The 111,635-nt window shown below is 59.9% G+C and carries 120 protein-coding genes and 2 tRNA genes (2 of these 122 only partly in view); 52 read left to right on the forward strand and 70 right to left on the reverse strand.

Going from position 1 to position 111,635, the window contains the following annotated elements:
* Positions 1–69, reverse strand: the 5' portion of a protein-coding gene (gene msrQ, locus ACR3EK_RS12510) for a protein-methionine-sulfoxide reductase heme-binding subunit MsrQ (RefSeq protein WP_480633545.1). It extends 546 nt beyond the left edge of the window; 69 of the gene's 615 nt are visible here — the first part of the coding sequence; its start codon is at positions 67–69; its stop codon lies beyond the left edge, outside the window.
* A gap of 4 nt (positions 70–73) precedes the next feature.
* A complete protein-coding gene (gene msrP, locus ACR3EK_RS12515) occupies positions 74–976 on the reverse strand; it encodes a protein-methionine-sulfoxide reductase catalytic subunit MsrP (RefSeq protein WP_480633546.1) in 903 nt (300 codons plus the stop codon).
* A gap of 224 nt (positions 977–1,200) precedes the next feature.
* On the opposite strand from msrP, the gene ACR3EK_RS12520 reads away from it, so the two are divergent.
* Positions 1,201–2,184, forward strand: a complete 984-nt coding sequence (locus ACR3EK_RS12520) for a hypothetical protein (RefSeq protein WP_170368111.1) — start codon at positions 1,201–1,203, stop codon at positions 2,182–2,184.
* Between the two features lie 64 nt (positions 2,185–2,248).
* Here ACR3EK_RS12520 and clpB read toward each other — a convergent pair whose 3' ends face one another.
* From clpB to ACR3EK_RS12535, 3 genes are all read right to left on the reverse strand, one after another.
* Positions 2,249–4,867 carry an ATP-dependent chaperone ClpB gene (gene clpB, locus ACR3EK_RS12525; RefSeq protein ID WP_170392456.1) on the reverse strand — a complete coding sequence of 873 codons (2,619 nt, stop codon included), beginning with the start codon at positions 4,865–4,867 and terminating at the stop codon, positions 2,249–2,251.
* A gap of 127 nt (positions 4,868–4,994) precedes the next feature.
* Entirely contained in the window at positions 4,995–5,309 is a 315-nt protein-coding gene (locus ACR3EK_RS12530) for a hypothetical protein (protein ID WP_480633547.1), read from the reverse strand.
* Between the two features lie 101 nt (positions 5,310–5,410).
* Complete coding sequence (locus tag ACR3EK_RS12535; protein WP_480633548.1) at positions 5,411–6,667, reverse strand: tetratricopeptide repeat protein; 1,257 nt, start codon at positions 6,665–6,667, stop codon at positions 5,411–5,413.
* Between the two features lie 87 nt (positions 6,668–6,754).
* On the opposite strand from ACR3EK_RS12535, the gene pyrF reads away from it, so the two are divergent.
* Both pyrF and ACR3EK_RS12545 read left to right on the forward strand, forming a co-directional pair.
* On the forward strand, positions 6,755–7,471 hold the full coding sequence (pyrF, locus tag ACR3EK_RS12540; RefSeq protein ID WP_480633549.1) for an orotidine-5'-phosphate decarboxylase: 717 nt from the start codon (positions 6,755–6,757) through the stop codon (positions 7,469–7,471).
* A gap of 373 nt (positions 7,472–7,844) precedes the next feature.
* Positions 7,845–9,098 carry a DNA polymerase IV gene (locus ACR3EK_RS12545; RefSeq protein WP_480633550.1) on the forward strand — a complete coding sequence of 418 codons (1,254 nt, stop codon included), beginning with the start codon at positions 7,845–7,847 and terminating at the stop codon, positions 9,096–9,098.
* A 6-nt stretch (positions 9,099–9,104) separates the two neighbouring features.
* Here the strand turns inward: ACR3EK_RS12545 and ACR3EK_RS12550 are convergent, their stop codons facing one another.
* Positions 9,105–9,965: an N-formylglutamate amidohydrolase gene (locus ACR3EK_RS12550; RefSeq protein ID WP_170392450.1), complete on the reverse strand. Its 861-nt coding sequence runs from the start codon at positions 9,963–9,965 to the stop codon at positions 9,105–9,107.
* Between the two features lie 148 nt (positions 9,966–10,113).
* Between ACR3EK_RS12550 and ACR3EK_RS12555 the strand changes: the two genes are divergently transcribed.
* From ACR3EK_RS12555 to ACR3EK_RS12580, 6 genes are all read left to right on the forward strand, one after another.
* Positions 10,114–10,188 (forward strand) — tRNA-Val (locus ACR3EK_RS12555).
* A gap of 93 nt (positions 10,189–10,281) precedes the next feature.
* Positions 10,282–10,407 (forward strand): type B 50S ribosomal protein L36, encoded by a 126-nt coding sequence (ykgO, locus tag ACR3EK_RS12560; protein ID WP_005648635.1) that lies wholly within the window; start codon positions 10,282–10,284, stop codon positions 10,405–10,407.
* A gap of 115 nt (positions 10,408–10,522) precedes the next feature.
* Positions 10,523–11,686 carry a WD40/YVTN/BNR-like repeat-containing protein gene (locus ACR3EK_RS12565; RefSeq protein WP_480633551.1) on the forward strand — a complete coding sequence of 388 codons (1,164 nt, stop codon included), beginning with the start codon at positions 10,523–10,525 and terminating at the stop codon, positions 11,684–11,686.
* Positions 11,687–11,837: 151 nt separating this feature from the next.
* Positions 11,838–12,851 (forward strand): Fe(3+) ABC transporter substrate-binding protein, encoded by a 1,014-nt coding sequence (locus ACR3EK_RS12570; protein ID WP_170589788.1) that lies wholly within the window; start codon positions 11,838–11,840, stop codon positions 12,849–12,851.
* A 108-nt stretch (positions 12,852–12,959) separates the two neighbouring features.
* On the forward strand, positions 12,960–13,514 hold the full coding sequence (locus ACR3EK_RS12575; RefSeq protein ID WP_170392444.1) for a helix-turn-helix domain-containing protein: 555 nt from the start codon (positions 12,960–12,962) through the stop codon (positions 13,512–13,514).
* On the forward strand, positions 13,511–14,029 hold the full coding sequence (locus ACR3EK_RS12580) for an N-acetyltransferase family protein (protein ID WP_480633552.1): 519 nt from the start codon (positions 13,511–13,513) through the stop codon (positions 14,027–14,029). Before ACR3EK_RS12575 ends, ACR3EK_RS12580 begins: the two co-directional genes overlap by 4 nt.
* On the opposite strand, the gene ACR3EK_RS12585 is transcribed toward ACR3EK_RS12580, so the two are convergent.
* From ACR3EK_RS12585 to ACR3EK_RS12600, 4 genes are all read right to left on the reverse strand, one after another.
* Positions 14,026–14,664, reverse strand: coding sequence for a nucleoside/nucleotide kinase family protein (locus ACR3EK_RS12585; protein ID WP_480633553.1), 639 nt, complete (start codon positions 14,662–14,664; stop codon positions 14,026–14,028). The two genes, ACR3EK_RS12580 and ACR3EK_RS12585, sit on opposite strands and share 4 nt — an antisense overlap.
* Complete coding sequence (locus ACR3EK_RS12590) at positions 14,661–15,437, reverse strand: ATP-binding cassette domain-containing protein (RefSeq protein ID WP_480633554.1); 777 nt, start codon at positions 15,435–15,437, stop codon at positions 14,661–14,663. The genes ACR3EK_RS12585 and ACR3EK_RS12590 overlap by 4 nt, the downstream gene beginning before the upstream one ends.
* A complete protein-coding gene (locus ACR3EK_RS12595; protein ID WP_093965462.1) occupies positions 15,437–16,510 on the reverse strand; it encodes an ABC transporter permease in 1,074 nt (357 codons plus the stop codon). Before ACR3EK_RS12595 ends, ACR3EK_RS12590 begins: the two co-directional genes overlap by 1 nt.
* A gap of 114 nt (positions 16,511–16,624) precedes the next feature.
* Positions 16,625–17,593 carry a sugar ABC transporter substrate-binding protein gene (locus ACR3EK_RS12600; RefSeq protein WP_093965461.1) on the reverse strand — a complete coding sequence of 323 codons (969 nt, stop codon included), beginning with the start codon at positions 17,591–17,593 and terminating at the stop codon, positions 16,625–16,627.
* Between the two features lie 306 nt (positions 17,594–17,899).
* On the opposite strand from ACR3EK_RS12600, the gene ACR3EK_RS12605 reads away from it, so the two are divergent.
* The 6 genes from ACR3EK_RS12605 (at position 17,900) to ACR3EK_RS12630 (ending at position 22,106) form a co-directional block, all read left to right on the forward strand.
* A complete protein-coding gene (locus ACR3EK_RS12605) occupies positions 17,900–19,024 on the forward strand; it encodes an ROK family transcriptional regulator (RefSeq protein ID WP_480634025.1) in 1,125 nt (374 codons plus the stop codon).
* A gap of 259 nt (positions 19,025–19,283) precedes the next feature.
* A complete protein-coding gene (locus tag ACR3EK_RS12610) occupies positions 19,284–19,625 on the forward strand; it encodes a hypothetical protein (RefSeq protein ID WP_254430836.1) in 342 nt (113 codons plus the stop codon).
* Positions 19,622–20,287 (forward strand): MotA/TolQ/ExbB proton channel family protein, encoded by a 666-nt coding sequence (locus ACR3EK_RS12615; RefSeq protein ID WP_170361610.1) that lies wholly within the window; start codon positions 19,622–19,624, stop codon positions 20,285–20,287. Before ACR3EK_RS12610 ends, ACR3EK_RS12615 begins: the two co-directional genes overlap by 4 nt.
* A gap of 31 nt (positions 20,288–20,318) precedes the next feature.
* The gene (locus ACR3EK_RS12620; protein ID WP_170343537.1) at positions 20,319–20,645 is read left to right on the forward strand and encodes an ExbD/TolR family protein; all 327 of its coding nucleotides are present in this window, start codon (positions 20,319–20,321) and stop codon (positions 20,643–20,645) included.
* A 4-nt stretch (positions 20,646–20,649) separates the two neighbouring features.
* The gene (locus ACR3EK_RS12625) at positions 20,650–21,027 is read left to right on the forward strand and encodes an ExbD/TolR family protein (RefSeq protein ID WP_170343511.1); all 378 of its coding nucleotides are present in this window, start codon (positions 20,650–20,652) and stop codon (positions 21,025–21,027) included.
* Positions 21,024–22,106, forward strand: a complete 1,083-nt coding sequence (locus tag ACR3EK_RS12630) for an energy transducer TonB family protein (protein ID WP_480633555.1) — start codon at positions 21,024–21,026, stop codon at positions 22,104–22,106. The genes ACR3EK_RS12625 and ACR3EK_RS12630 overlap by 4 nt, the downstream gene beginning before the upstream one ends.
* 44 nt (positions 22,107–22,150) lie before the next feature.
* Here ACR3EK_RS12630 and ACR3EK_RS12635 read toward each other — a convergent pair whose 3' ends face one another.
* Positions 22,151–23,065, reverse strand: a complete 915-nt coding sequence (locus ACR3EK_RS12635; protein WP_170408043.1) for a LysR family transcriptional regulator — start codon at positions 23,063–23,065, stop codon at positions 22,151–22,153.
* Between the two features lie 110 nt (positions 23,066–23,175).
* Between ACR3EK_RS12635 and ACR3EK_RS12640 the strand changes: the two genes are divergently transcribed.
* From ACR3EK_RS12640 to ACR3EK_RS12670, 7 genes are all read left to right on the forward strand, one after another.
* A complete protein-coding gene (locus ACR3EK_RS12640; RefSeq protein WP_170361616.1) occupies positions 23,176–23,871 on the forward strand; it encodes an NAD(P)H-dependent oxidoreductase in 696 nt (231 codons plus the stop codon).
* Between the two features lie 54 nt (positions 23,872–23,925).
* Positions 23,926–24,702: a CmcJ/NvfI family oxidoreductase gene (locus ACR3EK_RS12645; RefSeq protein ID WP_480633556.1), complete on the forward strand. Its 777-nt coding sequence runs from the start codon at positions 23,926–23,928 to the stop codon at positions 24,700–24,702.
* A 13-nt stretch (positions 24,703–24,715) separates the two neighbouring features.
* Positions 24,716–25,681, forward strand: coding sequence for an LLM class oxidoreductase (locus tag ACR3EK_RS12650; protein WP_170422032.1), 966 nt, complete (start codon positions 24,716–24,718; stop codon positions 25,679–25,681).
* Between the two features lie 12 nt (positions 25,682–25,693).
* A complete protein-coding gene (locus ACR3EK_RS12655) occupies positions 25,694–26,482 on the forward strand; it encodes an SDR family NAD(P)-dependent oxidoreductase (protein ID WP_170408051.1) in 789 nt (262 codons plus the stop codon).
* 78 nt (positions 26,483–26,560) lie between these two features.
* On the forward strand, positions 26,561–27,409 hold the full coding sequence (locus ACR3EK_RS12660) for an enoyl-CoA hydratase/isomerase family protein (RefSeq protein WP_480633557.1): 849 nt from the start codon (positions 26,561–26,563) through the stop codon (positions 27,407–27,409).
* A 572-nt stretch (positions 27,410–27,981) separates the two neighbouring features.
* Complete coding sequence (locus tag ACR3EK_RS12665; protein ID WP_170373386.1) at positions 27,982–29,529, forward strand: arylsulfatase; 1,548 nt, start codon at positions 27,982–27,984, stop codon at positions 29,527–29,529.
* Between the two features lie 345 nt (positions 29,530–29,874).
* Entirely contained in the window at positions 29,875–30,762 is an 888-nt protein-coding gene (locus ACR3EK_RS12670; protein ID WP_480633558.1) for a sulfotransferase domain-containing protein, read from the forward strand.
* 100 nt (positions 30,763–30,862) lie between these two features.
* Here the strand turns inward: ACR3EK_RS12670 and ACR3EK_RS12675 are convergent, their stop codons facing one another.
* The gene (locus ACR3EK_RS12675; RefSeq protein ID WP_480633559.1) at positions 30,863–31,642 is read right to left on the reverse strand and encodes an MOSC domain-containing protein; all 780 of its coding nucleotides are present in this window, start codon (positions 31,640–31,642) and stop codon (positions 30,863–30,865) included.
* Between the two features lie 398 nt (positions 31,643–32,040).
* Here ACR3EK_RS12675 and ACR3EK_RS12680 point away from each other — a divergent pair, with 398 nt between their 5' ends.
* The 11 genes from ACR3EK_RS12680 to ACR3EK_RS12730 all read left to right on the forward strand — a co-directional run bounded on the left by ACR3EK_RS12680 (position 32,041) and on the right by ACR3EK_RS12730 (position 43,401).
* A complete protein-coding gene (locus ACR3EK_RS12680) occupies positions 32,041–33,360 on the forward strand; it encodes an ABC transporter substrate-binding protein (protein WP_093965439.1) in 1,320 nt (439 codons plus the stop codon).
* A 79-nt stretch (positions 33,361–33,439) separates the two neighbouring features.
* Positions 33,440–34,387: a carbohydrate ABC transporter permease gene (locus tag ACR3EK_RS12685; RefSeq protein ID WP_170436750.1), complete on the forward strand. Its 948-nt coding sequence runs from the start codon at positions 33,440–33,442 to the stop codon at positions 34,385–34,387.
* Positions 34,384–35,322 (forward strand): carbohydrate ABC transporter permease, encoded by a 939-nt coding sequence (locus tag ACR3EK_RS12690; protein ID WP_010442361.1) that lies wholly within the window; start codon positions 34,384–34,386, stop codon positions 35,320–35,322. The genes ACR3EK_RS12685 and ACR3EK_RS12690 overlap by 4 nt, the downstream gene beginning before the upstream one ends.
* The gene (locus ACR3EK_RS12695; protein ID WP_480633560.1) at positions 35,319–35,507 is read left to right on the forward strand and encodes a hypothetical protein; all 189 of its coding nucleotides are present in this window, start codon (positions 35,319–35,321) and stop codon (positions 35,505–35,507) included. The genes ACR3EK_RS12690 and ACR3EK_RS12695 overlap by 4 nt, the downstream gene beginning before the upstream one ends.
* A 2-nt stretch (positions 35,508–35,509) precedes the next feature.
* Positions 35,510–36,607 (forward strand): ABC transporter ATP-binding protein, encoded by a 1,098-nt coding sequence (locus ACR3EK_RS12700; protein ID WP_170368062.1) that lies wholly within the window; start codon positions 35,510–35,512, stop codon positions 36,605–36,607.
* Entirely contained in the window at positions 36,600–37,592 is a 993-nt protein-coding gene (locus ACR3EK_RS12705; protein ID WP_170526354.1) for an ABC transporter ATP-binding protein, read from the forward strand. Before ACR3EK_RS12700 ends, ACR3EK_RS12705 begins: the two co-directional genes overlap by 8 nt.
* A gap of 10 nt (positions 37,593–37,602) precedes the next feature.
* Entirely contained in the window at positions 37,603–39,225 is a 1,623-nt protein-coding gene (locus ACR3EK_RS12710) for a dihydroxyacetone kinase subunit DhaK (protein ID WP_480633561.1), read from the forward strand.
* A gap of 7 nt (positions 39,226–39,232) precedes the next feature.
* The gene (locus ACR3EK_RS12715; RefSeq protein ID WP_170366378.1) at positions 39,233–40,291 is read left to right on the forward strand and encodes a LacI family DNA-binding transcriptional regulator; all 1,059 of its coding nucleotides are present in this window, start codon (positions 39,233–39,235) and stop codon (positions 40,289–40,291) included.
* Between the two features lie 26 nt (positions 40,292–40,317).
* The gene (locus ACR3EK_RS12720; RefSeq protein WP_480633562.1) at positions 40,318–41,373 is read left to right on the forward strand and encodes a sugar phosphate isomerase/epimerase family protein; all 1,056 of its coding nucleotides are present in this window, start codon (positions 40,318–40,320) and stop codon (positions 41,371–41,373) included.
* A complete protein-coding gene (locus tag ACR3EK_RS12725) occupies positions 41,373–42,527 on the forward strand; it encodes a Gfo/Idh/MocA family protein (protein ID WP_170366381.1) in 1,155 nt (384 codons plus the stop codon). Before ACR3EK_RS12720 ends, ACR3EK_RS12725 begins: the two co-directional genes overlap by 1 nt.
* Positions 42,528–43,023: 496 nt before the next feature.
* Complete coding sequence (locus tag ACR3EK_RS12730; RefSeq protein ID WP_480633563.1) at positions 43,024–43,401, forward strand: hypothetical protein; 378 nt, start codon at positions 43,024–43,026, stop codon at positions 43,399–43,401.
* Positions 43,402–43,512: 111 nt separating this feature from the next.
* Here the strand turns inward: ACR3EK_RS12730 and ACR3EK_RS12735 are convergent.
* The 4 genes from ACR3EK_RS12735 to ACR3EK_RS12750 all read right to left on the reverse strand — a co-directional run bounded on the left by ACR3EK_RS12735 (position 43,513) and on the right by ACR3EK_RS12750 (position 47,235).
* Positions 43,513–43,589: transfer RNA gene (locus tag ACR3EK_RS12735), tRNA-Arg, on the reverse strand.
* 64 nt (positions 43,590–43,653) lie between these two features.
* On the reverse strand, positions 43,654–45,036 hold the full coding sequence (locus ACR3EK_RS12740) for a sensor histidine kinase (protein ID WP_480633564.1): 1,383 nt from the start codon (positions 45,034–45,036) through the stop codon (positions 43,654–43,656).
* Between the two features lie 18 nt (positions 45,037–45,054).
* Positions 45,055–46,473 (reverse strand): dihydrolipoyl dehydrogenase family protein, encoded by a 1,419-nt coding sequence (locus tag ACR3EK_RS12745; protein ID WP_480633565.1) that lies wholly within the window; start codon positions 46,471–46,473, stop codon positions 45,055–45,057.
* A gap of 3 nt (positions 46,474–46,476) precedes the next feature.
* Positions 46,477–47,235 carry a TVP38/TMEM64 family protein gene (locus tag ACR3EK_RS12750; protein ID WP_480633566.1) on the reverse strand — a complete coding sequence of 253 codons (759 nt, stop codon included), beginning with the start codon at positions 47,233–47,235 and terminating at the stop codon, positions 46,477–46,479.
* Between the two features lie 268 nt (positions 47,236–47,503).
* Here ACR3EK_RS12750 and rpmH point away from each other — a divergent pair, with 268 nt between their 5' ends.
* From rpmH to ACR3EK_RS12825, 15 genes are all read left to right on the forward strand, one after another.
* Positions 47,504–47,638 carry a 50S ribosomal protein L34 gene (gene rpmH, locus ACR3EK_RS12755; protein ID WP_005980833.1) on the forward strand — a complete coding sequence of 45 codons (135 nt, stop codon included), beginning with the start codon at positions 47,504–47,506 and terminating at the stop codon, positions 47,636–47,638.
* A 26-nt stretch (positions 47,639–47,664) separates the two neighbouring features.
* The gene (gene rnpA, locus ACR3EK_RS12760; RefSeq protein ID WP_480633567.1) at positions 47,665–48,087 is read left to right on the forward strand and encodes a ribonuclease P protein component; all 423 of its coding nucleotides are present in this window, start codon (positions 47,665–47,667) and stop codon (positions 48,085–48,087) included.
* Positions 48,084–48,323, forward strand: coding sequence for a membrane protein insertion efficiency factor YidD (gene yidD, locus ACR3EK_RS12765; RefSeq protein ID WP_170343482.1), 240 nt, complete (start codon positions 48,084–48,086; stop codon positions 48,321–48,323). Before rnpA ends, yidD begins: the two co-directional genes overlap by 4 nt.
* 78 nt (positions 48,324–48,401) lie before the next feature.
* The gene (locus ACR3EK_RS12770) at positions 48,402–50,024 is read left to right on the forward strand and encodes an acyl-CoA dehydrogenase family protein (RefSeq protein WP_480633568.1); all 1,623 of its coding nucleotides are present in this window, start codon (positions 48,402–48,404) and stop codon (positions 50,022–50,024) included.
* 42 nt (positions 50,025–50,066) lie between these two features.
* Positions 50,067–50,960 carry a tRNA 2-thiocytidine(32) synthetase TtcA gene (gene ttcA / locus ACR3EK_RS12775; protein WP_480633569.1) on the forward strand — a complete coding sequence of 298 codons (894 nt, stop codon included), beginning with the start codon at positions 50,067–50,069 and terminating at the stop codon, positions 50,958–50,960.
* A gap of 68 nt (positions 50,961–51,028) precedes the next feature.
* Positions 51,029–52,579, forward strand: coding sequence for a putative bifunctional diguanylate cyclase/phosphodiesterase (locus ACR3EK_RS12780; RefSeq protein ID WP_480633570.1), 1,551 nt, complete (start codon positions 51,029–51,031; stop codon positions 52,577–52,579).
* 116 nt (positions 52,580–52,695) lie between these two features.
* Entirely contained in the window at positions 52,696–54,522 is a 1,827-nt protein-coding gene (yidC, locus tag ACR3EK_RS12785) for a membrane protein insertase YidC (protein WP_480633571.1), read from the forward strand.
* Positions 54,519–55,256, forward strand: a complete 738-nt coding sequence (locus ACR3EK_RS12790; RefSeq protein WP_170368027.1) for an MOSC domain-containing protein — start codon at positions 54,519–54,521, stop codon at positions 55,254–55,256. Before yidC ends, ACR3EK_RS12790 begins: the two co-directional genes overlap by 4 nt.
* Positions 55,253–55,906 carry a ribosome biogenesis GTP-binding protein YihA/YsxC gene (gene yihA / locus ACR3EK_RS12795; protein WP_170601348.1) on the forward strand — a complete coding sequence of 218 codons (654 nt, stop codon included), beginning with the start codon at positions 55,253–55,255 and terminating at the stop codon, positions 55,904–55,906. Before ACR3EK_RS12790 ends, yihA begins: the two co-directional genes overlap by 4 nt.
* Before the next feature lie 8 nt (positions 55,907–55,914).
* Positions 55,915–56,271 carry a DUF2946 family protein gene (locus ACR3EK_RS12800; protein ID WP_480633572.1) on the forward strand — a complete coding sequence of 119 codons (357 nt, stop codon included), beginning with the start codon at positions 55,915–55,917 and terminating at the stop codon, positions 56,269–56,271.
* A 66-nt stretch (positions 56,272–56,337) separates the two neighbouring features.
* On the forward strand, positions 56,338–57,741 hold the full coding sequence (locus ACR3EK_RS12805; protein ID WP_480633573.1) for a PepSY-associated TM helix domain-containing protein: 1,404 nt from the start codon (positions 56,338–56,340) through the stop codon (positions 57,739–57,741).
* Between the two features lie 156 nt (positions 57,742–57,897).
* A complete protein-coding gene (gene argB / locus ACR3EK_RS12810; protein ID WP_170421980.1) occupies positions 57,898–58,761 on the forward strand; it encodes an acetylglutamate kinase in 864 nt (287 codons plus the stop codon).
* Positions 58,762–58,813: 52 nt separating this feature from the next.
* Positions 58,814–59,608 carry a sterol desaturase family protein gene (locus tag ACR3EK_RS12815; RefSeq protein ID WP_480633574.1) on the forward strand — a complete coding sequence of 265 codons (795 nt, stop codon included), beginning with the start codon at positions 58,814–58,816 and terminating at the stop codon, positions 59,606–59,608.
* The gene (locus ACR3EK_RS12820) at positions 59,605–60,258 is read left to right on the forward strand and encodes a ferredoxin (RefSeq protein ID WP_480633575.1); all 654 of its coding nucleotides are present in this window, start codon (positions 59,605–59,607) and stop codon (positions 60,256–60,258) included. The genes ACR3EK_RS12815 and ACR3EK_RS12820 overlap by 4 nt, the downstream gene beginning before the upstream one ends.
* Complete coding sequence (locus ACR3EK_RS12825; protein WP_170361664.1) at positions 60,255–60,752, forward strand: SixA phosphatase family protein; 498 nt, start codon at positions 60,255–60,257, stop codon at positions 60,750–60,752. The genes ACR3EK_RS12820 and ACR3EK_RS12825 overlap by 4 nt, the downstream gene beginning before the upstream one ends.
* Positions 60,753–60,801: 49 nt before the next feature.
* Here ACR3EK_RS12825 and ACR3EK_RS12830 read toward each other — a convergent pair whose 3' ends face one another.
* The 32 genes from ACR3EK_RS12830 to rpmC form a co-directional block, all read right to left on the reverse strand.
* A complete protein-coding gene (locus ACR3EK_RS12830; RefSeq protein ID WP_170361666.1) occupies positions 60,802–61,593 on the reverse strand; it encodes an amino acid ABC transporter ATP-binding protein in 792 nt (263 codons plus the stop codon).
* 12 nt (positions 61,594–61,605) lie between these two features.
* Positions 61,606–62,904, reverse strand: a complete 1,299-nt coding sequence (locus ACR3EK_RS12835) for an amino acid ABC transporter permease (RefSeq protein ID WP_170342939.1) — start codon at positions 62,902–62,904, stop codon at positions 61,606–61,608.
* Between the two features lie 3 nt (positions 62,905–62,907).
* Positions 62,908–64,140, reverse strand: coding sequence for an amino acid ABC transporter permease (locus ACR3EK_RS12840; protein WP_170361668.1), 1,233 nt, complete (start codon positions 64,138–64,140; stop codon positions 62,908–62,910).
* Between the two features lie 126 nt (positions 64,141–64,266).
* Positions 64,267–65,283, reverse strand: coding sequence for an amino acid ABC transporter substrate-binding protein (locus ACR3EK_RS12845; protein WP_170343472.1), 1,017 nt, complete (start codon positions 65,281–65,283; stop codon positions 64,267–64,269).
* A 210-nt stretch (positions 65,284–65,493) separates the two neighbouring features.
* On the reverse strand, positions 65,494–66,201 hold the full coding sequence (locus ACR3EK_RS12850; protein WP_480633576.1) for an ATP12 family chaperone protein: 708 nt from the start codon (positions 66,199–66,201) through the stop codon (positions 65,494–65,496).
* A 4-nt stretch (positions 66,202–66,205) separates the two neighbouring features.
* The gene (locus ACR3EK_RS12855; protein WP_480633577.1) at positions 66,206–66,877 is read right to left on the reverse strand and encodes an HAD-IA family hydrolase; all 672 of its coding nucleotides are present in this window, start codon (positions 66,875–66,877) and stop codon (positions 66,206–66,208) included.
* Entirely contained in the window at positions 66,874–67,917 is a 1,044-nt protein-coding gene (locus ACR3EK_RS12860; RefSeq protein ID WP_480633578.1) for an RluA family pseudouridine synthase, read from the reverse strand. The genes ACR3EK_RS12855 and ACR3EK_RS12860 overlap by 4 nt, the downstream gene beginning before the upstream one ends.
* A 133-nt stretch (positions 67,918–68,050) precedes the next feature.
* On the reverse strand, positions 68,051–68,857 hold the full coding sequence (locus ACR3EK_RS12865) for a crotonase/enoyl-CoA hydratase family protein (RefSeq protein WP_170449007.1): 807 nt from the start codon (positions 68,855–68,857) through the stop codon (positions 68,051–68,053).
* A 96-nt stretch (positions 68,858–68,953) separates the two neighbouring features.
* On the reverse strand, positions 68,954–70,267 hold the full coding sequence (locus ACR3EK_RS12870) for a replication-associated recombination protein A (protein ID WP_480633579.1): 1,314 nt from the start codon (positions 70,265–70,267) through the stop codon (positions 68,954–68,956).
* Between the two features lie 4 nt (positions 70,268–70,271).
* Positions 70,272–71,657, reverse strand: coding sequence for a trypsin-like peptidase domain-containing protein (locus ACR3EK_RS12875; protein ID WP_480633580.1), 1,386 nt, complete (start codon positions 71,655–71,657; stop codon positions 70,272–70,274).
* A 171-nt stretch (positions 71,658–71,828) separates the two neighbouring features.
* On the reverse strand, positions 71,829–72,254 hold the full coding sequence (gene rplQ / locus ACR3EK_RS12880; RefSeq protein ID WP_093965383.1) for a 50S ribosomal protein L17: 426 nt from the start codon (positions 72,252–72,254) through the stop codon (positions 71,829–71,831).
* 118 nt (positions 72,255–72,372) lie between these two features.
* Positions 72,373–73,389, reverse strand: a complete 1,017-nt coding sequence (locus ACR3EK_RS12885; RefSeq protein ID WP_170342951.1) for a DNA-directed RNA polymerase subunit alpha — start codon at positions 73,387–73,389, stop codon at positions 72,373–72,375.
* Between the two features lie 116 nt (positions 73,390–73,505).
* Complete coding sequence (gene rpsK, locus ACR3EK_RS12890) at positions 73,506–73,895, reverse strand: 30S ribosomal protein S11 (protein ID WP_008757289.1); 390 nt, start codon at positions 73,893–73,895, stop codon at positions 73,506–73,508.
* 15 nt (positions 73,896–73,910) lie between these two features.
* Positions 73,911–74,279, reverse strand: a complete 369-nt coding sequence (gene rpsM / locus ACR3EK_RS12895) for a 30S ribosomal protein S13 (RefSeq protein ID WP_093965378.1) — start codon at positions 74,277–74,279, stop codon at positions 73,911–73,913.
* Positions 74,280–74,478: 199 nt separating this feature from the next.
* On the reverse strand, positions 74,479–75,123 hold the full coding sequence (locus ACR3EK_RS12900; protein WP_170343464.1) for an adenylate kinase: 645 nt from the start codon (positions 75,121–75,123) through the stop codon (positions 74,479–74,481).
* Entirely contained in the window at positions 75,120–76,484 is a 1,365-nt protein-coding gene (secY, locus tag ACR3EK_RS12905) for a preprotein translocase subunit SecY (RefSeq protein ID WP_093965375.1), read from the reverse strand. The genes ACR3EK_RS12900 and secY overlap by 4 nt, the downstream gene beginning before the upstream one ends.
* Before the next feature lie 109 nt (positions 76,485–76,593).
* The gene (gene rplO, locus ACR3EK_RS12910; RefSeq protein ID WP_170342955.1) at positions 76,594–77,067 is read right to left on the reverse strand and encodes a 50S ribosomal protein L15; all 474 of its coding nucleotides are present in this window, start codon (positions 77,065–77,067) and stop codon (positions 76,594–76,596) included.
* Between the two features lie 149 nt (positions 77,068–77,216).
* Positions 77,217–78,047: a hypothetical protein gene (locus tag ACR3EK_RS12915; RefSeq protein ID WP_244952485.1), complete on the reverse strand. Its 831-nt coding sequence runs from the start codon at positions 78,045–78,047 to the stop codon at positions 77,217–77,219.
* Positions 78,048–78,240: 193 nt separating this feature from the next.
* A complete protein-coding gene (locus tag ACR3EK_RS12920; protein WP_170343462.1) occupies positions 78,241–78,456 on the reverse strand; it encodes a DUF1127 domain-containing protein in 216 nt (71 codons plus the stop codon).
* Positions 78,457–78,606: 150 nt separating this feature from the next.
* A complete protein-coding gene (locus ACR3EK_RS12925) occupies positions 78,607–79,062 on the reverse strand; it encodes an SRPBCC domain-containing protein (protein WP_170361684.1) in 456 nt (151 codons plus the stop codon).
* On the reverse strand, positions 79,055–79,390 hold the full coding sequence (locus ACR3EK_RS12930) for an ArsR/SmtB family transcription factor (RefSeq protein WP_480633581.1): 336 nt from the start codon (positions 79,388–79,390) through the stop codon (positions 79,055–79,057). Before ACR3EK_RS12930 ends, ACR3EK_RS12925 begins: the two co-directional genes overlap by 8 nt.
* A gap of 237 nt (positions 79,391–79,627) precedes the next feature.
* Positions 79,628–79,816 (reverse strand): 50S ribosomal protein L30, encoded by a 189-nt coding sequence (gene rpmD / locus ACR3EK_RS12935; protein WP_093965366.1) that lies wholly within the window; start codon positions 79,814–79,816, stop codon positions 79,628–79,630.
* A 12-nt stretch (positions 79,817–79,828) separates the two neighbouring features.
* A complete protein-coding gene (gene rpsE / locus ACR3EK_RS12940; protein ID WP_093965365.1) occupies positions 79,829–80,392 on the reverse strand; it encodes a 30S ribosomal protein S5 in 564 nt (187 codons plus the stop codon).
* A 114-nt stretch (positions 80,393–80,506) separates the two neighbouring features.
* On the reverse strand, positions 80,507–80,866 hold the full coding sequence (rplR, locus tag ACR3EK_RS12945; RefSeq protein WP_170361687.1) for a 50S ribosomal protein L18: 360 nt from the start codon (positions 80,864–80,866) through the stop codon (positions 80,507–80,509).
* Positions 80,867–80,877: 11 nt separating this feature from the next.
* Positions 80,878–81,411, reverse strand: coding sequence for a 50S ribosomal protein L6 (rplF, locus tag ACR3EK_RS12950; protein WP_093965363.1), 534 nt, complete (start codon positions 81,409–81,411; stop codon positions 80,878–80,880).
* 11 nt (positions 81,412–81,422) lie between these two features.
* A complete protein-coding gene (gene rpsH / locus ACR3EK_RS12955) occupies positions 81,423–81,815 on the reverse strand; it encodes a 30S ribosomal protein S8 (protein WP_093965361.1) in 393 nt (130 codons plus the stop codon).
* 13 nt (positions 81,816–81,828) lie between these two features.
* A complete protein-coding gene (gene rpsN, locus ACR3EK_RS12960) occupies positions 81,829–82,134 on the reverse strand; it encodes a 30S ribosomal protein S14 (RefSeq protein WP_093965360.1) in 306 nt (101 codons plus the stop codon).
* 19 nt (positions 82,135–82,153) lie between these two features.
* Positions 82,154–82,714 carry a 50S ribosomal protein L5 gene (gene rplE, locus ACR3EK_RS12965; protein ID WP_093965358.1) on the reverse strand — a complete coding sequence of 187 codons (561 nt, stop codon included), beginning with the start codon at positions 82,712–82,714 and terminating at the stop codon, positions 82,154–82,156.
* Positions 82,707–83,018 carry a 50S ribosomal protein L24 gene (gene rplX, locus ACR3EK_RS12970; protein ID WP_093965356.1) on the reverse strand — a complete coding sequence of 104 codons (312 nt, stop codon included), beginning with the start codon at positions 83,016–83,018 and terminating at the stop codon, positions 82,707–82,709. Before rplX ends, rplE begins: the two co-directional genes overlap by 8 nt.
* A 2-nt stretch (positions 83,019–83,020) precedes the next feature.
* Positions 83,021–83,389 (reverse strand): 50S ribosomal protein L14, encoded by a 369-nt coding sequence (rplN, locus tag ACR3EK_RS12975; RefSeq protein WP_005621870.1) that lies wholly within the window; start codon positions 83,387–83,389, stop codon positions 83,021–83,023.
* A gap of 76 nt (positions 83,390–83,465) precedes the next feature.
* Complete coding sequence (rpsQ, locus tag ACR3EK_RS12980; protein ID WP_170342963.1) at positions 83,466–83,696, reverse strand: 30S ribosomal protein S17; 231 nt, start codon at positions 83,694–83,696, stop codon at positions 83,466–83,468.
* Positions 83,697–83,700: 4 nt separating this feature from the next.
* Entirely contained in the window at positions 83,701–83,907 is a 207-nt protein-coding gene (rpmC, locus tag ACR3EK_RS12985; RefSeq protein WP_093965352.1) for a 50S ribosomal protein L29, read from the reverse strand.
* Positions 83,908–84,211: 304 nt separating this feature from the next.
* Here rpmC and ACR3EK_RS12990 point away from each other — a divergent pair, with 304 nt between their 5' ends.
* Positions 84,212–84,805: a thermonuclease family protein gene (locus ACR3EK_RS12990; protein ID WP_480633582.1), complete on the forward strand. Its 594-nt coding sequence runs from the start codon at positions 84,212–84,214 to the stop codon at positions 84,803–84,805.
* 16 nt (positions 84,806–84,821) lie between these two features.
* Here ACR3EK_RS12990 and ACR3EK_RS12995 read toward each other — a convergent pair whose 3' ends face one another.
* From ACR3EK_RS12995 to rplB, 7 genes are all read right to left on the reverse strand, one after another.
* Positions 84,822–85,442, reverse strand: a complete 621-nt coding sequence (locus tag ACR3EK_RS12995; RefSeq protein ID WP_170445966.1) for a 2OG-Fe(II) oxygenase family protein — start codon at positions 85,440–85,442, stop codon at positions 84,822–84,824.
* A gap of 75 nt (positions 85,443–85,517) precedes the next feature.
* Positions 85,518–85,919: a YybH family protein gene (locus ACR3EK_RS13000; protein WP_480633583.1), complete on the reverse strand. Its 402-nt coding sequence runs from the start codon at positions 85,917–85,919 to the stop codon at positions 85,518–85,520.
* A 126-nt stretch (positions 85,920–86,045) separates the two neighbouring features.
* Positions 86,046–86,459: a 50S ribosomal protein L16 gene (gene rplP, locus ACR3EK_RS13005; protein WP_005980704.1), complete on the reverse strand. Its 414-nt coding sequence runs from the start codon at positions 86,457–86,459 to the stop codon at positions 86,046–86,048.
* A 12-nt stretch (positions 86,460–86,471) separates the two neighbouring features.
* A complete protein-coding gene (rpsC, locus tag ACR3EK_RS13010; RefSeq protein ID WP_093965346.1) occupies positions 86,472–87,182 on the reverse strand; it encodes a 30S ribosomal protein S3 in 711 nt (236 codons plus the stop codon).
* Positions 87,182–87,562, reverse strand: a complete 381-nt coding sequence (gene rplV / locus ACR3EK_RS13015) for a 50S ribosomal protein L22 (protein ID WP_039538267.1) — start codon at positions 87,560–87,562, stop codon at positions 87,182–87,184. The genes rpsC and rplV overlap by 1 nt, the downstream gene beginning before the upstream one ends.
* A 3-nt stretch (positions 87,563–87,565) precedes the next feature.
* Positions 87,566–87,844, reverse strand: a complete 279-nt coding sequence (gene rpsS, locus ACR3EK_RS13020; protein WP_005980699.1) for a 30S ribosomal protein S19 — start codon at positions 87,842–87,844, stop codon at positions 87,566–87,568.
* A 3-nt stretch (positions 87,845–87,847) separates the two neighbouring features.
* Positions 87,848–88,690 (reverse strand): 50S ribosomal protein L2, encoded by an 843-nt coding sequence (gene rplB / locus ACR3EK_RS13025; protein ID WP_093965344.1) that lies wholly within the window; start codon positions 88,688–88,690, stop codon positions 87,848–87,850.
* 342 nt (positions 88,691–89,032) lie between these two features.
* Between rplB and ACR3EK_RS13030 the strand changes: the two genes are divergently transcribed.
* Positions 89,033–90,475, forward strand: a complete 1,443-nt coding sequence (locus tag ACR3EK_RS13030; RefSeq protein WP_170370226.1) for a hypothetical protein — start codon at positions 89,033–89,035, stop codon at positions 90,473–90,475.
* Between the two features lie 52 nt (positions 90,476–90,527).
* Here the strand turns inward: ACR3EK_RS13030 and ACR3EK_RS13035 are convergent, their stop codons facing one another.
* From ACR3EK_RS13035 to rpsL, 9 genes are all read right to left on the reverse strand, one after another.
* Positions 90,528–90,824 carry a 50S ribosomal protein L23 gene (locus ACR3EK_RS13035; RefSeq protein WP_093965341.1) on the reverse strand — a complete coding sequence of 99 codons (297 nt, stop codon included), beginning with the start codon at positions 90,822–90,824 and terminating at the stop codon, positions 90,528–90,530.
* Positions 90,821–91,438: a 50S ribosomal protein L4 gene (gene rplD / locus ACR3EK_RS13040; protein WP_170370228.1), complete on the reverse strand. Its 618-nt coding sequence runs from the start codon at positions 91,436–91,438 to the stop codon at positions 90,821–90,823. The genes ACR3EK_RS13035 and rplD overlap by 4 nt, the downstream gene beginning before the upstream one ends.
* The gene (gene rplC, locus ACR3EK_RS13045; protein ID WP_170342973.1) at positions 91,435–92,160 is read right to left on the reverse strand and encodes a 50S ribosomal protein L3; all 726 of its coding nucleotides are present in this window, start codon (positions 92,158–92,160) and stop codon (positions 91,435–91,437) included. The genes rplD and rplC overlap by 4 nt, the downstream gene beginning before the upstream one ends.
* A gap of 18 nt (positions 92,161–92,178) precedes the next feature.
* The gene (rpsJ, locus tag ACR3EK_RS13050; RefSeq protein WP_008756422.1) at positions 92,179–92,493 is read right to left on the reverse strand and encodes a 30S ribosomal protein S10; all 315 of its coding nucleotides are present in this window, start codon (positions 92,491–92,493) and stop codon (positions 92,179–92,181) included.
* 222 nt (positions 92,494–92,715) lie between these two features.
* Entirely contained in the window at positions 92,716–93,663 is a 948-nt protein-coding gene (locus ACR3EK_RS13055) for an aldo/keto reductase (protein ID WP_480633584.1), read from the reverse strand.
* Between the two features lie 235 nt (positions 93,664–93,898).
* On the reverse strand, positions 93,899–95,074 hold the full coding sequence (gene tuf, locus ACR3EK_RS13060; protein ID WP_170343064.1) for an elongation factor Tu: 1,176 nt from the start codon (positions 95,072–95,074) through the stop codon (positions 93,899–93,901).
* Between the two features lie 60 nt (positions 95,075–95,134).
* Positions 95,135–97,252 carry an elongation factor G gene (gene fusA, locus ACR3EK_RS13065; RefSeq protein WP_170360942.1) on the reverse strand — a complete coding sequence of 706 codons (2,118 nt, stop codon included), beginning with the start codon at positions 97,250–97,252 and terminating at the stop codon, positions 95,135–95,137.
* An 18-nt stretch (positions 97,253–97,270) separates the two neighbouring features.
* Positions 97,271–97,741 (reverse strand): 30S ribosomal protein S7, encoded by a 471-nt coding sequence (gene rpsG / locus ACR3EK_RS13070; protein ID WP_093964348.1) that lies wholly within the window; start codon positions 97,739–97,741, stop codon positions 97,271–97,273.
* A gap of 15 nt (positions 97,742–97,756) precedes the next feature.
* A complete protein-coding gene (gene rpsL, locus ACR3EK_RS13075; RefSeq protein ID WP_005980675.1) occupies positions 97,757–98,128 on the reverse strand; it encodes a 30S ribosomal protein S12 in 372 nt (123 codons plus the stop codon).
* A gap of 374 nt (positions 98,129–98,502) precedes the next feature.
* On the opposite strand from rpsL, the gene ACR3EK_RS13080 reads away from it, so the two are divergent.
* A complete protein-coding gene (locus ACR3EK_RS13080; RefSeq protein ID WP_170444451.1) occupies positions 98,503–99,309 on the forward strand; it encodes a putative rhamnosyl transferase in 807 nt (268 codons plus the stop codon).
* On the opposite strand, the gene ACR3EK_RS13085 is transcribed toward ACR3EK_RS13080, so the two are convergent.
* The 6 genes from ACR3EK_RS13085 to rplJ form a co-directional block, all read right to left on the reverse strand.
* Positions 99,294–100,163 (reverse strand): DMT family transporter, encoded by an 870-nt coding sequence (locus tag ACR3EK_RS13085; RefSeq protein ID WP_170342451.1) that lies wholly within the window; start codon positions 100,161–100,163, stop codon positions 99,294–99,296. The genes ACR3EK_RS13080 and ACR3EK_RS13085 overlap by 16 nt on opposite strands.
* Positions 100,164–100,308: 145 nt before the next feature.
* Positions 100,309–101,418 (reverse strand): HlyD family secretion protein, encoded by a 1,110-nt coding sequence (locus tag ACR3EK_RS13090; protein ID WP_480633585.1) that lies wholly within the window; start codon positions 101,416–101,418, stop codon positions 100,309–100,311.
* 196 nt (positions 101,419–101,614) lie between these two features.
* Positions 101,615–105,856, reverse strand: coding sequence for a DNA-directed RNA polymerase subunit beta' (gene rpoC / locus ACR3EK_RS13095; RefSeq protein WP_170360935.1), 4,242 nt, complete (start codon positions 105,854–105,856; stop codon positions 101,615–101,617).
* A gap of 50 nt (positions 105,857–105,906) precedes the next feature.
* Positions 105,907–110,043 carry a DNA-directed RNA polymerase subunit beta gene (rpoB, locus tag ACR3EK_RS13100; protein ID WP_170341436.1) on the reverse strand — a complete coding sequence of 1,379 codons (4,137 nt, stop codon included), beginning with the start codon at positions 110,041–110,043 and terminating at the stop codon, positions 105,907–105,909.
* Positions 110,044–110,294: 251 nt separating this feature from the next.
* Positions 110,295–110,672, reverse strand: coding sequence for a 50S ribosomal protein L7/L12 (rplL, locus tag ACR3EK_RS13105; RefSeq protein WP_093964343.1), 378 nt, complete (start codon positions 110,670–110,672; stop codon positions 110,295–110,297).
* A 79-nt stretch (positions 110,673–110,751) separates the two neighbouring features.
* Positions 110,752–111,270, reverse strand: coding sequence for a 50S ribosomal protein L10 (gene rplJ, locus ACR3EK_RS13110; protein WP_093964423.1), 519 nt, complete (start codon positions 111,268–111,270; stop codon positions 110,752–110,754).
* A gap of 331 nt (positions 111,271–111,601) precedes the next feature.
* On the opposite strand from rplJ, the gene ACR3EK_RS13115 reads away from it, so the two are divergent.
* A protein-coding gene (locus ACR3EK_RS13115) for a DUF2254 domain-containing protein (RefSeq protein ID WP_170439381.1) crosses the window boundary here: on the forward strand, positions 111,602–111,635 show its start. It continues 1,238 nt past the right edge of the window; 34 of the gene's 1,272 nt are visible here — the first part of the coding sequence; its start codon is at positions 111,602–111,604; the stop codon falls past the right edge of the window.

A 111,635-nucleotide genomic window follows, 5' to 3' on the forward strand; every position in this document is an offset into this window, starting at 1 on the left:
CGGAACCAATCCGGCGATGTAGACCGCCCAGACAGGAACGCAGCGCAGTATCTGGTTCAGCTTGTGCATGACCTCAGTAGTATTCCCTGAGATCCATGCCGTCATAAAGCCCTGCGACCTCTTCTTCGTAACCGTTGAACATCAGTGTTGGTTGTCGCTTGGCAAACAACCCGCCGCCGATGCGGCGTTCCGAGGCTTGGGACCACCGCGGATGATCCACGGTCGGGTTCACGTTGCTGTAGAACCCGTATTCACGCGGGTTGGCCATGTTCCAGCTGGTTGGCGGCTCTTCTTCGGTCAGAGTGATGCGTACGATCGATTTGATCGACTTGAAGCCATATTTCCATGGAACCACCAGGCGCAGCGGGGCACCGTTCTGATTGGGGATCGGGCGGCCATAGATACCCGTTGCCATGATCGTCAACGGATGCATGGCTTCATCCAGCCTTAGACCTTCCCGATACGGCCAGTCCAGAACCGGATATGCAACGCCCGGCATCTCGTCGGGGCGCAGCGCGGTTTCGAAGGCCACGTATTTCGCCCCCTCCTGCACACCCGCCATGTTCAGCAGATCGGCCAGCTCGAACCCGTTCCACGGCACGACCATCGACCAGGCCTCGACACAGCGGAACCGGTAGATGCGTTCTTCGATCGTCATTTCGGACATGATGTCCTGGAAATCATACTCTCCCGGGCGGTCAACCAACCCGTCAATCGTGACGCTCCATGGTTCGGTCTTGAGGGTATGGGCGTATTTCGCAGGGTCGTCCTTGCGGGTCCCGAACTCATAGTAGTTGTTGTAGGAGGTGATCTCTTCCCACGTGTTCTGCTCCAGCGCATCTTCCGCATCGGCACGGCCCGCGATCATCGCCAGTCCCGATCCGGCGAGTCCGGCCATGATCTGTCGGCGGTTCAGGAACGCCGCCCGCGGGGTCGTATCGGCATGTGTCAGGGTGTTGATCCAGCGGTGCGCCATTCCGTTCTCCGTTCATCTACAAAAATCAGCCTTGAATTAGCCTCGTTTTAGCACCGGACCAACGCAACTTGCGTCACGATTGAGAGACGGGACTGTAACGAAGCCTGCGCTGCATTCCCGTCGCGCACAGACGAACACCTGTTTGGAACGGCATCAACGGGATGGAAGCTGCACATCCGATAAGGTATCGCCGAAACAACCAGAGACTGTGTGAAGGCCGCCCCGTGTTACTGACCAAAACCATTCCTTTGTCCCTTTCGATCCTGTGGCGCTTTGCGGTGACGTTCCCGATCCTGCTCATCGGCCTTTTTCTGTACGGCGCGTTGGGTGGCGTGATCGGGTTTGTCATCGGGTTGATCCTGCCCGGAACACTGTTCATTGCAACCTTCCTGATCAGCGCCTCATCCGGCGTGATCCCGATCATGGTCGGCGCCCGGTTCGGGTTCCAGTCGAAACTGATCCGACCCGGTGTGGGCTATCGCAAGCTGATCGTTCCCGCCATTGCCTATGGCGCGGCGGAGTCCCTGGCGATCGGCCTGATCCTTGCGCCAGTGGTCGGGTTGGCCTTTGTTCAGGTCGCGCCCAATCTGGTCGATCTGACCAAGACCCCCGAAACACCGGCACTGGACTGGCTGACCTCGGCCGGCGCGTCGGTTTCGGTGGCGGGCCTCGTCGTCACGGTTGCGGTATTCACGGTAGCCTCGGCTGCGCGGGCCAGTCTGCTGGTTCCCCTGGCTGCGGCGGCCTTGGGCAGCGATCCTGACGACCGACCTTATACACCCTTCCGCAATCTGGGTGCGTCCTTCTGGCCGCTCTTTGCTTTGGTGGCCATCAGCTATGTATCGATGATGGTGCTTTACGTCCTCGCCTTTCTGGCCGTGGCCTTCGTGGCGGGGCTACCAGCGTTGGCAACGTCCGTTACCGAAATCGAAGGCCTGTTCCGCGGTGGCGCCATCGAAAACCCGATCTGGCCTGCAGTGGCCTTGTTTCTCAGCTTTATCCTGGTCGGGCTTTGGGGGCTGAGCCTGCAATCCGCGGGTGCGGTATTGGCATATCTGAAACTGCAGGGCGGGCGCCCCAGCCGCCATATGGTGGATCCGGCCCAGCGCATGGCTCCGCCGGCACCACCACCATCGCCCGAGTCCGGTCCGCGCCTGAGTGCCGACGACTTGCGAGCATTGCGCAAAAGCCGTCAGAACCACGACTGATTGGTGCGCATGAAAAAGGCCCGCCATTTCTGGCGGGCCTTTCCTGTTTCAGCCAAGCCGCAGGTTAGTGGACCACGGCCTCGTCCGGGCGCGGGCGGTCGCTGGTGCCCAACCGGTCGCCGATGATCAGACCATCGGGTCCGGCAGTTACCGGCACGGTGTCGCCATCCCGGATGTCGCCGGCCAGCAAAGCCTCGGCCAGCGGGTTCTGCAGGGCACGCTGGATCACGCGCTTGAGCGGACGCGCCCCGAAGACCGGGTCGTAGCCTTCGTTGGCCAGCCACTCCTTGGCGGCATCGTCCAGCACAAGATCGATCTTGCGCCCGGCAAGCCGCTTCCGCAGGCGGGACAGCTGGATGTCGACGATTGCATCCATGTCCGACCGCTGAAGCCGGTCGAAGATGATGGTCTCATCCAGACGGTTCAGGAACTCGGGCCGGAAATGCGCCCGGACCGCGTCCATCACGTCGCGCTTGGCCTGCGCCGTGTCGGCCCCTTCGGGCAACTGGCTGAGCGCCTGCGACCCAAGGTTCGAGGTCAGCACGATCAGCGTCTGCTTGAAGTCGACCGTGCGGCCCTGACCGTCGGTCAGCACACCGTCATCCAGCACCTGCAACAGCACGTTGAACACGTCCGGATGCGCCTTCTCGACCTCGTCGAACAGCACCACCTGGTACGGCCGGCGACGGACGGCTTCGGTCAGAACGCCGCCTTCCTCATAGCCGACATAGCCCGGCGGGGCACCGATCAGGCGGGCGACGGCGTGTTTCTCCATGAACTCGGACATGTCGATCCGCACCATCGCGTGTTCGTCGTCGAACAGGTATTCGGCGACGGCCTTGGTCAGCTCGGTCTTGCCCACACCGGTCGGGCCGAGGAACAGGAACGAGCCCAGCGGGCGGTTCTCGTCGTTCAGACCGGCCCGGGCCCGACGCACGGCATTGGCCACGGCGCGCACGGCCTCGTCCTGGCCGACCACGCGGGCATGCAGCGCTTCTTCCATGCGCAGCAGCTTTTCGCGCTCGCCTTCCAGCATCTTCGAGGTCGGGATACCGGTCCAGCGTTCGACCACGGCCGCGATCTGTTCAGGGCGTACCGTCTCCTTGGCCATGACCGCGTTGCTTTCCTGGCTTTCAGCCTCGGCCAGCTTGCGCTCCAGTTCGGGGATCACGCCATAGGACAGCTCACCGGCCTTGGCCAGGTTGCCCTCGCGCTTGGCGATCTCCAGCTCGGCGCGCGCCTTGTCCAGCTGTTCCTTCAGCTCGCGGGCGCTGGCCAGCTTGTCCCGCTCGGCCTGCCACTGGGCGGTCAGCTCGGCGGATTTCTCCTTGAGCTCGGCCAGTTCCTTCTGCAGCGCTTCAAGCCGATCTTTCGAAGCCGCGTCATCTTCAAGCTTCAGCGCCTCTTCCTCGATCTGGAGCTGCAGGATCTGGCGATCCAACTGGTCCAGCTCTTCGGGCTTGCTGTCCACTTCCATGCGCAGACGCGAGGCGGCCTCGTCCACGAGGTCGATCGCCTTGTCGGGCAGGAAGCGGTCGGTGATGTAGCGGTGCGACAGGGTCGCAGCCGACACCAGCGCCGAATCCGAGATGCGCACACCGTGGTGCAGCTCGTATTTCTCCTTGATGCCGCGCAGGATGCTGATCGTGTCCTCGACCGTGGGTTCCTGCACGTAGACGGGCTGGAACCGGCGGGCAAGGGCCGCGTCCTTCTCGACGTATTTGCGGTACTCGTCCAGCGTGGTGGCACCGATGCAGTGCAGCTCGCCCCGCGCCAGCGCGGGCTTGATCAGGTTGGCCGCATCCATCGCACCGTCGGACTTGCCGGCACCCACCAGCGTGTGCATCTCGTCGATGAACAGGATGATCTCGCCAGCGGCGGCGGTGACCTCGTTCAGAACGGCTTTCAGGCGTTCCTCGAACTCGCCACGGTATTTCGCACCCGCGATCAAGGCACCCATGTCCAGCGCCAGCAGCTTTTTGTCCTTCAGCGATTCCGGAACGTCGCCGTTCACGATGCGCAAAGCCAGACCTTCGGCGATGGCGGTCTTACCCACACCAGGCTCACCGATCAGAACCGGGTTGTTCTTGGTCCGACGCGACAGAACCTGCATGGCGCGGCGGATTTCCTCGTCGCGGCCGATGATCGGGTCGATCTTGCCCTCGCGGGCGGCCTCGGTCAGGTCGCGGGCGTATTTCTTCAGCGCGTCATAGCCTTCTTCGGCATTGGCGCTGTCGGCCGTGCGGCCCTTGCGGATGTCGTTGATCGCCTCGTTCAGCTTCTGGGCGGACACGGCACCGGCTTCCAGGGCCTCTTTGGCTTTGGATTTGACGATGCACAGCGCCATCAGCACGCGCTCGACCGGAACGAAGCTGTCGCCGGCTTTCTTGGCGATCTTCTCGGCCTCGTCCAGAACCTTGGCGGTCTGACCGTCCAGATAGACCTGGCCCGCGTCGCCGCTGACCTTCGGGATCTTGGCCAGGGCAACATCCAGCGCCTCGACCACGCGCTCGGGCGCGCCGCCCGCACGTTTGATCAGGTTGCTGGCCAGCCCCTGGTCATCATCCATCAGTGCTTTCAGAATATGCTCGGGAGCCAGTCTCTGGTGTCCCTCGCGCAGCGCAATGGTTTGCGCCGCCTGCACGAAACCTCGTGCACGCTCGGTGAACTTGTTCAAGTCCATGGCATTCTCCTTTTCCAAGCGCCCGTTAAATTTGCGCCTGCTTGGCAGCACGCAATGGTCCGGGCCTCATGGATCAATTTGGGAAATGTTCCCGCTGCTTCAAGAGGGTAGCGGGTGAAAAAAACGCTCAGCCCCGGGGAATCGTATAGACGGTATAGCCGCCGGTTTCGGCCACCTGCTGAGCATTCTGCATTTCGCCCAGCGACTGCGCGGCGGCGCTGCCGGTGGGGCACGAGACAAGGTCGGCCGTGTGGTCCAGGAAATTGACGGCAAAGGCGGTTTCGCCGGTCAACTGGCACCAGTCATCCTCGGACCGATAGCCGCCGACCAGGTACAAATCGTCGTTGGTGGGCGGCGGGGCAGCGCCCGTCTCGGGTTGTGGAGGGGTGTCTTCACAAGCGGCGAGCGCGGCCACGGCGGCCAGCGGAAATATGTGCTTCATGGTCTGTCCCTATTGGTGCAATTTTTGGTCCTGAATGGCGGCACCATAGCACAGTTGGGCCAAAGCGGGGAAACCAGGGCCTCCCCTGCCAGCCGTGGGGGTCAATCGCCCTCGATTTCCCGGATCAGCTTTTTTGCAACGTCGTCGCCCTGCTCGGCCGCAAGACGGTAATATTTCAACGCGCCTTCGATCTCGCCCGCCTCGTGCAGCAAACGGCCAAACTTGCGCTGCGAGGCCATATGGCCAAGCTCGGCCGCCCTGCCCCAGAGCACAAAAGCCGCCTGCGTGTCCTGGGGCACGCCGTCTCGCCCGTGATAGGTCAGCGACCCCAGATTATGCAGCGCCACGACGTCATCCTCTTCGGCGGCCTGGAAATAATACTCCAGCGCCTTTTCGATATCCTTGGGATATCCGTTCTGGCCGGTTTCGTAGATCAAGCCCAGATGCACCGCGGCATCGACGTTTCCGTGATCGGCGGCCCGCTCCAGATAGTCGACCGCGCGGTCCATGTCCTGTGCGACATGCGTGCCGTCGCGATGAAAGATGCCCAGGCGGACCATAGAAGGACCATACCCATAAAACGCAGCCCGTTCATAATACTCGAGCGCCTTGTCGATATCGGGCGCGACACCATCGCCGTGTTCATAGCCGTATGCCACGTTGTGCATCCCCATGGACAGGCCGGCATCGGCAGCCGCCATGTACCACCCGAACGCCGTTTCATCGTTTTCGGGAACGATCTCACCCTCGTTATAGAGCGAAGCGAGCGTGTTCATCGCCAGCCCGCTGCCTTCCATTGCTGCCAGCTCCGAAAATTCGAGCGCCATTTCCAGCTTGCCGCCTTTCATCAGCGCCCGGCCGAACGCGGCGACGACCTCGGCATCGACATTCTGGTCTTTCAGCAGCAGATCGGCACAGATCGCCATCGCATTCTCGGCGTCCATGTCCGCCCATTCCACCCCGTCGAAATAAGGCGACTGGCCCGGAGCGGCAGCGGCCATCAGGCACTGATATTCTCCATCCGAATAGTCGGGCTCGTATGGCGGATCGTCGGGGTCTGGTTCCGGCCGGGGTCGCAGGTCGGTCACAAGCAGGCGTCGTGTCTCTTCTTTGGGGGCGCTGACCTCCTCCGGTTCAGGTGAGCCTCCATTGAATTCGGCCAGTTGCTCGCGTGCAAGCTGCGAGTAAATCGGGCACTCCGCATAGACCTCGGCAAAGCTTTGGATGGCTGCTGCCGACCCGCTGTCCTTGACGTCCGCCCAGACCAGTCGGGCCTCGCCGCAATCGGTTTCGCCGGCCCAGACAGCGCCCGCCCCGGCCAAAACAGCTGCCGAAGCCATCACACCCAACCGTATCATCCTGTACTTCCCTGCGTCTTTTCTTGTCTGATTGCGCCGCACGCTCTACAGAAGCGCCGATCCCGTCAAGCCTGAAAGGTCGAAACAATGCCCAAAGCCCTGCCCCAAACCGCAGATGACCGCCTGATCGTCGCCCTCGACGTACCCAACGCACTGGAAGGGCTGAAAATGGCCGCGACGCTGGGCGACGCGGTATCGTTCTACAAGATCGGTCTGGGCATGCTGACCGGTGGCGGGTTGGCCTTGGCAAACGAGCTGAAGCAGGAGCACGGCAAGCGCATCTTTCTGGACATGAAGCTGTTCGACATCGGCAACACGGTCGAGAATGCCGTGCGGGGGCTGGCGCAGTTCGATCTGGATTTCCTCACCGTGCATGGCGACCCCCACGTGGTGCGTGCCGCCAAGGAAGGCGCGGCAGGCAAGGATCTGAAGATCCTGGCGGTGACCATCCTGACCTCGCTGAACCGTGACGATCTGGATGCAGGTTTGATGAAGTCCGGCGACATGCAGGACATGGTTCTGGAACGCGCGGCCCGCGCATTCGAGGCCGGCGCCGACGGCGTGATTGCCAGTCCGCAAGAGGCGGCCCTGATCCGCGCCCTGCCCCAGGCCGAAGGCCGACTGATCGTCACCCCTGGCGTGCGGCCGTCCGGATCGGACCTTGGCGATCAGAAACGCGTCGCGACACCCGCCGCCGCAATCAATGAAGGGGCCGATCACATCGTGGTCGGGCGGCCGATTTATCAGGCCGCCGACCCCAAAGCTGCAGCCGACGCCGTACTGGCCGAGTTGCGTTCGGTGTAACCTTTCGAGGGCAAGTCGCGTCAAATCACCATTCCAGAAGCACGATTTGGCCCGCAAGCGGTTGACCTTGCGTCACTTTTGGCCGCGGCCGCGCCAAATTGCCTCTGTGCCCCAAAACACACATGAAAAACACGAGTTTTGGGACCTGCTTCGTAGGCCTATCGAAATCGACATTTTTGGGCGATTCTGATCAAGAGACACTCCCCAACGGGCCGCGTCTTCCTGAGGCCCGTTACCTCCCCCCGCGAAACTGCGGGGGGTCTTCTTGTCGGCCCCACCTTTTCGTTCAATCGCTTTGCGCTGCAGCGTGCGGTGTTGTACTTTTGGCACCTCGGCCAGACCGCTCATTCACGGTGCCCGTGGAAAGGAAATGATGCCCGCTCTCTGTCGCGATTGCCTTGCCAGTCTTCACGACGAACGGCGCTGCCCCTCCTGCGGCAGCCCGCGGGTGTTGCGGCATCCAGAGCTGTTCAATCTGACCATCGCCCATATGGATTGCGATGCGTTCTATGCCTCGGTCGAAAAGCGCGACAACCCCGAACTGGCGGACAAGCCGGTGATCATCGGCGGGGGACGGCGTGGCGTGGTGTCAACGGCCTGCTATGTGGCGCGTATTCGCGGCGTGCGCTCGGCCATGCCAATGTTTCAAGCACTGAAACTATGCCCCGATGCAGTGGTGATCAAACCGCGCATGTCCGTCTACGTCGAGGTCTCACGGCAGATCCGCGCGATGATGGACGAACTGACACCGGATATCGAACCCCTGTCACTGGACGAGGCGTTCATGGACCTGTCAGGCACCCAGCGACTGCATGGCGCGCCGCCCGCGGTGATGCTGGCACGGCTGGTCAAACGCATGAAAGACGAACTGGGCCTGACCGGCTCGATCGGGCTTTCGCACAACAAGTTTCTGGCCAAGGTGGCGTCCGACCTGGACAAACCGCGCGGGTTTTCCGTGATCGGCATGGCGGAAACCGCCGAGTTTCTGAACGACAAGCCGGTGCGGTTGATCTGGGGCATCGGACCGGCTGCGCAGGAGTCACTGGAACGGGCCGGCATTCGCACATTCTCGGACTTGCTGCGATGGGATCAAGAGGCCCTCACGGCGCGCTTCGGCTCGATGGGCTATCGGCTGTGGCACCTGGCCAGAGGGCAGGACAAGCGGCGCGTTTCGGCCCACGAGCCGATGAAGTCGATCAGCAATGAAACAACGTTTTTCGAGGACACCGCCAACCCCGACATTCTGGACGGCCACCTTTGGCGCATGGCCGAAAAGGTGGCCGACCGTGCGAAGGCCAAGGGGCTGGCCGGGCGGGTCGTGACGCTGAAGCTCAAGAAGGCCAACCACAAACTGCTGACCCGCCGGGTCTCATTGCGGGATCCGACACAGATGGCCGACCGCATCTACCGCACCGCCCGCGGGCTGTTCGATCAGGTCGGCGATCAAGGCCCCTATCGTCTGCTGGGCTGCGGATTGTCAGACCTGTGCGCCGAAGATCAGGCCGACATATCGGGCGACCTGCTGGACCCCGGGGCCACGCAACGCTCGAAAGCAGAGCGTGCGACCGACGAGATCCGGCGAAAATATGGAACTGATGCAATCGTGAAGGGCCGAGCGCTGCGGTAGCTCTTCCTATTCGGCGGCCAACCGTGCCGGCTGAGAACCAATTCGGGCGATATCCGCGATGACTTCTTCCAGAATATCCCTGAACGCCAGGAAATTGGCGTTGGGCTCGATCGTGTTCTCATTCATGTAGAGCGCCCGGTCGATCTCGATCTGAATCGCATGCTGATGGCGGGCAGGACGCCCGTAGGTCTGGGTCACGTACGCCCCTGCAAAGGGCGTGTTCCGGGCCACTGTCAGACCGGCGGACGAAAAGGCCGCTTCGATCTGATCAACAATGACGCCCGATGCCGAGGCACCAAACCGATCCCCCAGCACGATCTCGGGACGGCGCCCCTTGGGGTTCCCGGCCATGGCAACGGCCTCGTGCGGCATCGAGTGGCAGTCGATCAGAATGGCCTGTCCAAACATGTCGATCGATTCGGCCAAAAGAGACTTCAGGCGGGCGTGATAGGGGCGCCAATAGGTGTCGATGCGCAGGCGCGCTTCGTCCATCGTAAGTTTGCCGCTGTAGATTGCGCGACCGTTGGACACGACACGGGGGATCACGCCCAACCCCGATACCACGCGCGGGTTGTGCCCTTGACGGCGCGCGCCCAGAATCAACGCGGGATCCAGTTCCTCGGCGCTGCGGTTGAGGTCAAGGAACGCGCGCGGCATCTGCGCCGCAATCAACGGTGCGCCATGGATCGAGGCGGAAGCGAACAGTTGATCGACAAAGGCATCTTCGGAAGAGCGAATCACATTGCGGTTCAGAACCGAACGATCCAGAAAGCCCGGCAAATAGTTCCGACCGCTGTGTGGCGAAGAAAAAACAACGCACGACGTGCGTTCTGCGGGCATTTCCAAAGCGTATGCGGCGCTGTGCATGGCCTCTCCTTCTTTGCCGATAACATAGACCGGAAAATTGTTGGACCAAACCCCTTGAACCCCTTCGCGACTCCTTTTATAGACCCCTCCACCGGCGCGGAGATCCGCGCCCCGTTTCGTTATGGGGCAGGATACGCAAAGGGAAAGTGGGCGGTTAGCTCAGCGGTAGAGCACTTCGTTGACATCGAAGGGGTCACAAGTTCGATCCTTGTACCGCCCACCATCGTTTCACTGTTTCGGGTCTGACCCGGGGCACCCGCTAACCCAGGCGCTGGCCACGTCCTTGATGAAGGCGCCGCAGAATTGGAGAGAGACCATGAAGGTCAAGAACTCGCTCCGCTCGCTCAAGAACCGGCACCGCGACTGCCGGGTTGTGCGTCGCAAAGGCCGCGTCTATGTGATCAACAAGACGCAGCGCAAGTTCAAAGCTCGTCAGGGCTGAGAACGGCAAATCGCTGTTTCAAAGAACCGCGCCTCCGGGCGCGGTTTTTTTGTGCCGCGCGCCGAGACTGACCGTTCGTGTTAGGCTGTCGAAAACAGCCGGGAGCGCGAAACGGATGAAACACCCTTGCATCGACATACTGGTGGGCACCACCAAGGGTGCCTTCGTGATCATCGGAGACCGGGAGCGCGCATCTTGGCGCGTTACGGGTCCGCATTGCGGTGGCTGGCCCATCAACCACGTCGTCGGAGATGACGAAACCGGGACACTCTGGGCCGGCGGTGGCGGCGACTGGCACGGAGCCGGCGTCTGGCGCTCCGAGGATGGGGGTCAGAGCTGGGAGGTCACCAAGCTCACCCGGGGGCAGCAGGACGAGTGGGCCGCAAACGATCCCGATTTTGCCGAGTTGATCGGGTGGACCGGAGAAGCAGCACCGTTCGGCGATGAGTTCTCGCAGATCTGGTCGCTGCATCATACGGGCGGGGCATTGTACGCGGGAGCAAAACCGGCGCGGTTGTTGGTCAGTTCGGATGCTGGGCAGACCTGGGAAACGGTCAATGGCCTGACCGATCACCCCTCAGCCGAAGACTGGTCACCGGGGGCCGCAGGCTTGGTGCTGCATACGATCGTTTCCGAACCAGACGATGCGCAAAAGCTGTGGGTGGGCATATCGGCGGCCGGAGTATTCGCCTCGGAAGACGGCGGCACTACGTGGGAGCGGCGCAACCGGCTGTCGAACGCCGAGAGTTGCGGGCAGCACGACCATCCGGCCGCGCCGCGGGACGGTCAAATCGGTCATTGCGTACACAACATGGTCCGGGCGCCCGGCACCAAAGGGCTGCTGTATCAACAGAACCATCATGGCGTCTGGCGTTCGTCCGATGGCGGGCGCAGCTGGGACGATATCTCCGGCGGGTTGCCGTCGACCTTTGGATTCCCAATCCACGTCCATCCCCACGATCCCGATACGATCTGGACCATTCCCCTGAATGGAGACAGCATCGGACGGTATCCGCCGGATGCGGCTGCGGCGGTCTGGAAATCGACCGATGGTGGCCAAAGCTGGACCGCTTGTCGCGAAGGGCTGCCGCAGACCAGCTGCTTTTTCACTGTTCTGCGCCAGGCGATGGCAGGAGATTGTCGTGACCCTGCGGGTGTCTATTTCGGAACCAACAGCGGCTCGGTGTTTGCAAGCGCCGACGAAGGCGAAACCTGGACCGAGATCGCCAGGCATCTGCCGACCATTTTGTCGGTCGAGACAATTCAACGCGCGCGCTAACCATCCCAGCCCGGCGCACCCAAACACGCTGCGGCAAATTAGACCAAGTAATTTTGTCGGATTTTCTTGCATCCCGCCCGAAATCGTTTAATTGAGCAAATCAGTCGGGAAATACCCCGCTCATGAGATTCGACAACCGGGACATCCACAGATGAAAACCACGAGCTTTATCGCCGCCGCACTGTCGGCCCTGATCGCCGGATCGGCCGCCGCTGAAGGCGAGCTGAACCTGTACTCCTCGCGCCACTACGACACCGACGAGCGTCTCTACACCGATTTCGAAGAAGCCACCGGCATCAAGATCAACCGCATCGAAGGCAAGGCCGACGAGCTGATCGCACGGATGGAAGCGGAAGGCGCGAACTCGCCCGCCGACATCCTGCTGACCGTTGACACCTCGCGCTTGGCACGGGCCAAGAACGCGGGCTTGCTGCAGGCGGTCGACAGCGAAGTTCTGGAAGAGCGCATCCCCGCCAACCTGCAGGACGAAGACAACCAGTGGTTCGGCTTCTCGCAGCGCGCGCGCATCATCTTCTACGACAAGAATGACGTAACCAACCCTCCGGCCACCTACCTGGATCTGGCCGACCCTGAATACAAAGGGCTGGTTTGCATCCGGTCGTCCAGCAACACCTACAACCAGACCCTGCTGGCCTCGATCATCACCCATCACGGCGCCGAAAAGGCCAAAGAATGGGCCGAGGGAGTCGTGGCCAACATGGCGCGTGAACCTCAGGGCGGCGACACCGATCAGCTGCGGGGAATCGTGTCCGGTGAATGCGAAATCGCCGTGTCGAACTCGTACTACTTTGCACGTGCTCTGCGCAAAGACGTCAAGGGCCTGTCGGACAGCGTCGACATGATCGGTATTCAGTTCCCCGCGCAGGATGCCGAAGGCGCACACATGAACCTGTCGGGTGCGGGCGTCGCGGCCCATGCCCCGAACAAGGACAATGCGGTCAAGTTCCTGGAATACCTCGCCAGCGATCAGGCACAGGTCTACTTCTCGAACGGCAACGATGAATTCCCCGCCGTCCAAGGTGTTGAGCTGGCCGAGAACGTGGCCGCTCTGGGTGAATTCAAGGCCGATGAAGTGAACCTGTCTGAAGTCGCCAAGAACATCCCCGAGGCCCAGAAGATCTTCAACGAGGTTGGCTGGAAGTAAGCCGCCATCATATCGAGCAGTTGAAGGGGCGCAGCACAGGCGCCCCTTTTTATTTGATTTATTTCTGCTACATTTCTCATTATCGAAACTTATTCTCGGATATGAGAAATGCTAGACAACCTGTCCAGCCGCCTCGCGCGCCATCTGAGCGACCTGCGCCGCAGTCGGGGCTGGTCGCTTGAACAACTCGCGCAGGCCAGCAGTGTCAGTCGGGCCACCCTGTCGCGCATGGAGAAGGCCGAGGTCAGCCCGACGGCCGAGAATCTTGGCCGATTATGCGCAGCCTACGGGCTGCCTATGTCGCGCCTGTTGATGATGGTCGAGGACAGCTTCGACCCCAAGGTTCCTTACGAACGGCAGATCGAATGGCGCGACCCCGAAACCGGGTTCACGCGCCGGTCGGTGTCGCCCCCCTCGGCGGGGCTGACGGGCGAGGTTCTGGAATGTCACCTCCCACCCGGCACAACGATCACCTATGACGCACCGCCTCGTCCCGGGCAGGAACATCACTTGATCGTGCTGGATGGCGCACTGACCCTAACCGTTGATGGAACGTCCCATGCGCTGAACGGGGGTGATTGCCTCCGCTATCATCTGTCGGGCGCGACCCGCTTTGAAACCGAGGCGTCCCGCGGCGCCCGCTACATTCTGGTGCTGATATGATTACACGCCTGACCGAAACGACTTTTGACCAGGCGGTGGAGGATCTGGCGGATATCCTGCATGGCTGCGTGCACACCGGCGCCAGCATAGGGTTCATTCTGCCGTTTTCCCGTGACGCCGCGCGCGCCTATTGGCAGGAGCGCGTGCGCCCGGGGCTGTCAGCCGGAGAGCTGGATCTTTTCGTGGCCTATGGCGACGGACGCATCCAAGGGACGGTTCAGCTGATTCCGGCTGCGATGCCCAACCAGCCGCACCGCGCCGATGTGGCCAAGCTGCTGGTGCATCCCGACGCACGGCGGCGCGGGCTGGGCCGTGCCTTGATGCACGCCCTGCAAAAGCGCGCCACCGAACTGGGCAGAACCCTTTTGGTGCTGGACACGCGCAGCACCGACCCGTCGCGCATCCTGTACCAGAGCCTGGGCTTTGAAACTGCCGGAGAGATTCCCGGCTATTGCCGCAACCCGTTCGAACCCGTGTTCGAACCCACCACCTACATGTACAAGGCGCTGGGCTAACGCAGCACCAGGTCGGCAGCGCCCGAGTTCTGCACCACGCGTCGGGCGTTGGGAATGTCATTGGCAAAGGCTCGGCGCTCGGCTTCGTCGCGCGGCAGGCCCAACCCGATCCAACGGTCCAGCAGGCGCGCCTCGAGTGTCGGCAGGGGCACGTCCAGAAACACGGTCAGCGCCCAGTGGTCGCGCAGGTCGTTCCATCCCGGTTCGTCCAGCAGGAGATAGTTCCCTTCGACGATCACCACCTGCTGGTCGCGGGTCACGAACGAACAGGCTGCGATGGACTTGTCGAGCACGCGGTCGAATTCGGGCACGGCGACCTCGTATTCGGCCTGAAGGCGGCGCAACAAGGCGTGAAAGCCCGGCAGGTCGAATGTCTCGGGCGCACCCTTGCGCGGTAGCAGATCGCGTGCCATCAGGATCTGGTTGTCATAGTGGAAACCATCCATCGACAGCAGCCCGGTCGGAATGCCGCGCCCCTGCAGCGCCTGTTGGGCAAGAGCGGCCACGGTGGATTTCCCCGCACCCGGCGGCCCGGCCACGGCAACAAGCTGGCGCGCTTCGCCGTCCGCCAGCCCGGCTGCGGCGTCGGCGATCCGCTCGGCCAGCGCCTGTGGCGATGACCCTTCGGCCGTCATGCCGCGCGATCCTGTTCCGGGGGCTCTTTGGCACCCGTCATGAAGGCCACGGCATCGGACATGGTGTAGTCCTTAGGGTCGATCACGCAGAGCCGCTTGCCCAACCGATGCACATGGATGCGGTCGGCCACTTCGAACACATGGGGCATATTGTGGCTGATCAGAATGATCGGAATGCCACGCGATTTCACGTCCTGGATCAGTTCCAGAACCCGCCGGCTTTCCTTGACGCCAAGCGCCGCGGTGGGTTCATCAAGGATGATGACTTTGGACCCGAACGCCGCGGCCCGGGCCACGGCCACACCCTGACGCTGTCCACCCGACAGAGTCTCGACCGCTTGGTTGATGTTCTGGATCGTCATCAGCCCCAGTTCGTTCAGCTTGTCGCGCGCGAATTTCTCCATCGCCGGACGGTCGAGCATCCGGAACACCGAACCCAACGGTCCCTTGCGCCGGATCTCGCGCCCCATGAACATGTTGTCGGTGATCGACAGGGCGGGCGACATGGCCAACGTCTGATAGACCGTTTCGATCCCGGCTTCGCGCGCGTCGATGGGCGAGTGGAAATCGACCTTGCGGCCTTCCAGCCAGATCTCGCCCTCATCCGGGGCGACGGCACCGGAAACCGCCTTGATCAAGGTCGATTTACCCGCGCCGTTGTCCCCGATCACGGCCAGGATCTCGCCCGGCATCAGGTCAAAATCGCAATGATCCAGCGCCGTGACCTTGCCATAGCGTTTGACCAGATTGCGCCCTTTGAGAATGGATTCCATCACGCTGCTACCTTTCTGATCCACTGGTCCACGGCCACGGCGGCGATGATCAGCATGCCGATAAGAAGGAAAGTCCACTGCGCATCCGCGCCCAACAACCGCAGGCCGAGGGTGAACACGCCGACGATCAGCGCCCCGAACAACGAGCCGAGGATCGACCCGCGCCCCCCGAACAAGGAAATGCCTCCGATCACGACGGCGGTGATGCTTTCGATGTTGGCCAACTGCCCCGAGGTGGGCGAGACCGAGCCGATGCGCCCGATCAGCGCCCAGCCGGCAAAGGCGCAGATCAGCCCCGACAGCATGTAGACCGACATCAGCGTGCGATGCACATTCACGCCCGACAGCTCGGCCGCCTCGGGGTCGTCGCCCACGGCATAGACATGGCGCCCCCACGCGGTATGCCGCAGCGCATAGGCCAGCACCAGGATCAGCACCAACATGAAGATCACCCCGACCGTGAACACCGCCCCGCCGACATTGAACTTGGCGCCGAACAGCTGAAGGATCGGGGCGTTGGCCTCGATTTCCTGCGACCGGATGGTTTCATTCTGTGAATACAGGAAGTTGGCGGCCAGTACGATCTGCCACATGCCCAGCGTCACGATGAAGGGTGGCAGCTTGACCCGGCTGACCAGGAACCCGTTCACCGCGCCGATGGCGGTCCCGATGGCCAGACCGCACAGGATCGCCACCGTGGGCGGCAGACCATAGCGGAAGGTGAACTGACCCATCACCACCGAGGACATGACCATGATCGCGCCCACGCTAAGATCGATCCCGGCGGTCAGGATCACAAGACTCTGGGCGGCGGCGACGATGCCGACGATCTGCACCTGTTGCAGGATCAGGGTCAGTGCGAATGGCGAAAAGAACTTGGCCCCAAGCAAGGCGCCGAAAATCAGGATCGCCGCGACCAGAACGATCAGCGGCACCAGCGACGGGTTCACATGCAGAAAGTGTTGGACTGTCCCCATGAAACCGCGGTGGTGATCTTCGAATTCGGCAACTTGTTCCGGGCTGCCTTTGGCCGCGGCTTCGAAGTCGTCGGACTGTCTCGATGTGTCGGACATCAGTGAGGTTCCCCCATGCGTCAAGCTCCCGTCTTGGGGCGACTCTAGCAAAATTTCGGGTGAGGTCGTGGTTCAATTCAGGGGCCGCGCGCTTCGGCCCCTGAAGGGTTCAGATCAGCCCCAGCAGAGGTCCATGCCCTCTTTGACCGAGATCGACTCGACGCCATCGGCCGGCTTGTCCGTCACCAGCGCAACACCGGTGTCATAGAAGTCCTTGCCGGGTGTGTTCTCGGGCTTCACGCCCTCGTCGGCCCATTTCTTGACCGCCTCGACGCCAAGCGACGCCATCAGCAGCGGGTATTGCTGCGAGGTCGCACCGATCACACCGTCGGCCACGTTCTGCACACCGGGGCAGCCGCCGTCGACCGAGACGATCAGCACGTCGTTTTCGCGGCCGATGGCCTTGAGCGCCTCATACGCACCCGCGGCGGCGGGTTCGTTGATCGTATAGACCACGTTGACCATCGGGTCCTTGGCCAGAAGGTTCTCCATGGCTTTGCGGCCACCCTCTTCGTTCCCGGCGGTGACGTCATGGCCCACGATGCGCGGGTCGGTTTCGTCGCCCCATTTGTTCGGGTCGCCCAGGTCGATGCCGAACCCCTGCAGGAAGCCCTGATCGCGCAGCACCCCGACCGAGGGCTGGCTGACTGCCAGATCCAACATCGCGATCTTCGCATTCTGGGCTTCGTCTCCCAGCGTGGCCGCGGCCCATTTGCCGATCAGCTCGCCCGCCAGAAAGTTGTCGGTTGCGAAAGTCGCGTCCGCCGAGTCGATCGGTTCGAGCGGTGTATCCAGCGCTATGACCAGAACACCGGCGTCGCGCGCCTGCTGGACGGCCGGAACGATCGACGAGGTATCGGATGCGGTCAACAGGATACCCTTGGCGCCGTCCAGAATGCAGGTCTCGATCGCCTGCACCTGAGTCTCATGGTCGCCGTCGATCTTGCCGGCAAACGCCTTGAGCGTCATGCCCAGCTCTTCGGCCTTGGCGGTGGCCCCCTCTTTCATCTTCACGAAGAAGGGGTTGGTGTCGGTTTTGGTGATCAGGCAGACCGTGTCCTGCGCGGCGGCAGCGCCTGCCATGGCTGTAAAGGCCAGCGCGGTCGCGCCAGCAAATGCTGAAATCTTCAAGGCTTTTCCTCCCAATATCTCCGATACCCGACGGGCATCTAAGGAATCCGAACGGATTTCTTCCGGCTCCCATGCGTCAAACCATCCGGTGATTCTCGGGTTCTGTCAATAAATAAATCACTCTTATTTATTATTGACACTGGGTAGGCGCATCCACATTCTTGACTGAAGGAGGAGCGGCCCGTGCCCGACGAACAATCAGCGCAAAGCAATCCGCCCGAGCGCGTTTCGACCGTGCGCGGGACGAACCAAAGTGGCATGCGCGCCCACAACGAACGACTGGTGCTGTCACTGGTCCGCCGGCACCAGGCGCTCGCCAAATCGGAGCTGGCCCGCATGACCGGATTGTCGGCGCAGACTGTCTCGGTGATCATGCGCCAACTGGAAAGCGATGGGTTGCTGCTGAGGGGCGAGCCACAACGTGGCAGGGTTGGGCAACCCTCCGTGCCAATGCGCCTGAATCCGGATGGGGCCTATTTTCTGGGGCTGAAGGTCGGCCGCCGCAGCACCGAGCTGGTATTGACCGATTTCCTGGGCAAAGTACGGGATCGCGCGCGCGAGACCTATGACTATCCCACCCCCGGTGCGACATTGGATTTCGCCACGTGCACATTGGACCGGATGATAAACCAGATGGCGGCAGCATCGCGTGACCGGGTTGCCGGGTTGGGCATTGCGATGCCCTTCTATCTCTGGGATTGGGCGCAGACCCTGAATGTCCCACAAGAAAGGATGGATCCATGGCGCTCAGCCGATCTGCAAGCCAGTCTTTCCCAAGCGCGAGACATCCCCGTCTATTTGCAGAATGATGCCACCGCGGCTTGCGGGGCAGAGTTGGTGTTCGGGCCATCCGAAAGGCCGCGGAACTTTCTGTATTTCTACATGGGGTACTTCATTGGCGGGGGAGTCGTCCTGAACGGCGTCATTTTTTCCGGGCGCGGGAATGCAGGCGCCTTGGGTCCGTTGCCGGTTCCCGTCGGCTCGGGCGAAGTCAAACCCCTGATCGATGTCGCCAGCCTGTGCGTGCTTGAGCAGAAGCTTGTCGCCGCAGGGCTGGATCCCTTCCACATGTGGGAGACCCCGGACCATTGGGACATGCCGGACACGCTTCTCGAAGCATGGATGGACGAGGCCGCGAAAGGTCTGGCCTATGCGATCCTGTCTTCCTGCAGCCTGATCGACTTTGAAACGGTGAAAATCGATGGCTGGATGCCCGAGAGCGTTACCGCGCTCTTGATCGAACGTGTCGAGACGCATCTCTCCCGGTTGAACTTTACCGGGCTCGAGCAGCCCTCGGTTCTGGCCGGGTCGGTGGGTCCGGATGCCCGCGCCCTGGGGGCAGCCAGCCTGCCTCTGTCGGACAGATATCTTGTCGAAACCTGAGCGACAGCCGCGAACCTCCAAGAGTATTGGCGAGGTTTCGCCTGACGAACGATCACAATGCCCCCGCCAACCCTTCCCCGCACAGCCGGTCTAAGATATCACAGACACGGCGCCAGCACTGTTTGGCGGGCTGCAGGTACCACGTGTTCAGAATGAGGTTCTATCATTGAAACTGCGTCACCTTTTACCCGCCCTTATCGCATGTTCAGCCCTCCCCTTTGCGGCCAGTGCGCAATCATCTGACGCCGATGGCGCAGGGTTGTCACTGGAACTCAACGCGGCGCAGGATGTGGGGCAGGCCTGTCGGCTGTCATTTCTGATCACCAACGAAACCGGACAGGCGATCGACAAAGCCGTTTTCGAAACCGTGATCTTCGACACGCAGGGTTCGGTGATAAAACTGTCTCTGTTCGATTTTCGGGATTTGCCGCAGGAGCGCCCGCGTGTGCGCCAGTTCGACCTGCCCGACAGACCATGCGCAACGGTCGGGCGCGTTCTGATAAACGGAGCCAGTTCCTGCGTAACAGGCGGTTCCGAGAGTGATCTTTGCAATTCGGCCCTTTCGGTGACCAGCCGCTTGGAAATGGAGCTTTTGGGATGAACATCTTCAACGCGCTTGGCCAGATCCTTGCACTAGGCGGGCCAGTAGTGGCGATCCTTCTTGTGATGTCGATCCTGACCGTGGCGGTATCGATCTACAAGCTCTGGCAGTTTGCGGCCTGTGGCGTCGGCCGCCACAGGGTGCTGTCCCAGGCATTGGCGGCCTGGGATGCCGGAGACCACGACACTGCGCGCGAGCGTCTGGCCGCCAGCAGCAGCTACCTTGCCCCGATCGTGGGTGCGGCAATGAACGCCCAGGATACGGCGGGGCTGGACGAACGGCTGGACGCCGAAGCCGGACTGGCGTTGGCCGGGCTCGAGCGCGGTTTCCGGCTTTTGGATACGGTCGCGCAGTTGGCCCCGTTGCTGGGGTTGTTCGGTACGGTTCTGGGCATGATCGAAGCGTTCCAAAGCCTGCAGACGGCCGGGGCCGGTGTGGATCCGTCGCTGCTGGCTGGTGGGATCTGGGTTGCGCTGGTGACGACTGCGGTGGGTCTGGCGGTTGCGATGCCCACATCCATGGTCCTGTCCTGGTTCGAAAGCCGTACCGCGCGCGAGCGGGTGTTCGCAGACAAGGCCTTGCGCACGATTCTCGTACCGACCCAGGCGCTGCCTACAGCAACGACAAGCACCGCGTTTGTCGCCGCGCCGGGACATGCGTAACGCGGCCCCATTTGTTCGGCGCGCCATGTCGATGACACCGCTCATCGACGTGATTTTTCTGCTTTTGCTGTTCTTCATGCTAACGTCGACCTTTTCGACATTCGGAGAAATTCAACTCAGCAGCGCAGCCGCGGGCCCATCAGAGCCCAGCGCCCCGTCGGATCGCGCATTTGTGCAATTGGGGGCGAACCGCGTGGTGCTGAACGGAGCACCGCTCTCGCTGGATGAATTGGCACAGGCACTGCAGCCCGGGCAGGTGCTGGTCAGTCTTGACGGCGACGTCAACGCCCAACGGCTTGTTGACTTTCTGGTGAAATTGCGCGGCCTCGACGGTCTGTCGGTAACGGTTCTGGAGTGACCCCATGATCCGCCACGACCGCCCAAGCCGCAAGCGCGACTCGACCATTCCGTTGATCAACGTGGTCTTTCTGATGCTGATCTTCTTTTTGATCGCCGGAACCGTTGCTCAACCGTTGGACCCGGACTTGGAACTGGTCAACACATCCGATCTGGATGGCCGCGAACCACCCGATGCTCTGGTTCTTCACGCTGACGGGACGCTCAGCTTTCGTGGAACACCGACGGATCCGCAGACCTACATGACCGGCCGGGGGGAAGAACCCGTGCGGATCGTGCCTGACCGGAACGTTTCCGGGGCACGCCTGATCGAAGTCACCGGCGCCTTGCGACGTCTCGGCGCCACCGCAGTCTTTGCGGTGACCGAACGGGCGCTCGAATGATCCGGGAATCTCTGTTTGTCGCGGCGCTGGCCGTTGTGCTTTCGGTGCTGCTCCACCTTTTCCTGCTGCTGCCAGCCGCGCGGGATTCTGCGGAACCTGCGACGGCCGGTTCGCAACCGGACACGGTTGCCTTGGGCAACGCGTTCGAGGATCTGGCGGAAACCGCGACCCCGCCCGAGCCGCCAACCCCCGCAGAAGAGCCCGAGCCCGATGTCGAACAGCCGACAGAGCCGGACCGGGCCGAAATACCCGTCAGCGAAACACTGGTCGCCTCGTCGGACCCGCAAAAGGTCAACTCGCCTGATATCGGACAAACCAACCCGGTGCAGCCTGATCAGCCCGTTCCGGAAATAGTTGAGCCGGCGGACTCGGCCGAAGGTGATCGGCAGGCCGCCGATGAGGTGGATGAAACACCCCCCGTCCAAGCCGAAACGCAGTCCGCAGCGGCGCCCGAAGCACCGGTCGAACCCATAGAGGACCCGGTTTCGGAACCAGAGCAACTGGCAGCCCTGCCGGCCCCCTCGCCGATCCCGGACCCCTCAGTGCCGGCGGAGGAGCAGCAACCGGTCGAAAGCGACACCGAAGACGGCGTCTCGGATCTGGCGGTTGCAACATCGATCCGCCCGCGCCTTCCGGACCGGACCCCTGCTGCAGCCCCTGTACCCGACCAAAGGGCCAGCCGGCTCGACAGTTTTGACAACCTGCGATTTCCCAACAAGCAGATCGACTCGCCGCTGACGACCTATCGCCGACAGGGGGTCGATTCCTTCAGCCGAGGAGGCAACTCCAATCAGTCCGGCGGTCGAGGCCCAGGAAACTCGAATGTCACCAATTACGCCGGGCAGGTTCTTGTCCACCTCAACAGAACTCCGCCGGTCTATGTCTCGGTTCGCGGCTTTGCCAAAGTTTTCTTTGAAATCAACCCGGACGGAACACTGGCCTGGGTCGATATTATCGACAGTTCTGGCTCGACCGAGGTCGACAGGGCCGCCAAGGAACAGGTCCGCCGCGCATCGCCCTTCCCGAAACCTCCGGGCGGGGTCAGCCGGAAGCTGTCGTTCTACTTTCAGAACGGCTAATCGGGCCTTTGCTGCGCTGGCCCGAAGCAACTGGACGCAATCAGTCAGTCCAATGATCTTTCCCACGGAGGCTTCACGCCGATCTCGGTGATCAGAAAATCCATGAAGACCCGCACCTTTGGCGACAATACGTTCGACTTGGGATAGATCAGCCAAAGCACGTTGTCTTCCGCCGCCTCATATTCGGGAAGGACATGACGCAACTTGCCCGAGGCAAGCTCCTCCTGAACGCTCCACAGTGAGTTCATCGAGATCCCCGCCCCTGCCACGGTGGCCAGCTTCTGGCTGAGACCGTCATCCATGATCAATGGACATTTCGTGGCTCCGGGATCGAAACTTGCGACAGCTCCCCGGGCAGTTTTCAGCGCCCGGGCCCGGGTGTGGCGAAATGCAATCAGCCGATGATGCGCCAGATCATCCGGCGTCTTGGGCTCTCCGTGGGCCGACAGGTAATCTGGTGCCGAGCAGAGGATGCGTTTGTCATCCGCCAGCTTGCGCCCCTTGAGGCTGGTATCGATCAGCGGTGCGTTCCGCAAAGCAAGATCATAGCTGCCTTCGATCAGATCAAACTGAGCATCCGACAGACGCAGGTCCAGGGTCACACCCGGATGCTGTTCCTGGAACTTTGCAAGGATCGGAGCAATGTAGAGCTGTGCAAACGTGCTGGGCGCAGTAAACCGCAGTGTGCCGGTGGCTTGGGCCGACCCCTGCCCCAAAGCGGCCAAGGCCGCATTCTCCTGCGCCAGAATCTCGCGCGCATAAGGTAGAAACTCAGCGCCCTCCAGAGACAACGATACTTTCCGGGTCGAGCGGTGAAGCAACTCGACACCCAGATGATGCTCCAGCTTGGCAAGTCGGGCGCTGGAGACTGCGGGCACCAAACCCAGTTCGCGCCCGGCGGCCGATATGTTCAGCTTGTCCGCTGCAAGCACGAAAAGACGAAGCGCTTGTGTGTCCATTAGCTTATTATACGCAAAATCCGAAAACTGAAACCTGATATCCGCCGTTTCATCGGATTCTGCAAGTGATATTTCTGGCTCCACGGAAGACAAACCAAATGGAGCCACAAATGTCCGTTCGCCCGAACGTTCAGTCTCAGATCCTCGAAGCCTTCAATTTCCGGCACGCGACAAAGGTCTTTGATCCCGACCGCAAGATCAGCAACGCCGATTTCGAAACCATTCTTGAAGCTGGCCGCCTGTCGCCCACCTCTTTCGGGCACGAGCCATTCAAGATTCTTGTCATCCAATCGCCCGACAAACGGGAGCTTTTGCGCGAGTTTTCCTGGGGCGCCAATGGCATGATGAACGGCAGCTCCGGCCAATTGGGGACAGCCAGCCATTTTGGCATCATTCTGGCCAGCACTGCGGCAACCATGACCGCTGGGTCTGATTATCTGCAGGACCACTATCGCAAGGTCAAACAACTGCCCGAGGACGTCATCGAATTATTCAACGGTGCGTATGGCAAGTTCCAGTCAACCGACCATCGCATCACCACTGAACGCGAGATCACCGACTGGTCCGGCAAACAGGCCTATATCGTTCTGGCCAACATGATGACGACCGCAGCCTTGATGGGTATCGATTCCTGCCCCATCGAAGGGTTTGACATGGAACTCACCACCCAGACTCTGGCCGAGCATTTCGGGGTGGATACCTCGAAATGGAAACCCGCGGTGATGTTTGCCTTTGGGTATCGCGCCAGTGATCCGCAATTCCCCAAGACCCGCCGCCCGATGGCCGAAACCGTGAACTGGTTCTGAGCCAACGTCGATTAAGCCAGGGGCTGCGTCATCCGCAATTCAGTGAGGGTACAGATGCAACGAACCGGTATCGTAAACTATCACGTTCACAAACCTGAACGGCAGGCGTTCCAACTGGACGCCAGCGGCATTGTCGGCAACCTGATTTCGCCGGAACTGTTGCCGACACAGGTGAACCTGACTGATATGCGGACATCGGGGCAACCCCTGCGCTTTGACCCCGACGGCGTCGAGTTTCTGAATGCGCCCAGTGCCATCCGCGATTTTTCCGGGGATCAGTGGAAACGGACCTACGAACACGAGCTCACTCAACTGCTGACCAAAAAGATCGGCGTTCGCGAGGTCGTGATCTTTGACCATACCTTGCGCGTGGACGACCCAAAGGCGACACGCAAGCCGGCGCGCAATGTCCACAGCGATTACAGCGCGGACGGCGCTCGGCAACGACTGGTGGATTTGCTTGGCCCCGAGCGGGCGGCCGAGTGGAGCAAAGGGCACTATGCCTTTGTCAATCTATGGCGGCCGGTCGGTCACCCGATCAACAGCGCGCCGCTGGGGTTTGTCCGTCCTTCGTCCGTCGAACCCAAAGACTGGATCCGGCTTGACCTGATCTATCCTGACCGCAAAGGGCAGATCATGGGGCTTGTCGGGAATGCACGGCATGACTGGGTCTATCTGTCTCGAATGAGCCCGGATGAAATCGCGATTTTCAACATCTACGACAATCGGGGGTTGCCTTCCGTCGCGCACAGCGCGCTCGATATGGTCGAGAACCCGACCGTCACCACCATCCGGAAGAGCATCGAGACCCGCACTTTGGTGCGGTACTGACCAAGGAACCATCATGTTGGACAAAAACCAAAACCTGTCCTTTGCCCCGATCAACAAGGCCTACGGTCAGGTATTTCGACCGGATCAGCTGACGCTCGGGCTGGTATTGCCGCTTGAGGCCTACCCGGTGGGATCCGAGCCGACGATGAAGGGCCACATGAAGGCCGCGCAATTGGCCGAGTCTCTGGGCTTTGCCGCGCTTTGGCTGCGCGACGTGCCATTCAATGTTCCAAGTTTCGGGGACCCCGGCCAGATCTTTGACCCGTTCGTATATCTGGGTGCGCTAGCGACCGCGACGGATCGCATTGCCCTGGGGACCGCCAGCATCGTTTTGCCCCTGCGCCATCCGGCCCATGTGGCAAAGGCAGCCGCGTCGGCGGATGTATTGTCCGATGGCCGTCTGCTGTTGGGTGTGGCGTCCGGCGATCGACCGGAAGAGTATCCGGCAATGCGTCAATCCTTCCCCGATCGAGGTGAGCGGTTCCGCGACAGTGTCGACTATATCCGTGCGACGGCAACACCCTATCCCAAGCATGAAAGCCTGCAGGGGCATCTGCCCGGCGACATTGACCTTCTGCCAAAACCCTCGGGATCGCGCCTGCCGCTGTTGATCACGGGCGGCAGTCGACAATCCCCGGATTGGGTGGCTGAAAACGGCGATGGATGGATGACCTATCCGCGCGACGCGGCATCACAGGGGCGCGCGGTGGCCGATTACCGGAACCGTCTGAAAGCACTGGGGCAACCGGACAAACCGGTGATGCAGTCGCTCTATGTCGACTTGCTGGAAGACCCAAATGCCCCCGCACGTCCCATACATCTGGGGTTCCAGTCGGGTTCGAATTTCCTGCGCCGCTACTTGGCTGAAATACGTGAGATCGGGATGAATCACGTCGCCCTGAATCTGCGCTTCAACCAGGCCGCCATCGAACCGACACTCAAACGCCTGGCGGATACGATCTTGCCGGAATTTTCATAAGGAACGGATCGCATGACCAAAACCATTCTGATCACTGGCGCAACCGATGGTATCGGACTCCTCACCGCCAAGAAACTGGCGGCTGACGGTCACCGTATTCTGTTGCACGGACGGAACACTGCAAAGCTGGAAGCAGCCGCCCAGAAGGTTGGAGGGCAGCCGGAAACCTACAGCGCCGATCTGTCCGACCTATCAGCAGTGAGGTCTTTGGCGGAGGCCATCCGCTCCAATCACGACCGGCTGGATGTGCTGATCAACAACGCCGGCGTCCTGAAGGCTCCGCAGACCACTCTCGAAAACGGTCTCGATATCCGCTTCGTCGTGAACACGTTCGCGCCCTATCTGCTGACCGAACTTCTGCTTCCGATCATTCCCAAGACTGGCCGCGTCGTGAACCTGTCCTCGGCCGCCCAGGCCCCTGTGGATGTGGATGCTTTGACCGGCAAAACGCGATTGGCCGATATGGGCGCATATGCGCAAAGCAAGTTGGCAATCACGATATGGACGCGCGAACAGGCCCGCGCCCTGCCCGATGGACCGGCGTTGATCGCGGTCAATCCGGGTTCGTTGCTGGCGTCCAAAATGGTCAAGGACGGTTTCGGAGTCGCCGGCAACGACCTCAACATCGGCGCCGACATCCTGATCGACGCCGCACTTAGCGATCGGTTCGCGCAGGCGTCGGGCGCCTATTTCGACAATGACGGCGGTACATTTGCAGACCCGCACCCCGCAGCGCTGAAGTCCGAACACGCTGCCGACGTCATGAAGGCCATTCAAGACACTATCCGCCGATACGGCTGAGCCGGGCGCACTCCCGCGCCCTGCCAATCCATGCAAACCCTCGCATCTTTGATGGCGAGAACAGGAGAGGACTGTCCAATGAAATACGAAAATTTCCAGACCTTCGACGTCGCGGTCGAGAATGCAATCGCCACCGTGACGTTCAACTTCGGAGCGGTCAATGTTCAGGGCCAGGAGATGCTGGCCGACCTCAACAGCCTTGCGATGCGGCTGGAGCGGGACCGGGAAACCAAAGTGGTGATCTTCCAGTCTGCGAACCCCGAAATCTGGGTCTGTCATTACGATACCGAGTTGCTCAAGGATCTTTCGACCGAAGCCGTCTCGCGTGAAGACGCCCAGTTGCTGGACCTGCAGTCCGTGTGCGAACGGCTGAGCAAGGTCCCGCAGGCAACAATCGCAAAGCTTGAAGGCTTCGCGCGTGGCGGCGGACACGAACTCGCACTCGCGCTGGACATGCGTTTTGCGGCACGCGGGAAGTTCAAGTTCATGCAGATGGAAGTTGGCATGGGTATCCTGCCCTGCGGCGGCGGAGCTTCTCGCATGGCGCGCCAAACCGGACTTGGCCGGGCATTGGAAATCATCCTGAGTGCGCAGGATTACGATGCCGACGATGCCGAGCGCATGGGCACCGTCAACAAAGCGCTGGATCCCGACGAGATCGGTCCCTATGTCGATGCTCTGGCAAGGCGCATTGCCCAGTTCCCCGCCGAATCCATCAACGCGTGCAAGCAGATGGTCTACGAATCCATCGACAAACCTATTTCCGAGGCGTTGAGAGCCGAGGCCTATTGGCTGTACCAGGCGACAAGCAAGACGCCGGCGGTCAAGCGCTTTCGAATTGCAGATGAACAAGGGCTCGAACATGATATCGAGAACCAGCGAAACTGGAACGAACTGGTCATGAAGGTGCAAGAAATCACCAACTGATCATTGCCGCTTGATCCGCTGAAATCGGTTTCAGCGGATCAAATCCCGCAGCAGGTTTGGGCGTTCCGACTGCAAGGGAGCGGAGGCACGCAGGTCGCCATACTGCGGTTGTCAAAGAACTCATACGCCCATGTTCCGAAGCCGGCGATAGGCCAAAGGTTAGACGGCAGCAGCACCGACGTCCGGGGCGACCGGGCTGATCTGCGGTGCGCGGCGCTTTTCGGTCGCCAACGCGTGGGATCGAATGTGCCGGAACGACCGACAGGCTTACTGAACACACACCCAAAAAACGTTCAGCGGGTGCCTTCCTTGCGCCAAAAGCAGAAGAAGTGCCCCAGAAACCGGATTGGCGTGGCTCCGAGGTTCGACATAACTCGTCTTGATCAACCACGCCTTGAAGCGTGGAGAAAAGTCTCGGTCGGCTCGTAAATCAAAGCCATCAACGTCGATTGGGTCTCTTGGATCACTTGCGCGTTTCCGCCCGAAATCCTGAATACCGCAAATGCCCCGACAAAATCGCCAAATTTGTGGTAGGTTACTCGGTATTAACAAGAAATTTTGGGAGGACGAAAATGAAATACAAAACAAGATCAACGATAATGGCGGCCTTATTTGCTGCAGCTGCCACAGCCGTTTCTGCACAAGATGATCCCCCCATGAACTTCCTGATTATTTGGGGAGATGACATTGGATTCTGGAATATCAGTGCCTACAACCATGGCATGATGGGGTATCAGACACCCAATATCGACCGCATAGCCAAAGAAGGCGCGCTATTTACTGATTGGTACGGAGAGCAGTCCTGCACCGCAGGACGAGCGGCCTTTATCACAGGACAATCTCCCATCCGCACGGGTTTGACCAAGGTCGGCCTACCCGGCGCGCCCGAGGGCATGCCTGTCGAAGACCCAACCATCGCCGGGCTGCTCAAAAACCATGGTTACATGACTGGCCAGTTCGGCAAAAACCATTTGGGTGACCGTGACGAGCACCTCCCCACAAACCATGGTTTCGATGAATTTTTCGGAAACCTTTACCATCTCAACGCAGAAGAAGAGCCCGAAAACCCTGACTACCCCAAGGATGAAGCCTTCAGGGAAAACTTCGGCCCGCGCGGGGTGATCAAGTCGACCGCTGATGGCTCGATCGAGGATACCGGGCCGCTTACGAAAAAGCGCATGGAAACCGTTGACGAAGAAGTCACAGCCAGCGCGTTGGATTTCATGGATAGAGCCGTCGAACAGGACAAACCTTTCTTCCTTTGGTGGAACTCCACCCGCATGCACATTTTCACGCATCTGAAGGAAGAGTCCGAGGGAGTGACGGGACTTGGAGTTTATCCCGACGGCATGGTCGAGCATGATGGGCATGTCGGTGTACTGCTTGATAAACTTGATGAGCTCGGAATCGCCGACAACACCGTCGTGATGTATTCAACCGACAACGGAGCGGAGACGTTCACGTGGCCGGATGGCGGTACGACACCCTTCCGCGGTGAGAAGAACACGCAGTGGGAAGGTGGCTATCGCGTCCCGACGGTCATCAAGTGGCCGGGCGTCATCGAGCCGGGATCGAAGGTCAATGGCGTAGTATCGCATACGGATATGTTGCCTACCATTCTGGCTGCGGTCGGTGAGCCAGACATCAAAGAAAAGCTGCTCGATGGTGGCGTTGAAGCGATCGGTCGCCAATACAAGGCCCATCTTGACGGCTACAATCTTCTGCCGTCGCTCTCAGGTGAAACGGATGAGTGGCCGCGCAGCGAGTTCATCTATTGGACCGATGATGGCAGCGTCGCCGCCTTGCGATACGAACAGTACAAGGTGACATTCCTGAAGCAGAATGCTCATGGGCTTGATGTATGGCTCTCACCGTTTGAAGTCCTGCGCGCACCGATGCTGGCAAACCTCCGCAGCGATCCGTTCGAGCGAGCCGAGGAAGAGAACGCTATGGGATACCAGCGCTGGTTCCTCGAGCATATGTTCGCGATAGCTCCGGCCTCCGCTTTCGTTGGGCAATGGCTGCAAAGCTTCGAGGAGTTTCCGCCAAGGCAAAAGCCCGGCAGCTTCAACCTCGACAACGTCATGGAGGAACTCACGAGCCGTGCCGGGAACCAATAGCACCAAAGGGACGCCGTGAGCTGTGTTCGCCAGCCTGAATTCGCAGACAACTGTTTGTCGAATTCAGGCTGGTAAATCATCCCCTTGGACTGAAGACCAGCGCGGTCCAAGGGAAAGAATGAACGGCGGCTTGATTTCGTTCTGCGGGTATCGAGCGCTGCTTGCTGGACAGAACCCAGAGCGGTTGTTGGAATAACGTACAGGTGCTGCTCCGCTCTCATTCTGTTGCCGGCCTAACTCAACAAGGCAGCAACTGGCTTTTTGGGCTTTCCGCCATGAGAACCAGTCGCCTTTCACTTTCATTCCACTTTTCCTGAACCAATTCGCGCGGAGGAGTTTTCAGACGTGAAAAACCGAAAGCTCTACCTTGGCCCCCTGACCGACAATAGACGCTGGGATATGGTTCGCATCCGCCCCGACGATGTGTTCGTGGTAACACCTCCGAAATGCGGCACGACCTGGATGCAAACCATCGTATCGCTGTTGTTTTCTGGTGATCCCGAAGTTGAAACGGAGTTGTCCGTGAAAATGCCGTGGGTAGACATCCGAATCCGAGAAATGCCTGAAGTCGCAGAACGGCTCGAAGCCATGCAGCATCGACGCAGCATGAAAAGCCACACACCGATGGATGGGTTACCTCTGGATGATCAAGCACAGTACATCTGTGTTTTTCGTCATCCCCTCGATGCGCATTTCTCGTATCGCAAACACGTCAGAAACATTCCAATGACCTGGTTTGACACCTGGTATCCCGAGAACGATGAAGAAGGTATCACATTCCGTCGCTTTCTGGACGGCGGGGCGGAAGGGTTCGATACCGATGCGATGCCACTGGCCCATATCATTCGGCATTACAAAGCTGCTGCGGCGCTTTCCGACCGGCCGAACGTATCGCTTTTTCACTACGCAGACATGACCCGGGACTTGAGAGGAACGTTCTTCAGGCTGGCTGACATCCTGGGCACGACCCATTCAGAGGCAGTCATGGATCAATTGGTTCAAGCTGCGACCTTCGACAACATGAAGGACAAAGCAGAACGCTATGCTCCCTCAGGTGGCAAAGGGTTCTTCAAGTCGGATGCCGAGTTTTTCCACAGCGGAACGAGCGGCAAATGGCACGGGAAACTGACGGCGGAAGAACTGGCAAGCTACGACGCGATGATGGATGCACACCTAGATCCCGAAGACCGAGACTGGTTGGAATATGGCTCTCAGAGGAGCCTCGCTGCGTAGACATCGCCACCCCGGGCGAACCAGCAAAAACCGAAGTTCTTTTTCACGATTGAATATGGAACAGGGTTTCCCGAGGTCGCCAAACTGAGGGGGGCGGCATTCAGGCAAGCATTTCCCCGGGTTGGCCGGCACTTAGGGTTCCGCCTTTGGTCACCTCGACATAGACTCCCATATCCATGTGCCCCATCAACTTCCTAATAAGATAGGGTATTATCAAGTCACGCTCGGCCGTATCCGGGTTCACTTCAGTGGCCGCACACCTTTTCGTACGCGATAGTATCTTCAACTCAACATCGCCAAATCTCAGAACTGATCCAACTGCATCCAACTCGGAAAACGAAGGCAAGCCGTCTATCTCGATGTTCGCGCGGAACCGCGCTGGCTGGATCTCTGCGTTCAGTTTTTCACCCAACTCTCTCACCGACGCGCGATTAAGAACGGATATCGCGTTCATCATTTTTGGTGAGACGACGGACACATCCGTAAACCGGTGAGGAGCAGACGAGACGAATTCCGGCAATTCGGGATCTTTCAAGTCGATCTCTGAAGACAAGAAACTTGCCGCATCCGTCCGGTCTTCTGGTGTTCGCATATTGAAGCTTTGCGTTTTGCCGTTCGCTTTGATCTCAAGATCTTGGGTCTCAAAATCAAAACTCGTCTCGACGCCTGCCAGCGCTGCCTCATTCAACAGAACAACAAAGCGATCTTTCGGCAGTGGCTGAGGGTTCTGTGCGTCGAATCCGGAGTTGTAGCGCGCAAATCCGAACAGGCGATCACCCGGGATCCCCTCCCCTGCCCGCAGCGTCACGGTTTGCATCGGCTCGGCACTCAAGCCTTTGATTGGGTACCGGTTCAATCTGACGATAGAGAGCGTATTCATACGTCTGCCCCTGACCATACGAGTTACGCACGATCCAGAGTGACCCGTGCCGTTTGACGCTATCTCCAATCCTCAAAGGTATCGACCGAATAATCCGCCAGACCTTCACAAGCAGGTGTCGAAAATCGGTTGGCCGCATGATGGCCGTGATTGTGAGCTGGGCCAATTTTGGCGGGTGCGGCCCTTAAATGCCTCACTGCTGAAAATACATGCACACCGACCAAATGGAATAAAATTACATTACATCAGTGGTTTAAAGGAGCACTAATCGTCAACCACCGTCCGCTTGAGGTACGAACCTCAAAAATATCTAGACTTGATGTGCGTACCTCAAATAGCCTTGGAGGTATGCCGCGATTCGCACATCCTCGATTGACGGCAAAAAAAGGGAGGAATGGATGACTTACACAAAACTGGCCTCGGCCAGCGCAATAGTCCTTGCCGCTACTACTCTTTCCACCAAGGCGAATGCTGAAGATCTGACGCTTTGTTGGGCTGCATGGGACCCGGCCAACGCGCTTGTCGAGCTTTCAAAGGAATTCGAAGCCGAATCCGGTCACACGATGAACTTCGAGTTTGTTCCCTGGCCTAATTTTGCGGATCGGATGCTGAACGAGCTGAACTCTGGGGGCAAGCTCTGCGACTTGTTGATTGGCGACAGCCAGTGGATCGGCGGGGGCGCTGAGAATGGCCACTATGTCAAACTGAACGACTTCTTCGATGCTGAAGGCATCAGCATGGACGATTTCGCGCCGGCCACCGTCTATGCTTACTCGACCTGGCCCAAGGGCACGCCAAACTACTATGCGCTGCCAGCGATGGGCGATGCGAATGGCTGGTTCTACCGCAAGGACTGGTTCGAAAACCCCGATATCCAAGCCGCTTACAAAGAGGCGACGGGTCAGGATCTTCGCGAGCCTCAATCGCAAAAAGAACTCCTGCAGATCGCGCAGTTCTTCCAAGGTCGTGAGATCGACGGCAAGACTGTCTATGGCGCAGCCATCTTTACCGAGCGCGGCTCGGAAGGGATCACCATGGGTGTGACCGGAGCGCTGTATCCTTGGGGTTTCAAATACGAAAACACGCCGGGTTCCTATGACATGGAAGGCGCCGTGAACTCGCCCGAAGCGGTCGAAGCTCTGGAATTCTACAAGGAATTCTACGAAACGGCGACGCCTCCGGGATATACCAACTCTTACATGGGTGAGAGTCTGGACGCCTTTAAGTCCGGTCAGGTCGCCATGGCGATGAACTGGTTTGCGTTCTTCCCGGGTCTTTACGCCGATCCCAATACCGGCGGCGACAAGATCGACTTCTTCGTGAACCCACCACAAAATCAGGCAGGTTCGACACTGGGCGGACAAGGTATCTCTGTTGTCAGCTACTCTGACAAACAAGACGCCGCACTTGAGTACATCAAGTGGTTTGCACAGCCGGACGTTCAGGCCAAATGGTGGGAGCTCGGCGGCTACTCGGCCCATAACTCAGTACTGGAAGATCCGGGTTTCGTTGACAGCCAGCCGTTTGCCGGTGACTTCCTGGAAGCGATGGCCGGGGTGCAGGATTTCTGGCAGGAGCCTGCTTATGCGGAACTGCTGCTGGCGATGCAGAAACGCATCCACGACTACGTGGTTGCGGACCAGGGCACCGCTCAAGAAGCGCTTGATCTTCTGATCCAAGACTGGACCGAAGTCTTCGAAGACGAAGGCAAGCTGTAGTCCGGACACAGGCAGGAGCGGGTGCAATCCCGCTCCACCTTCACCCGTGAGTCCTAAACCAACAAGAGCTGGCAAAGAGATGTCTGACAGGACCGTAGATCGCGTTGCGCAGGCAACGCCCGAGCGAGTTGCGCGAAAAATCCGAGGATTATCCGACCGCGCGATCGCCTGGATATTCATCTCCCCAACGATTTTTCTATTGCTGGCGATCAACATCTTTCCGTTGATCTGGACCATCCAACTGAGTTTTACCAACTACAAGGCCAACCGGATCGGGCGCGAGGTCAAAGACGTCGGGCTCAGGAACTACGAACGTATCCTGACTGATTCAGACACCTGGCTGAACATGCAGGCGACGGCACATTTCCTGTTCTGGACGATCTTTTTCCAGGTCCTGATAGGATTTACGCTGGCGTGGCTGATCAACAAGAAATTCAAGGGCAACGATCTTTGGACCACGATCATCGTGCTGCCGATGATGCTGTCCCCGGCCGTCGTCGGGAATTTCTGGAAATTCCTGTATCAGCCTCAAATCGGCCTGTTCAACTACATCGTGTCATGGTTCACGGGCAAGGAACCCTCAAGCTTTGAAATGCTGGGTTCGGTTACTTTGGCCCCTTGGGCGATCGTGATTGTTGACACCTGGATGTGGACCCCCTTCGTGATGCTGATCTGTCTGGCCGGGCTGCGCAGCATCCCCGACTACATCTACGAGGCGGCTGAGATCGACCGGGCCAGCAAGCTGCGGCAGTTCTTTACGATTACCATTCCGATGGTGCTGCCGTTCCTGATGCTCGCTGTGCTGTTTCGAGGGATCGAGAACTTCAAGATGTTCGACCTGGTTGTTCAGCTGACCGGCGGTGGACCGGGATCTGTAACGGAACTCACCTCAATCAATCTCAAGCGAGAGGCGTTTGAGAAGTGGCGGACGGGCTACGCCTCGGCCTATGCGATCATCTTGTTCGTCACCGTGTTCGGCCTTGCGTCGATCTACGTCAAAGCCCTGAACAAGGTGAAACAGAGATGAGCAGTTTTTCCGTCACTGAACCTTCCAACCGGTCCAAATGGATCGCAGGCTTCCTGGTCATCACTTATGCGCTGATCACGATGATCCCGCTGGTTTGGATCTTACTGACCGGGTTCAAATCCCCCGCCGACGCGATCAGCTACCCGCCCAAAGTGGTCTTTGACCCAACGCTCGAAGGTTACGTCAATCTTTTCACCACGCGCACCAGGCAGACACAGGAGTTTCTGGAAGCCAACCCGCCGCAGAACTGGGCCGATGAGATCGTCCGCCAATACGACATGGTGATCGTTGGGCCCTCCAAGTTCGGCGAGCGCTTCATGAATTCGGTCATCATCGGATTTGGCTCGACGTTCTTGAGTATCTTCCTCGGCACGCTGGCTGCCTATGCGTTCAGCCGATTTAAGGTCCCGCTCAAGGACGACCTTCTGTTCTTCATCCTGAGTACAAGGATGATGCCTCCGGTCGCTGTCGCCATCCCGATCTTCCTGATGTTCAGAAACCTTGGGCTGAGCGATACGCATCTGGGAATGATCCTGCTCTATACAGGGGTAAATATCTCTCTGGCGGTTTGGTTGCTGAAAGGGTTCATCGACGAAATCCCAAGAGAGTACGAGGAAGCCGCCCTTATCGATGGCTACACGAGGTTTCAGGCTTTCTACAAAGTGGTGCTGCCGCAAGCCGCCACGGGCATCGCGTCAACTGCGATCTTCTGCCTGATCTTCGCCTGGAATGAGTACGCGTTTGCCGTGCTGCTGACATCTGCAAATGCACAGACCGCACCGCCGTTCATCCCGACCATCATCGGTATTGGCGGCCTGGACTGGCCTGCCGTTGCGGCCGGCGCGACGATCTTCCTGATCCCGGTCATGATTTTCACCATCCTGATGCGCAAACACTTGCTGCGCGGGATTACATTCGGAGCCGTACGCAAATGAGCCAGTTTCTTTCCGGATTGGTGCGGCTCCGCCGCGGTCCATGGGAGATGGTCGCAACCATCCTCATCGCACTGGGTGTCTTCATGCTGATGCAGCCCTTTGTCCTTTGGGCCTTCACTTACTCTTTCATCGTCACGCTGATCGGAACCGTCATGTTCATCATCGTCAGCCATTTCCCGGAGTAGAAATGGCCCAGATCGTAGTCAAAAACGTAAAGAAGATGTTCGGCGATTTCACGGCTGTCCGCGAAAGTTCGTTCACGATTGAAGACGGCGAGTTTTTCATGCTGCTGGGCCCCTCCGGTTGCGGGAAAACGACGACGCTGCGGATGATCGCGGGATTGGAGCTTCCAACGTCGGGCGAAATCTATCTGGACGGCGAAGAGATCAGCCAGCGGCCGCCATCAGAGCGGGACATTGCCTTCGTGTTCCAGATGTTCGCGCTGTATCCCCACATGAACGTGCGCAAGAACATCAGCTATCCGCTTATATCGCAGGGCATGCCGCGTGCTGCTGTCAAAGCCAAAGTCGAAGAAGTCGCGGGGATTCTGGGGATCAACGACATCCTCGACAGCCCGGTGGGTGGGCTTTCAGGTGGCGACAGGCAACGCGTGGCGCTGGGTCGCGCAATTGTTCGCGAACCCAAGGCATTCATGATGGACGAACCTCTTGGCGCTTTGGATGCCGAATTTCGTGAGCACATGGCCGAAGAATTGCGCGCGCTCCACGATCGCATGGGCGCAACCACTGTTTATGTCACACATGACCAACTGGAAGCCATGCAAATGGGCGACAAAATCGTTGTGATGAACAACGCTGTGATCGAGCAATTCGGCACGCCGCAGGAAATCTACGACAAACCGGCCACAATGTTCGTTGCGGATTTTATCGGGTCTCCTTCGATGAACTTCCTGCCGTTTCAAGGAAAGGTCGCGCCTGGCTCGGAAATGGTTCGACTGAATGGCCATGACGAAGCCGTGCCCAAACTGATGGAAGGTGCGGAAGGTGACTTGGTTTTCGGCGTTCGACCCGAGCATGTTTTTCTGTCAGATGCCAGCGCCTACCGTGCCAAGGTGCTGGCCGCAGAATATCTTGGAACCACCCAGATCGTGACGCTGCAAAGCCCGAACGGAGAGTTGAAAGCCCGGATTGATGCACGCGAAACCGTCAATCCCGGCGAGACGGTCGGATTGGAATTCCGTTCGTCTGCAGTGACCCTTTTCGAAAAATCTACCGGACGCGCGTTGAGGTCCGCACTGAACGACGAGGTACTGAGCAATGGCTGAAGTCGTTCTGGAAAACATTTCGAAGTCATTCGGCGACATCAAAGCGGTGGATGATATCTCAATGACGATCCCCAACGGCGCCTTTGTGGTTTTGTTGGGTCCAACGGGCGCGGGAAAAACAACGACGCTGAGATTGATATCCGGGCTTGAGAAACTGGATTCAGGCACAGTTCGCATTGCCGGGCACGACGTCGGGATGGATACACCCGCCCAGCGCGATGTGGCGATGGTTTTCCAGCAATACTCGCTGTACCCGCATATGACAGTGCGTGAAAACCTGTCTTTCCCTCTGCGGTCGCCGATCCTGAAGACGCCAGAGGATGAGATCGCGAGGAAGGTGACCGAAGTGTCGGAGATCCTGCAGATCCCGCACAAGCTGGATAACAAAGCCACCGAACTGTCTGGCGGCGAAATGCAGCGTGTCTCGATCGGACGGGCGCTGGTGCGTGACCCCCAGATCTTCCTGATGGACGAACCGCTCAGCTCTTTGGACGCCAAGCTTCGGGCGGATTTGCGGGTCGAGTTGAAGAGAATTCAGGCCGACCTGGGATCAACCTTGCTTTATGTGACCCATGATCAGGTGGAAGCCATGACAATGGCCACGCATATCGGCGTTTTGGAAAACGGCAGGCTGGTTCAGTACGGTACCCCTCGCGATATCTACGAAAATCCCGGCAGCGTTTACGTGGCCAGCAGGTTGGGTCTGCCACGGATAAACATCCTACCGTCCGAGTTGTTCGGAGGCGACCACAAAGGTCCGCAGATTGGTCTTCGCCCGGAAAACATCGTTGAAGGTGAAGGCAGCGAGGCGCGCGTGATACGCGCCGAGCATCTGGGTGATCAAACACGACTGCACTTGGACCTAAACGGTCACCCGGTCGTGACGTTGATAGATGTCCACCAGGACTATCCATCTGGAAAAATTATTAAAATCCGCCCCCACAACCCATTGTATTTTGACGCGTCCGGCGCGCGGGTGAATTAAGGAGCAAAGCATGGCCCAGTTCCTCAACACAAAAGAAACCCTGGTAACAGATGCCATAGACGGTCTTCTGGCCTCCTCTGGAGGGAGGTTGACCCGGCTGGACGGCTACCCGCATATCAAAGTTGTCTACAGGTCGGATTGGGACAAGTCGAAGGTAGCGTTGGTGTCCGGTGGAGGGTCAGGTCACGAACCCGCCCATGCGGGCTTTGTTGGCGCCGGTATGCTGACGGCCGCAGTCTGCGGCGAAGTGTTTGCATCCCCGTCGGTCGAGGCGGTTCTGGCAGGCATTCTTGCAGTCACGGGTGAGGCAGGGTGCTTGCTGATCGTCAAGAACTATACCGGTGACCGGCTGAACTTTGGGCTGGCCGCTGAACGCGCCCGTGCATTGGGTCGCAAGGTTGAAATGGTGGTCGTCGACGACGACATCGCCCTGCCCGACCTGCCGCAACCACGTGGCGTGGCAGGCACGTTGTTCGTGCACAAAATCGCCGGAGCGCTTGCGGAAAGCGGTGCTGACCTGGACACCGTTGCCAAAGCAGCCAGTAGCACCATCGAAAAGGTTGTCAGCATTGGTATGAGCCTGGACACCTGTACCGTTCCGGGATCTCCGAAAGAAGACAGGATCGCACCCGGCAAGGCGGAACTTGGTTTGGGCATCCATGGCGAGCCGGGTGTGCAGCAAGTCGAATTCTCAAATGCCGTATCGGCCATGTCCACAGTGGTGGAGAAGCTGAGGCAACGGCTTGGGGCCGGGGAATGTGTGGCGTTGGTCAACAACCTCGGTTCCACGACTCCGCTGGAAATGGCTGTCCTAACGCACGCCTTGTCCGAAACCGGTATTGCCCACCATATCATCGGTCCGGCCCCCATGATGACATCGCTAGATATGCACGGGTTTTCTGTTTCCATTCTACCCGTGGATCAGGCCGATTTGTCAGCTCTTGAAGCATCTGTTGATCTGGCCGCGTGGCCCGGGGTCAATTCCATCGACCCGATCAAAGTGGCACCATTGCCTGACGGCCTGACGCCGATCGATCCAATTCCTTCGAACAATCCCACCACAAGGGAAACGATCTCGCGCTTGTCTGAACTCCTCATCAACGCTGAGAAGAATCTGAACGAACTGGACGCGAAATCCGGTGATGGCGACACAGGAAGCACATTGGCGACGGCCGCAAGAGCGCTGCAAGGCAGCCTTGACCGCATGCCGCTCGCTGATTTGACTCAGCTGTTCCCGGCGTTGGGCAATGAATTGAGCCAAACCATGGGTGGCTCCTCCGGTGTGATACTAGCAATTTTCTTCAATGCAGCTGGTGACGCATGTGCCAATGGGGCAACCGTAGCCAAATCCCTGGAAGAAGGCCTGAAACGCGTCAGCCAAGTTGGAGGCGCCAAGGTCGGCGACAGAACAATGATTGACGCCTTGGCACCGGCGCTTGCCGCTCTCCCATCGGGGTTGACCCATGCCGCAAATGCCGCCCGCGAAGGAGCAAACAATACAGCCAAAATTCGCCGTGCGAAGGCGGGCCGAGCAGCCTATGTTCCCGAAGAAAACCTAGTTGGACATAACGATCCCGGCGCTGAGGCCGTTGCCTTGTTGTTCGAGGGCTTGGCGCGGGAGCTTGAGGGCTGAGGAACACGTGGCAGACCAAAAACAAAAACTAGAATTGGTGAAGAAGCCAACCGTCAATGACATCGCGCGGGTTGCGGGTGTCAGTCTTGCGACTGTGGACCGGGTCTTGAACAGGCGCCCCGGCGTGCGCGCAGTAACCGTTCAGAAAGTACAAAAGGCAATTGATGAACTGGGGTATGTGCGCGACACCGCCGCGGCCAACCTCGCACGAAACCGGGTTTACAATTTCCTTTTTGTTTTGCCGGACACCGACAATGAATTTGTGGAAGCGATCAGCAACCAGATCGCAGAGCAATCTCGTGACCAGTTTATCGAGCGGACACGCATTACGATCAAAAGGGTCGCTCCGTTTGAACCGCAGGATATCGTCAACATTCTGGATGCTGTCGACAGTTTGGATGTCGATGGAGTTGCCGTTTTCGGACCCGAAACGCCTTCTGTTCGCGATGCGGTGAGACGGCTCAAGGACAAAGGGGTTCCGGTGGTTGCCTTGGTGTCTGACCTGCCGAGTTCCGAGCGAGACCACTTTGTAGGAATTGACAACGTTTCCGCAGGACGAACCGCCGGTCAATTGATGGGACGGTTCGTGCATCGGGAAGGCAAGGTCTTGGTTCTGACTGGCTCTCGTTTGGCACGTGACCACCTGGAGCGTCGCCAGGGCTTTGATCTGGTTGTAGCCGAGGAGTTTCCGCATCTCGAGGTCGTGGCGTCTGTTGAGGGCCGGGATGACCCGGATCTGATTTACAAGATGATGCCCGAGATCTTCGAAACCTACCCGGATCTGGTCGGAATATACTCGTCAGCAGCTGGCAATGCCGGCCTTATTCAATTCCTTTCGGAAAACAAGCTCAGCAAGGATCTGGTGATCATAGCGCATGAGTTGACTCCGCTTAGTCGAGAGGCTCTCAAGCTTGGCACGTTTGACGCCCTGATCTCGCAAGACACCGGGCACATTGTTCGTTCAGCCGTCCGCCTTCTGCGTGCGACTTCAGACAAAGTCCCATTCAACAAAGCGCAGGAACGTATCCGTATCGACATCTATCTGAGGGAAAATTTACCGCCATAGCGGCTTAGGTTTTGGGGAGGAAACTTATGAAAACGATCAAAGGTCCAGCATTATTTCTTGCACAATTCGCAGGGGACGAAGCACCGTTCAATTCGTGGGACGCGATTACCAAATGGGCGGCTGACTGTGGATACAAGGGCGTCCAGGTTCCCAGTTGGGATGGCCGGTTGTTCGACCTTGAACAGGCCGCGTCCAGCACCGGTTACTGCGATGACTTCAAAGGCAAAGCCAGGGAAAATGGCGTCGAAGTCACTGAACTGTCAACGCACCTTCAGGGTCAACTTGTGGCCGTTCACCCGGCCTATGACAGCGCCTTTGATGGCTTTGCCGCCGAGAGAGTCAGAGGAAACCCGAAAGCCCGGCAAGAATGGGCCGTAGACCAGGTCAAAAAAGCATTGTCCGCTTCGAAGAACCTGGGCATTTCGGCGCATGCGACATTCTCGGGCGCGTTGGCGTGGCCCTACGTCTATCCCTGGCCGCAGCGCCCTGCCGGCTTGATTGAGACGGCATTTGATGAACTCGCCCGCCGCTGGGGGCCAATCCTTGATCACGCCGAGGAATGCGGCGTCGATGTCTGCTACGAAATTCACCCCGGAGAGGACCTCCACGACGGCGTGACCTACGAGATGTTCCTCGAACGGACAGGCAATCACCCACGGGCCTGCATGTTGTACGACCCCTCGCACTACGTACTGCAATGCCTCGACTATCTGGACAATATCGACATCTACAAGGATCGGATCCGGATGTTCCATGTCAAAGATGCCGAGTTCAACCCGACCGGGCGGCAAGGGGTTTATTCAGGATACCAAAGCTGGGTGGATCGTGCCGGCCGGTTCCGGTCGCTTGGTGATGGCCAGGTGGATTTCGGGGCGGTCTTCTCAAAAATGGCGGCGAACGACTTTGATGGCTGGGCTGTGGTCGAATGGGAATGCTGTCTCAAACACCCCGAGGATGGAGCGCGTGAGGGCGCTCAGTTCGTGGCGGATCACATCATCCGTGTGACTGAGAAAGCCTTTGATGATTTCGCGGACGGTGGTGCTGACGAAGCCGCCAACCGCAAAATGCTGGGGATCGAATAATGGTTACAGGACGCAGTGAAGAAGCCTCGGGTCGCATTCGGCTTGGCATGGTCGGCGGCGGAAATGACGCCTTCATAGGCGGCGTTCATCGCATAGCGGCGCGATTGGATGACAGGTTCGAACTGGTTGCCGGCGCTTTGTCTTCGACGCCCGAAAAATCCATTGAAAGCGGCCGGGCATTGGGTCTCGAACGGGTCTATGAAGACTTCAAACAAATGGCGATCCGGGAAGCCCGGCTCAAATCCGGGATCGAGGCGGTCTCAATCGTCACGCCAAATCACGTCCACTATGCCGCCGCGCGTGAATTCCTGAAACGCGGGATTCACGTCATTTGTGACAAGCCACTCACCTCGACCCTTGCCGATGCAAAAAAACTGGTCAAAGCGGCGGAAAGCGCGAATGCCCTGTTCATACTGACCCACAACTACACGGGCTACCCAATGGTTCGGCAGGCGCGTGAAATGGTTGCCAACGGCGATATTGGCAAAATCCGCGTCGTCCAGGTTGAATACCCGCAGGACTGGCTGACCGAGCAGCAGGATTTCAAACAGGCGGAGTGGCGAACCGATCCCGAACGCTCCGGCGCGGGCGGATCAACCGGTGACATCGGAACCCATGCCTACAACCTCGCTTGTTTTGTGACCGGGCTGAGGGCGGAAAGCCTTGCGGCGGATCTGCAAGCTTTCGTGCCGGGGCGCCAAGTCGATGACAACGCACATGTCTTGCTTCGCTTCGAAGGCGGAGCACGGGGTATGCTGTGGTCCTCTCAGGTGGCTCCCGGCAACGAAAACGCACTTCGGTTGCGGGTCTACGGCGAAAAAGGTGGGCTGGAGTGGGCTCAGGAAGACCCGAACTATCTCTGGTTCACGCCCTACAACGAACCAAAGCGTCTGATCACCCGCAATGGCGCTGGAGCTGGTGACGCTGCCAATCGCTTGAGCAGAGTTCCTCCGGGCCATCCCGAAGGATATCTTGAAGGGTTCGCCAATATTTACGGAGAGGCTGCTGAGGCGATCCAGGCTTTCCGAAATGGGATTTCACCTGAGGCGTCCGTTGTTTACCCAACCGTGCACGACGGGCTAGACGGCGTCAAATTTGTAGCCGCTTGTGTGCAAAGCTCGTCCAGAAACGCGGCTTGGGTCAAGTTGGAGTAAGTCTGGCTGTGGGCATAGGGTAGGCACCGGATACTGAGCCAGCCAACCCTTCCCTGCCCCTCGGCTCGTCCAACCACCAGTTCGCCGCAGTATTGAAACTCTGTGGCCGCCAAAATCATAGCCCGCCGGGCAAAGCAACTCTTCGCCGCATCGTCCACCAATGGCCGCTCTGCGGACGAAGCCACCAACGCGGCCGGCAAGTACAAATGGCCCGAACCGGCCCACAAAGGAACCATCGGTATGAGCGTCTGTTCAGCACAGCAGCTCAATGATGTCAGCCACCGCTTTCAGAAAGATCGCCGCAACAGGAGGCGATCACGGCAAAACTGGATGGGTACGAATAGCCTCCAACCACCACGTATCCACTGCCGGATTTTGAGGTCTCGGTTTGCGCCTCCAGGCCAAGCAACCCAGCGCGGAAGCCCCCTCGATTTGACGACCCCGTATTTTTTCTGATAGACCGCGCGCCCTTTCCCAAAAATAGGAGGACCTGCAGATGTGGGTAGCATTCTCGACGCCCGAGGGTTCGGGCTTTTTCTCAGCCGTTGCCAAGGAGGAGGACGGCAACACCAGCGGGCCGCACATGGGATCCCGCGTCTGCCTGCGGTTTCGCCACGCACAGGACGCCGAATTGCTGCGCGACTATGGCATGGACGGTCAGGTGATCGAAACACCGGGCGGCGATTACCGTTACCGGGCATTCATACCGCGCAACCACCTCGTGACTGTGCTGATGAACTTGGGCAACCACATGTCCTACCCCAATTTCAAGGCCAGCATCCCAAAAGATGATGTGGCGTTCGAACGCGCATGCCACGAGGTTTGGGCGGCATTCGGCGAACTACAGGAAGGCGGACCATATGGAATGGGGTGAAACACCCCATTAAACCCAGCGCGGTGGCCTCGAAGTTGTCTTGAGACAAAACACCTCGGTTTCACCACATGGGCCAAACTGCCAAAAACGCTGTTTTTCGGGAGTTACCAGTGGCGGACCGAGGAGGATTCGAACCCCCGACCCCTTGATTCGTAGTCAAGTACTCTATCCAGCTGAGCTATCGGTCCGCGTTGGTGAGGCGGTATTTAGACCCGGCGTTCGGGACGTGCAACCCGATTCTTCAAAAATAATTTAAAAACCCATCTCCCCCCGTGGGAGCCTTATTTCAAAGACCGTGCCCTCCGGGCCGGTGCTGGTCAGCACCAATTCTCCCCCGTGGCCGCGCACCAGTTCCTGCGAAATCGCCAGACCCAGGCCCGAGCCACCTTTGCGCACACCACCCTGAAACGGCGTGAACAGATTCTCCTGCGCTCGTGGCGGCAAACCGGGGCCGGTATCCCGAACCTCGATGACCCATGCGTCCTGATCTTCGCCGGCCGCGATCGTGATTTTTCCCGGTTGGCCGGATGTCATAAGTGCTTGGCGTGCGTTGCGCACAAGGTTCATGATGACCCGGAACATCTGTTCCGGATCGGCCCGAACGACCAAGCCTTCGGGAACGTCGTTGGCGATTTCGATACAGCCGCCGTCTACGGCCAGAGCCTCGCTGGACGCTACGTCGGCAGCGATATCGCGCAACCGCACCATGGTCAGGGTGGGCGCGGGCTCTTCGGCCCGCCCGAAGGCCAGCGTACTTTCACACAGGGACACCGCCCGGGTGATCGAGTTGACCAGCTTGGGCGCCATCCGTCGGACCAGCGGGTCGTCGCTGGCTTCGATCCGGTCAGTGAACAGCTGGGCCGAGGTCAGGATGTTGCGCAGATCGTGGCTGACCTTGGCCACCGCGCCACCCAGCTGTGCCAGCCTCTCGCGCTGTTTCAGGGCTTGGGTCAAGTCAGTCTGCAGCATCTGCAGGGCTTCTTCAGCCTCGCGCAGTTCGGTCACCTTGGATTGGGGAGAGATGATGCCGCGCGCATCCTCGGGTGCCCGGGCGTAGCGCTGCATGTAGCCCACCACGCTTTTGATCGGGCGAACCAGAACCACCCGCACCGCGAGAAACAGAAAAAACGCGGTGATGATCGAGATGACAAAGGACAGACCGAGGATGCGCAGGCCATAATCGATCATCGCCATACGCAGCGGCGCGCTGTCCATGGTAACCTCGATAAGCAGACCCGCATCCCGCACAGGCTGCCCGATGACGCGAATGACCTGGTTCTCGGGCGTGAAGAAACGGATCATCGCGTCCCGAATGAGAACCCAAGGCCCGGCGCCTCGCAGATCATAGGTCTTGGCGACCTGGTCTGGGATAGGGGAAGACAGCATCAGTTGGCGAACCTCGTCCCGGCGCAGCACCACGTTGTAGACCCCGGCATTGGCCAGAAGCTCGGCCTCAAGCTCGTCGGCCAGCATGTCGTCGGCCAGCAGCGCCAACGAGGCGATCTGGGCGCGTTCCAGCCGGTTCAGAAGGAAATCCTCGCGGAAGCGCGCGATCGACGGCACGAAGATCAGCACCTCGGCCAACATCACGAAGACCGTCGTCAAGATCAGGAAACGACCCGACAGCGAGTTCAAGTGGCGCTCCTTTCCAGATCAGGGGATCCAGCGTTGGACCAGCCCGACCACCCGTTCAACCATCTGATTCTCAAACAGTCTTGGCGAGAAATAGGCGCCCGCCACCCGTTTGTTAAGCTCTCCGATCGTGGGATAGGGCGACACCATCGCCGCGATCTGGCTCATCTTCAGGTTATTGGCCAGCGCCAGAGACCACAAGTTGATCAGTTCGCCGGCCTGATGCCCCACGATTGTGGCCCCCACCGGACGCCCCTTTACGACCATGACCTTGATGAACCCAGTCGTTTTGCGTTCGGCAACGGCGCGATCGTTGTGGGCATAGTCGAACCGGGCGATCTCGACCTTGTCGCCATGGCGGTCGCGCGCCTGCGCCTCGGTCAGGCCGACCTGGGCCAGTTCGGGGTCGGTATAGGTTGCCCAGGGGATATGCGCCGTCCTGGCCTTGGACCGCAGCCCGAACAGGGCCGAACGGATGATGACCCCGGCATGATATCCAGCCACATGGGTGAACTGCATCCCGCCCGCGACGTCGCCAATCGCATAGACCCGCCGGTTGGTGGTGCGCAGGCTGTCATCCACATTGATGCCCGTGTGCGTCCGGTCGATCCCGGCAGCCTGCAGGTTCAGGCGGTCGGTGTTGGCCTTGCGCCCCACCGCCAGCAGCAGGTGCGAGCCCGCATGGACCGCGCCATCCTCGGTGACGACCTCGACCGCTCCGGCCTTCCCGCGCACCCGGGCCACCATCGCGTGTTCCAGAATCTCGACCCCTTCGGCGCGCAGAGCCTCCAATACCACTGCGGCCGCCTCGGGGTCATCCTTGCCCAGCGCCCGCGCGCCTTCGATCACCGTCACCTTGCAGTCCAGCCGGACATGCGCCTGCGCCATCTCCATGCCGATGGGTCCCCCGCCAATGATCAGCAGGTGGTCGGGCTTGACGCGCAGGTCGAAGATGGTCTCGTTGGTCTCAAACGGCACCTGGTCCAGCCCCGGGATCGGCGGCACCAGCGGGGACGAGCCTGTGGCCAGCACCACGCGGCGAGCGGTGATGACGAAATCGCCAGCCTGCACCTGCGTGGGCGACAGAAAAGTCCCCCAGTCGCGAATGACGCGCACGCCGAACCCTTCGAACCGTTCCTGGCTGTCCATGGGCTCGATCTGAGCGATCACGTCCCGCACATGGTCCTTTGCGGCGGCATAGTCCACCTGTGGCGCGTGGTCGGCAACGCCGAACGGCTCGGCATGGCTCTGCGCATGGGCCAGCTTGGCACTGGCCAGCAGCGCCTTGGACGGGACGCAGCCATAATTCAGACAGTCGCCCCCCATCTTGTGCCCTTCCAGCAGGATCACGTCGGCACCCATCTGGCTGGCCCCGGCAGCCACCGACAGGCCACCCGACCCGGCCCCGATCACCAGGATGTCGGTCTTAAGTTCTTGCATGGATCAAAGGCCCCTTCGGCCGCGAATGAGTTTGAGGAGAATCGGCAGAGCCGCCAGCGCGCACAGCCCCAGGATCGGGCCGATCACAAAAGGCTCAGTCAGTAGCGACAGGTCCGGCGTCTCGCCCCGGTCGAACACGCCGCCCAGGCCGACGCCGATCCAAGTATAGACGATGCCGCCCGGAATGATGCCCAGCGCCGTGGTCAGCAGAAAGTTACGGAATTTCACTCCCACCAGCGCCGGCACCAAATTGGCGACAAAGAACGGCACCACCGGCACCAGCCGCATCAGGAACAGCACCGGGATCTCGTTCTCGCGCAACCCGTCCTTGATTCGCTTGACGGTGCCTTCCGACGCCTCCAGCCGCGCCGTCAACGTCTCACCCAGCCCCCAACGGGCCGCCAGAAAGATCGCCGAGGCCCCCACGGTTGCGGCAGATACGTTGAACACGGTGCCCGCGAACAAGCCGAACAGGAATCCGCCCGTCATCGAAGCCACGGCCGCACCGGGCAGTGAAAAGGTGACGATCAGGACGTAAACCAGGATGAAAACGCCCGCTAACGACCAGTAGTTGGCATCGCGCCAGGCCAACAGCGCCTCGCGATTGTCGCGCAGGGTTTCAAAGGTCAGGTAGTCGCCCAGCGCAAAGAACCCGACGACGGCAACCGTCAGGATCACAAGTAAGGGAATGTGTCGCGCCAGCCCGCTGCGCGGCACCTGGGTGGTTTCGGTCATCTCGTCGTCCGGGTTCGAATGCTTCATCTGCCCCACAAGATGCGCGCTTGAACTTCTGTGCAACAGGGTCCTCACGCCGGGTTGAACACGCACCGGTTCAATGTGAGAAATCCGCCGTCCACGGGCTGATTCTGAAACTTTTGCCCAGTCACCCGACAGAATTGTTGCAAAAGGCACGAAAACCGCTGCGATGGGGTTTGACTTGCCCGCCGGTTCCCAGTAGAGGACGGGCTTCGAACACCACGGGCAGGCGAATCCGCGCCGCACCCGACCGCCAAAGATTGGAGACGGAGCGATGAAACGCACCTATCAGCCTTCGAACCTGGTTCGCAAACGCCGCCACGGTTTCCGCGCGCGCATGGCCACCAAGGCCGGCCGCAAGATCCTGAACGCACGCCGTGCCCGCGGCCGCAAGTCGCTGAGCGCATAAACCGCGCGACCTTTCAGGTTTTGAACATGACGCCGCCGGAGGCCCCTGTGGATGGCACTGACCAGCCCGGGGATATGCCCCCGGCGGCGTCCGTTTGCGCGCCTGATCTGTCGGTGCTGCGCAAGCGCGGCGATTTCCTCAGGGCCGCACGGGCCCGACGACAGGGCACGCCTTCCATGATGGTGCAGGCCCGCAAGCGCGCGCCGGATGAGGCCGAGGGCATTCGCGTCGGTTTCACCTGCTCGAAAAAGGTCGGCAATGCCGTAGCCCGCAACCGGGCCAAGCGCCGCCTGCGCGAGGCGGCCCGCGCCGTTCTGCCGGACCACGGCCGGGACGGGTGGGACTATGTCCTGATCGGACGGGCCGAGGTGACCGCCGCCCGCCCCTTTGACGCCCTGCTGGACGATCTGCGCCAGGCCCTGCGCAAGATCCACAGCCCGCGCAAATGACCCTGCTTGCCCATATCCTCGCGCTGCCCATTCGGGCCTACCGGCTGATCTTCAGCCCGTGGGTGGGGTTCAACTGTCGCTATCAGCCGACCTGCTCGGCCTATGCGCTGGAAGCGCTGGAAAAGCACGGCCCGATCAAGGGCGCATGGCTGGCCGCGCGCCGCATCGGGCGCTGCCACCCCTGGGGCGGCGACGGCTATGACCCTGTGCCCGACGACAAACCCGACGCGCCCTGATCTGACACCCCGTCACGCTTGACCCCAGGGGGGTGCGCCGCTGAACATCGGTGTCAGCAACAACCGTCCGAGGCGCCCATGTTCAGATCCAACGCCCGCCAATCTCTGCCCACGCATGAAGTGACGAACCAACCGCCCGAGCGCGGCGACGTTGACCTGTGGACCTCGGACCCGGTTCTGCGCGATTGCGCCACGCGAGCCGGGGCACGGGCGACTCCGCTGGCCGCCTACGGGGCCGCTCTGGGCCGGGCCGAAACGCGCGACGCCGGGCGCGACGCCAACCTGCACCCGCCCGAACTCTGCCTCTTCGACCGGGGCGGCCGCCGTCTGGACGAGGTGCGGTTCCACCCGGCCTATCATCACATGATGGATCTGAGCCAATCGGCAGGCTATGCCGCGCTTGCCTGGGACGGAGCGCCGGGCGGTCACGCGACCCATGCCGCGATGGTCTATCTGGCCAGCCAGGTCGAGCCGGGCCATTGCTGCCCGCTGACCATGACCTATGCCGCCGTGCCGGCGCTGGCCGCCAACCCCGAACTGGCCGAAATCTGGCGCCCGAAACTGACCGCCGACACTTATGACCCAGCCCCCCGCCCGATCAGAGAAAAACGCTCGGCGACCTTGGGCATGGCGATGACCGAAAAGCAGGGCGGCTCGGACGTGCGCGCCAATACCACCACGGCCACCCGCGACGGCGATGCCTGGCGGCTGCGCGGCCACAAATGGTTCTGCTCGGCCCCGATGTCCGACGGGTTCCTCACGCTGGCGCAGGCGCCGGGCGGCCTGACCTGTTTTCTGCTGCCCCGATGGCTGGAAGGCGAGCGCAACGCCATCCATCTGATGCGCCTCAAGGACAAGCTGGGCAACCGCGCCAATGCCTCGTCCGAGGTCGAGTTCCATGACGCGCTGGCCTATCAGCTGGGGGATGAGGGGGCCGGCGTGCGCACGATCATCGAGATGGTTCATCACACCCGGCTCGACACCGCGATGGCCCCCGCCGGCCTGATGCGCGCAGCCCTGTCCGAAGCGCATCACTGGGTCAGCCACCGCAGCGCCTTTCAGCGCCGCCTGATTGACCAGCCGTTGATGCGCGCCGTTCTGGCCGATCTGGTGCTGGACTGGGAAGGCGCGCTGACCTTGGGCCTGCGCGTGGCCCGCGCCTTTGACGGGGACACCGCCGAAGACCGCGCCTTTGCCCGGATCGGGGTGGCGCTGGCCAAGTTCGTGTCGAACAAACGCTGCCCGGTCGTGGCGGTCGAGGCGATGGAGGTGCTGGGAGGCATGGGCTATGTCGAAGACACGCCGATGCCGATGATCTATCGCGAAGCGCCCCTGAACGGCATTTGGGAGGGGTCGGGCAACGTGATCTGCCTGGACATTCTGCGCAGCCTTGCGCGCGACCCGCTGGCCGCCCAGACCTTGCAGGCCGAACTGGACGCGGCAACCGGAGCCGACCGCCGTTATGACGCCGCCCTGAAGGCGCATCGCGACCGCTGGTCCACCCTGCCCCCCGAGGCCGAGGCCCGCTGGTTCGCCGAGGCCACCGCGCATCTGCTGACCGCCGCGCTGCTGCTGCGCCATGCGCCCGGTGCGGTGGCCGATGGATATATTGCCACGCGGGTTCTGGGCGAAAGCGGGCGCATACCCGGATCGGTCTCGGGGCTGGACACCGACGTCCTGCTGGGCCGGCTGTCCGGCTAGGCGGGCCTTGCCCGGTGGGCGCATCTGCGGTAGGGGCTGCGCATGTTCGACGAAGCTGACGATATCCATCCGCTGTTTGCCGGTGCGCCCTCGACCACCGAGTTCAAGAAGCTGCGCAAACGCATCGTGCGCCAGACGCGCGAAGCGATCGAGCAATACGGCATGGTTGACCCGTCGGCCCACGACAAGGACGGCAAGCCGCCGCGCTGGCTGGTCTGCCTGTCGGGCGGCAAGGACAGCTATACCCTACTGGCCGTTCTGTACGAGCTGAAGTGGCGCGGCCTGCTGCCCGTGGACCTGCTGGCCTGCAATCTGGATCAGGGGCAGCCGGGCTTTCCGGCCACCGTGCTGCCCGAGTTTCTGGAACAGATGGGCGTGCCGCACCGGATCGAGTACCAGGACACCTATTCCATCGTGGTCGACAAGGTGCCGCAGGGCCGCACCTATTGCGCCCTGTGCTCGCGCCTGCGCCGTGGCAACCTGTACCGGGTCGCGCGCGAGGAAGGATGCTCGGCCGTGGTTCTGGGGCATCACCGCGATGACATCCTGGAAACCTTCTTCATGAACCTGTTCCACGGCGGCCGTCTGGCGACTATGCCTCCGAAACTGGTGAACGAAGAAGGCGACCTGTTCGTCTATCGCCCGCTGGCTCATGTGGCCGAGGCCGATTGCGAGAAATTCGCCAAGGCGATGAACTATCCGATCATCCCCTGCGACCTGTGCGGCAGCCAAGACGGCCTGCAACGCCAGCAGGTCAAACAGATTCTGGACCAGTGGGAAAAGAACAGCCCCGGCCGCCGGCAGGTGATGTTCCGTGCGCTGACCAATGCCCGGCCCTCGCACCTTCTGGATTCGAAGCTGTTCGATTTTGCCGGCCTGATGCTGGACCCCGGCAAAAACGGCGAAAATTCGGAAGAAATTCCGCTTCTGCGTTAACGTCCGACTCAGATTGATTTCCTAGCCTCCGATTGGACTCAGTTCGCTCAATTGGAAGGCCGGAATCGATGCTGAAAAGGTTCTCACCCCAGAGTCTCCAGAATGCTCTGCTGACCATTCTGGCAATGCCACAGGTTTTGGCATTCATACCTGCATTGTGCCTGGCTGCTTTCTGGCTGGGCGGCGACACGGCGTTGGTCGTTGTCGCTCTGGGACTGCCTCTGTTGTTTTCGGCTGCCCAACGGCTTCAACCGGGTGCCGGTATTGGTTCGGCGACGCACACGCGGCCCAAGGGGCTGTTACCACGTGATGTTTTTTACGCCGAGATGGAGTATCTGCACAGCAAATCGCGGGCAACCGGTGAGGATTCAGCCTGCATCGTTGTGTCACTTGATGATTTCGACGATGTCGAAGACCTGCACGGAACCGCGGCAGCCGACTATGTGGCGGGGCGGTTCTGCGACCGCATCCTGGCGGTGATCCGAAGCGAGGATATTGCAACACGCCTATCTAGAAACACGTTCCTGATCGGGTTGCGCCCCTCACGGCATCTGGACCTGGAAAGCTGCATCCAAACCTCGGGCCGCATACAAAGCACGGTGGAGGAACCGATCCCGTTGGACAATGCCAGCCTCTATCTGTCCTGCTCCGCCGGATTTTGCCTGCACTCTGCCGTTGCCGATGAAGTGCCGGACAGCTGGATCGAGGCCGCACGGGCCGCGCTTGCCGAAGCACAGCGGAACGGGCCTTCCACGATCCGCGCCTACTCCGAGGTCACGCGACGCAGATCAGTCGTCCATATCAATTTCCGCAAGGAGTTGGAGACCGCTCTGGAAACTGGTCAGATCCGCCCATGGTTTCAGCCACAGATTTCAACGGACACCGGCGACATCACCGGGTTTGAGGCCCTTGCTCGATGGGAACACCCTTCCAAGGGAGTTGTCGGGCCGCAGGTGTTTCTGCCTTTTGCCGAACAGGCCAAGCTGATGGACAAGCTGGGCCAGACGATCCGCCACCACGCCTTTCGCGCGATGCGTGACTGGGACTGCGCTGGTGCCGTCATTCCTCGGATCGGCATCAACTTTTCGTCGGACGAATTGCGGGACCCCTCACTTGTTGACCGGGTGCGATGGGAGTTGGACCAGTTCGACCTTTCGCCGGACCGGCTGGCCGTGGAAATCCTTGAAACCGTTTTTTCGCGCCGACCCGATGATGTCATCACCCGCAACGTGACCCAGTTGTCCAAGCTCGGCTGTTGCATCGATCTGGACGATTTCGGCACTGGTCACGCATCATTTTCGTCGATCAAACGCTTTGATGTCTCCCGCATCAAGATCGACCGGTCTTTCGTGTCCAATGCGGACCGGGATCCGTCCCAGCAGCAAATGGTCAGCGCAATTCTGATGATGGCCGAGAGGTTGAACCTTGAAACCCTGGCCGAGGGGGTGGAAACCCCCGGCGAGCACGCGCTGATGGCGCAATTGGGGTGTCACCATGTCCAAGGGTTTGGGATCGGCAAGCCGATGCCGGTCGAGCATACGCTCGACTGGATAAAGGACCGCCGCGCTAAACTGGAAGGCGCACCGCGGATTGGCCGCGAAATGGGCCGGAAATCCTGATTTCGGGGACTGGATTGCCCTACACTCACGATTTCCGGGGCGATTCCGCTTGACCTTTTGGGCTGCACTCTGTTGAACCCTGCGGTGTCTTTCACTGCTCAAGGTGGCTGTCCCAGATGGACGATCAGAACAAGAATCTCATCCTTGCAACCGCGCTTAGTTTCCTTGTGATCCTGGTCTGGTTTGTGCTGTTCCCCCCACCGGAACCGACCACAACACCTGAGCAGGCTGAAATCAGCGCCTCGGAGGGGGAAGAGATTCAGACGCCCAGCGCCGGAAGCACGGTTGTCGGCGAGGCAACCGCCACCGCAGAGGAAACCCTGCCGGAAGCCACCGCGCCGCGGATCCAAATCGACACACCGCGTCTGTCCGGCAGCCTGTCGCTTTCGGGTGGACGGATCGACGAACTGCATCTGAAAGACTACAAGGTCTCGATCGACGAAGGCGCTCCGATCGTCGAACTGCTGTCGCCCGTTGGGTCCAATTCGGCCTACTACGCCCTCTACGGGTGGGCGCCCGGTGCCGGTTTGGCTGGCTCGGACGTGCCGGGCCCGAATACCATCTGGACGCTGGAACAGGGCGAGACCCTGTCGGTAGACAGCCCCGTAACCCTGAAATGGGAAAACGGCGCGGGCCTGACATTCCGCCGCACGATCGCTGTGGATGCGGATTACATGTTCACCGTGACCCAATCCGTCGAAAACGGCACCGGAGCCGAGGTCGGAATAGCCCCATACGGCATTCTGGCCCGCCACGGCATCGGCGAGGATGGCGATCTGCCGGGGTTGAAGAACTTCTTCATCCTGCATGAAGGTGTGATCGGCATGGCCGACGGGACCCTGTCCGAGGTCGATTATGGCGATGTCCGCGATTTCGACATCGACCCCAACGAACGGGCGCAGGCCGAGGTCTATCAGGTCAAGGAAAACGGCTGGATCGGCTTTACCGACCATTATTGGATGACCACGCTGATCCCCGATCCGGGGTCGGCTTTCAAGGCGGCCGCGAAATATGACGCGCGTCGGAAGATCTACCAAGCGGAAACGGTGTTGCCGACGATGACGGTTGCCCCCGGCGAATCCGCCGAGGTTACCACCCGGCTGTTTGCCGGGGCCAAGGAATGGGAGACCATCCGCGAATATCAGGCCCAGGGCGTTCAGAAGTTTATCGACAGCATTGACTGGGGTTGGTTCTTCTTCCTGACCAAGCCGATCTTCTGGCTGCTGCACAACATCAACGCCCTGATCGGCAACATGGGTTGGTCGATCATCGGGCTGACCCTGATCATCAAGGCAATCCTGTTCCCGCTGGCGTTCAAATCCTACGTCTCGATGGCGAAGATGAAGGAATTGCAGCCACAGATGGAAGCCCTGAAAGAAGCTGCCGGCGACGACCGTCAGAAGATGCAGCAGGGCATGATGGAGTTGTACAAGAAGGAAAAGGTGAACCCGGCCGCCGGCTGTCTGCCGATCCTGATGCAGATCCCGATCTTCTTTTCTCTCTACAAGGTGATCTTCGTCACCATCGAACTTCGGCAAGCCCCCTGGTTCGGTCCTTTCCGGGACCTGAGTGCGCCGGATCCGACTTCGATCATCAACTTCTTCGGCTGGCTGCCGTGGGCCGGACCTGAGCCGGGCACGCTGATGGCGACGATTTTCATCGGCATCCTACCGCTGCTGCTGGGGATCTCGATGTGGCTGCAGCAAAAGCTGAACCCGGCGCCCACCGACGCGACCCAGGCCATGATCTTTGCCTGGATGCCATGGGTATTCATGTTCATGCTGGGCAGCTTTGCCAGCGGGCTGGTCGTTTACTGGATCGCAAACAACACCATCACGTTCACCCAGCAATACCTGATCATGCGCAGCCAGGGCTATACGCCGGATGTGTTTGGCAACATCAAGTCGGGGTTCAAGAAAACCCCCAAGACGGACAAGAAATGACCGGGCAAGTCACGCAGATCTGGCGCCATCCGATCAAAAGCCATGGCAGAGAATCCCTGCAGGAAGTCACCGTTATCCCCGGGCAGACCATGCCCGGGGATCGCGTTTGGGCGGTGGCGCATGAGATGTCCAAGGCCGACGGATCCGAGTGGGCGCCCTGCGCCAATTTCAGCCGCGGCTCGAAGGCGCCCCAGCTGATGGCGATATCGGCCGTTCTGGACGGGGATCGCGTGACCCTCAGCCACCCGGATCGGCCCGAACTGATCTTTCGCCCGGACACAGAACAAGACCTGTTTCTGGAGTGGGTCCGCCCGCTGATGCCCACCGACCGCGCCGCATCTGCACGGATCGTCCGGGTTCCCGGCCGTGGTATGACCGACAGTGACTATCCCTCGGTCAGCCTGTGCAACATAGCCTCGCACCGGGCGGTCGAGCAGCGTCTGGGCCGCGAACTGTCGATTTGCCGCTGGCGTGGCAACATCTGGTTCGATGGCCTTCCTCTTTGGGAAGAATTCGATTGGCTGGATAAGGATGTGCAGATCGGCGAGGCCGTATTTCACGTGCGCGAACGGATTACGCGCTGCATGGCAACGACTGCGAACCCCGACACCGGAGTGCGGGACGCGGATACGCTAGGCGCTCTGCGCAGCTGGGACCATCAGGATTTCGGAGTATACGCCGAAGTCATTCGCCAAGGCACGATCCGCCCCGGAGACAAGGTGCAGGTTCTATGACAGCTCTGCCATTTCCCCTGGCGGCCGATCCCGACGACCACGCAAAAGAGGCCGGCCGCAAACTGTTTGCCGGACCGTCCGAGTTCGTCAAGGGCGTGGTGGCGATGAACGGCCTGCCCGCCCCCGACCGGCTTGAGGTCTGTTTCGCCGGCCGCTCGAACGTTGGTAAATCCAGCCTGATCAACGCTCTGACCGGCACCAAAGGGTTGGCGCGCGCCTCGAACACGCCGGGCCGCACGCAAGAGATCAACTTCTTCACCCAGGGCCCCGACCTGTATCTGGTTGACCTGCCCGGCTATGGCTATGCCAATGCGCCGGTCAAGGTGGTCGAGAAATGGCAACGCCTGCTGAAACAGTATCTGAGCGGGCGACAGACCCTGCGCCGGGCCTTCGTGCTGATCGACTCCCGCCACGGCGTGAAGCCCGTGGATGACGAGATCATGAAGCTGCTGGACACCAGCGCCGTGACCTTTCAATGCGTGATGACCAAAGCCGACAAGGTCAAGGCCAAGGACCGCGAAAAGGTTCTGGAACAGGTGCGGGGCGCCCTGTCCAAGCACCCCGCCGCTTATCCCGAGATCGTGCTGACCTCGTCCGAGAAGGGCGACGGCATCCCGACGCTGCGTTCGATTATCGCCAATCTGGAATGATGCTGCGGATGCGCGTCATTTCGGTGCTGACGCTGGTTGCCGTGATGGTAGCCGGTACAATCCCGATGGGCTGGATGCCCACGCGCAGCTCGGACGGGGCGATCCTGATGGTGATCTGCACCGGCGACGGCCCGGTCGAGCGCTGGATCAACCCGGGCGAGGACGCCCCGGACCACAATGAAACCGACGAACGCAGCGCCTGCCCCTATGGCGGGGTGAATCCGGCAACCCAATTGCCCGAAGTCGGAGCAGTGCTGCCCGCCGACTGGCCGATTGCCGCGCGTTGGGCGCATGTGGATTTCACCCATCGCAGCGCAGGCTTTTACGCCCGGTATGATGCCCGGGGTCCGCCCCACCACTCCTGAATCCGCGAACAAGACCTGAAACCTCGGCCGCCCGGCCGGGGACGTTCCGAATTTCTGGAGACTGAAATGGCACAAGACAGCCAAACCGGGGTCGCGCAGGCGGCCCGGCGCGAGCATGCGCAAAAATTCTATAGGGCCGCCTGGCGGTGGCACTTCTATGCGGGACTTTTTGTTGTCCCCTTCCTGATCATCCTGGCGGTGACCGGCCTGATGATGATGTTCATTACCCAAGCCGATGGCCGCGACGGAGAAAAGATCGCGGTCGAGATCACGGGCCAGGCGATGCCCGCATCCGAACTGGCCGATCTGGTGCAGGCCCGCGTTCCGGGCCGCGTGGTCGAATGGATCGGCCCCAAGGCGCCGGATCTGGCAACCGTGTTCCGCGTCAAGGCCGAAACCGGCCAGCGCATGGTGGCGATCGACCAGTATTCCGGCGAGGTGATCCAGGTCTGGGACCGTCGCGCGGGGTGGTACGATCTGGCGGACAACATCCACTCGACCCTGCTGATGGGCGATACCGGAGACCGAATTCTGGAAATCGCAGCCGGGATGGCGCTGCTGCTGGTGTTCACCGGCCTTTACATGTGGTGGCCACGCGGGAACGTTGTGGCGGCCCTGTTGCCTGACCTTCGGGCGCGGGGGCGGGTCCTGTGGAAGTCGCTGCACGCGGTCACTGGGTTCTGGATGTCGCTTCTGCTGGTCGGGTTCCTGATCTCGGGCATGTCCTGGACCGGGATCTGGGGCGGCAAGTTCGTGCAGGCCTGGAGCAGCTTTCCGGCCGAGAAATGGGACGACGTCCCACTGTCGGACGATCTGCATGCCAGCATGAACCACGGCAGCCAGAACGACGTGCCCTGGGCGCTGGAACAAACACCGATGCCGGCCTCGGGCTCGGAAGCGGGCTTGGCCGGGGTACCGGCGGGCGTTGCGGTCAATATCGATGCGATGGTTGCGCTGGGTGAGTCCCTGGGCATGCAGAACCGGTTCCGCGTCGCCTATCCCAACGGCGACACGGGCGTGTGGACCCTGAACCGCGACAGCATGAGCGGCGATTCGACCGACGCCACCGAGGACCGCACCGTCCATGTCGACCAGTACACCGGCAAGATCCTGGCCGAAGTGCGGTTCCAGGATTACTCGCTGCTGGGCAAGGCCATGGCGGTGGGCATTCCGCTGCATATGGGTCTGGCGGGACTGTGGAACTTTGTCCTGAACGTGGTGTTCTGCCTGTCGGTGATCTTTGTCTGCGTGTCCGGCGTGGTCATGTGGATCAAGCGGCGGCCCTCCGGCGCCAGCCGTCTGGCGGCGCCGCCGATGCCGGCCGAGATGCCCCTGTGGAAGGGCGCGGTGCTGGTCGGGCTGTTCACTGCAATGGCCTTTCCGCTGGTCGGGCTGACGCTGCTTGCGGTGCTGGCCGTCGACCTGCTGATTGTCAGCAACATCCCCGCGGTTCGGCGCGCCTTCAGCTGACCGGTTCGGGCGGTACCACTGTGGTGCCGCCCGTCTGCGTGGCGCGACAGCGTCCCCCTTTTGGCGCGCCACGCAACAAAACCTGCGGCCTGCCCCTTCCGGGCTTGGCAGGTCCGGCCAAAGGCCCTAACAGGGAAGGCCAGAGGGACGACAGCCATGAAGAAACAGGACATGAACCGGGATTGGATAGCCACCGCCGCCACGCTCAACAGCGCCCTGCCCTATCTGCAGCGCTATGACGGGGCGATCGTCGTGATCAAGCTGGGCGGGCACGCCATGGGCAGCGACGAAGCGATGGAGAGCTTTGCCCGCGACGTGGTGCTGATGCGTCAGGTCGGCGTGAACCCGGTGGTCGTGCATGGCGGCGGGCCGATGATCAACGCGATGCTGGACAAGCTGGACATCCAGTCCGAGTTCGTGAACGGCAAGCGCGTCACCGATGCCGCAACGGTCGAAGTGGTCGAGATGGTTTTGTCCGGCGTGGTGAACAAGCGCATCGTGCAGGCCATCAATGCTCAGGGCGGGACGGCCGTCGGCCTGTCGGGCAAGGATGCCAACCTGATGACCTGTGAGCAGACCGATGCGTCGCTGGGGTATGTCGGCACGCCCGCCGAAATGAACCCCAAGATCCTGCATGATCTGTTTTCGCATGACGTGATCCCGGTGATCGCTCCGCTGGGGGCCGGGCGCAATGGCGAGACGTTCAACGTGAATGGCGATACCGCCGCCGGCGCGATTGCCTCGGCGCTGAAGGCCGATCGCCTGCTGCTTTTGACGGACGTATCCGGCGTCAAGAACGCCGCTGGAGAGGTCGTCACCGAGTTGAAGGCTGGCCAGATCCGCGAAATGACCCGCGAGGGCACCATTGCAGGCGGTATGATCCCCAAAACCGAAACCGCGCTGGACGCGCTGCACAGCGGTGTGCGCGCCGTGGTCATTCTGGACGGCCGTGCCCCCAATGCCGTGCTGCTGGAACTGTTCACCGAACATGGTGCGGGATCTCTGATCCGCCCCGACTGACGCGGGCAAGCCCGCCCTTGCAGTTCAGACTCACATGCTTAAATTTGAATGCATGGAGCGTGAACTCATCATCCGCTTGGGCATCTTTCTGACGCTGTTTCTGGCCTTCGCGTTGGCCGAAAGGCTTGCCCCGCGCCGCCCGCTACGCGTGCCTCGATCGCGCCGCTGGCTGACCAACCTGTCGGTCACCCTTCTGAACACGCTGACACTGCGGGCGATGGCGATCGGGTTCCCTTTGCTGGCGGTCGGGGCCGCCTTGGATGCCGGCCGGTTGGGCGTCGGAGTTTTCAACGCTTTGGACTGGCCCGAATGGGTCGAGGTCACCCTTTGTGTCCTGGTGCTGGATTTCGCCATCTGGGCGCAACACCTGATCACCCACAAGGTGCCGATCCTGTGGCGTCTTCATCGTGTGCACCATGCCGACCGGGACATGGATGTCACCACGGCCGTTCGCTTTCATCCGATCGAGATCACCTTGTCGATGGGTCTGAAGATCGGTCTCGTCTACCTGCTGGGGCCCAGTGCGCTGGCGGTCATCCTGTTCGAAGTCCTGCTGAACGGCACGGCTTTGTTCAACCATTCGAACATCCGTCTGCCCGCCGTCGTCGATGCCCCTCTGCGCCGAATACTGGTCACACCGGACATGCACCGGGTTCACCATTCGGTGCTGCGCAGGGAACATGACAGCAATTATGGCTTTGCATTATCCATCTGGGATCGTTTGATGGGGACGTATGTGGCGCAGCCCGAGGCCGGCCACGACGACATGACCGTGGGGCTGGAATGGCAGGACGATCGACCGACGAAGCTGGGGTGGAGCCTCGCTCTGCCGTTTCGGCGCAAGTGACCTATGATCAAGTGGTGTCCACATCCGAGGCCGCGGACCTGATCGTTATGGGCGCACAACACCCGCGGGTGAGTGGCGCCAAACAGTTAGATGGTGGAACGCTTATTCTGCTCGGGGCAGGCAGCAGCTTTTGGCCGGTCCTCACCGCTTCGGCCGAGTGGTTGGACGGCAAGCCAGACCCGGTCGACCGTTGGTCGCTCCGAGTGGTCGGCACCCTTGCGGAAAACCTGGGCGCCCAAGCGTGGTATCCATTCGGCGGCCCCACCTATGCGCCATTCATAGATTGGGCGTTGAAATCGGGACGTACGTTTCAAAGCCCGGTGGGCGCGCTGGTGCACGACACGGTGGGAATGATGATTTCATTGCGTGGAGCCCTGCACTTTGATCACGAGTTCGACATTCCCGTCGCAGACGACCCGTCGCCATGTATCAATTGCCCTGCGCCCTGCGCATCGGCCTGCCCGGTCGGGGCCTTGAACGCCAAAACGTTCTATGACGTCGACGCCTGCCACGGCTACCTGAGAACTCCGCCCGGTCAGGCCTGCATGACACAGGGATGCGCGGCCCGGCTGGCCTGTCCGCTCAGCGCGGGGGCCGGACGTCGGGCCGAGCAATCCGCCCATCACATGAAAGCCTTTCACCCGGAATGACCTGCACGCTTATCCTGACCCGCCACGCAAAATCCAGTTGGGACCATCCCGGCCTGCCCGATCATGACCGACCGTTGAACAAGCGCGGCCGAGCTTCGGCATCTGCCATCGGCGATTGGCTGCGGCGCAAGGGGTACTTGCCAGACGAGGTCCTGAGTTCTTCATCCGAACGCACGCGCGAGACCTGGCTTCGGATGGGGCTGAGTGCGTCCAACATCCGGTTCCTCTCCGAACTCTATCATGCCTCGCCCGATCAGATCCGGCAGGCGCTGTACAGGGCAACGGGTCAAACGGTCCTGCTGCTGGGCCACAATCCGGGGATCGCGGAATTCGCGGAACGTATTGCTCAGTTTGCACCGAAGCACCCGCGGTTCCTCGACTATCCGACCTGTGCGACCACGGTTCTTCGTTTTGATCTGTCGGACTGGTCCGGAATAGGTTGGCACGGCGGCCAGGTGATCGAATTCGTCACGCCGCGCGCGTTGCTGGAATGAAAAAAGGGCGGGGTGATCCCGCCCTTTCCAACGTCGCTTTCAACCCGCCTCAGTGACCCAGAATCTGGCTGAGGAACAGCTTGGTGCGTTCGCTCTGCGGGTTGTTGAAGAACTCTTCCGGCTCGTTCTGTTCAACGATCTGACCGGCATCCATGAAGATCACCCGGTTCGCCACCTGGCGGGCAAAGCCCATCTCGTGCGTCACGCAGAGCATGGTCATGCCTTCCTCGGCCAGTTCGATCATCGTGTCGAGCACCTCTTTGATCATCTCGGGGTCCAACGCCGAGGTCGGCTCGTCGAACAACATGATCCGCGGCATCATGCACAGCGAGCGGGCAATCGCCACACGCTGTTGCTGACCACCGGACAGTTGTCCCGGATACTTCAACGCCTGATCGGGGATCTTCACCTTCTCAAGGAAATGCATCGCGCGCTCTTCGGCCTCTTTCTTGGGCGTTTTACGCACCCAGATCGGGGCCAGCGTGCAGTTCTCCAGAATGGTCAGATGCGGGAACAGGTTGAAGTGCTGGAACACCATGCCAACCTCGGACCGGATCTTGTCGATGTTCTTCAGATCGTTCGACAACTCGGTGCCGTCCACCACGATCTTGCCCTGCTGGTGTTCTTCCAGCGCGTTCAGGCAGCGGATCAGAGTGGATTTGCCCGACCCCGACGGCCCCGCGATCACGATCCGCTCGCCCTGATTGACGGTCAGATTGATGTCGCGCAGCACGTGGAAGGACCCGTACCACTTGTTCATGTTTGTGATTTCGATGGCGACCTCGTCGCTCACCTGCATTTTAGAGCGGTCAATTTCGCGGTCGATTGCAAGTTCAGACATGTGTTGAACTCCTTAGTGATGGTCCGTGGCAAGGCGACGCTCGAGCCACTGGGAATATTGAGAGATGCCGTAGCAGACGACGAAGAACAGAAGCGCGGCAAAGCCCAGAAGCTCCCAATAGACGCCGTTCCATTCGGTCGACGCCAGGATGGGACCCCGGATCATGCCCACCAGATCGAACATCGAGATGACCGAAACCAGCGTTGTATCTTTGAACAGACCAACGGCCACGTTCACGATACCAGGGATTGAGATCTTCAAGGCCTGCGGCAGGATGATCAGACGCATCGCCTGCGGGTAGTCCAGACCCAGACTGTCTGCTGCCTCATACTGACCGCGCGGAAGCGCCGCCAGACCGCCGCGGATCACCTCGGCGATGTAGGCGGCAGAGAACATGGTGATCATGATCACGACGCGCAGGAACAGGTCGACCGTGCTGTCAGGCGGGAAGAAATAAGCCAGCATCACCGAAGCCACGAACAGCAGCGTGATCAAAGGCACGCCACGGATGAATTCGATGAAGATGACGCAAACCCACTTGATCAGCGGCATATCGGACTGACGACCCAGAGCCAGTGCAATACCTAGGGGCAAGGACAGTGACACACAGGTCACGCCCAGCATCAGGTTCAGCATAAAACCACCCAGGTCACGGCTGGGCACCGCAGTCAGCAGCGCACCTTCGTTGGCGTCTTCGGGAATTAGTGCCCCGCCGACATTCCACACGACCAGCGCCACGACAATGGCCCCAAAGAACCCGGCTGCAAAGCTGTTGCGGCCAAATTTCTGGAACACCACGCCTGCCGCGACACAGCCCAGCAGAGCCACGATGGGCACCATGATGGTTCCACCCCAAATCAGCCAGAAAGCGATAAACGGGTAGAGCGCTGTAAACAGCAGCAACTTACGAGGCAGGTCGAAGAACAGAACAGGTGCCACAGCGACCAGCATCAGCACAAACGCCAAGTTCGGGCGCCAATACGCTTCTACTGGATATTTGAAACCGTAGATCAGTTGATGCCAGCGCTCGGTCAGAACTGCGAAACAGGCCCCGGTCTTGCCGTCCAGAATCTCGCGGCATTGCGCCAGCGAGTCCGCATTCCAAACGCCGTTCAGAATCCACGGCAAGGTGTTCTTGAGAAGCACATAGATCAGCAGAATCGACAGAAGGGTGAGGATCGTGTTTGTGACGCCCGAGAACAGGTTCTCGCGCAGCCATTTGACGATACCCGTCTGGTTTGCCGGCGGAGGCGACGGAGGAATGGTGCCGTCGGCCACAAATGCGATCGGATTTGTTGTTTGATCAGCCATGGCTCAGCGCTCCTTCAACTTGACGGATGCGTTGTAGATGTTCATCGCCATCGAAATCAGCAGCGAGGCTGTCAGATAGAACAGCATCAGCAGCAAGACGCACTCGATCGCGCGACCGGTTTGGTTCAGCGTGATGCCACCCAGCGTTGCGGTGATATCCGCATAGCCGACTGCAATCGCCAGAGACGAGTTCTTGGTGATGTTCAGATATTGCGAGATCAACGGCGGGATGATGACCCGCAGCGCCTGAGGCAGGATCACAAGATTCATGATCCGACCGGGACGCAGGCCCAGCGCGGCCGCAGCCTCGGTCTGACCTTTTGAAATCGCCTGAATACCCGCACGTACGTTTTCTGCGATGAAGGCGCCGGTATAGATCGACAAAGCGAACCACAATGCGATCAGCGGACCGCCGACCTTGATACCACCGCTGAAGTTGAAACCTTTCAGAGCGGGGACATCCCAGGTCAGGCCCATCAAAATCATCAGCAGTGCAAAAGGCACGAGCCAAACTGCAAGTTTCACAAGGCCAGTCTTTGGACGCTCGCCCGTCTGTTCCTGTTTGAGCGTGGCGCGTTTCTCAATTTCACGAGACGCAAACCAGGAAGCGACCAAAACCGCGATGACCAGCAGCCAATTCAGAAAGGTCGAACCGAACAGCCCATTCGCAAACTCGGGGCGCGGGACATAGACGCCGCGGTTGGTAAAGGCGAACAGGTCGAACAGCATGCTGGATGTTGGGTTATCGCCCCGGAACTCCCTCGGTCCCGGCAGAACGGCTGTCATGATCGTGAAGATGATGATGATCCAGATCAGAACCGGAATATTCCGGAAGATTTCCACGTAGACCGCCATCAGCTTGGATACGAGCCAGTTGTTTGACAGGCGTAAAACACCTGCGATCACGCCAAACACCGTCGCAGTGATACAAGCCAGGAATGCAACCAAAAGCGTGTTGAGAATGCCGACGACAGCCGCACGCCCATGCGAGGACTGGCTGTCATATTCGATCAAACGCTGGTTGATGTCATACCCGGACGGATCGCCCAGGAAAGAATAGGAAATGTTGAGCCCTGCGGCCCTAAGGTTCTGGATCAGGTTGTTACCAAGATACCAGATGCTGAGCGCAATAACGATTGCCGCGATCACCTGAAATGTAAGAGAGCGATAGCGTGTATCGTTTATGAGCATCGACAACCGAAAGTCAGCCTTCGGTGGGTCAGTCATAGTCGACATATTTTGGGATCCCCGTGCTTTTCGGACGCTTCCTTCCCGGCAGGGTTTTCCCCGCTCCCGAGCAGCCCGTAGCATTCTGTTCTGCGAAAAAGGGCGCAGGTTACCCTGCGCCCTTTTCCGTGGATTTTAGCGGAACGGCGGCGAGTACAGCAGACCACCATCGGTCCACTGTGCGTTCAGACCGCGTGCCAGACCGATCGGGGTTTCCTCACCGATGTTCTTGGCAAACACTTCGCCGTAGTTGCCACCCGCCTTGATTGCGCGCATGGCCCACTGTGCGTCCAGACCCAGCATCTCGCCCAGGGTGCCTTCGCTACCCAGCAGACGGTTGATTTCCGGGTTCTCGGTACCTGCAGCCATCTCGTCGATGTTCGCCGAGGTGATGCCCAGCTCTTCGGCCGAGATCAGAGCGTTCAGGGTCCAGCGAACGATGTCGCCCCACTCGTTGTCGCCGTGACGGACCAGCGGGCCCAGCGGCTCTTTCGAGATGATTTCGGGCAGCAGAACGTGATCACCGGGGTTTTCGAACGTGGCGCGGGTTGCGGCCAGGCCCGAAGCGTCGGTGGTGTAAACGTCACAGGCACCTGCCAGGTACTGCTGCTGCGCTTCGGCGTTGGTTTCGATCGGAACCGGCTCGTAGCTGATGTTGTTCGAGCGGAAGAAGTCCGCCAGGTTCAGCTCGGTGGTGGTGCCGGTCTGGATGCAGACAGTGGCGCCGTCCAGTTCCTTGGCCGAGCTGACGCCCAGTGCCTTGGGAACCATGAAGCCCTGACCGTCGTAGTAGTTCACACCCACGAATTCGAACTTCAGGTCGACGTCGCGGCTGAAGGTCCAGGTGGTGTTACGGGCCAGCATGTCAACTTCGCCCGAAGCCAGAGCGGTGAAGCGAGTCTTGCCGGTGGTGGGAACGAATTCAACAGCGTTCGCGTCACCCAGAACGGCGGCGGCTACTGCGCGGCATACAGCAACGTCAAAGCCCTGCCATTCGCCATTCGCGTCAGGTGCAGCAAAGCCAACCAGACCGGTGGTTACACCGCAGTTCAGCTTGCCGCGCGCTTTGACGTCGTCCATGGTTCCTGCCGCGGCCGCGCCGGCAGCAAGACCGGCAATCGTCGCCGCGCCCAAGATTACGGATTTTTTCATTTTTACCTCTTCCTGATTTCCCGCCCCATCCCGGGACGGATCTTGTCCGACACACAAAGGTAGCCGGATAGGTTACCCCAAAGGTGTCTCCCCTTTAGTGCGCCCGAGTTTGGGCGCATTCATAAACAAACGTCAAGGGTCGGATCAGTGAAAACGATATGTTCCCGGCAAGGCAACTGCCCAAGCCTCTCAAATCAGGACCAGAAAGGCTCAAACCGACAGATCGTAGAAGGTTTTCGCGTGCAAAAAGGCGATCTTCTTGAGTTCGGCGGCTTGGACCGCCTCGTCGTCATCCCCCCATTGCTCGGCCTGCCAAGATTCATCGAGCCGAGAAATGCGCCATATCTCGTCCGGTTTGCGCCAGTTTTGGGCAGCGGCAAAACCCAGAATCAACGAACCCGACAGGCTCACAAGGTCGTGAAACGCCGCCAGACGGAACGCGTCCAGGCCGTGAACCTGCCGACGCAGCCTGTCCAGTGCCTCGGGGGCTTGAGGCTGATGCCGTACGCCTTCAACTGGGATCAGTCTGGCGCCCAGCGTTTCCGCGGCCCAGTCCAGCGCGGGATCCCATTCGTGGCGCTGACGTTCGATCAGGGCTTCGGGGTGGGTTGCGCGATAGCACAGCAGGTCCGAATCGCCATAGTCCGACAACATGTCGGCCACTTCCGCGTGCTGATGCTGCACCTTGTCGATTGCCGCGTTGGCCGAACGGGTGAAGGGCATCGTCGCCGGATCGATTTCCTTTTCCTGCGCGTCCCATTCGCGGGCCACCGCCTCGGCCATGGCCCGGGTGGGCAGGACCAGAGCAGCCTTGGCCGGTGTCCGCACGCGGCGGCCGTCCAATTCGATGGTATAGCCGCCATCGGTCGCGACCACGGCACTGGCTGTCCAAAAGCGTTTCGGTTTCCACTCACTCATGTCGTTATCCCCAGACTGCGGTCAGGACGCCGGGCAGCTGCTCGAACCGGTCGATCACCGCGGACGCCGCACTCAGCTGCGACCGATCATGATAGCCCCAGCCCACGCCGATCCCCGCAACCCCGGCGGCCCGCGCCATTTCCATGTCAAAGCTGGTGTCGCCGATCATCACCGCATCACCGGCCGAAACCCCTGTTTCAAAAAGCGCCGTTTCGATCATCGAGGGATGCGGCTTGGATGGATGATGGTCCGCCACCTGACGGGTGACGAAGACAGAATCCAACCCGTGCGCCTCGAGCAAGGCATCCAACCCCCGCTGCGATTTACCCGTCGCCACGCCCAGAAGGATCTCGGGCACGGCCTGCAACGATCCGATAACCTCGCGCGCGCCGGGATAGAGCGGTGAACTTGCCGCCCCCATCTCAAGCCGATGAGCGTGATACGCCTCTTTGTAGCCCTCGACCAACCGGCGTTGAGTTGCCTGCGACTGATCCGGCGCGAGGCGCGCGATTGCAATCGGCAAGGACAGCCCCACGATCGACAGGATCGCCGCGCGATCCGGCACCGGAAGGGACAGAGCCTGAAAACTGGCGGTCATGGCTGACACGATGCTGGCCTGGCTGTCCACCAGCGTGCCGTCGACATCGAACAGAACCAGGCGCAGAGGCGCGGTCATTGCAACTCCTCGAACGGGTCCTCGGCGGCCAGATCTTCGGTCCAGCCCAAAGTATCCCAGCTGTCCTTCATGTGCGGCGGCAGCGGAGCGTTGATCGTGACCTGCTTGCCGGTCATCGGATGCTTGAACGACGCGGTTCGGGCGTGCAGATGCAGCTTCTTGCTGATGACCCCGCCCAATTGTGCGCCCCAGCCATCGCCCAGATTTTCCTGACCCGAGCCGCCATATTTCCCATCGCCGATAATCGGGTGCCCGATGGCCGCCATGTGCGCGCGCAGCTGGTGCGTGCGGCCGGTGACGGGCTCCATCGCGACCCAAGATGCACGCCCCGCCACCCGATACAGCGTGGCATAAAGTGTATGGGCCCGTTTGGCACCCGGTGTGCTGTCGATCTCGTTCAGGTGAACGGCGATCATCTTTTCGCCCTCGCCCTGCTTGCCATGGCCGGGGGCCTTGACCAGCCCGGTCTTGATCTCGCCCAGGTACGGCGTCGGCACACCGGCCACCAGAGCCCAGTAGATCTTGCGCGTATTGCGGTGCCGGAAGGCGGCGGTCAGCCCCTTGGCCGCTTCGCGCGTACGCGCCATCAGCAGCACGCCCGAGGTGTCCTTGTCGAGCCGGTGCACCAGCCGCGGGTTCTCATCGTAGCCAAAGCGCAGCGCTTCAGCGAGGCCGTCCACATGCCGGGCCTGTCCGCTGCCGCCCTGAACGGGCAGGCCATGGGGTTTGTTCAGGGCCAGTACGTTGTCGTCGCGATAGATCACGCAGGACTGGATCATTTTCGCATCGGCATCGGTCACGCGCGGACGGGCCGGGGCCGGTTTGTGACCCGGGTCCGGCAGGGGCGGCACGCGCACCACCTGCCCCGCCTGCAACCGTGTCGAGCCCTTGACCCGGCCGCCGTCCACGCGCAGTTCACCCTTGCGGCACATCTTTTCGATCCGGCCCTGGCTGACATGCGGGAACAGGCGCCGGATCCAGCGGTCCAACCGCTGGTCGCCGTCGCCCGGCTCGACCGTGATCATCTGTACGCCGCTCATGCCAATACCCCTTGCGACCGGATGCTGCGCGCCCGGAAAATCGCCCGTGTCAGTGCCTCAGAAAACATCCGCGTCTGTCGCGCGCCGCAAGGCAAGAGTCAAGCAGGCTGACGGGTTCGGGGGCCAAGGCCGCTCAGATATCAGTGAAATCCCCGTGCCGCCCGGCCCCATCGCGGAACCGAGCCGCGCCGGATGTGCCCTCGCGGCGGATGGCGTCCAGCCCGTTGGCCCATTCGACCTTCAACGCCTCGTGCATCGGCATCCCCCGGGTTTCGATGATCGAGCGGCGGTCGGCGCGGACGGCCTCCTGCGGGAACCGGGCAATCTCTTGCGCCATCGCTTCAGCCGCCATTCGGGTTTCACCCTGCGGCACGATTTTCTCGGCAAGTCCGATCCGTTCGCACTCGTCAGCCTTGACCTTGCGCCCTGTCAGCGCGATCTCGAGCGCCTTGCCCTGCCCGACCAGCCGCGGCAGCCGCACCGAACCGCCATCCATCAGCGTGATCCCCCAGCGGCGGCAATAGACGCCCATATAGGCGTCCTCGGCCATCACCCGGATGTCGCACCACAGGGCCAGTTCCATGCCGCCGGCCACTGCGGCACCCTCGATCGCGCCGATGACCGGCTTTGACAATTCCAGCCGCGATGGACCCATCGGCCCCAGCAGCGACGGCGCCGCCCCGATCGGAAAGGCATGCTTGTCGAAATACGGCTCGCGCAGGTCCGGGTCAGACAGCGTGGCCGCCATCTTGAGATCCCAGCCCGCGCAGAAATTGCCGCCCTTGCCCCAGAACACGGCGGCTTTGGCCGTGCTGTCCTCGAAGGCGATGAAGGCCTCGGCCAAGGCTGCGGCGTGTTCGGCATCCACGGCGTTTCTGGCCTGGGGCCGGTCGTGGATGATGGTCCACACGTCATCTGTCTTGTCGATGGAAACGGTCATCTGCGCTCCTCCCTGGCGGCATGTAACCCTAGGGAAACCCGGCCGCGCCCTGGGTGTCGCGCAAAACGCGACGGCACGGCCTGATCTGACCTTGCGTCACGGCCCCTTGCGTTGACTGCGCAGTTTCGAAAAGTAGTCCAGACGCTTTTTCAACTCGCGCTCGAACCCGCGTTCGACCGGCTGGTATAGGACCGGGCGCTTCATGGTCTCGGGAAAGTAGTTCTGCCCCGAGAACCCGTCCTCGGCATCGTGGTCATAGGCATAGCCCGCGCCGTAGCCCTGATCCTTCATCAACCCGGTCGGCGCATTCAGGATGTGTTTGGGCGGCGGCTCGCTGCCCGACTGCTTGGCCAGACGCATCGCCGCCTTGTAGCCCACATAGGCCCCGTTGGATTTGGGCGCCAGCGCCAGATACACGACCGCCTGCGCCAGCGCCAACTCACCCTCGGGCGACCCGAGCCGCTCGTACACCTCCCAGGCATGCAGGCAGATCGACTGGGCTTGCGGATCGGCCAGACCGATATCCTCGACCGCCATCCGGGTGATGCGGCGGGCCAGGTATCGCGGATCCTCGCCCCCGGTCAGCATCCGGGCGAACCAGTACAGCGCCGCATCCGGGTCGGACCCGCGCACCGATTTGTGCAGCGCCGAGATCAAATTGTAGTGCTCGTCCCCCGACTTGTCGTATTTCGCGGCGCGGCGCATCAGGCGCTTGGCCAACGCGTCGGGGTCCAGCGGCGCGTCCACCGACCAGGCCGCGATCTGTTCGATCAGGTTCAACAGCGCCCGGCCGTCTCCATCAGCCATCTCCTGCAGCGCGTCCCGCGCCGCGGGTGTCAGGGGCAACGCCTTGCCCAGCTCTTTTTCGGCACGCTGCGTCAGACGTTCCAGATCGGCCAGATCCAGCCGTTCCAGCACCAGCACCTGCGCGCGGCTGAGCACGGCGGCGTTCAACTCGAACGAAGGGTTTTCGGTGGTCGCGCCCACCAGAAGGATCGTCCCGTCCTCCATATGCGGCAGGAACCCGTCCTGCTGGGCCTTGTTGAAACGATGGATCTCGTCCACGAACAACAGCGTCCCCCGGCCGTTCCGCCGCCGCAACTTGGCAGCCTCGAACACCTTCTTGAGGTCGGGAACGCCGGTGAAGATCGCGCTGATCTGTTCGAAATGAAGGTCGGTTTCCTTGGCCAGCAGCCGCGCGATCGTGGTTTTGCCTACCCCAGGCGGCCCCCAGAAGATCAGGCTGGACAGGCTGCCCGATGCCAGCATCACCCCCAGCGGCGCCTCGGGGCCCAGAACCTGTCGCTGCCCGATCACCTCGGACAGCGCCTGGGGCCGCAGCCGGTCGGCCAGCGGGCGGTTCGGGGCCGGTTCCGAGGCCTGGTCTTCGGTATCGAACAGGTCACTCATGCGGTCACAGCCTGAACCGCAACGACACGGGTTTGCCACCGCGCACCAGGTCGATCTGCACACGCCGCCCCGGATCGCGCAGCGCCCGAACGACGTCACGGGGGCGTTCAGCCTGTCGCCCGTTCACGGCATTGATGACATCGCCGGGCCGCAACCCGGCCCGCGCGCCATAGGGGCCGGGGTCGACCACGACCACACCGGTCTGCGACAGCAGCAGACTCATCTTGGCAATCATTGCCGGGTTGATGCGCGCAACCGTCATTCCCGGAAGAACCGTGCGATCGTCCAGAGTGGTTTCCTCGGCCGGAGGTGTCTCGGGCGCGGGGACCAGATCGACGGCGACCTCAGCGCGCTCGCTGCCGCGGAGCCGGGTCAGAACGGATGTCCCACCAACACCCGCCACAGACATGCGGAACTTCATCTCAGCCGGAGAATTCACCTCTTCGCCGTCCACATGCGTGACGATATCTCCAACCCGCAACCCGGCCTCGGCCAACGGGCTGAGCGGATGGAGGTCCGAGATCACAACGCCCTGCGGCAGCGAAAGCCCAAGGGATTCGGCGATGTCTGCGCTCATGGTCTGTCCGGCCATACCCGCCCAAGGGCTGACGAAACCTTCGTTTCCTTCCTGGGCCTGCCGCAGAAACTCTGCGACCAGATTGGCCGGAATGGCGAAGCCAATACCATTGGACCCACCCGACCGCGTCAGGATCGAGGTGTTGATGCCGATCAGGTCACCATTCACGTCGATCAGGGCACCGCCGGAATTGCCCGGGTTGATGGGCGCGTCTGTCTGGATGAAATAGCCCCGTGCATTGCCGGTGGCGGTGCCAGACCGCGCCAGCCCCGAGATGATGCCAGACGACACGGTCTGCCCGACGCCGAACGGGTTGCCGATGGCCAGAGCCAGTTCCCCCACCTCGACATGGTCAGAATCCCGCAGACGCAGAAACGGCAGTCCTTGGGCATCCTGCAGGCGCAGGATGGCGATGTCGCTTTCCTCGTCGCCCAGAACGACCTCGGCCTGGAACTCGCGACGATCCGTGGTCACGACCCGGATCTCGGTCGCGGTCCCGACAACGTGATAGTTCGAGACGACATAGCCGTCCTCGGTCAGGATGACGCCCGACCCCAGCGAGTTTTGAACCCGCGGCCGCGGTGCACCGAACCCACCGCCGAAAAAGTCGCGAAAGAACGGATCCGTGAAAATCGGGCTGCTGCGCCCAGGCCGGACGATCTTGGCATAGATGTTCACCACCGCCGGGGCAGCCTTTTTGACCACCGGGGCAAAACCCATGGAAATCTCGACCTGTGACTGAGGAACCCGTGTCTCGGCACCGGCATGGGTGGCCAGTGTCATCAGGCATACGGCCAGGATCGTGCGTATCATGACAGCTCCGTTCATCATCCGCCGAAGATATGCGGAGGTCGGCACGCGAATGCAATAGAGCACGCGAAACCTTGCCGCTGCCATGTCCGCCGCAAGCGTGGCGATCCATAAGAAAAAGCCCCTGACCGGGATATCCGGACAGGGGCCATGAAACGGCAATGCAGCCGGTTCTTATTCTTCGTCAACGTCCACTTCTTCAGCGGCGACGCGGGCCTTGTCGGCTGCGCCTTTGGCGTCGATGTCACGATCAACGAATTCGATGATCGCCATCGGAGCCATGTCGCCATAGCGGAAGCCAGCTTTCAGGATACGGACATAGCCGCCCTGACGGTCCTTGTAGCGCGGGCCCAGAACCTCGAACAGCTTGGCGACGTCCTTGTCTTCCTTCAGCTGAGCTGCGGCCTGACGGCGGGCGTGCAGGTCGCCGCGCTTGCCCAGGGTGATCAGTTTTTCAACGATCGGGCGCAGTTCTTTTGCCTTGGGCAGAGTCGTCTTGATCTGTTCGTGCTCGATCAGCGAGCCGGCCATGTTCGAGAACAGGGCCTTGCGGTGCTCATGAGTACGGTTCAGGCGGCGGTAACCACGTGCGTGACGCATTTTTCAATTCCTTCTTTCGCGTTTTGCTTTGTCTGGCCGGCGATGCGTGTCACCGGCTCTCCTTGGGGCGGAAATGCCCATACGGTCCCCGGCAGCCCGGGCATTGGCGAAGACGCGTTTAGAACGCGTCTTCGAATTTCTTGGCCAGATCTTCGATGTTGTCGGGCGGCCAATCCTCGACATCCATGCCGAGGTGCAGACCCATGCCGGACAGCACTTCCTTGATCTCGTTCAGCGACTTGCGGCCGAAGTTCGGCGTGCGCAGCATCTCGGCTTCGGTCTTCTGGATCAGGTCGCCGATGTAGACGATATTGTCGTTCTTCAGGCAGTTTGCCGAACGGACCGACAGTTCCAGCTCGTCCACTTTCTTCAGCAGCAGCGGGTTGAACTCCAGACCATCATCCTCGTCCTGGCGACCAGCCGATTCCGGCTCGTCGAAGTTGACGAAGATCGACAGCTGATCCTGCAGGATGCGGGCGGCGAACGCCAGCGCGTCCTCGGGCGTGATCGAGCCGTCGGTTTCGATCTTCATGGTCAGCTTGTCATAGTCCAGAACCTGGCCTTCACGGGTCGGCTGAACGTCATAGGCGACTTTCTTGACCGGCGAGTAGATCGCGTCGATCGGGATCAGGCCGATGGGTGCATCTTCGGGCTTGTTCTTCTCGGCCGAGACATAGCCTTTGCCGGTGTTGACGGTCAGCTCCATGAACAGCTCGGCGCCATCGTCCAGGTGGCAGATGACGTGATCACGGTTCAGAACCTCGATGCCGGCGCTTTCGCTGATATCACCGGCGGTGACAACTGCGGGGCCTTTGGCATTGATCGACAGGCGCTTGGGCCCTTCGACTTCCATGCGCAGCGCGACCTGCTTGAGGTTCAGGATGATGTCGGTGACGTCTTCACGAACGCCTGCGACCGAGCTGAACTCGTGCAGGACGTTGTCGATCTGGACGCTGGTGATGGCCGCGCCTTGCAGCGAGCTCATCAGAACACGGCGCAGCGCGTTGCCCAGGGTCAGACCAAAGCCACGCTCAAGCGGCTCCGCAACCAGGGTTGCCTGCCGCGCGGGATCGTTGCCCGGCTTGCCTTCCAGTTGGGTCGGCTTGATCAATTCTGCCCAATTCTTGTGGATCATGTAGTCCCTCCATTCCTGTCTGCGCCCCATGACCAATCAGGTGCAGACGCCCGAGGTTTCAAAACGGCGAACCGGGGCCGTGTAAAAACACGGCCCCAGCCTGGTAATTCGATCGGTTAGACGCGGCGGCGCTTCGGCGGACGGCAGCCATTGTGGGCGATCGGGGTCACATCGCGGATCGACGTGATGTTGAAGCCCACGGCAGCCAGCGCACGCAGAGCCGATTCACGACCCGAACCGGGGCCCTGAACTTCGACTTCCAGCGTCTTGACGCCATGTTCCTGCGCCTTCTTGCCTGCGTCTTCTGCAGCCATCTGAGCGGCGTAGGGGGTCGATTTCCGCGATCCCTTGAAGCCCATGGTACCGGCCGACGACCACGAAATGGCGTTGCCCTGCACGTCCGAGATCAGGATCTTGGTGTTGTTGAAGGTCGAATTCACATGGGCGACGCCCGATGCGATGTTCTTACGCTCTTTGCGCTTAACGCGAGTCTTGTCACGTGCCATCAGTCAGACCCTCCCTTATTTCTTCTTACCAGCGATGGCCTTTGCGGGGCCTTTGCGGGTACGAGCGTTGGTGTGGGTACGCTGACCGCGAACCGGCAGGTTGCGGCGGTGACGCAGACCGCGATAGCAGCCCAGGTCCATCAGACGCTTGATGTTCATCTGAACTTCGCGACGCAGGTCACCTTCGACGGTGAAGTTGGCGTCGATGTATTCGCGGATGGCCAGAACTTCGGCATCCGACAGTTCATTGACGCGACGGGTCGTGTCGATGCCAACGGCTTCGCAGATCGCTTTGGCCGAGGTGTTGCCGATACCGGTGATATATGTGAGGGCGATTGGTACCCGCTTTGCAGTCGGGATGTTTACGCCGGCAATACGTGCCACGTGTCACTTTCCTTTCGTTGCGGTTCCGTAGTTCCAGAACCTTTTTTCACAACGCCTAACCGTGGCAGTGTGGCCAGAGGGTTCAGCATTATTCGAGGTGGTCTATACATGCGGAACGAATCCCGCGTGCGCGATTGATTCCCCAAAGGGATGGGGGTCGATATGGGCTTTTGCGCTTGGCGTCAAGCCCTTTGCAAGCTTAACCCAGTATGGCTGCGATCGAGGCCCGGACTTCCTTGATGTCCGCCAGCCCGTTCACCGGTCGAAGATCGCCCTTGGCGTAGTAATAGCCAATCAACGGCGAGGTCTTCTTGTAATACTCCATAAGCCGGGTGCGCAGGCTTTCCTCGTTGTCGTCGGCACGACGGACGAAATCGTTTTCCTTGCCGCAATTGGTGCATTTGCCATCGGCCGGGATCGGTTTGGTCTTGTCATTGTAGACCTCGCCGCAACCGCCACAGGTCGACCGGGCAGTGATCCGATCAACCAGGGCCTCGTCATCCACGCGCATTTCGATCACGGTGTGCAGCGACTGGCCCAGCTTGGTCAGAAGGGCCGACAAGGCGTCAGCCTGGGCCAGGGTGCGCGGGAAGCCGTCGAAGATGAAGCCTGCGCCCTTTTCAGTGGTCAGTTTCTCTTCGATCAGGCCAATCACGATCTCGTCGGTGACAAGCTTGCCCGCGTCCATGATCGCGGCCACCTTCTTGCCCATCTCGGTTCCCGAGCTGCGGGCCTCGCGCAGCATGTCACCGGTGCTGAGCTGGATCATGCCCCGCGTTTCAACCAAGTGACGTGCCTGCGTACCCTTGCCTGCCCCCGGGGGGCCCAGAAGAATGATATTCATCGACGAGCGGGTCCCTTCCTGCCGCGTTTCTTGCCTTTACCGCGCAACTGGGACTTTTCGATCAGCCCTTCGTATTGATGCGCCAACAGGTGGCTCTGAACCTGTTGGATCGTGTCCATGGTCACAGAGACGATGATCAGAACCGAGGTGCCGCCGAAATAGAACGGAATGGCGAACTGGCCGCGCAGAATTTCAGGCAGCAGGCAGACCGCCGCCAGATAGGCCGAGCCCAGAACCAGTACGCGGTTGACCACGTATTCCAGATACTCGGCGGTCTTCTTTCCGGGACGGATGCCGGGCACAAAGCCGTTCTGCTTTTTCAGGTTGTCCGCCACGTCATCCGGTTTGAACGACACGTTGAACGTGTAGAAATAGGCAAAGAACACGATCATCGAGGCGAAGAACAGCAGGTACAGCGGCTGTCCCGGTCCGAAATTCGCCAGCAGCCACGACATGATCGGTCCGTTCGCCGCGCCCGACGAGAAGGTCGAAATCGTGACCGGCAGCAGCAGCAGCGAGCTGGCGAAGATCGCCGGTATCACGCCGGCCGGGTTGACCTTGACCGGCAGGTGGCTCGAGCCGCCCTCATAGACTTTCATGCCGACATTGCGGCGCGGGTACTGGATGTGGATTTTGCGCAGCGCGCGTTCCATGAACACCACGAAGGTGATAACGGCGATCACCATCACGATCACGCCGACGATCACGGCCGGGCTGATCGCGCCCGAACGGCCCGAGGCCAGGAACTGGGCCAGCGCGGCAGGAACCTCGGCGATGATGCCGACGAAAATGATCAGCGAGATGCCGTTTCCGATGCCGCGCGCGGTGATCTGTTCACCCAGCCACATCAGAAACATGGTGCCACCGACCAGAGTGATCATCGTCGACAGGCGGAAATACAGACCCGGATCGGTGGCCAGATCGCCCGATTCCAGCGAAACCGCCAAGCCATAGGCCTGAACGGTGGCCAGCGCCACGGTACCGAAACGGGTGTACTGGTTGATTTTCTTGCGGCCCTGCTCACCCTCTTTCTTGAGCTGTTCGAGCGCGGGCACCATCGAGGTCAGCAGCTGTACAATGATCGATGCCGAGATATAGGGCATGATGCCGAGGGCAAAGATACCCATCCGCCCCAGCGCCCCGCCGGTGAACATCGAAACCATCCCACCGATGCCCTGCCCCGCCTGTTCCATGAACTCGCGCAGCGCCTGACCGTCGATCCCCGGCACCGGAATGAAGGTGCCCAGACGATAGACGATCAGCAAACCCAGCGTGAACAGGATGCGGTTGCGCAGATCGGTGGCCTTGCCCAGAGCAGCCCAGCTTGTGTTGGCTGCCATTTGTTCTGCTGCTGATACCATAAATCGGTCTCTCTTATGAAAACGCCGCCCGGAACCGTTTTCCGGCTCGGGCGGCGTCTTGGAAAACTCTGTGGTCTATGTAAGCGGGTCGGCGCCCGCTCACAAGCGCTTACTCTGCCGCAGCGGCTTTTGTGACCTTCAGTGAACCGCCCGCTTTTTCCACGGCTTCGATCGCCGCTTTCGAGGCGCCGGTCACTTCCAGGTTCAGCTTGGCGCTGATTTCGCCTTTGGCCAGAACGCGGATACCGTCCAGCTTGCGGCGCACCAGACCCGAGGCGACCAGTGCGTCCTCGGTGATGGCCGATTTAACGTCCAGTTTGCCGGCGTCGACGAATTTCTGGATCAGGCCCAGGTTGATGACGGCAAATTCCTTGCGGTTCGGCTTGTTGAAGCCGCGCTTGGGCAGGCGCTGATACAGCGGCATCTGGCCGCCTTCGTAGCCGTTGATGGCCACACCCGAACGAGATTTCTGGCCTTTGATACCGCGGCCACCCATTTTACCCTTGCCAGAGCCGGGACCACGGCCAACGCGGGTGCGTTTCTTGACGGCGCCGGGATTGTCGCGCAATTCGTGCAGTTTCATGTCGCTTCTCCTAAGCCGGATATGACCCCGAAGCGTGATGGGCCAAACACGGCATTTCTTGGTTTTGATTCTCGTGGCAAACACGCCACCGGAGCGCAGTACAGCCTCGCGCCCCGAGTTGCAAGTTTTGATTGCCCGGCAGCAGCGGCTCAGTCGTCGCGGCCAGCAATGGGCGCATCTTGGGGCACAATTCCATGTTTGGCCACAAGTCGCCCGACCAGGCTGTCGGGATGTGGTATTCCACCGTGGTTCTTGCGCATGATCGCCCGCATCCGGCGCCCGTATAGATGGATCGAGACGGTATCCTCGTGAAAAAACCGGTCAAGATTTTCGTTCGGCCGGGCAAGGGCCCGGCGCCGCGAAAAGTTGATCGGGTAAAAAACATGCTCTGGCAGGGCGTATTTTATCTCGCCTGTTTCCTTCAGCGCCCAGGTGAATGCCTTTGGCCCCCACACGCCCCACAACACCTCGGGAACGTTGGTCGGGTTCCCGGCGTCCCGCGCCTCTTCCAGCGGTCGGCGGTGGCGCGGCGGTAACCAAGGAGGAATAAGGTAGGGATCATTCGTGTACTCGATCAGCTTGGCCAGAGTTTCACTGTCCTGCGGCAGGCCCAGAACCCCAATCGCCACCTCACCCTCGAGATACCCATAGTAATGACCATTCGCCGTTGAATAGGGTTTCAGGCAATAGGCATCGGTGTCGGCCCAGATCAGGTCGGGCTCCTGAGCCAGCATCCGGTAGCGGAACTTGTCGGAATGCGGCGCGGGGCTATTGGTACGCTCATGAGTGATAAATTCGGAATCCGGCAGGATCTCGCGGGCATCACGGTGCTCGACACCCTCGGGGATGTTCGTCACATTGCTATAGGTATAAAGCCGCACGCTGTGGCCCATATCCAAGTAAGACTGGATGCACAGCAGTTCCAAAAAGCTGAGCGGCCCCTCGACCCACAGCATTGCAATCTGGAAGTCCCGTGCCATGTTCTGCCCTCTCTGCCCTCTCTGCCCAATGTGTTCATGCCTTGACGGCTTGCCTGCATTGGAGTGACCCAATTCCCGGCGCCGCGCAACGTCGCAGTTGTGGTAGCAACTATTTTCCTGCCCGTGTGGGATCCGTAAACACAAAAGAGGCGCCACTTGGGCGCCTCTGCTTCATATGTTGTCGTCCCGTATCTTACGAGCAGTAGGCGTGCTCGCGGGCGATGTCGGCGATGTCGCACCGGCGGATGCCGATGTCGTTCAACTCGCGGTCGCTCAGACGCTGCAACTCGGTATACGTGCGGGTGTATTCGCTGGCCCGGGCGCGGTTTTCTTTCACGCGCTCGATCAGGTTTGCGATACGGGCGGTCAGGTTGAAGCCGCCATGTGTCAGGGTCGCTGTGTGTGCCATTATCTCATTTCCTTTCGAATGTCGGGGCGTATTCCCCGATGTCACTTACTTGGTTCCTGTCTTGGACAGGGTTGAGATAGGGAGTTCAGTTATCGCTAACAACGATGGTTTTGGACTGGCCGCTATGCATTTTTGGCATAGCGGCGCAAATCAGGAGTGACCGCTACCGGCCGCAAGCCGGGACAGGTTGTCCAAAGCAGCAGACCAGCCACCTTTGTAGTCCTGAAATAGTTCTGGCCCGGCCAAGCTTGTGATCTGCAACGTGACGCGCAGCGTACTGCCTTGGCCATTCGGCATGATTTCGTGTCCGCACAGCGAAACCGAGACCAACTCTCCCTGAATGACCAGTGTTTCGGTCAATGAAAGAAACTCCGGCGAGACCACGTGGAACAGGCTGGTCGTATTGAACTCGGGCGCCTCTTTCGGCCCACACCGCGTTTCCTCACGGCCTCCGGGTCGACAGTCAAAAACATCAATCAGAACTACGCTTTCATCGTCTGGTGCGGCCCATTTCTGGCGTAACTCGCGGTCGGTCAACACCTGAAACAGCCGGTCGGGAGCGCAGGCAATCTCGCGTTCCAGGATCAAAGTTTCGTAATCAGCCATCATCGGATTCCTTCTCAATTTGCTCGGCAAGTGCAGACAGGCGATCCAGCCGGCCTTCCCAGAGGTGACGTTGTTGTTTCAACCAACCTTCCGCCTCGGCGATCGGGGCGGCTTCGATATGCAACATGCGAACCCGACCGATCTTCTCCGAACGGATCATTCCAGCGGATTCCAGTTTGCTGAGATGCTTCAGAAACGAAGGAAGAGCCATGCCGTGCGCTTCGTGCAGCTCTGACACGGCCGCTGGGCCAGTGATCAGCCGTTCGATCACGGCACGCCGGGTCGGATCGGCCAGCGCAGAAAAAAATGTATCGAGTTTGTTAGCCATTAGGCTAAGTATTTCAACGTACCTCCCGCGTCAAGAAAAAGTTAGCCGTTTGGCTATGTTTTTAATTTAAAGGTCAGGACAGAGGGCAAAAAAGGTGTCTACCTGTGAGTTCCTGGCCAGGCCTTGGCCAAGTTCAACGCAAAAGGCGGTCTTCCGACATTCCGCGCAGGCGACGGCCAAAAATGAAAACGCCCCCGATCAAATCGGAGGCGTTCATTAGGCTTTCGAAGTTGGCGCTCAGCCGCGCTCTTCGATGATCTCAACCAGATGCGGGATCTTGTTGACCATGCCGCGGATCGACGGAGTGTCTTCCAATTCGCGGGTCTTGTGCATCTTGTTCAGGCCCAGACCGATCAGGGTTGCGCGCTGTTCGGCGGGGCGACGGATCGGGGAACCGATCTGCTTGACGACGATGGTTTTTGCCATTGCTCGCTCTCCTTACGCTTCGGCTTCAGCCGGTGCTTCATCCCGCTTGGGCAGGATATCGGCGACCTTCTTGCCACGACGCGCGGCAACCGAACGCGGGCTCTGTTCTTTCTTCAGGCCGTCGATGGTGGCGCGGATCATGTTGTACGGGTTCTGCGAGCCCAGCGACTTGGACACAACGTCCTTCACGCCCAGCATTTCGAACACAGCACGCATCGGACCACCGGCGATGATACCGGTACCTTCCGGCGCGGTGCGCATGACCACTTTACCGGCGCCGTGACGGCCCTCGATGTCGTGGTGCAGGGTCCGGCCTTCGCGCAGCTGCACGCGGATCATCTGACGCTTCGCTTGCTCGGTCGCCTTGCGGATGGCTTCAGGTACTTCTTTCGCTTTACCTTTGCCAAAGCCCACGCGGCCTTTCTGATCGCCAACAACCACCAGAGCGGCGAAGCCAAAGCGCTTACCACCTTTTACGGTTTTCGACACGCGGTTGATTGCGACCAGACGATCGGCAAATTCCGGTGCTTCTTCACGGTCGCGGCCACGGCCTCGACGGTTTTCACGTTCTGCCATTTGGCATCCCTTTTCTCATGTGGCGCTTGGCGCCGTTTTCTTCAATCCAAGTGAGCCTCGACTGACGCCGAGGCCCCCGGATCATCGGGGCGGATCGAAACCCGCCCACAGGTCTTAGATTTTCAGGCCACCTTCACGCGCGGCGTCGGCAACTGCCTTCACCCTGCCGTGGAACAGGAAGCCACCACGATCGAAATAAGCCTCTTCGACGCCGGCCTTCTTGGCCCGCTCGGCGATGGCTGCGCCCACTTTGGTGGCCGCTTCGATGTTGTTCTTGCCGACAACGCCCAGATCCTTTTCCAGGGTCGAGGCCGAGGCCAGGGTCACGCCACGTACGTCGTCGATCAGCTGAACAGAGATGTTCTTGTTCGAACGGTGTACGGACAGACGCGGACGACCCGCGTTGACCTTGCGAAGTTTGTTCCGAACGCGCAGGCGGCGCTTCAGAAACAGGGTTCTTTTGCTGTTTGCCATTGTGTTCGTCCTTACTTCTTCTTGCCTTCCTTGCGGAAGATGAACTCGCCCTTGTAGCGGATGCCTTTGCCTTTGTACGGCTCGGGACGGCGCCACTCGCGGATTTTCGCCGCGGTTTCGCCCACCAGCTGCTGGTCGATGCCTTCCACAACGATCTCGGTCTGCTTCGGCGCGGTGATGGTGACACCTTCCGGAGCAACGAAATCAACATCGTGGCTGTAGCCCAGGTTCAGCTTCAGGGTATTGCCCTGCATCTGAGCGCGGTAACCCACACCCTGGATTTCCAGTTCCTTCTTGAAGCCTTCGGTCACACCGGTCACCAGGTTGGCGACCATGGTGCGGCTCATGCCCCACTGCTGACGCGCACGCTTGGACGAACCACGCGGGTCGATTTTGACCACGTTGTCTTCGACCGTCAGGGTGACGTCATCGGTTGCGGTGAAGCTGCGGGTGCCTTTCGGACCTTTGACTTCGATGGTCTGACCCGACACAGAGGCGGTAACGCCGCTGGGCAGCTCGACCGGTTTCTTACCAATACGAGACATTGCAGACCTCCTTAGAAGACGGTGCAGAGCACTTCGCCGCCAACATTGTTGGAGCGAGCGTTTGCGTCCGACATCACACCTTTCGGAGTGCTGACAATCGACACGCCCAGGCCCTGACGAACCTGCGGGATGTCATTGACGCCCATGTATACGCGACGGCCGGGCTTCGAGACCCGCTTCAGTTCGCGAATGACAGGGGTGCCTTCGTAGTATTTCAGGCTGATTTCCAGAGCCGGATGACCGTTTTCACCGGTCGTCTTTTCATAGCCGCGGATATAGCCTTCGTCCGCAAGCACGTCCAGAACCCAGGCGCGCAGTTTCGACGCCGGAGTGATCACGGTGGACTTGCCGCGCATTTGCGCGTTGCGGATGCGGGTGAGCATATCGCCGATAGGATCGTTCATATCTGTCTCTCCCTTACCAGCTCGATTTCACCATGCCGGGGATCTGACCAGCAGAACCCAGCTCGCGCAGCGCGATACGGCTGACCTTCAGCTTACGGTAGTAAGCGTGGGGACGACCGGTCAGCTGACAACGGTTGTGCAGACGGGTAGCCGAGCTGTTGCGCGGCAGTTTCGCCAGTTTCAGACGCGCTTTGAAGCGCTCTTCCATCGGCTTGCTCTCGTCATTCGCGATCTCTTTCAGAGCCGCACGCTTTTCGGCATACTGTGCCACCAGGCGTGCGCGCTTCTTCTCGCGTTCGATCATTGCTTTTTTAGCCATGTCTCAATCCTCCCGGCGCTTACGCGTTGAACGGCATGTTGAAAGCTTTCAACAGTGCCTTTGCTTCAGCGTCGGTTTTCGCTGTGGTGGCAATTACGATGTCCATGCCCCAGACCTCGTCGACCTTGTCGAAGTCGATTTCCGGGAACACGATGTGCTCTTTCATGCCCATGGCAAAGTTGCCACGGCCATCGAAGGACGGTTTCACACCGCGGAAGTCACGTACGCGAGGCATCGCGATGGTGATCAGACGGTCCAGGAATTCGTACATCCGGTCGCCGCGCAGGGTCACCTTGGCGCCCAGCGGCATGTCTTCACGGACGCGGAAACCCGCGATCGACTTCTTCGCCTTGGTCGAAACGGCCTTCTGACCGGCGATCGCCGTCAGATCCTCGACCGCGGCTTTCGCCTTCTTCGAGTCCTTCACCGCCTCGGCACCACAGCCGATGTTCAGAACGATCTTCTCCAGCTTGGGGATCTGCATATCGTTCTTGTAGCCGAACTCTTCTTTCAGAGCGGCACGGATGGTTTCAGCGTACTGAGCTTTCAGACGCGGGGTGTAGGTTGCAGCATCAAGCATCGATCACGTCCCCCGTGGTCTTGGCGTAACGAACCTTCTTGTCACCTTCCATGCGGAAGCCGACGCGGGTTGCCTTGCCGTTCTTGTCCAGCAGGGCCAGGTTCGACAGGTCGATCGGCAGAGCTTTGGGCAGGCGGCCACCTTGCGACGTTTGCGACTGGCGGGTGTGGCGAATGGCGATGTTCACGCCATCAACGACAGCTTTGCCGGCTTTGGGGTCGACCGAGGTGATAGTCCCCTCTTTGCCCTTGTCCTTGCCGGCCAGCACGACGACCTTGTCGCCTTTGCGGAGTTTAGCAGCCATGATTACAGCACCTCCGGAGCCAGCGAGATGATCTTCATGAAGTTCTTCGCGCGCAGTTCACGAACAACGGGGCCGAAGATACGGGTACCGACGGGTTCGTTGTTGTTGTTCAGGATGACGGCGGCGTTGCGATCGAAGCGGATCGCGGTGCCGTCTTCGCGACGGACTTCTTTGGCGGTGCGCACGACGACGGCCTTGCGGACGTCACCTTTCTTCACGCGGCCGCGCGGGATGGCTTCCTTCACCGAGACGACAATGATGTCGCCGACGGAGGCGTATTTACGCTTGGAACCACCCAGGACCTTGATGCACTGAACTCGGCGGGCGCCGGAGTTGTCAGCGACATCCAGATTGGTCTGCATCTGGATCATGTGGTTTCTCCCGACCTGTGGGGGCTGGTCTTGTTAAATCCCCCAGGGTTTCGACAAATGGAAAAGTCCCGGAGGCTTAGGCCTCCAGAACCTCCCAACGTTTCGTCTTCGATTTCGGCGCGCATTCGATGATGCGTACGGTGTCGCCGACCTTGAAGGCGTTCTTTTCGTCGTGAGCCCGGTATTTCTTGGACTTACGAACGGTTTTCTGCAGTAGAGGGTGCTTGAAACGGCGCTCGACCAGAACGGTGATGGTCTGTTCGTTGGCGTCGCTGGTCACGGTGCCTTGCAGGATACGCTTGGGCATCTGATTACTCCTCGGATGCCGCGGCAGCGGCCTTTTCGTTCAGAATGGTTTTGACGCGGGCAGCATTGCGGCGGGCCGCTTTGATACCAGCAGTGTTTTCCAGCTGACCGGTGGCCTGTTGAAAGCGCAGGTTGAAGCTTTCTTTCTTCAGGTTGGCCAGTTCCTCGCGGAGCTGGTCCGGGGTCTTTTCACGCAGTTCTTGGGCGTTCATCGCCTTTTCCTTTGCTCAAAACACCAGAAGGCCCCGTACACGGGTCACCTTGGACCTGGTGGATGAATGATAGACATGCGAATCGCCCGACAACGCCGGGAGACCGCAGGATGCCGCCGTATAAGGGTTTGATGGGTGGGTGGCAAGGGAAAGTTTTGCAACCAGAACCGGGCAACCAACGGGTCACGTCAGAACCTGACCACTTGCGCGTTGTCTTCTGTGGAAACGGGTTTGGCCGAAACTCAAAAGACACGTGAAACCCTTGAAATATCTTTAGCCCGCTGACTTAGGAACGGTGGAAAAAATGGAACTGGTTGTCCTAATTGGGTTTGCGGCACTTCTAGTGGTTTTAATATCAAGAAAGCCACGCTTTGTCGCCCGTCATAGAGGCCATCAAAAACCTCCGCAAGCCTCCACACGGAACCGCGCAATCCCGCGACAACAGCCGAGTGTTGTTCCCTCCAACCGCGTTCTGACGGGGCACGCTTATGTGATCGATGGCGACACAATCATTGTCCGTGGAACAAAGATCCGTCTAGCCGGCATTGATGCGCCCGAGCTGGACATGCCATGGGGCCTAAAGGCAAAGTGGACGATGGTCGAAATCTGCAAGGGTCAGGAGATTACCGTCAAGCTGAACGGCGAAACATCCTATGACCGGTTAGTTGGAATTGCATACCTACCCAATGGGCAGGACATCGGCGCGGAGCTGATCAAAAGGGGGCTTGCGCTGGACCTGCCTTTATTTTCACAGGGAAGGTATAGGCATCTCGAACCGACCGGCGCCAGAGAACGGCTGCGGAATGGGGCTTTCGGTCACGCATCGATTTCGGTTCGCAGGACGACGACAGTCGTCGCCTATGGGCGCAGATCAAACCGGCACAATGCCGGCAGTTGAATACGACCCAAGGAGTTCACTCCCACTTATAGTTAAAACTCACCGAAATCCGTTCTTCTTCGGCCATGTTCATGGGCACCTCGTGGCGCAGCCAGCTTTCCCACAGCAGAACGTCGCCGACCTTCGGCTTCATATAAATGAAGGGCTGCAATTCGCGTCGGGCGCCCTTGTGGCGCACCGGCGCGGCCATCATGCGGCCTGAGCGGGGGTCCTCCAGCTTCAGCGCGCTGGCGCCTTCCGGCATTGACACATATGTCGTTCCAGAAATCACACTGTGCGGATGGATGTGGCTGGCATGCATTCCACCCTCGGGCAGGATGTTGATCCAAAGATCCTCCAGCTTCAATTCCCGGTCATCGAGATCAAACTCAAGGTCTTTTGCGAATGCAGCCACGTGCTGATCCAAAGTCTTCACCAAGTCCTGAAAGATCGGAAACCGCCAGGGCAGATCAGTCAACGAGGCATAGCTGGTGTAACCCGGATAGCCGTTTTTTTCGCACCACTCCTGCCCGGCCTCGTCATCCTCAGCAATGACAAGGCACGAGTTCTCCAGCTCCTCCGGATCGATCCTTGGATCGAACTCAGACAGAGCGGCGCGGTAGAGACGGGTAACGAAGAGTGATTCAATCTGTGCCATGGGCGTCCATTACCCCATTCGACGCTCAGGCGCGATAGAGGAACTTTCTTCGAATTTGGAAAACCGCCGCAGCTGTCACAAGTCAATATAGGGCAACGGGTCGCTGTGATGCGCGATCAGCTTCCACGCTCCACCTTCATGGCGATAGACATTCGTGCCGCGCATCCGGATACCGGACCCATCGCCCTGCCCCGACGCCTCGGCGACGTGATGCACAGTGGCAAGCGTATCCCCAACCACGACATGCCGGTTCAGCATTTTGATCGACCCGCCCAGATGCGCCCGACCCTGCGCGACCCAATCCTGATCCGTGACTTTCCACCCGACGTGGAACAGATCGGGTGACGGCCCCATATAGATGACATCGTCCGCATGCGACCACAGCGCCTCCATCGGCGCAACGTCACCCGCGAACATAGCGTTCAGTGCGGCAAAGAAGCCGTCGTCAATCTTTTCAATCTCTGACGTCGAAACCATTTGAGGCCCCCTGTTCTAGGCTTATCCAAAATATCAAAAGCTGAAGCGGAGCCTAACCCAAACCATCCGAAAAACAAAAAACCCCGCCGGTTCGGCGGGGTTTCCTGAAGTCTTGGCAAGACCGGTTTACCAGTCCTCGCGGACCACCACACGGGTCTTGATCGGCAGCTTCATCGCAGCCAGGCGCAGAGCCTCGCGCGCGATTTCATCGTTGACGCCGTCGATCTCGAACATCACGCGACCGGGCTTCACTTTGGCTGCCCAATAGTCGACCGAGCCTTTACCTTTACCCATACGGACTTCGGTAGGCTTCGAGGTCACGGGAGTATCCGGGAAGATCCGGATCCAGACGCGACCTTGACGCTTCATGTGACGGGTCATGGCACGACGAGCAGCTTCGATCTGGCGTGCAGTGACGCGCTCGGGCTGCAGGGCCTTCAGACCGTAGGTGCCAAAGTTCAGATCAGAGCCGCCTTTGGCTTCGCCCTTGATCCGGCCTTTGTGCATCTTGCGGAATTTTGTACGCTTTGGTTGAAGCATATCTTTCCCTCCTTAGCGACGACCGCCACCAGCACCACGAGGTGCAGGGCCGTCCTGGAGTTCCTGTGCTTTACGGTCACGTGCCTGCGGATCGTGCTCCATGATCTCACCTTTGAAGATCCAGACCTTGATCCCGATGATCCCGTAGGGGGTCATCGCTTCGGCATGTGCGTAATCGATGTCGGCACGCAGGGTGTGCAGAGGCACGCGGCCTTCGCGGTACCATTCGGTCCGTGCGATTTCGGCGCCGCCCAGACGACCAGCGACGTTCACCCGGATACCCAGGGCGCCCATGCGCATGGCATTCTGAACCGACCGCTTCATCGCGCGGCGGAACGAAACGCGGCGCTCCAGCTGCTGAGCGATCGACTCGGCAACCAGCTGCGCGTCGAGTTCCGGCTTGCGCACTTCGACGATGTTCAGGTGCAGTTCGCTGTCGGTCATCTGCGCGATCTTCTTGCGCAGAACTTCGATGTCCGCGCCTTTCTTGCCGATGATGACACCGGGACGCGCGGTGTGGATCGTGACGCGGCACTTCTTGTGCGGACGTTCGATGATCACACGGGCGATGCCGGCTTGCTTGCACTCTTTCTTGATGAACTCACGGATCTTGAGGTCTTCCAGCAGAAGATCACCGTAGTCCTTGGTATCTGCGTACCAACGGCTGTCCCAGGTACGGTTGACCTGAAGGCGCATGCCGATCGGATTGACTTTATGTCCCATTAGGCTTGCTCCTCAACTTGACGCACCTTGATGGTGATCTCCGAGAACGGCTTCATGATCTTGCCGAAACGGCCACGGGCACGCGGACGGCCGCGCTTCATGACCAGGTTCTTACCAACCCATGCTTCGGCGACGATCAGCTCGTCCACGTCCAGGTTGTGGTTGTTTTCGGCGTTCGCGATTGCGGACTGCAGGCACTTTTTGACGTCCTGCGCGACACGCTTGTTCGAGAAAGTCAGGTCGGTCAGTGCCTTCTCGACTTTCTTGCCGCGGATCATTTGCGCAACCAGGTTCAGTTTCTGCGGGCTGGTGCGAAGCATACGGGTTTTTGCCATTGCTTCGTTTTCAGCCACGCGGCGGGGGTTCTTTTCCTTGCCCATGACTTACTTCCGCTTCGCTTTTTTGTCTGCGGCATGGCCATAATAGGTCCGGGTCGGCGAGTACTCACCGAACTTCTGACCGATCATGTCTTCCGAGACGTTTACCGGGATATGCTTCTGGCCGTTGTACACACCAAAGGTCAGACCCACGAACTGGGGCAGAATGGTGGAACGACGCGACCAGATCTTGATGACTTCGTTGCGGCCCGACTCGCGCGCAGCTTCGGCTTTTTTCAGCACGTAAGCGTCGACGAAAGGACCCTTCCAAACAGAGCGAGACATGTCTTAACGCCCTTTCTTCTTGGCGTGCCGCGAGCGGATGATCAGCTTCTGGGACGCTTTGTTCTTGTTGCGGGTACGCTTACCCTTGGTGTCCTTACCCCAAGGCGTAACCGGCGTACGTCCACCCGAGGTCCGGCCTTCACCACCACCGTGGGGGTGATCGATCGGGTTCATGGCAACACCACGGACCGACGGACGCACGCCCTTGTGGCGCATACGACCGGCTTTGCCGAGGTTCTGGTTGCTGTTGTCGGGGTTCGACACGGCACCGACGGTGGCCATGCATTCCTGGCGCACCATGCGCAGCTCGCCCGAGCTCAGACGGATCTGGGCATAGCCACCATCACGGCCGACGAACTGGGCGTAGGTGCCCGCTGCACGTGCGATCTGACCGCCCTTGCCGGGCTTCATCTCGATGTTGTGCACGATGGTACCGATCGGCATGCCCGAGAACGGCATCGCGTTGCCGGGCTTGATGTCGGCCTTGGCCGAAGCGATGACCTTGTCGCCAACCGCCAGACGCTGCGGCGCCAGGATATAGGCCTGCTCGCCGTCGTCATATTTGATCAGTGCGATGAATGCGGTCCGGTTCGGGTCGTATTCGATCCGCTCGACGGTTGCCGCCACATCCAGTTTGTTCCGTTTGAAGTCAACGATCCGGTAGAGACGCTTTGCGCCACCGCCACGGCGGCGTGAAGTGATCCGTCCGGTGTTGTTCCGGCCGCCCGATTTGGTCAAACCCTCAGTGAGAGACTTGACCGGACGTCCTTTCCAAAGCTCCGAACGGTCGATCAGCACCAGCCCGCGCTGGCCCGGCGTCGTCGGTTTGTACGACTTGAGTGCCATGCTTTCTGTCTTCCGTTTAGCAAGCGCGAGGATCAATCCCCGCTATGTGAGAGGCCCCCGTAGGTGCCCAGTTTATAGGGCCCCGAAGGTCCCCGGTTTCAAATATCAGAGGCCCCGGAACGAATCCGAGGCCGCAAGATTGGGAGCGTTTAGCAGGGTTGGGGGTGGGTGTCTATAGCGCTCTAGGTGCTTTCCACCAAATTTAAGAACCAACAGGCATCTCAAGACTTACTTCAGAATTAGCGGCCAACCTGACTGACGAGCTTTGAAGGCAAGCTAAAGGTGTCACAAAGATACCTATTGCAATCCAGAAATGAGTAGATAGCTTTCGGCACAACCAAGTTGAAAGGAACATTTGTGCCAAAATTCTCTGAGTATTTTAAAATTAATGCTCCACAATCTCAACTCGATTTTGTCGATATCAGTACAGACTTCGACACACCCGTTTACGTAGACCCCTACGCCATTGAAATTAGAAACGATGTATGGTCTGCGGAAGCTTCGAATCTCATTAGAGCGTTCTTTGTTGAAGTTTTGGATGCGCTTAGAGCAGGAGACGACCTCAGGGCACGGAACTTGATGTCTCATCTGCATGAGCCTTACGAAACCTACCTTGGAGTCTCCTCAGCCAAACCGCAAGGCAAAGGAGTAGGGCAAAAACAGTCACGCCAGCTAATCGCAGCGATCAAAAACAGCGCTGCCTTTCAATCGGGTCTACTATCCGATCTTTCAGAAATGGCCTTGTTCGTTGAGCATGTGGATCGTGACAAGATTTCTGACCTGACCACCAACGTCATTAGAGAGCGCTTGGTGCAATACACCCAAGAGCAGTGCGCACTATATAGCATTCCTACAAATAAGTATAATGGGCCTCCACTTTGGGATGCCAACCTCCGCAATTGGCGAAGCCAGTACGTAGACCTTCCATTCATAGAAGACGCACCAGTGCTCCTGATCCCAAAGTATATAGTTAGAAAACGGCTGTCGCTTGATAGCCAAGAGTTTTACAATAAACATATTACCGATTTTTTGGTCTCGGAGCACATTCAAGCCAACAGTAGTTTGGTAACACTTTTGAAGGGCAAGCCTAAGGTCTACAAAAAAGACGTACGGGAAAAGCATCCAAAGTCTAAGAAGCTCATAACTGACTTGGTTGCCCAAAATCCTGGTTTGCTGGACCTGTACAAACGCTTAGCAAGCAGCGAAGCCCGAATTATGGTCAACACAAGTGACACCGATCAGTCTGTTTCTCAATCCTGCATAGATCTGATAGCCGAGCTTGAAAAAATTCCAGCCGGAATGAAAGGTGCAGACGCTTACCACATCTGGGCCATGCACGCGTTAACTGTTTGTTTTTACCCAGACCTCATTCAACCTCACAAGGAATGGGAAATAAACCAAGGTCGAAAACGTATCGATATTGTATTCACCAACGCTGCAAACAACGGTTTTTTTGCTCATCGAAGGGATGCGAACAATACCGCTGCTACCATGGTTGTTGTCGAGTGCAAGAATTATACAAAAGACATTGCTAACCCAGAGGTCGACCAATTGTTGGGCCGCTTCGACAATAACAGAGGCCGTTTCGGAATTATCACTTGCCGCGGAGTGCAAGACAGAGACCGTCTTTTAGAGCGTCAGCGGGATTTAGCGAAGGGCGGCCAAGCTTACATCTTGGCTCTAACAGATGATGATTTCAGAAAGCTACTAGAAGCAAAGTCTAAGCTTGAAGAAGAGGCTCTAGGTGAAATTCTTCACCAGAAATTTCGAGAGATAATATCGTAAAAAAGCCCCCGCTTTCGCGGGGGCTCTCACCTCTCTCCAAGGACGGGTCCGATCAGAGACCGGTGGTCACGTCGATGGTGTTGCCCTCTTCCAGGGTCACATAGGCCTTTTTGACGTCTTTCCGCTTGCCCAGCTGGCCGCGGAACCGCTTGACCTTGCCTTTGGTCACGGTGGTGTTCACCGCCTTGACCTTCACACCAAACAGCGCCTCGACGGCCTCTTTGATCTGCGGCTTGTTGCTGTCGATCGCCACTTCAAAGACAACCGCGCCGTTCTCAGAGGCCATGGTCGTTTTCTCGGTGATGATCGGCTTGCGGATCACGTCGTAGTGTTCTGCCTTCGCGCTCATTTCAGTCGAGCCTCCAGTGCTTCGACACCCGCCTTGGTGAGCACCAGGGTGTCACGCTTGAGGATGTCATAGACGTTTGCGCCCATCGACGGCAGGATATCCAGACCTTCGATGTTGCGGGCTGCGCGGGCGAACCCTTCGTTCACGGTGGCGCCGTCGATGACCAGAGCGCGCTTCCAGCCCAGGTTTGCAACCTGCTTGGCCAGTGCGGCGGTCTTGCCTTCGGCTTCGGCGCTTTCGATCACGACCAGCTCACCGGCTTTGGCCTTGGCCGACAGTGCGTGGCGCAGGCCCAGCTTGCGGAACTTCTTCGGCAGGTCGTGGCCGTGCGAACGCGGGGTCGGACCCTTGTAGATGCCACCCTTGCGGAAGATCGGCGCGTTGCGGTCACCGTGACGTGCGCCACCGGTGCCCTTCTGGCGATAGATCTTCTTGGTCGAGTAGCTGGTTTCCGAGCGGGTCTTCACCTTGTGGGTGCCAGCCTGCGCGTTGTTGCGCTGCCAACGGACCACACGGTGCAGGATGTCCGCGCGCGGCTCCAGGCCGAACAGGTCTGCATCCAGCTCGATGTTGCCGGCTTTACCGCCGTCCAGTTTGATTACATCAAGTTTCATGCTTCACCACCTTCCGCGGGTGCTTCTTCCGCAGGTGCTTCGGTTGCAGCCGATTTCACAGCAGCCGGGAAAGGCAGGCCTTCCGGTGCTTTCTTCTTGACGGCGTCCTTGACGGTAACCCAGCCCGATTTCGGTCCGGGAACGGCGCCTTTGATGAAGACCAGACCACGGTCGGCGTCGGTTTTGACAACCTCCAGGTTCTGGGTGGTAACACGGGCAGCACCCATGTGACCGGCCATCTTCTTGCCTTTGAACACCTTGCCCGGATCCTGACACTGACCGGTCGAACCGTGCGAACGGTGGCTGATCGAAACACCGTGCGAGGCGCGCAGACCACCGAAGTTGTGGCGCTTCATTGCACCGGCAAAGCCTTTACCGATCGAGGTACCCGAAACGTCAACTTTCTGACCTTCCAGGAAGTGTTCTGCCGAGATCTCGGCGCCCACTTCGATCAGCGCGTCTTCCGACACGCGGAACTCGGCCAGCTTACGCTTGGGCTCAACCTTGGCAGCGGCATAGTGACCGCGCATGGCCTTCGAGGTTCGTTTTGCCTTGGCAGCACCGGCGCCCAGCTGAACGGCGGTGTAGCCGTCTTTGTCAGCGGTGCGCTGTGCAACGACCTGCAGGTTGTCCAGGTGAAGAACGGTCACAGGGATCTGCTTGCCGTCTTCCATGAACAGGCGGGTCATGCCGACTTTCTTTGCGATAATACCAGAGCGCATCATCAATACCCTCCGATCTTACGACTGCAGCTTGATCTCGACGTCCACACCAGCGGCCAGGTCGAGCTTCATCAGCGCGTCCACGGTCTGGGGGGTCGGATCAACGATGTCGAGCAGACGCTTGTGCGTGCGGATCTCGAACTGGTCGCGGGATTTCTTGTCAACGTGAGGGCCACGGAGAACCGTGAACTTCTCGATCTTGTTCGGCAGCGGGATCGGGCCGCGCACGTTCGCGCCGGTCCGCTTTGCAGTGTTGACGATCTCTTGCGTGCTGGCATCCAGGACGCGATAGTCAAATGCCTTCAGCCGAATACGGATGTTTTGGCTTTGCATATTAACAGCCTTTTTTCAGGCGTTGGAGTTGAGAGGAGGACGGGCGCTCATCGCCAACCCTCATCGAACCCAAAAGGCGGGAATCACCCCGCCTTCACGTTCTCACCGAGAACTCGCGCGGTTTAGTGGGGTTGGCGCTGTTTGGCAAGGGGGAAATGCCACCAAGCCCCAAATGCGGATTGTCCAACAAGTGATAGGCCGCCGCGCTGAATCTTGAAGACCCTACCCGGCTTCAGGATCCATTTGGGATTTCCCCAATTCCGCCAGCTCTGTCCAGACCGCACCCGGGATAGACCAGTCGGCCCATTCGAATGTCTGGTCCACGTGCTGCGGCCATGTCGCGCCGCAAATTGTCGAAGCGATATCTGCGTTTTTGACCGAGAATTGCAACGCAAGCGCCCCCAACGGGACATCGTAGCGGGAACAGATACTCTCGACAGCACGAACCGGGCCCAGAACCGCTTCGGTCGCCGGCTGATAGACGTAGAAATGATGAGCGGAACTTCCCTTGGCCAATATTCCTCCGGAATAGGGCGCCGCATTCAGAACGGTCACCCCCTTGGAACGCGCGAGTTCAATCAGCGGAGCGGCATTCACATTGACGACTGTATGCCTGTTGTGCGTCAGAAGGACGTCGAACTCACGATCGCGTAGCATAGGCATCAGGACGTCAATTCGACCACCGGCAAGCCCCACAGCTTTGGCCAGGCCTTCTTCCTTCATCCGAAACAGCTCATCAAGCGCGCCGCCCGTGCCGGTCACTTTGGAAAGATCTGCGGCGTATTCGGGGTCATGAAGGTGAAGAATATCCACCTGGTCGACGCCAAGGGCTTCAAGGCTTGCTTCAAGCGACCTTCGCGCTTGTGTCGCATCAAACCTGTTGCTCTCCATATCCCGGTCCAGTTTCGTGGACAGAACCCGACCCTCGGGCCACCCGCCCAATTCGCGAATGACTTGCCCGATACGTTCTTCGCTTCGGCCCAACGCATACCCGCGCGCTGTATCAATGAAGCCGTCCGGACGCTGTAGAATTGCCCTGATGGTATCCAGTGCACGGCTTTCGTCTACTTCGTATCCATATATCTGTGGAATGCTTCCCAGCCCTGTTGAACCGAACCCTATTTGCGGCAACCTGACCCCAGTCCGGCCGATTTCAACATGCTTGGTCATCCCACCATCCTCCCCTACTGGACAATTCTGACTGCAATTGTGTCGAGGGGCGCCGCTCAACGCAAGCTTGGCGTATTCGCGTGCAATACCAAGATCGGCGCAACCAATGTTTTGGGAACTTAACAAAAAAGGCCGCCCCGGTTTGGGACGGCCTTCTTTGGTTTCTCGCCAAGTAGCTTTCAGCTGGCTTCGCTTTGGAAAACCGCCTGCCGCAACCGGGCGCGACAAGCGCGCCTTACTCGATGATTTTGGACACGACGCCTGCGCCGACGGTGCGGCCGCCTTCGCGGATGGCGAAGCGCAGACCGTTTTCCATGGCGATCGGGGCGATCAGCTCAACGCCGAACGACACGTTGTCGCCGGGCATGACCATCTCGGTGCCTTCGGCCAGGGTCACGGTGCCGGTCACGTCAGTCGTACGGAAGTAGAACTGCGGACGGTAGTTCGCGAAGAACGGAGTGTGACGGCCGCCTTCTTCCTTGGTCAGGATGTAGGCTTCGGCTTCGAACTTGGTGTGCGGAGTCACCGAGCCCGGCTTACACAGAACCTGGCCACGCTCGACGCCGTCACGGTCAACACCACGCAGCAGGGCGCCGATGTTGTCGCCGGCTTCACCGCGGTCCAGCAGCTTGCGGAACATCTCGACACCGGTGCAGGTGGTCTTCTGCGTGTCGCGGATGCCGACGATTTCGATCTCGTCGCCAACGTTGATCACACCACGCTCGACACGACCGGTCACAACGGTACCGCGGCCCGAAATCGAGAACACGTCTTCAATCGGCATCAGGAACGGCTGGTCAACAGCGCGCTCGGGCGTGTCGATGTACTCATCAACGGCCGCCATCAGTTCGCGGATCTTGTTCTCGCCGATTTCCGGGTTGTTGCCTTCCATCGCGGCCAGAGCCGAACCTGCGATGATCGGAATGTCGTCGCCGGGGTAGTCGTAGCTGGACAGCAGTTCGCGAACTTCCATCTCAACCAGTTCCAGCAGCTCTTCGTCGTCAACCTGGTCAACCTTGTTCAGGAACACGACCATCTTCGGGATGCCAACCTGGCGGCCCAGCAGGATGTGCTCGCGGGTCTGCGGCATCGGGCCGTCAGCGGCGTTCACAACCAGGATCGCGCCGTCCATCTGCGCCGCACCGGTGATCATGTTCTTCACATAGTCAGCGTGACCGGGGCAGTCGACGTGCGCATAGTGGCGGTTGTCGGTCTCGTATTCCACGTGGGCGGTCGAGATGGTGATGCCGCGCGCTTTCTCTTCCGGCGCACCGTCAATCTGGTCATACGCCTTGAAGTCGCCGAAATACTTGGTGATTGCTGCGGTCAGCGTCGTCTTGCCGTGGTCAACGTGGCCAATCGTGCCAATGTTGACGTGCGGTTTTGTACGCTCAAACTTTTCCTTTGCCATGATGGCCTCCTTTTTCGGAAATGAAGGGAGCCCGGGCAGCAGGCTCCCTCTATTTTTCGGTTATGCGTATTTTGCCTGGATCTCTTCCGCGATGTTCTGCGGAACCGGATCATAGTGGTCGAACTGCATTGTGAACTGGGCGCGGCCCGACGACATCGAACGCAGAGTGTTGATGTAGCCGAACATGTTGGCCAGCGGCACGAATGCGTCGATTGCAATCGCGTTGCCGCGCGGCTCTTGTCCAGACACCTGGCCCCGACGCGAAGTCAGGTCGCCGATGATACCGCCGGTATATTCTTCCGGGGTGATCACTTCGACCTTCATGATCGGCTCCAGCAGTTTCGCGCCGGCCTTTTTCAGACCTTCGCGCATGCACATCCGCGCCGCGATTTCGAACGCCAGAACGCTCGAGTCGACGTCGTGGAATTTACCGTCCAGCAGGGCGACCTTGAAGTCGATCACGGGGAAGCCGGCCAGCGGGCCGCTGTCCATGACGGACTGGATGCCTTTTTCGACACCCGGGATGTATTCCTTCGGAACGGCACCACCAACGATGCGGCTTTCGAACGAATAACCTTCGCCCGGTTCGGTCGGAGTGATCTCGAGTTTGACCTCAGCAAACTGACCCGAACCACCCGACTGTTTCTTGTGGGTGTAGGTATGTTCGATCGGCATCGAGATGGTCTCACGATAGGCCACCTGCGGCGCACCGATGTTGGCTTCGACCTTGAACTCGCGCTTCAGTCGGTCGACCAGGATGTCCAGGTGAAGTTCGCCCATGCCCTTCATGATGGTCTGACCCGATTCCAGGTCGGTTTCCACGCGGAAGGACGGGTCTTCGGCGGCCAGACGGGCCAGACCCTGAGACATCTTTTCCTGGTCGCCCTTGGTTTTGGGCTCGACCGCGATCTCGATCACCGGATCGGGGAAGGTCATGGTTTCCAGAACCACGGGATCCTTCGGATCGCACAGGGTGTCACCGGTGGTGGTGTCTTTCAGACCCGCCAGAGCGATGATGTCGCCTGCGAACGCTTCTTCGATCTCTTCCCGGTTGTTCGAGTGCATCATCATCATACGACCGATGCGCTCTTTCTTGCCTTTGGTCGAGTTCAGGATCGAGTCACCCTTGTTCAGAACGCCCGAGTAGATCCGGGTGAAGGTCAGCGAGCCAACGAAGGGGTCGTTCATGATTTTGAACGCCAGGCCCGAGAAGGCCATGTCATCGTCAGCGCGACGCGCGATGTTACGGACTTCTTCCTCGTCACCGGGTTTGAAGCCCATGTAGTCGACAACGTCCAGCGGGCTGGGCAGATAGTCGATCACGGCGTTGAGCAGCGGCTGAACACCTTTGTTCTTAAACGCCGAACCACCCAGAACCGGCACGAAGTGCAGCGCCAGGGTGCCCTTGCGCAGCAGTTTGCGCAGGGTCGGGATGTCGGGCTCGTTGCCTTCCAGGTATTCCATCATCGCGTCGTCGTCTTCTTCGACGGCCGCTTCGATCATCTTGCCGCGCCATTCTTCAGCCATGTCCTTCAGGCTGTCGCGGATCGGAGCCTTGACCCAGCTTGCGCCCAGGTCTTCGCCCTGCCACAGCCATTCTTCCATGGTGACCAGGTCGATCAGGCCTTCCAGCTCGTTCTCGGCACCGATCGGGATACCGACAGGAACGGCGCGCGCGCCGGTGCGGTCTTCGATCATGCGAACGCAGTTGAAGAAGTCGGCGCCGATCTTGTCCATCTTGTTGACGAAGACCATGCGCGGAACCTTGTAGCGGTCAGCCTGACGCCACACGGTTTCGGTCTGGGGTTCAACACCGGCGTTTGCGTCCAGAACGCAGACGGCACCGTCGAGAACCGCCAGCGAACGCTCGACTTCGATGGTGAAGTCAACGTGGCCGGGGGTGTCGATGATGTTCAGGCGGTGCTTGGGGGTATCGGCGGTCTGACCGTCCTCGGTGCGCTCCCAGAAAGTGGTGGTCGCAGCCGAAGTGATGGTGATGCCGCGTTCCTGCTCCTGCTCCATCCAGTCCATGGTGGCTGCACCATCGTGCACCTCACCGATGTTGTGGGATTTGCCGGTGTAATACAGGATACGCTCCGAGCAGGTGGTCTTGCCTGCATCGATGTGCGCCATGATACCGAAGTTACGGTATAGTTCGAGCGGATATTCGCGTGCCATTTGGATAAGCCTCTGGGATTACCAACGATAGTGGCTGAAGGCTTTGTTCGCCTCGGCCATCTTGTGGGTGTCTTCGCGCTTCTTAACGGCAGTACCGCGGGACTGTACGGCGTCCAGCAGTTCGCCGGCGAGGCGTTCTTCCATGGTGTTTTCGTTGCGGCCGCGCGCGGCGGTGATCAGCCAGCGGATGGCCAGAGCTTCGCGGCGCTCAGGGCGCACTTCGACCGGAACCTGGTAGGTTGCACCACCAACCCGGCGCGAGCGAACCTCGACCGACGGCTTGATGTTGTCGAGTGCTTCGTGGAACACCTCGACAGGAGCGCGCTTGATCTTGCTCTCAACGCGATCGAAGGCGTTGTAGACGATACGCTCTGCGACCGACTTCTTGCCGTCGATCATCAGGTTGTTCATGAATTTGGTCAGGACCTTGTCGCCAAATTTGGCGTCAGGCAGGACTTCGCGTTTTTCGGCGGCGTGACGACGTGACATATCAGCCTCTCCTTCTTACTTGGGACGCTTCGCGCCGTATTTCGAACGACGTTGCTTACGGTCTTTGACGCCCTGGGTATCCAGAACACCACGCAGGATGTGGTAGCGGACACCCGGAAGGTCTTTCACACGGCCGCCACGGATCAGAACAACCGAGTGCTCTTGCAGGTTGTGGCTTTCACCCGGGATGTACGAAATGACTTCGTAACCGTTGGTCAGGCGCACCTTGGCAACCTTACGCATAGCCGAGTTCGGCTTCTTCGGCGTGGTGGTGTACACGCGGGTGCAGACGCCGCGCTTCTGCGGGCACTGCTCCAGGTGCATGGACTTCGAGCGTTTTACTTTGGGCTGCCGCGGTTTGCGGATCAGCTGTTGAATAGTTGGCATTCCGGTTTCTTCCCCGTTTTGCAACACACATGACATGCACGCGCGTTGCGTGCGGCTAACTTCGCTGCGCCAATGCGTCCACAAGCGCAAAACCCGCGAGCGTTCCCATTCCGAGGTGAACGTCGCGGTTGGTTATCAGAGGGCGCGAACTGCAAAATTGTCCGGGCCTTGACCAGTTCAATACTGAAATCGGTTTTGGGGCGGCCCCCGGTACCGAGATGACGGGCGTATAGGGGGAGTCGGCCCGACTGTCAACAGCCCCGGCAGATGCCTGCCCGCCTTGCAGCCGTGCGTCGCGGCGGAAGCGACATCGGTTGCGGTGTCACATCCCTCGGGGCATAGTCCGCACTGGTGTATTCCTACCGGAAGTGAAGATGCAAGTCATTGGTCTGTGCCGTTTCTCCTACCCGGCCATCGGCGGGTTCCAGACCATGCACGAGTCGGTGGAAGCGCGCCGGCGCTATCTGTATGACCCCCGGCGTCTGGACGAGCGGTTCCGCCTGTTCGAGGCCTGCGCCCTGCCCGCCCTGCGCGCCCAAACCGACCCGCGGTTTCAGTTTGTGATCGTGACGGGGACCTGCCTGCCTCGGGTCGCCCGTGATCGCCTGAACGACCTGACTTCGGGCATGAAACAAGTGCAAATCGTCTCGCAGGAACCCGGCCGGCATCGCTCTGTGATGAAGGACGTCCTGAACCGGGCACGCTTGAACCCTGACCTGCCATGCTTGCAATTCCGTCATGATGACGACGATGCGGTTGCGGTGGATTTCGTCGAATTGCTCCGCCGCGCGGTTCAGGACGCCGAAGGGCTGGTACGGCGCAACAAGATGGTTGCCATCGATTTCAATCACGGCTTTCTTGCCCGGTTCGACGCCAGCGGAATCCAGGCCACGCCGGTTCACCGGTCCCTGCTGGGTGTTGGTTTTGGGATGTATGTGCGCGGCGGGTGTGAGCTGACGATCATGAACTTTGCCCACCAAAAGATCGGCAACTTCATGCCAGTCATCAGCCAGAACGAACCGCCGATGTGGGTGCGCACTCTCAACGGGTTCAACGATTCACCCAACACCCGCACAAGCAAGGCCAAGCTGGAACCGTTGACCCCCGCTCTGGCAAAGCAGTTCGAAACCCGGTTTGCAATTGATCCGGCGGTGGTCCGACGCGTCTATTCGGACGCCTGAAGTGCCCGCTCGCGAAAGAGGGTGAACAGGCCCGCGGTGACCACCAGTGCGGCACCCAGCATGGTGATCCGGTCAGGCCAATCTCCGAATACCGCCCATCCCAGACCCAAGGCCCAGATCAGGCTCGAGTATCGGAACGGCGCGACAAAGCTGACCTCGCCAACGCGCATCACCATGACGCTGAAGAGATACCCCAGCAGGACGAAAACTGCTGCCGAGGCAATCAACATCCCCGACCCGGCCGTCATCGGCACCCAACCCTGGAAGACCGAGGCAATTGCCGCACCGGTGGTAATCGTCAATGAGGTTGCCAAAGTGACGACCATCGACGGCACCTCGGGCGACATTCGGCGGGTGATCAAATCCCGAGCCGTCACGCAGATGACGGCAATCAAGGCATACATGGCATAGATGCTGAATCCGTCCGGACCCGGTCGCACGATCAGCAACATGCCCGCAAACCCCAATGCAATGGCCATGATCCGCCGCCACCCGATCTGTTCCGAAAAGAACAGGGCCGCACCCAGGGTTACGGTCAGCGGCAGGGCCTGCAGAACCGCGGTCACATTGGCCAGCGGCATGTGCATCAAAGCCGTGAGGAAGAAGAACGTCGCCGACAATTCCGCCACGCAACGAAAAGCCACCAACCAGCGGTCGTGCCGCCCGAACCGCAGATGCAATGCCCCCAGATGCCGCGCCAACGCAAAAACCAGGATGGTCGCCAACAACCCACGCAAAGCCACCAGTTGGAACAGTGGCACCTCCTGACCAGCCGCTTTGACCAGCGTGTCGTTCACAGTGAATGCGGCCATGCTGCCCATCATCAGCAGGGCGCCTTTGACGTTCGGTGTCATTGCCGTGGCCCGGTTTCAATCTGGTCCCGGCATTGGCATCTCACCTGAGCAGATTGTCAACTTGTGATACGGCCAATTCGATTTTGTTTGGTCCGATCGCAGTTGTACCTGATCACTGCCATGGGGTGGGTTTCTGCGTTGCCGCCTACAGGTAGTTCAGCTTCTGCGTGACCCAGAACAGTATCTCTGCAAGTGGCGAAATCGGCCCGGCCTTGTCGGTCATCACAAGCGCGGTGCCCGACGCGCCGAATTGAAGTGTTTCCAGAGGTACATCGCCAGGAAGTTCGATGAGGACCGGAAAGCTGGTGATCCCGACAAGTTCGCGCATCGAGGGCAAACCGGAGCGGAGATCCAGTGCGCCCTCAGACAGGGCCGGCGGAAACCCTGAAATAGTTCCCGTGATCTCGGATCCCGGCTGGGTTCGCAGCGCCACACGGATTTCATCGCCAAGGCCGACATTGGATCGGCTGGATTGGGGCAGCGAGGCCACCAACGCGTGGTTCGTCGGATCTATGAAGGTCAATGCGCCCTGGAAGGTTGTCGCGCGATTGCCCGGGCGCAGCGTGACCGCACTGACGATCCCGTCGCCCGGCGCGTAGACTTCCGTCTGCTTGAGGTTCCATTCGGCCTGCGCAAGCGCCTGTTCGGCCTCCACGACCGCCACATCCTCACCGTCGATCTGAGCCGCGATCCGGCGCTCCAGCCCCGCTTTTCGCGCTTCTGCTGCACGAATGCTTGCGGTGAGCTGTTCGATCGTCGCAACCGCTTCCTGCAGTTTGAAGGTGGTGGATGCGCCACGCTCTTCCAGTTGAACGATGTCATCCCGCCGCTGCTGCCCAAAAACGAGTTGCGCGGTCAATGAAGCGATATCGGCTTCGGCAGCCGCCAGATCCGTGGTCAATTGGTCCGCTGCAGACCGGGCGGCTTCCAGAGATGCCTCCAGCCGCGCTACCTCGAGCACGTAGAACTCGGGATCGATTCTGAACAAGAGATCGCCTTCGTTCACCTTCTGGTTCGGCTCAACGGCAACTTCGACGACCGTTCCGGAGACATTGGGCACAATGCTTGTCTGAACGCCCAGAACCGACACTGGCCCCGTAGGCGCCGTGTGGTTGAGTGCGCCGATGACAACCAACGCGACGACGCCGGCCCCACCGTACGAAACGGTCTTCCAGAAGCCATTCCAGGGCAGCAGGCTGAACTTGGAAAAGACCAGCCAAATCACGCCAAAATACAATCCGAGGACTATGAGCATCCGAGCAAGACCCGTGTTGAGTTTCAAACAGTGATGGCGGGAGTAAGTCCATTACCACATTCTGATTTTTGAGTATGCAGCAGTTCCGTTTGAAATCACAGTGTTTGGATCGAACCCTGGCCGCTTCCGGCACCGGCCGAAACAAAAAAAGGCCCCGCGGAACCGCAGGGCCTTTCTGAGTTTCTCGTCGCCGATATTATTCGCGGCTTTCCGGAGTTTCCACCAGCGAGTCCAGCTCGTCGCCGACCATGTCATCATCCATCATCGGAGCGGCCAGCGCGGCTGCGGCCTCGGCCTCTTCGCGACGTGCCTCGATGACGACATTGTCACGCTGCTGCGCGATCTGGCGAACACGCTGTGTCGCACCACCGGTACCGGCCGGGATCAGACGGCCGACGATGACGTTCTCTTTCAGGCCAACCAGCTTGTCCTTCTTGCCTTGAACCGAAGCTTCGGTCAGCACACGGGTGGTTTCCTGGAACGACGCCGCCGAGATGAACGAACGCGTTTGCAGCGATGCCTTGGTGATCCCCAGAAGGATCGGCTCGCCCTGGGCCGGACGACCACCGCGTGCGATGGTCTTCTCGTTGGCCGCGTCGAACTCCTGTTTGTCGACATGCTCGCCCTTCAGCAGGGTGGTGTCGCCCGAGTCCAAGATCTCCCACTTCTGCAGCATCTGGCGCACGATGACTTCGATGTGCTTGTCGTTGATCTTCACGCCCTGCAGACGATAGACGTCCTGCACCTCGTCGATCATGTAATCCGCCAGCGCTTCGACACCCATGATGGACAGGATGTCGTGCGGAGCCGGGTTACCGTCCATGATGTAGTCACCCTTCTGCACGAAGTCGCCTTCCTGCACCGGGATGTGCTTGCCCTTGGGCACCATGTACTCGATCGTCTCCAGCGACTCGTCGACCGGCTCGATGCTGATGCGGCGCTTGTTCTTGTAATCGCGGCCAAAGCGCACGTAACCATCGGCTTCCGCGATGATTGCGTGATCTTTCGGACGACGCGCTTCGAACAGTTCGGCCACACGCGGCAGACCACCGGTGATGTCCTTGGTCTTGGCGCCTTCACGCGGAATACGCGCAACAACGTCACCGGCCTCGATCTTCTGACCGTCTTCGACCGACAGGATCGCGTCCACAGACATCGGATAGTGAACCGGGTTGCCCGCATCGTTGCGGACCGGCTCGCCATTGTCATCCACAAGAATGATCTCGGGCTTCAGATCGCTGCCTTTGGGGGCGGCGCGCCAGTCGATCACGATCTTCTGGGTCATGCCGGTTGCATCGTCGGTCTCGTCGCGGACAGCAATGCCCGAAACCAGGTCGACGTATTTTGCGGTACCGGCTTTCTCGGCGATGATCGGCAGGGTGTAGGGGTCCCACTCGAACAGCTTGTCGCCGCGCTTGACCTTGGTGCCTTCTTTGACAAACAGCTTCGAGCCGTAGCCCAGCTTGAAGCTGGCGCGCTCTTCGCCGTGTTCGTCGTTGATCACCAGCTTCATGTTCCGGCCCATGACCAGGCTTTCGCCGGCGGCATTGACCAGGATCTGCGGGTTCTCAAAGGCAACGACACCGTCCTGGTTCGCTTCCTGGAACGACTGCTGACCACCTTGCGCAACACCACCGATGTGGAAGGTCCGCATCGTCAGCTGCGTACCCGGTTCACCGATCGACTGCGCGGCGATGATGCCGACAGCCTCACCGGTGTTCACCATGGTTCCGCGTGCAAGGTCACGACCGTAGCAGGTTGCACAGACGCCTTCCTCGGACTCACAGGTCAGAGGCGAGCGGATGCGCATCGAGGCAACACCGGCCTCGTCGATCGTATCGGCCATGCGTTCGTCGATCAGCTGTCCGGCGGCGACGATGACCTCGTCGGTTCCCGGACGCAGAACGTCATCTGCGGCCACACGGCCCAGAACGCGTTCCGCCAGCGACGCGACGACTTCACCGTCATTGACCGCGGCCTCAGCCGTGATCGCACGGTCGGTTCCGCAATCAACCTCGCGCACGATGCAATCCTGCGCCACGTCAACAAGACGACGGGTCAGGTAGCCCGAGTTCGCCGTCTTCAGAGCGGTATCCGACAGACCCTTACGGGCACCGTGGGTCGAGTTGAAGTATTCAAGAACGGTCAGACCTTCCTTGAAGTTCGAGATGATCGGCGTCTCGATGATGTCGCCGTTCGGCTTGGCCATCAGGCCGCGCATGCCGCCCAGCTGCTTCATCTGGGTTACCGAGCCACGCGCACCGGAGTGCGCCATCATGTAGACCGAGTTCGGCTCTTTGTCGGCGCCGCCCTCATCCTTGGCCACGGCCGAGATGGTGCGCATCATGGCTTCGGTTACGCGGTCGTTACACTTCGACCAGGCATCGACAACCTTGTTGTACTTTTCGCCCTGAGTGATCAGGCCGTCCATGTACTGCTGTTCGAAGTCTTTCACCTGTTCGCGGGTTTCGTCCACGATGCCCCACTTGTCCTCGGGGATCACCATGTCGTCCTTGCCGAACGAGATACCGGCCTTGAACGCTTCCTTGAAGCCCATCGACATGATCTGGTCGCAGAAGATCACCGACTCTTTCTGTCCGCAGTAGCGGTAGACGGTGTCGATCACCTGCTGCACTTCTTTCTTCCGCAACAGGCGGTTGACCAGTTCAAACGGTGCCTTGTTGTTCTTGGGCAGCAGAGCCCCCAAGCGAACACGGCCCGGCGTGGTTTCAAAACGCTTCTGAACCTCGTTGCCTTCTTCGTCGATCTGAGTGATCCGCGCGGTGATTTTCGAGTGCAGGTGCACCTCGCCCGCGTCCAGCGCGTGCTGGACTTCGTCGATCGAACCAAAGACCTTGCCTTCGCCTGGCATGCCTTCGCGTTCCAGGGTCACGTAGTAGAGACCCAGGATCATGTCCTGCGACGGAACGATGATCGGCGCGCCGTTTGCAGGCGACAGAACGTTGTTCGTCGACATCATCAGAACACGCGCTTCCAGCTGCGCCTCAAGGCTCAGCGGAACGTGAACGGCCATCTGGTCACCGTCGAAGTCGGCGTTGAAGGCCGAACAGACCAGCGGGTGCAGCTGGATTGCTTTACCTTCGATCAGGACCGGCTCGAACGCCTGAATGCCAAGACGGTGCAGCGTCGGCGCACGGTTCAGCATGACAGGGTGTTCGCGGATCACTTCGTCGAGGATATCCCACACTTCGGGACGCTCTTTCTCGACCAGTTTCTTCGCCTGCTTGACGGTCGAAGACAGACCCTTGGCTTCAAGGCGCGAGTAAATGAACGGCTTGAACAGTTCCAGCGCCATTTTCTTGGGCAGACCACACTGGTGCAGCTTGAGTTCCGGACCGGTCACGATGACCGAACGGCCCGAGAAGTCGACGCGCTTACCCAGAAGGTTTTGACGGAAGCGGCCCTGCTTGCCTTTCAGCATGTCCGACAGCGATTTCAGCGGACGCTTGTTGGCGCCGGTGATCACGCGGCCGCGACGGCCGTTGTCGAACAGAGCGTCCACGGATTCCTGCAACATCCGCTTTTCGTTGCGGACGATGATGTCAGGCGCGCGCAGTTCGATCAGACGCTTCAGACGGTTGTTCCGGTTGATGACACGACGATACAGATCGTTCAGATCCGAAGTCGCAAAACGGCCACCATCCAGCGGAACCAGCGGACGCAGTTCCGGCGGAATGACCGGGATCACGGTCATCACCATCCATTCGGGCCGGTTGCCCGATTCCAGGAAGGATTCGACTACCTTCAGACGCTTGATGATCTTCTTGGGCTTCAGCTCGCCGGTTGCTTCGGCCAGATCAGCGCGCAGTTGCTCGGCTTCGGCTTCCAGATCGATCTGGGCCAGCATCTCACGGATGGCTTCGGCACCGATATTCGCGGTGAACGCGTCCATGCCATAGGCATCCTGCGCGTCCATGTACTCTTCCTCGGTCAGCATCTGGCCGTAGGTCAGGTCCGTCAGACCGGGCTCGATGACGACATAGTTTTCAAAGTACAGAACGCGTTCCAGATCGCGCAGCGTCATGTCCAGCATCAGACCGATGCGGGACGGCAGCGATTTCAGGAACCAGATGTGAGCGACGGGCGCGGCCAGTTCGATGTGGCCCATACGCTCGCGGCGAACCTTCTGCAGAGTGACTTCCACACCGCATTTCTCGCAGACAACGCCGCGATACTTCATCCGCTTATATTTGCCGCACAGACATTCGTAATCTTTGATCGGGCCAAAGATACGCGCGCAGAACAGACCGTCACGTTCAGGCTTGAACGTCCGGTAGTTGATGGTTTCGGGTTTCTTGATCTCGCCATAGGACCAAGACAGGATCCGCTCGGGCGACGCCAGCGAGACCTTGATCTCGTCGAAAACCTTCGGGGGCGTCAGCGGGTTGAACGGGTTGTTGGTGATTTCCTGGTTCATTTGTTACCTCAAATCTTGCGGAAGGGGGGACGGGAGAAAGGGCAGCGCCCTTACTCCTCAACCTCCGCATCCAGGAGTTCCATATTCAGGCCGAGGCCACGGACTTCTTTAACCAGAACGTTGAACGATTCCGGTACGCCCGCCTCGAAGTTATCCTCGCCCTTGACGATCGACTCATAGACCTTGGTCCGGCCGGCGACGTCATCCGATTTCACGGTGAGCATCTCCTGCAGGGTGTAGGCGGCGCCGTAAGCTTCCAGAGCCCAGACCTCCATCTCACCAAAGCGCTGACCACCGAACTGCGCCTTACCACCCAGCGGCTGCTGGGTCACCAGGCTGTACGGCCCGGTCGAACGCGCGTGGATCTTGTCGTCCACCAGGTGGTGCAGTTTCAGCAGGTACTTGATGCCCACGGTCACCGGACGCGCGAACTGCTCGCCGGTGCGACCGTCGAACAGGATCGACTGACCGCTTTCCGAGAAACCGGCGCGGATCAGCGCGTCGTTGACGTCGGCCTCTTTGGCGCCGTCAAAGACCGGGGTTGCGATCGGAACACCGCGGGTCACGTTGCTGGCCGCTTCGATCAGCTGATCCTCGTCCATGCCGCTGATGCCCTCTTCGTAGACATCCTCGCCATAGGCGTGTTTCATCGCGTCACGGACCGGTGTCAGGTCGCCCGAGCGGCGGTATTCCTGCAGCGCCTCGTCGATCTTCAGACCCAGACCGCGCGCGGCCCAACCCATGTGGGTTTCAAGGATCTGACCGACGTTCATACGCGACGGCACGCCCAGAGGGTTCAGACAGAAGTCGACCGGAGTACCATCGGCAAGGAACGGCATGTCCTCCATCGGCACGACCTTCGAGATCACACCCTTGTTCCCGTGACGGCCGGCCATCTTGTCGCCCGGCTGCAGCTTGCGCTTCACGGCGATGAAGACCTTGACCATCTTCATCACGCCCGGCGGCAGGTCGTCGCCACGGCGGACCTTCTCGACCTTGTCTTCGAAACGGGCATCCAGGGCGCGTTTCTGCACCTCGTACTGCTCGTTCAGAGCCTCGACGATCTGGGCGTCCTTCTCGTCTTCCAGCGCCAGCTGCCACCACTGACCGCGGGTCAGCGACTCGAGCAGCTCTTCGGTGATCTCCGAGCCCGCCTTGACGCCTTTCGGCCCCTTGACGGCGGTTTTGCCCAGGATCATCGACTTGAGACGCGCATAGATGTTGCGGTCGAGGATCGCCAGTTCGTCGTCCCGGTCACGGGCCAGACGTTCGACTTCCTCACGCTCGATCTGCAGCGCACGCTCGTCTTTCTCGACGCCGTGACGGTTGAAGACGCGGACTTCGACGACCGTACCGTAATCGCCCGGTTTCACGCGCAGCGAGGTATCGCGCACGTCAGATGCCTTTTCACCAAAGATGGCGCGCAGCAGCTTTTCTTCCGGGGTCATCGGGCTTTCGCCCTTCGGAGTGATCTTGCCTACCAGAATATCGCCCGGCTCAACATCCGCACCGATGTAAACGATGCCCGCCTCGTCGAGGTTGCGCAGCGCTTCTTCACCGACGTTCGGGATGTCGCGGGTGATCTCTTCCGGACCCAGCTTGGTGTCACGGGCGGCGACTTCGAATTCCTCGATATGGACCGAGGTAAAGACGTCGTCACGTGCGATACGTTCCGAGATCAGGATCGAGTCTTCGTAGTTGTAACCGTTCCACGGCATGAACGCGACGACCACGTTCTTGCCCAAGGCCAGTTCACCCATATCAGTCGACGGGCCATCAGCGATGACCTCGCCCTTCTGGACGGTGTCACCCACCTTGATCAGCGGACGCTGGTTGATGCAGGTGTTCTGGTTCGAACGCTGGAACTTGCGCAGACGATAGATGTCAACGCCAGCGTCGCCCAGTTCCAGATCTTCGGTGGCCCGGATAACGATACGCTGGGCATCAACCTGGTCGATGATGCCGGCACGTTTCGCCTGGATCGCAGCACCCGAGTCGATCGCAACCTTTTCCTCAATCCCGGTACCGACCAGCGGCGCCTCGGCCCGCAGCAGCGGAACCGCCTGACGTTGCATGTTCGAGCCCATCAGAGCGCGGTTGGCGTCGTCATTTTCAAGGAACGGGATCAGCGATGCAGCAACCGAAACCAGCTGTTTCGGCGACACGTCGATCAGGTCCACATTTTCGCGCGGGGCAAGCGTGTAGTCACCGGCCTGACGGGTCGAGACCAGATCGTTGATGAACTTGCCATCCGTATCCAGCGTCGCGTTGGCCTGGGCCACGGTGTGACGCATCTCCTCGGTCGCGGACATGTAGTGGACCTCGTCGGTCACCTGCCCGCCTTTCACAACGCGATAGGGGGTTTCGATGAAACCGTACTTGTTCACGCGGGCAAAGGTGGCCAGCGAGTTGATCAGACCGATGTTCGGACCTTCAGGCGTTTCAATCGGGCACATCCGGCCATAGTGGGTTGGGTGCACGTCGCGCACCTCAAAACCCGCACGCTCGCGCGTCAGACCACCCGGGCCAAGCGCCGACAGGCGGCGTTTGTGGGTGACTTCCGACAGCGGGTTGGTCTGGTCCATGAACTGCGACAGCTGCGAGCTGCCGAAGAATTCACGCACGGCGGCCGCCGCCGGTTTCGCGTTGATCAGGTCCTGCGGCATGACGGTGTCGATCTCGACCGACGACATGCGCTCTTTGATGGCGCGTTCCATGCGCAGCAGGCCGACGCGGTACTGGTTTTCCATCAGTTCACCGACCGAGCGCACACGACGGTTGCCTAGGTGGTCGATGTCGTCCACGTCGCCTTTGCCGTCACGAAGCTCGACCAGTGCCTTGATGCAGGCCACGATGTCTTCGCGGCGCAGAGTCCGCAGGGTGTCCGGAGCATCCAGGTTCAGGCGCATGTTCATCTTCACGCGGCCAACGGCCGACAGATCATAGCGCTCGCTGTCGAAGAACAGGGTGTCGAACAGAGCCGACGCGGCCTCGACGGTGGGCGGCTCGCCCGGACGCATGACGCGGTAGATGTCCATCAGCGCGCTTTCGCGGCCCATGTTCTTGTCCTGCGCCATGGTGTTGCGGATGTACGGACCGACGTTGATGTTGTCGATGTCCAGAACCGGAATATCGGTGATGCCGGCATCGATCAGCTCCTTCACGGTGCCGCCGATCAGCTCGCCATCCTTGTCATACTCCAGCGTCAGCTCATCACCGGCTTCGACATAAATCGCACCGGTTTCTTCATTGATGATGTCCTTGGCGACGAACTTGCCGACGATGTGGTCGAACGGCACCAGTAGGTCGGTGACCTTGCCCTCGTCGATCAGCTGCTTGACCGCGCGCGGGGTGACCTTCTTGCCGGCTTCGGCAATCACTTCACCGCTTTTTGCGTCGATCAGGTCATAGGTGGGACGGGTGCCGCGCACACGTTCGGGGAAGAACGGGGTGACCCAGCCCTTCTTCTTGTTCAGCTTGTAGGACACGGTGTCGTAATACGCGTCCATGATCGCTTCCTGGTCCAGGCCCAGGGCATAGAGCAGCGTGGTCACCGGCAGTTTGCGGCGACGGTCGATGCGTGCGTAGACGATGTCCTTGGCGTCGAACTCGAAGTCCAGCCAGCTGCCGCGGTACGGGATAATGCGGCAGGCAAACAGCAGCTTGCCCGAGGAGTGAGTCTTGCCCTTGTCGTGGTCGAAGAACACACCGGGCGACCGGTGCATCTGGGACACGATCACGCGCTCGGTGCCGTTCACGATGAAGGTGCCGTTCGGCGTCATCAGGGGCATGTCGCCCATGAACACGTCCTGTTCCTTGATGTCCTTGACCGATTTGGCCCCGGTGTCTTCGTCGACATCAAACACGATCAGGCGCAGGGTGACCTTCAGCGGCGCGCTGTAGGTCATGTCACGCTGCATGCACTCTTCAACGTCGTATTTCGGCTTTTCCAGCTCGTATTTCACGAATTCCAGCACGGAAGTTTCGTTGAAATCCTTGATCGGAAAGACCGATTGGAACACGCCATTGATACCTTCGCCGTCGGTCGGCTGGTCGGCATCACCAGAGCGCAGGAATAGATCATAGGAGGATTTCTGGACCTCGATGAGGTTCGGCATTTCCAGGACTTCGCGGATTTTGCCGTAGTATTTCCGAAGACGTTTCTGGCCAAGGAACGATTGAGCCATGTCAGATGTCACCTTTCGATGTTCTCAGCGGGCAAAAACACCGTCGGGCCCCGGCGCCTTGCACATACGAGACGACACGTCCGGATCAATTCGTGGCCACCGTCCCGAATGGTAGCCTCCCGATCCGCGAACCGCGTCTTAGAAAACGCCCCAGCACATGAGGCCCTTTCTAAGACAGGTTCGGCTGGACCCGGATTTCTCCGGGCCCAGCCAAATTCCACGGCGCATCCGCGATGCACCGAAAGACAGGCTTAGGCCAGCTCGACCTCGGCGCCAGCTGCTTCCAGCTTGCCCTTGATCTCTTCGGCTTCTGCCTTGTCCACGCCTTCTTTGATCTTGCCGCCGGCTTCGACCAGTTCCTTGGCTTCTTTCAGGCCCAGACCGGTGATGCCGCGAACTTCTTTGATGACGTTGATTTTCGAAGCGCCGGCGTTCTTCAGAACGACGTCGAATTCGGTTTTCTCTTCCTCAGCTGCACCGCCGGCATCGCCAGCTGCGCCTGCGACCATGACGGCGCCGCCAGCTGCGGGCTCGATGCCGTACTCGTCCTTGAGGATGGTTTTCAGTTCTTGTGCTTCCAGCAGGGTCAGACCAACGATCTCTTCTGCCAGTTTCTTCAGATCAGCCATTGTATCAGCTCTTTCCGTTTACAGTGTGTGTTCCAACGTCAGGGCATGTGCCCCACGCAGATCATTCAGTGCCAACCGCTTACGCAGCTTCCGCCTTCTCTTCGATGGTGGAAAGGATGCTTGCGATGTTGCTTGCAGGTGCGCCAATTGCACCGGCGATGTTCGAAGCAGGCGCGCCGATGCAGCCCACGATCGAAGCAATAAGCTCTTCACGCGACGGCATTTTCGACACGGCTGTGACACCAGCCCGGTCCAGAGCGTTCTCGCCCATTGCACCGCCAAGGATCTCGAACTTCTGGTTCTCCTTAGCGAAGTCCTCGGCCACCTTGGCTGCTGCCACGGGGTCCTCGGAATAGGTCAGAACAGTCATACCCGTCAGCAGGTCAGCAATGCTCGCACATGGCTTACCGTCGAGGGCGATTTTGGCGAGCCTGTTCTTGGCAACACGCACGGAGCCGCCCGCGTCACGAGCACGTGCGCGAAGGTCCTGCATCTCGGCAACTGTCAGACCGGCGTAGTGAGCAACCACTACGACGCCAGAGCTTTCGAAGATTTGGCCGAGTTCCTCGACCACTTTCTCTTTCTGGGCTCTATCCACAGTTCTCTCCAAGTTAGGGGCGATATTTCACCCCGGCTCATATTTGCCGAGGGCTGCGCCCCGGCGTTCAGGTCCGTTGTTACGGGATTGGCCAAAATGCGCCCGAGGGTCAGGACCCTCGAAATTCTTTGGTCTTACCCGTCTCAGGCAGGGAATTAAGGGGCCGGAAGGACCCACCCACCGTCTTGGACGAAACGAAATAAAGCGCACGACGAATCGCACGCTTTATTCCGCAGCCCTCTTTAGGGCAGATGGCCGGGGTTTCCAAGGGGTAAATTGCCCGAACCCCAAGCCGGTAGACAATGACCGCAAACCCGAACAGGATCAACGGATGATCAAGTTGAAATCCATTTCCAAGCCGCAAT

It is taken from the genome of Ruegeria sp. BC8, assembly GCF_056535705.1.

Excerpts from the sequence above, each read along its gene's own strand:
- msrP (WP_480633546.1), bottom strand. The coding sequence starts at position 976 with ATGGCGCACCGCTGGATCAACACCCTGACACATGCCGATACGACCCCG.
- clpB (WP_170392456.1), bottom strand. The coding sequence starts at position 4,867 with ATGGACTTGAACAAGTTCACCGAGCGTGCACGAGGTTTCGTGCAGGCG.
- ACR3EK_RS12530 (WP_480633547.1), bottom strand. The coding sequence starts at position 5,309 with ATGAAGCACATATTTCCGCTGGCCGCCGTGGCCGCGCTCGCCGCTTGT.
- ACR3EK_RS12535 (WP_480633548.1), bottom strand. The coding sequence starts at position 6,667 with ATGATACGGTTGGGTGTGATGGCTTCGGCAGCTGTTTTGGCCGGGGCG.
- pyrF (WP_480633549.1), top strand. The coding sequence starts at position 6,755 with ATGCCCAAAGCCCTGCCCCAAACCGCAGATGACCGCCTGATCGTCGCC.
- ACR3EK_RS12545 (WP_480633550.1), top strand. The coding sequence starts at position 7,845 with ATGCCCGCTCTCTGTCGCGATTGCCTTGCCAGTCTTCACGACGAACGG.
- ACR3EK_RS12550 (WP_170392450.1), bottom strand. The coding sequence starts at position 9,965 with ATGCACAGCGCCGCATACGCTTTGGAAATGCCCGCAGAACGCACGTCG.
- ykgO (WP_005648635.1), top strand. The coding sequence starts at position 10,282 with ATGAAGGTCAAGAACTCGCTCCGCTCGCTCAAGAACCGGCACCGCGAC.
- ACR3EK_RS12565 (WP_480633551.1), top strand. The coding sequence starts at position 10,523 with ATGAAACACCCTTGCATCGACATACTGGTGGGCACCACCAAGGGTGCC.
- ACR3EK_RS12570 (WP_170589788.1), top strand. The coding sequence starts at position 11,838 with ATGAAAACCACGAGCTTTATCGCCGCCGCACTGTCGGCCCTGATCGCC.
- ACR3EK_RS12575 (WP_170392444.1), top strand. The coding sequence starts at position 12,960 with ATGCTAGACAACCTGTCCAGCCGCCTCGCGCGCCATCTGAGCGACCTG.
- ACR3EK_RS12580 (WP_480633552.1), top strand. The coding sequence starts at position 13,511 with ATGATTACACGCCTGACCGAAACGACTTTTGACCAGGCGGTGGAGGAT.
- ACR3EK_RS12585 (WP_480633553.1), bottom strand. The coding sequence starts at position 14,664 with ATGACGGCCGAAGGGTCATCGCCACAGGCGCTGGCCGAGCGGATCGCC.
- ACR3EK_RS12590 (WP_480633554.1), bottom strand. The coding sequence starts at position 15,437 with ATGGAATCCATTCTCAAAGGGCGCAATCTGGTCAAACGCTATGGCAAG.
- ACR3EK_RS12595 (WP_093965462.1), bottom strand. The coding sequence starts at position 16,510 with ATGTCCGACACATCGAGACAGTCCGACGACTTCGAAGCCGCGGCCAAA.
- ACR3EK_RS12600 (WP_093965461.1), bottom strand. The coding sequence starts at position 17,593 with ATGGCAGGCGCTGCCGCCGCGCAGGACACGGTCTGCCTGATCACCAAA.
- ACR3EK_RS12605 (WP_480634025.1), top strand. The coding sequence starts at position 17,900 with ATGCGCGCCCACAACGAACGACTGGTGCTGTCACTGGTCCGCCGGCAC.
- ACR3EK_RS12615 (WP_170361610.1), top strand. The coding sequence starts at position 19,622 with ATGAACATCTTCAACGCGCTTGGCCAGATCCTTGCACTAGGCGGGCCA.
- ACR3EK_RS12620 (WP_170343537.1), top strand. The coding sequence starts at position 20,319 with ATGACACCGCTCATCGACGTGATTTTTCTGCTTTTGCTGTTCTTCATG.
- ACR3EK_RS12625 (WP_170343511.1), top strand. The coding sequence starts at position 20,650 with ATGATCCGCCACGACCGCCCAAGCCGCAAGCGCGACTCGACCATTCCG.
- ACR3EK_RS12630 (WP_480633555.1), top strand. The coding sequence starts at position 21,024 with ATGATCCGGGAATCTCTGTTTGTCGCGGCGCTGGCCGTTGTGCTTTCG.
- ACR3EK_RS12635 (WP_170408043.1), bottom strand. The coding sequence starts at position 23,065 with ATGGACACACAAGCGCTTCGTCTTTTCGTGCTTGCAGCGGACAAGCTG.
- ACR3EK_RS12640 (WP_170361616.1), top strand. The coding sequence starts at position 23,176 with ATGTCCGTTCGCCCGAACGTTCAGTCTCAGATCCTCGAAGCCTTCAAT.
- ACR3EK_RS12645 (WP_480633556.1), top strand. The coding sequence starts at position 23,926 with ATGCAACGAACCGGTATCGTAAACTATCACGTTCACAAACCTGAACGG.
- ACR3EK_RS12650 (WP_170422032.1), top strand. The coding sequence starts at position 24,716 with ATGTTGGACAAAAACCAAAACCTGTCCTTTGCCCCGATCAACAAGGCC.
- ACR3EK_RS12655 (WP_170408051.1), top strand. The coding sequence starts at position 25,694 with ATGACCAAAACCATTCTGATCACTGGCGCAACCGATGGTATCGGACTC.
- ACR3EK_RS12660 (WP_480633557.1), top strand. The coding sequence starts at position 26,561 with ATGAAATACGAAAATTTCCAGACCTTCGACGTCGCGGTCGAGAATGCA.
- ACR3EK_RS12665 (WP_170373386.1), top strand. The coding sequence starts at position 27,982 with ATGAAATACAAAACAAGATCAACGATAATGGCGGCCTTATTTGCTGCA.
- ACR3EK_RS12675 (WP_480633559.1), bottom strand. The coding sequence starts at position 31,642 with ATGAATACGCTCTCTATCGTCAGATTGAACCGGTACCCAATCAAAGGC.
- ACR3EK_RS12680 (WP_093965439.1), top strand. The coding sequence starts at position 32,041 with ATGACTTACACAAAACTGGCCTCGGCCAGCGCAATAGTCCTTGCCGCT.
- ACR3EK_RS12685 (WP_170436750.1), top strand. The coding sequence starts at position 33,440 with ATGTCTGACAGGACCGTAGATCGCGTTGCGCAGGCAACGCCCGAGCGA.
- ACR3EK_RS12690 (WP_010442361.1), top strand. The coding sequence starts at position 34,384 with ATGAGCAGTTTTTCCGTCACTGAACCTTCCAACCGGTCCAAATGGATC.
- ACR3EK_RS12695 (WP_480633560.1), top strand. The coding sequence starts at position 35,319 with ATGAGCCAGTTTCTTTCCGGATTGGTGCGGCTCCGCCGCGGTCCATGG.
- ACR3EK_RS12700 (WP_170368062.1), top strand. The coding sequence starts at position 35,510 with ATGGCCCAGATCGTAGTCAAAAACGTAAAGAAGATGTTCGGCGATTTC.
- ACR3EK_RS12705 (WP_170526354.1), top strand. The coding sequence starts at position 36,600 with ATGGCTGAAGTCGTTCTGGAAAACATTTCGAAGTCATTCGGCGACATC.
- ACR3EK_RS12710 (WP_480633561.1), top strand. The coding sequence starts at position 37,603 with ATGGCCCAGTTCCTCAACACAAAAGAAACCCTGGTAACAGATGCCATA.
- ACR3EK_RS12720 (WP_480633562.1), top strand. The coding sequence starts at position 40,318 with ATGAAAACGATCAAAGGTCCAGCATTATTTCTTGCACAATTCGCAGGG.
- ACR3EK_RS12725 (WP_170366381.1), top strand. The coding sequence starts at position 41,373 with ATGGTTACAGGACGCAGTGAAGAAGCCTCGGGTCGCATTCGGCTTGGC.
- ACR3EK_RS12730 (WP_480633563.1), top strand. The coding sequence starts at position 43,024 with ATGTGGGTAGCATTCTCGACGCCCGAGGGTTCGGGCTTTTTCTCAGCC.
- ACR3EK_RS12745 (WP_480633565.1), bottom strand. The coding sequence starts at position 46,473 with ATGCAAGAACTTAAGACCGACATCCTGGTGATCGGGGCCGGGTCGGGT.
- ACR3EK_RS12750 (WP_480633566.1), bottom strand. The coding sequence starts at position 47,235 with ATGAAGCATTCGAACCCGGACGACGAGATGACCGAAACCACCCAGGTG.
- rpmH (WP_005980833.1), top strand. The coding sequence starts at position 47,504 with ATGAAACGCACCTATCAGCCTTCGAACCTGGTTCGCAAACGCCGCCAC.
- rnpA (WP_480633567.1), top strand. The coding sequence starts at position 47,665 with ATGACGCCGCCGGAGGCCCCTGTGGATGGCACTGACCAGCCCGGGGAT.
- yidD (WP_170343482.1), top strand. The coding sequence starts at position 48,084 with ATGACCCTGCTTGCCCATATCCTCGCGCTGCCCATTCGGGCCTACCGG.
- ACR3EK_RS12770 (WP_480633568.1), top strand. The coding sequence starts at position 48,402 with ATGTTCAGATCCAACGCCCGCCAATCTCTGCCCACGCATGAAGTGACG.
- ttcA (WP_480633569.1), top strand. The coding sequence starts at position 50,067 with ATGTTCGACGAAGCTGACGATATCCATCCGCTGTTTGCCGGTGCGCCC.
- ACR3EK_RS12780 (WP_480633570.1), top strand. The coding sequence starts at position 51,029 with ATGCTGAAAAGGTTCTCACCCCAGAGTCTCCAGAATGCTCTGCTGACC.
- yidC (WP_480633571.1), top strand. The coding sequence starts at position 52,696 with ATGGACGATCAGAACAAGAATCTCATCCTTGCAACCGCGCTTAGTTTC.
- ACR3EK_RS12790 (WP_170368027.1), top strand. The coding sequence starts at position 54,519 with ATGACCGGGCAAGTCACGCAGATCTGGCGCCATCCGATCAAAAGCCAT.
- yihA (WP_170601348.1), top strand. The coding sequence starts at position 55,253 with ATGACAGCTCTGCCATTTCCCCTGGCGGCCGATCCCGACGACCACGCA.
- ACR3EK_RS12800 (WP_480633572.1), top strand. The coding sequence starts at position 55,915 with ATGCGCGTCATTTCGGTGCTGACGCTGGTTGCCGTGATGGTAGCCGGT.
- ACR3EK_RS12805 (WP_480633573.1), top strand. The coding sequence starts at position 56,338 with ATGGCACAAGACAGCCAAACCGGGGTCGCGCAGGCGGCCCGGCGCGAG.
- argB (WP_170421980.1), top strand. The coding sequence starts at position 57,898 with ATGAAGAAACAGGACATGAACCGGGATTGGATAGCCACCGCCGCCACG.
- ACR3EK_RS12815 (WP_480633574.1), top strand. The coding sequence starts at position 58,814 with ATGGAGCGTGAACTCATCATCCGCTTGGGCATCTTTCTGACGCTGTTT.
- ACR3EK_RS12825 (WP_170361664.1), top strand. The coding sequence starts at position 60,255 with ATGACCTGCACGCTTATCCTGACCCGCCACGCAAAATCCAGTTGGGAC.
- ACR3EK_RS12830 (WP_170361666.1), bottom strand. The coding sequence starts at position 61,593 with ATGTCTGAACTTGCAATCGACCGCGAAATTGACCGCTCTAAAATGCAG.
- ACR3EK_RS12835 (WP_170342939.1), bottom strand. The coding sequence starts at position 62,904 with ATGGCTGATCAAACAACAAATCCGATCGCATTTGTGGCCGACGGCACC.
- ACR3EK_RS12840 (WP_170361668.1), bottom strand. The coding sequence starts at position 64,140 with ATGTCGACTATGACTGACCCACCGAAGGCTGACTTTCGGTTGTCGATG.
- ACR3EK_RS12845 (WP_170343472.1), bottom strand. The coding sequence starts at position 65,283 with ATGAAAAAATCCGTAATCTTGGGCGCGGCGACGATTGCCGGTCTTGCT.
- ACR3EK_RS12850 (WP_480633576.1), bottom strand. The coding sequence starts at position 66,201 with ATGAGTGAGTGGAAACCGAAACGCTTTTGGACAGCCAGTGCCGTGGTC.
- ACR3EK_RS12855 (WP_480633577.1), bottom strand. The coding sequence starts at position 66,877 with ATGACCGCGCCTCTGCGCCTGGTTCTGTTCGATGTCGACGGCACGCTG.
- ACR3EK_RS12860 (WP_480633578.1), bottom strand. The coding sequence starts at position 67,917 with ATGAGCGGCGTACAGATGATCACGGTCGAGCCGGGCGACGGCGACCAG.
- ACR3EK_RS12865 (WP_170449007.1), bottom strand. The coding sequence starts at position 68,857 with ATGACCGTTTCCATCGACAAGACAGATGACGTGTGGACCATCATCCAC.
- ACR3EK_RS12870 (WP_480633579.1), bottom strand. The coding sequence starts at position 70,267 with ATGAGTGACCTGTTCGATACCGAAGACCAGGCCTCGGAACCGGCCCCG.
- ACR3EK_RS12875 (WP_480633580.1), bottom strand. The coding sequence starts at position 71,657 with ATGATACGCACGATCCTGGCCGTATGCCTGATGACACTGGCCACCCAT.
- rplQ (WP_093965383.1), bottom strand. The coding sequence starts at position 72,254 with ATGCGTCACGCACGTGGTTACCGCCGCCTGAACCGTACTCATGAGCAC.
- ACR3EK_RS12885 (WP_170342951.1), bottom strand. The coding sequence starts at position 73,389 with ATGATCCACAAGAATTGGGCAGAATTGATCAAGCCGACCCAACTGGAA.
- rpsK (WP_008757289.1), bottom strand. The coding sequence starts at position 73,895 with ATGGCACGTGACAAGACTCGCGTTAAGCGCAAAGAGCGTAAGAACATC.
- ACR3EK_RS12900 (WP_170343464.1), bottom strand. The coding sequence starts at position 75,123 with ATGAATATCATTCTTCTGGGCCCCCCGGGGGCAGGCAAGGGTACGCAG.
- secY (WP_093965375.1), bottom strand. The coding sequence starts at position 76,484 with ATGGTATCAGCAGCAGAACAAATGGCAGCCAACACAAGCTGGGCTGCT.
- rplO (WP_170342955.1), bottom strand. The coding sequence starts at position 77,067 with ATGAAACTGCACGAATTGCGCGACAATCCCGGCGCCGTCAAGAAACGC.
- ACR3EK_RS12915 (WP_244952485.1), bottom strand. The coding sequence starts at position 78,047 with ATGGCACGGGACTTCCAGATTGCAATGCTGTGGGTCGAGGGGCCGCTC.
- ACR3EK_RS12920 (WP_170343462.1), bottom strand. The coding sequence starts at position 78,456 with ATGGCACACACAGCGACCCTGACACATGGCGGCTTCAACCTGACCGCC.
- ACR3EK_RS12925 (WP_170361684.1), bottom strand. The coding sequence starts at position 79,062 with ATGGCTGATTACGAAACTTTGATCCTGGAACGCGAGATTGCCTGCGCT.
- ACR3EK_RS12930 (WP_480633581.1), bottom strand. The coding sequence starts at position 79,390 with ATGGCTAACAAACTCGATACATTTTTTTCTGCGCTGGCCGATCCGACC.
- rpmD (WP_093965366.1), bottom strand. The coding sequence starts at position 79,816 with ATGGCAAAAACCATCGTCGTCAAGCAGATCGGTTCCCCGATCCGTCGC.
- rpsE (WP_093965365.1), bottom strand. The coding sequence starts at position 80,392 with ATGGCAGAACGTGAAAACCGTCGAGGCCGTGGCCGCGACCGTGAAGAA.
- rplR (WP_170361687.1), bottom strand. The coding sequence starts at position 80,866 with ATGGCAAACAGCAAAAGAACCCTGTTTCTGAAGCGCCGCCTGCGCGTT.
- rplF (WP_093965363.1), bottom strand. The coding sequence starts at position 81,411 with ATGTCTCGTATTGGTAAGAAACCGGTCGAGCTGCCCAGCGGCGTTACC.
- rpsH (WP_093965361.1), bottom strand. The coding sequence starts at position 81,815 with ATGAACGATCCTATCGGCGATATGCTCACCCGCATCCGCAACGCGCAA.
- rpsN (WP_093965360.1), bottom strand. The coding sequence starts at position 82,134 with ATGGCTAAAAAAGCAATGATCGAACGCGAGAAGAAGCGCGCACGCCTG.
- rplE (WP_093965358.1), bottom strand. The coding sequence starts at position 82,714 with ATGCTTGATGCTGCAACCTACACCCCGCGTCTGAAAGCTCAGTACGCT.
- rplX (WP_093965356.1), bottom strand. The coding sequence starts at position 83,018 with ATGGCTGCTAAACTCCGCAAAGGCGACAAGGTCGTCGTGCTGGCCGGC.
- rplN (WP_005621870.1), bottom strand. The coding sequence starts at position 83,389 with ATGATCCAGATGCAGACCAATCTGGATGTCGCTGACAACTCCGGCGCC.
- rpsQ (WP_170342963.1), bottom strand. The coding sequence starts at position 83,696 with ATGCCCAAGCGTATCCTGCAAGGCACCGTGACCAGCGACGCCAACGAA.
- rpmC (WP_093965352.1), bottom strand. The coding sequence starts at position 83,907 with ATGAACGCCCAAGAACTGCGTGAAAAGACCCCGGACCAGCTCCGCGAG.
- ACR3EK_RS12990 (WP_480633582.1), top strand. The coding sequence starts at position 84,212 with ATGGAACTGGTTGTCCTAATTGGGTTTGCGGCACTTCTAGTGGTTTTA.
- ACR3EK_RS12995 (WP_170445966.1), bottom strand. The coding sequence starts at position 85,442 with ATGGCACAGATTGAATCACTCTTCGTTACCCGTCTCTACCGCGCCGCT.
- ACR3EK_RS13000 (WP_480633583.1), bottom strand. The coding sequence starts at position 85,919 with ATGGTTTCGACGTCAGAGATTGAAAAGATTGACGACGGCTTCTTTGCC.
- rplP (WP_005980704.1), bottom strand. The coding sequence starts at position 86,459 with ATGCTTCAACCAAAGCGTACAAAATTCCGCAAGATGCACAAAGGCCGG.
- rpsC (WP_093965346.1), bottom strand. The coding sequence starts at position 87,182 with ATGGGACATAAAGTCAATCCGATCGGCATGCGCCTTCAGGTCAACCGT.
- rplV (WP_039538267.1), bottom strand. The coding sequence starts at position 87,562 with ATGGGCAAGGAAAAGAACCCCCGCCGCGTGGCTGAAAACGAAGCAATG.
- rpsS (WP_005980699.1), bottom strand. The coding sequence starts at position 87,844 with ATGTCTCGCTCTGTTTGGAAGGGTCCTTTCGTCGACGCTTACGTGCTG.
- rplB (WP_093965344.1), bottom strand. The coding sequence starts at position 88,690 with ATGGCACTCAAGTCGTACAAACCGACGACGCCGGGCCAGCGCGGGCTG.
- ACR3EK_RS13035 (WP_093965341.1), bottom strand. The coding sequence starts at position 90,824 with ATGAGCGCGAAGGCAGAACACTACGACGTGATCCGCAAGCCGATCATC.
- rplD (WP_170370228.1), bottom strand. The coding sequence starts at position 91,438 with ATGAAACTTGATGTAATCAAACTGGACGGCGGTAAAGCCGGCAACATC.
- rplC (WP_170342973.1), bottom strand. The coding sequence starts at position 92,160 with ATGCGCTCTGGTATTATCGCAAAGAAAGTCGGCATGACCCGCCTGTTC.
- rpsJ (WP_008756422.1), bottom strand. The coding sequence starts at position 92,493 with ATGCAAAGCCAAAACATCCGTATTCGGCTGAAGGCATTTGACTATCGC.
- ACR3EK_RS13055 (WP_480633584.1), bottom strand. The coding sequence starts at position 93,663 with ATGACCAAGCATGTTGAAATCGGCCGGACTGGGGTCAGGTTGCCGCAA.
- tuf (WP_170343064.1), bottom strand. The coding sequence starts at position 95,074 with ATGGCAAAGGAAAAGTTTGAGCGTACAAAACCGCACGTCAACATTGGC.
- fusA (WP_170360942.1), bottom strand. The coding sequence starts at position 97,252 with ATGGCACGCGAATATCCGCTCGAACTATACCGTAACTTCGGTATCATG.
- rpsG (WP_093964348.1), bottom strand. The coding sequence starts at position 97,741 with ATGTCACGTCGTCACGCCGCCGAAAAACGCGAAGTCCTGCCTGACGCC.
- rpsL (WP_005980675.1), bottom strand. The coding sequence starts at position 98,128 with ATGCCAACTATTCAACAGCTGATCCGCAAACCGCGGCAGCCCAAAGTA.
- ACR3EK_RS13080 (WP_170444451.1), top strand. The coding sequence starts at position 98,503 with ATGCAAGTCATTGGTCTGTGCCGTTTCTCCTACCCGGCCATCGGCGGG.
- ACR3EK_RS13085 (WP_170342451.1), bottom strand. The coding sequence starts at position 100,163 with ATGACACCGAACGTCAAAGGCGCCCTGCTGATGATGGGCAGCATGGCC.
- ACR3EK_RS13090 (WP_480633585.1), bottom strand. The coding sequence starts at position 101,418 with ATGCTCATAGTCCTCGGATTGTATTTTGGCGTGATTTGGCTGGTCTTT.
- rpoC (WP_170360935.1), bottom strand. The coding sequence starts at position 105,856 with ATGAACCAGGAAATCACCAACAACCCGTTCAACCCGCTGACGCCCCCG.
- rpoB (WP_170341436.1), bottom strand. The coding sequence starts at position 110,043 with ATGGCTCAATCGTTCCTTGGCCAGAAACGTCTTCGGAAATACTACGGC.
- rplL (WP_093964343.1), bottom strand. The coding sequence starts at position 110,672 with ATGGCTGATCTGAAGAAACTGGCAGAAGAGATCGTTGGTCTGACCCTG.